At 62.0% G+C, this 92,053-nt stretch carries 77 protein-coding genes and 2 riboswitches (1 of these 79 only partly in view); of the genes, 26 read left to right on the top strand and 51 right to left on the bottom strand.

Annotation, left to right across the window (positions count from 1 at the left end):
* The 7 genes from IGS60_RS17160 to IGS60_RS17130 form a co-directional block, all read right to left on the bottom strand.
* Nucleotides 1-2,405, bottom strand: a 2,405-nt coding sequence (locus tag IGS60_RS17160) for a filamentous hemagglutinin N-terminal domain-containing protein (protein ID WP_230505607.1), incomplete at its 3' end; no start/stop codon positions are given.
* A 57-nt stretch (nucleotides 2,406-2,462) separates the two neighbouring features.
* Nucleotides 2,463-3,011: a toxin-activating lysine-acyltransferase gene (locus IGS60_RS17155; protein WP_070221506.1), complete on the bottom strand. Its 549-nt coding sequence runs from the start codon at nucleotides 3,009-3,011 to the stop codon at nucleotides 2,463-2,465.
* A gap of 16 nt (nucleotides 3,012-3,027) precedes the next feature.
* Complete coding sequence (locus IGS60_RS17150) at nucleotides 3,028-4,800, bottom strand: ShlB/FhaC/HecB family hemolysin secretion/activation protein (protein WP_230505606.1); 1,773 nt, start codon at nucleotides 4,798-4,800, stop codon at nucleotides 3,028-3,030.
* Nucleotides 4,801-5,058: 258 nt separating this feature from the next.
* Entirely contained in the window at nucleotides 5,059-6,669 is a 1,611-nt protein-coding gene (gene guaA / locus IGS60_RS17145) for a glutamine-hydrolyzing GMP synthase (RefSeq protein WP_070288027.1), read from the bottom strand.
* A gap of 70 nt (nucleotides 6,670-6,739) precedes the next feature.
* Nucleotides 6,740-8,200: an IMP dehydrogenase gene (gene guaB, locus IGS60_RS17140; protein ID WP_034752206.1), complete on the bottom strand. Its 1,461-nt coding sequence runs from the start codon at nucleotides 8,198-8,200 to the stop codon at nucleotides 6,740-6,742.
* A gap of 124 nt (nucleotides 8,201-8,324) precedes the next feature.
* The gene (locus IGS60_RS17135) at nucleotides 8,325-8,621 is read right to left on the bottom strand and encodes an RnfH family protein (protein ID WP_070221508.1); all 297 of its coding nucleotides are present in this window, start codon (nucleotides 8,619-8,621) and stop codon (nucleotides 8,325-8,327) included.
* On the bottom strand, nucleotides 8,614-9,045 hold the full coding sequence (locus tag IGS60_RS17130; protein ID WP_035818194.1) for a type II toxin-antitoxin system RatA family toxin: 432 nt from the start codon (nucleotides 9,043-9,045) through the stop codon (nucleotides 8,614-8,616). The genes IGS60_RS17135 and IGS60_RS17130 overlap by 8 nt, the downstream gene beginning before the upstream one ends.
* Before the next feature lie 93 nt (nucleotides 9,046-9,138).
* Between IGS60_RS17130 and smpB the strand changes: the two genes are divergently transcribed.
* Nucleotides 9,139-9,588: an SsrA-binding protein SmpB gene (gene smpB / locus IGS60_RS17125; RefSeq protein ID WP_034784131.1), complete on the top strand. Its 450-nt coding sequence runs from the start codon at nucleotides 9,139-9,141 to the stop codon at nucleotides 9,586-9,588.
* A 305-nt stretch (nucleotides 9,589-9,893) separates the two neighbouring features.
* Here smpB and IGS60_RS17120 read toward each other — a convergent pair whose 3' ends face one another.
* From IGS60_RS17120 to ppsA, 5 genes are all read right to left on the bottom strand, one after another.
* The gene (locus IGS60_RS17120) at nucleotides 9,894-10,202 is read right to left on the bottom strand and encodes an H-NS family nucleoid-associated regulatory protein (RefSeq protein WP_010397665.1); all 309 of its coding nucleotides are present in this window, start codon (nucleotides 10,200-10,202) and stop codon (nucleotides 9,894-9,896) included.
* A gap of 607 nt (nucleotides 10,203-10,809) precedes the next feature.
* Nucleotides 10,810-11,754 (bottom strand): SPFH domain-containing protein, encoded by a 945-nt coding sequence (locus IGS60_RS17115; RefSeq protein ID WP_070221509.1) that lies wholly within the window; start codon nucleotides 11,752-11,754, stop codon nucleotides 10,810-10,812.
* 15 nt (nucleotides 11,755-11,769) lie between these two features.
* Nucleotides 11,770-12,186 carry an NfeD family protein gene (locus IGS60_RS17110; RefSeq protein ID WP_070221510.1) on the bottom strand — a complete coding sequence of 139 codons (417 nt, stop codon included), beginning with the start codon at nucleotides 12,184-12,186 and terminating at the stop codon, nucleotides 11,770-11,772.
* 176 nt (nucleotides 12,187-12,362) lie between these two features.
* On the bottom strand, nucleotides 12,363-12,860 hold the full coding sequence (locus IGS60_RS17105; RefSeq protein ID WP_034752224.1) for a Dps family protein: 498 nt from the start codon (nucleotides 12,858-12,860) through the stop codon (nucleotides 12,363-12,365).
* A gap of 146 nt (nucleotides 12,861-13,006) precedes the next feature.
* Complete coding sequence (gene ppsA / locus IGS60_RS17100; RefSeq protein ID WP_070221573.1) at nucleotides 13,007-15,439, bottom strand: phosphoenolpyruvate synthase; 2,433 nt, start codon at nucleotides 15,437-15,439, stop codon at nucleotides 13,007-13,009.
* A 152-nt stretch (nucleotides 15,440-15,591) separates the two neighbouring features.
* Between ppsA and IGS60_RS17095 the strand changes: the two genes are divergently transcribed.
* The gene (locus tag IGS60_RS17095; protein ID WP_070221512.1) at nucleotides 15,592-16,440 is read left to right on the top strand and encodes a pyruvate, water dikinase regulatory protein; all 849 of its coding nucleotides are present in this window, start codon (nucleotides 15,592-15,594) and stop codon (nucleotides 16,438-16,440) included.
* Between the two features lie 112 nt (nucleotides 16,441-16,552).
* Here the strand turns inward: IGS60_RS17095 and IGS60_RS17090 are convergent, their stop codons facing one another.
* The 17 genes from IGS60_RS17090 to rpsB all read right to left on the bottom strand — a co-directional run bounded on the left by IGS60_RS17090 (nucleotide 16,553) and on the right by rpsB (nucleotide 33,415).
* Nucleotides 16,553-17,755: an aminotransferase class V-fold PLP-dependent enzyme gene (locus IGS60_RS17090; RefSeq protein ID WP_230505605.1), complete on the bottom strand. Its 1,203-nt coding sequence runs from the start codon at nucleotides 17,753-17,755 to the stop codon at nucleotides 16,553-16,555.
* Between the two features lie 11 nt (nucleotides 17,756-17,766).
* On the bottom strand, nucleotides 17,767-18,552 hold the full coding sequence (locus IGS60_RS17085) for an RNA methyltransferase (RefSeq protein ID WP_121669225.1): 786 nt from the start codon (nucleotides 18,550-18,552) through the stop codon (nucleotides 17,767-17,769).
* Nucleotides 18,549-19,187, bottom strand: coding sequence for a ribonuclease HII (gene rnhB, locus IGS60_RS17080; protein ID WP_230505604.1), 639 nt, complete (start codon nucleotides 19,185-19,187; stop codon nucleotides 18,549-18,551). Before rnhB ends, IGS60_RS17085 begins: the two co-directional genes overlap by 4 nt.
* A gap of 44 nt (nucleotides 19,188-19,231) precedes the next feature.
* A complete protein-coding gene (gene lpxB, locus IGS60_RS17075) occupies nucleotides 19,232-20,416 on the bottom strand; it encodes a lipid-A-disaccharide synthase (RefSeq protein ID WP_070288510.1) in 1,185 nt (394 codons plus the stop codon).
* Nucleotides 20,400-21,191 carry an acyl-ACP--UDP-N-acetylglucosamine O-acyltransferase gene (gene lpxA, locus IGS60_RS17070; protein WP_070221515.1) on the bottom strand — a complete coding sequence of 264 codons (792 nt, stop codon included), beginning with the start codon at nucleotides 21,189-21,191 and terminating at the stop codon, nucleotides 20,400-20,402. The genes lpxB and lpxA overlap by 17 nt, the downstream gene beginning before the upstream one ends.
* Before the next feature lies 1 nt (nucleotide 21,192).
* A complete protein-coding gene (gene fabZ, locus IGS60_RS17065) occupies nucleotides 21,193-21,687 on the bottom strand; it encodes a 3-hydroxyacyl-ACP dehydratase FabZ (protein WP_034752234.1) in 495 nt (164 codons plus the stop codon).
* Nucleotides 21,684-22,739 (bottom strand): UDP-3-O-(3-hydroxymyristoyl)glucosamine N-acyltransferase, encoded by a 1,056-nt coding sequence (lpxD, locus tag IGS60_RS17060; protein WP_121669224.1) that lies wholly within the window; start codon nucleotides 22,737-22,739, stop codon nucleotides 21,684-21,686. The genes fabZ and lpxD overlap by 4 nt, the downstream gene beginning before the upstream one ends.
* A 21-nt stretch (nucleotides 22,740-22,760) precedes the next feature.
* Entirely contained in the window at nucleotides 22,761-23,279 is a 519-nt protein-coding gene (locus IGS60_RS17055) for an OmpH family outer membrane protein (protein ID WP_046684967.1), read from the bottom strand.
* Nucleotides 23,280-23,330: 51 nt separating this feature from the next.
* Entirely contained in the window at nucleotides 23,331-25,667 is a 2,337-nt protein-coding gene (bamA, locus tag IGS60_RS17050) for an outer membrane protein assembly factor BamA (protein WP_070221517.1), read from the bottom strand.
* 83 nt (nucleotides 25,668-25,750) lie between these two features.
* Nucleotides 25,751-27,112 carry an RIP metalloprotease RseP gene (gene rseP / locus IGS60_RS17045; protein ID WP_070311814.1) on the bottom strand — a complete coding sequence of 454 codons (1,362 nt, stop codon included), beginning with the start codon at nucleotides 27,110-27,112 and terminating at the stop codon, nucleotides 25,751-25,753.
* On the bottom strand, nucleotides 27,109-28,293 hold the full coding sequence (gene ispC / locus IGS60_RS17040; protein WP_070288004.1) for a 1-deoxy-D-xylulose-5-phosphate reductoisomerase: 1,185 nt from the start codon (nucleotides 28,291-28,293) through the stop codon (nucleotides 27,109-27,111). Before ispC ends, rseP begins: the two co-directional genes overlap by 4 nt.
* Before the next feature lie 8 nt (nucleotides 28,294-28,301).
* Nucleotides 28,302-29,135 (bottom strand): phosphatidate cytidylyltransferase, encoded by an 834-nt coding sequence (locus tag IGS60_RS17035; RefSeq protein ID WP_070221520.1) that lies wholly within the window; start codon nucleotides 29,133-29,135, stop codon nucleotides 28,302-28,304.
* The gene (uppS, locus tag IGS60_RS17030) at nucleotides 29,135-29,902 is read right to left on the bottom strand and encodes a polyprenyl diphosphate synthase (protein ID WP_070221521.1); all 768 of its coding nucleotides are present in this window, start codon (nucleotides 29,900-29,902) and stop codon (nucleotides 29,135-29,137) included. The genes IGS60_RS17035 and uppS overlap by 1 nt, the downstream gene beginning before the upstream one ends.
* A 99-nt stretch (nucleotides 29,903-30,001) precedes the next feature.
* Nucleotides 30,002-30,562 (bottom strand): ribosome recycling factor, encoded by a 561-nt coding sequence (gene frr, locus IGS60_RS17025; protein ID WP_070221522.1) that lies wholly within the window; start codon nucleotides 30,560-30,562, stop codon nucleotides 30,002-30,004.
* Between the two features lie 166 nt (nucleotides 30,563-30,728).
* Nucleotides 30,729-31,445, bottom strand: coding sequence for a UMP kinase (pyrH, locus tag IGS60_RS17020; RefSeq protein ID WP_034752258.1), 717 nt, complete (start codon nucleotides 31,443-31,445; stop codon nucleotides 30,729-30,731).
* Nucleotides 31,446-31,592: 147 nt separating this feature from the next.
* Nucleotides 31,593-32,504 (bottom strand): translation elongation factor Ts, encoded by a 912-nt coding sequence (tsf, locus tag IGS60_RS17015; RefSeq protein WP_070221523.1) that lies wholly within the window; start codon nucleotides 32,502-32,504, stop codon nucleotides 31,593-31,595.
* 158 nt (nucleotides 32,505-32,662) lie between these two features.
* The gene (gene rpsB, locus IGS60_RS17010; protein ID WP_010397614.1) at nucleotides 32,663-33,415 is read right to left on the bottom strand and encodes a 30S ribosomal protein S2; all 753 of its coding nucleotides are present in this window, start codon (nucleotides 33,413-33,415) and stop codon (nucleotides 32,663-32,665) included.
* Nucleotides 33,416-33,815: 400 nt separating this feature from the next.
* Here rpsB and map point away from each other — a divergent pair, with 400 nt between their 5' ends.
* The 4 genes from map to IGS60_RS16990 all read left to right on the top strand — a co-directional run bounded on the left by map (nucleotide 33,816) and on the right by IGS60_RS16990 (nucleotide 38,952).
* Nucleotides 33,816-34,628, top strand: a complete 813-nt coding sequence (gene map, locus IGS60_RS17005; RefSeq protein ID WP_070221576.1) for a type I methionyl aminopeptidase — start codon at nucleotides 33,816-33,818, stop codon at nucleotides 34,626-34,628.
* A 55-nt stretch (nucleotides 34,629-34,683) separates the two neighbouring features.
* On the top strand, nucleotides 34,684-37,251 hold the full coding sequence (locus tag IGS60_RS17000) for a [protein-PII] uridylyltransferase (protein ID WP_230505603.1): 2,568 nt from the start codon (nucleotides 34,684-34,686) through the stop codon (nucleotides 37,249-37,251).
* 41 nt (nucleotides 37,252-37,292) lie between these two features.
* On the top strand, nucleotides 37,293-38,042 hold the full coding sequence (locus IGS60_RS16995; protein WP_034752263.1) for a pseudouridine synthase: 750 nt from the start codon (nucleotides 37,293-37,295) through the stop codon (nucleotides 38,040-38,042).
* A 145-nt stretch (nucleotides 38,043-38,187) separates the two neighbouring features.
* The gene (locus IGS60_RS16990; protein WP_083287073.1) at nucleotides 38,188-38,952 is read left to right on the top strand and encodes a flagellar brake protein; all 765 of its coding nucleotides are present in this window, start codon (nucleotides 38,188-38,190) and stop codon (nucleotides 38,950-38,952) included.
* A 95-nt stretch (nucleotides 38,953-39,047) separates the two neighbouring features.
* Here the strand turns inward: IGS60_RS16990 and def are convergent, their stop codons facing one another.
* From def to IGS60_RS16955, 7 genes are all read right to left on the bottom strand, one after another.
* Nucleotides 39,048-39,584 (bottom strand): peptide deformylase, encoded by a 537-nt coding sequence (def, locus tag IGS60_RS16985; RefSeq protein WP_070221525.1) that lies wholly within the window; start codon nucleotides 39,582-39,584, stop codon nucleotides 39,048-39,050.
* On the bottom strand, nucleotides 39,581-40,474 hold the full coding sequence (galU, locus tag IGS60_RS16980; RefSeq protein ID WP_070221526.1) for a UTP--glucose-1-phosphate uridylyltransferase GalU: 894 nt from the start codon (nucleotides 40,472-40,474) through the stop codon (nucleotides 39,581-39,583). The genes def and galU overlap by 4 nt, the downstream gene beginning before the upstream one ends.
* 20 nt (nucleotides 40,475-40,494) lie before the next feature.
* Nucleotides 40,495-42,846: an NAD-dependent DNA ligase LigA gene (gene ligA / locus IGS60_RS16975; RefSeq protein WP_230505602.1), complete on the bottom strand. Its 2,352-nt coding sequence runs from the start codon at nucleotides 42,844-42,846 to the stop codon at nucleotides 40,495-40,497.
* Nucleotides 42,847-42,860: 14 nt separating this feature from the next.
* Complete coding sequence (locus IGS60_RS16970; RefSeq protein WP_230505601.1) at nucleotides 42,861-44,027, bottom strand: cell division protein ZipA C-terminal FtsZ-binding domain-containing protein; 1,167 nt, start codon at nucleotides 44,025-44,027, stop codon at nucleotides 42,861-42,863.
* Nucleotides 44,024-47,551 carry a chromosome segregation protein SMC gene (gene smc / locus IGS60_RS16965; RefSeq protein WP_230505600.1) on the bottom strand — a complete coding sequence of 1,176 codons (3,528 nt, stop codon included), beginning with the start codon at nucleotides 47,549-47,551 and terminating at the stop codon, nucleotides 44,024-44,026. The genes IGS60_RS16970 and smc overlap by 4 nt, the downstream gene beginning before the upstream one ends.
* A gap of 184 nt (nucleotides 47,552-47,735) precedes the next feature.
* Nucleotides 47,736-48,371: a phosphatase PAP2 family protein gene (locus tag IGS60_RS16960; protein ID WP_230505599.1), complete on the bottom strand. Its 636-nt coding sequence runs from the start codon at nucleotides 48,369-48,371 to the stop codon at nucleotides 47,736-47,738.
* 161 nt (nucleotides 48,372-48,532) lie between these two features.
* Nucleotides 48,533-49,105, bottom strand: coding sequence for an ATP-dependent Clp protease proteolytic subunit (locus IGS60_RS16955; RefSeq protein WP_070221578.1), 573 nt, complete (start codon nucleotides 49,103-49,105; stop codon nucleotides 48,533-48,535).
* 169 nt (nucleotides 49,106-49,274) lie between these two features.
* Nucleotides 49,275-49,361, top strand: a riboswitch (glycine riboswitch).
* A gap of 28 nt (nucleotides 49,362-49,389) precedes the next feature.
* Nucleotides 49,390-49,495: riboswitch (glycine riboswitch) on the top strand.
* 75 nt (nucleotides 49,496-49,570) lie between these two features.
* Between IGS60_RS16955 and gcvT the strand changes: the two genes are divergently transcribed.
* The 3 genes from gcvT (at nucleotide 49,571) to gcvP (ending at nucleotide 54,165) form a co-directional block, all read left to right on the top strand.
* Nucleotides 49,571-50,692 carry a glycine cleavage system aminomethyltransferase GcvT gene (gcvT, locus tag IGS60_RS16950; RefSeq protein WP_230505598.1) on the top strand — a complete coding sequence of 374 codons (1,122 nt, stop codon included), beginning with the start codon at nucleotides 49,571-49,573 and terminating at the stop codon, nucleotides 50,690-50,692.
* A 73-nt stretch (nucleotides 50,693-50,765) separates the two neighbouring features.
* Nucleotides 50,766-51,146, top strand: coding sequence for a glycine cleavage system protein GcvH (gene gcvH / locus IGS60_RS16945; RefSeq protein ID WP_070287981.1), 381 nt, complete (start codon nucleotides 50,766-50,768; stop codon nucleotides 51,144-51,146).
* Between the two features lie 118 nt (nucleotides 51,147-51,264).
* Nucleotides 51,265-54,165, top strand: coding sequence for an aminomethyl-transferring glycine dehydrogenase (gene gcvP, locus IGS60_RS16940; protein ID WP_230505597.1), 2,901 nt, complete (start codon nucleotides 51,265-51,267; stop codon nucleotides 54,163-54,165).
* A 178-nt stretch (nucleotides 54,166-54,343) separates the two neighbouring features.
* On the opposite strand, the gene IGS60_RS16935 is transcribed toward gcvP, so the two are convergent.
* Entirely contained in the window at nucleotides 54,344-54,502 is a 159-nt protein-coding gene (locus IGS60_RS16935; RefSeq protein ID WP_171985004.1) for a hypothetical protein, read from the bottom strand.
* 143 nt (nucleotides 54,503-54,645) lie between these two features.
* Here IGS60_RS16935 and IGS60_RS16930 point away from each other — a divergent pair, with 143 nt between their 5' ends.
* From IGS60_RS16930 to IGS60_RS16910, 5 genes are all read left to right on the top strand, one after another.
* Nucleotides 54,646-55,863, top strand: a complete 1,218-nt coding sequence (locus IGS60_RS16930) for a Bcr/CflA family efflux MFS transporter (RefSeq protein ID WP_230505596.1) — start codon at nucleotides 54,646-54,648, stop codon at nucleotides 55,861-55,863.
* Between the two features lie 22 nt (nucleotides 55,864-55,885).
* Nucleotides 55,886-56,497: a TetR/AcrR family transcriptional regulator gene (locus IGS60_RS16925; protein WP_230505595.1), complete on the top strand. Its 612-nt coding sequence runs from the start codon at nucleotides 55,886-55,888 to the stop codon at nucleotides 56,495-56,497.
* Nucleotides 56,498-58,000: 1,503 nt separating this feature from the next.
* A complete protein-coding gene (gene mgtA / locus IGS60_RS16920; protein WP_230505594.1) occupies nucleotides 58,001-60,685 on the top strand; it encodes a magnesium-translocating P-type ATPase in 2,685 nt (894 codons plus the stop codon).
* A 36-nt stretch (nucleotides 60,686-60,721) separates the two neighbouring features.
* Nucleotides 60,722-61,063: a hypothetical protein gene (locus IGS60_RS16915; RefSeq protein ID WP_230505593.1), complete on the top strand. Its 342-nt coding sequence runs from the start codon at nucleotides 60,722-60,724 to the stop codon at nucleotides 61,061-61,063.
* The gene (locus tag IGS60_RS16910; protein WP_230505592.1) at nucleotides 61,060-61,572 is read left to right on the top strand and encodes a ribonuclease HI family protein; all 513 of its coding nucleotides are present in this window, start codon (nucleotides 61,060-61,062) and stop codon (nucleotides 61,570-61,572) included. Before IGS60_RS16915 ends, IGS60_RS16910 begins: the two co-directional genes overlap by 4 nt.
* A gap of 53 nt (nucleotides 61,573-61,625) precedes the next feature.
* Here the strand turns inward: IGS60_RS16910 and IGS60_RS16905 are convergent, their stop codons facing one another.
* The 4 genes from IGS60_RS16905 to IGS60_RS16890 form a co-directional block, all read right to left on the bottom strand.
* Complete coding sequence (locus tag IGS60_RS16905; protein WP_230505591.1) at nucleotides 61,626-63,263, bottom strand: methyl-accepting chemotaxis protein; 1,638 nt, start codon at nucleotides 63,261-63,263, stop codon at nucleotides 61,626-61,628.
* Between the two features lie 82 nt (nucleotides 63,264-63,345).
* Nucleotides 63,346-64,980, bottom strand: coding sequence for a methyl-accepting chemotaxis protein (locus IGS60_RS16900; protein ID WP_230505590.1), 1,635 nt, complete (start codon nucleotides 64,978-64,980; stop codon nucleotides 63,346-63,348).
* A 281-nt stretch (nucleotides 64,981-65,261) separates the two neighbouring features.
* Nucleotides 65,262-65,753, bottom strand: a complete 492-nt coding sequence (locus IGS60_RS16895; RefSeq protein WP_034752308.1) for a chemotaxis protein CheW — start codon at nucleotides 65,751-65,753, stop codon at nucleotides 65,262-65,264.
* A gap of 202 nt (nucleotides 65,754-65,955) precedes the next feature.
* On the bottom strand, nucleotides 65,956-66,492 hold the full coding sequence (locus IGS60_RS16890) for an energy transducer TonB (RefSeq protein WP_230505589.1): 537 nt from the start codon (nucleotides 66,490-66,492) through the stop codon (nucleotides 65,956-65,958).
* Between the two features lie 179 nt (nucleotides 66,493-66,671).
* Between IGS60_RS16890 and IGS60_RS16885 the strand changes: the two genes are divergently transcribed.
* The 4 genes from IGS60_RS16885 (at nucleotide 66,672) to IGS60_RS16870 (ending at nucleotide 70,512) form a co-directional block, all read left to right on the top strand.
* Complete coding sequence (locus tag IGS60_RS16885) at nucleotides 66,672-67,322, top strand: HD domain-containing protein (protein WP_230505588.1); 651 nt, start codon at nucleotides 66,672-66,674, stop codon at nucleotides 67,320-67,322.
* Between the two features lie 119 nt (nucleotides 67,323-67,441).
* Nucleotides 67,442-68,725 (top strand): TCR/Tet family MFS transporter, encoded by a 1,284-nt coding sequence (locus IGS60_RS16880; protein ID WP_230505587.1) that lies wholly within the window; start codon nucleotides 67,442-67,444, stop codon nucleotides 68,723-68,725.
* Between the two features lie 100 nt (nucleotides 68,726-68,825).
* Nucleotides 68,826-69,647 carry an ABC transporter substrate-binding protein gene (locus IGS60_RS16875; protein ID WP_121669211.1) on the top strand — a complete coding sequence of 274 codons (822 nt, stop codon included), beginning with the start codon at nucleotides 68,826-68,828 and terminating at the stop codon, nucleotides 69,645-69,647.
* Nucleotides 69,648-69,654: 7 nt separating this feature from the next.
* Complete coding sequence (locus tag IGS60_RS16870) at nucleotides 69,655-70,512, top strand: DMT family transporter (protein ID WP_230505586.1); 858 nt, start codon at nucleotides 69,655-69,657, stop codon at nucleotides 70,510-70,512.
* Here IGS60_RS16870 and IGS60_RS16865 read toward each other — a convergent pair.
* Nucleotides 70,509-72,452, bottom strand: a complete 1,944-nt coding sequence (locus IGS60_RS16865) for a CocE/NonD family hydrolase (RefSeq protein WP_230505585.1) — start codon at nucleotides 72,450-72,452, stop codon at nucleotides 70,509-70,511. The genes IGS60_RS16870 and IGS60_RS16865 overlap by 4 nt on opposite strands.
* Nucleotides 72,453-72,768: 316 nt before the next feature.
* Here IGS60_RS16865 and trpS point away from each other — a divergent pair, with 316 nt between their 5' ends.
* The 4 genes from trpS to IGS60_RS16845 all read left to right on the top strand — a co-directional run bounded on the left by trpS (nucleotide 72,769) and on the right by IGS60_RS16845 (nucleotide 77,572).
* A complete protein-coding gene (gene trpS / locus IGS60_RS16860; RefSeq protein WP_230505584.1) occupies nucleotides 72,769-73,845 on the top strand; it encodes a tryptophan--tRNA ligase in 1,077 nt (358 codons plus the stop codon).
* A gap of 132 nt (nucleotides 73,846-73,977) precedes the next feature.
* On the top strand, nucleotides 73,978-75,567 hold the full coding sequence (locus IGS60_RS16855; RefSeq protein WP_230505583.1) for a pyridoxal-dependent decarboxylase: 1,590 nt from the start codon (nucleotides 73,978-73,980) through the stop codon (nucleotides 75,565-75,567).
* Between the two features lie 35 nt (nucleotides 75,568-75,602).
* Nucleotides 75,603-76,844, top strand: a complete 1,242-nt coding sequence (locus IGS60_RS16850) for a voltage-gated chloride channel family protein (protein ID WP_230505582.1) — start codon at nucleotides 75,603-75,605, stop codon at nucleotides 76,842-76,844.
* Nucleotides 76,841-77,572: a bifunctional 2-polyprenyl-6-hydroxyphenol methylase/3-demethylubiquinol 3-O-methyltransferase UbiG gene (locus tag IGS60_RS16845; protein ID WP_230505581.1), complete on the top strand. Its 732-nt coding sequence runs from the start codon at nucleotides 76,841-76,843 to the stop codon at nucleotides 77,570-77,572. The genes IGS60_RS16850 and IGS60_RS16845 overlap by 4 nt, the downstream gene beginning before the upstream one ends.
* On the opposite strand, the gene IGS60_RS16840 is transcribed toward IGS60_RS16845, so the two are convergent.
* From IGS60_RS16840 to IGS60_RS16815, 6 genes are all read right to left on the bottom strand, one after another.
* Nucleotides 77,569-78,495, bottom strand: a complete 927-nt coding sequence (locus tag IGS60_RS16840; RefSeq protein ID WP_230505580.1) for an ADP-ribosylglycohydrolase family protein — start codon at nucleotides 78,493-78,495, stop codon at nucleotides 77,569-77,571. The genes IGS60_RS16845 and IGS60_RS16840 overlap by 4 nt on opposite strands.
* Nucleotides 78,496-78,595: 100 nt before the next feature.
* Entirely contained in the window at nucleotides 78,596-79,543 is a 948-nt protein-coding gene (locus IGS60_RS16835; RefSeq protein ID WP_070311831.1) for a cupin-like domain-containing protein, read from the bottom strand.
* 163 nt (nucleotides 79,544-79,706) lie between these two features.
* Nucleotides 79,707-80,450, bottom strand: coding sequence for a DNA-binding protein (locus tag IGS60_RS16830; RefSeq protein ID WP_070221549.1), 744 nt, complete (start codon nucleotides 80,448-80,450; stop codon nucleotides 79,707-79,709).
* 141 nt (nucleotides 80,451-80,591) lie between these two features.
* Entirely contained in the window at nucleotides 80,592-81,209 is a 618-nt protein-coding gene (locus tag IGS60_RS16825; protein WP_230505579.1) for an LON peptidase substrate-binding domain-containing protein, read from the bottom strand.
* A gap of 51 nt (nucleotides 81,210-81,260) precedes the next feature.
* Nucleotides 81,261-82,499, bottom strand: coding sequence for a DEAD/DEAH box helicase (locus tag IGS60_RS16820; protein ID WP_070221583.1), 1,239 nt, complete (start codon nucleotides 82,497-82,499; stop codon nucleotides 81,261-81,263).
* A gap of 119 nt (nucleotides 82,500-82,618) precedes the next feature.
* The gene (locus IGS60_RS16815; RefSeq protein ID WP_230505578.1) at nucleotides 82,619-84,691 is read right to left on the bottom strand and encodes a TonB-dependent siderophore receptor; all 2,073 of its coding nucleotides are present in this window, start codon (nucleotides 84,689-84,691) and stop codon (nucleotides 82,619-82,621) included.
* 381 nt (nucleotides 84,692-85,072) lie between these two features.
* On the opposite strand from IGS60_RS16815, the gene asd reads away from it, so the two are divergent.
* Nucleotides 85,073-85,921, top strand: coding sequence for an archaetidylserine decarboxylase (asd, locus tag IGS60_RS16810; RefSeq protein ID WP_070221551.1), 849 nt, complete (start codon nucleotides 85,073-85,075; stop codon nucleotides 85,919-85,921).
* 17 nt (nucleotides 85,922-85,938) lie between these two features.
* On the opposite strand, the gene IGS60_RS16805 is transcribed toward asd, so the two are convergent.
* On the bottom strand, nucleotides 85,939-86,844 hold the full coding sequence (locus IGS60_RS16805) for a LysR family transcriptional regulator (RefSeq protein ID WP_070311834.1): 906 nt from the start codon (nucleotides 86,842-86,844) through the stop codon (nucleotides 85,939-85,941).
* Between the two features lie 112 nt (nucleotides 86,845-86,956).
* On the opposite strand from IGS60_RS16805, the gene IGS60_RS16800 reads away from it, so the two are divergent.
* From IGS60_RS16800 to IGS60_RS16790, 3 genes are all read left to right on the top strand, one after another.
* Nucleotides 86,957-87,556 (top strand): FMN-dependent NADH-azoreductase, encoded by a 600-nt coding sequence (locus IGS60_RS16800; protein ID WP_230505577.1) that lies wholly within the window; start codon nucleotides 86,957-86,959, stop codon nucleotides 87,554-87,556.
* Nucleotides 87,557-87,613: 57 nt separating this feature from the next.
* A complete protein-coding gene (locus IGS60_RS16795) occupies nucleotides 87,614-88,486 on the top strand; it encodes a pirin family protein (protein WP_230505576.1) in 873 nt (290 codons plus the stop codon).
* A gap of 118 nt (nucleotides 88,487-88,604) precedes the next feature.
* Complete coding sequence (locus IGS60_RS16790; RefSeq protein WP_099411152.1) at nucleotides 88,605-89,555, top strand: cation diffusion facilitator family transporter; 951 nt, start codon at nucleotides 88,605-88,607, stop codon at nucleotides 89,553-89,555.
* A 74-nt stretch (nucleotides 89,556-89,629) separates the two neighbouring features.
* Here the strand turns inward: IGS60_RS16790 and IGS60_RS16785 are convergent, their stop codons facing one another.
* Nucleotides 89,630-91,882 carry a bifunctional (p)ppGpp synthetase/guanosine-3',5'-bis(diphosphate) 3'-pyrophosphohydrolase gene (locus IGS60_RS16785; RefSeq protein WP_070221556.1) on the bottom strand — a complete coding sequence of 751 codons (2,253 nt, stop codon included), beginning with the start codon at nucleotides 91,880-91,882 and terminating at the stop codon, nucleotides 89,630-89,632.
* 32 nt (nucleotides 91,883-91,914) lie between these two features.
* Nucleotides 91,915-92,053, bottom strand: partial view of a RidA family protein gene (locus IGS60_RS16780; protein WP_070221557.1) — the final stretch only. The gene runs 212 nt beyond the window's last position; 139 of the gene's 351 nt are visible here — the last part of the coding sequence; its start codon lies off the right edge, out of view; the stop codon is at nucleotides 91,915-91,917.

Genomic DNA, 92,053 nt, shown 5'->3' with positions numbered 1-92,053 from the left:
CCTGTCGCCAGCAAGCCGCCATCGGCCTTCACGCCCGCGCCCAGCAGGCTCGATGCCGAACTGTCCAGGCTGGCCGCCTGGAGCGTCGCATTGCCCTGCGCCGCGATCACGCCCGTGTTCACAATGGCGCCCGTCGCCTTGAGCGTTTGATGCGCGCCTGCGTACAGGCTGCCGCTGTTGTCGACCTTGCCGGCCGCAATCGCCAGGTCGCCCGCTGCAAACACGCTGCCGGCCGTATTCTGCAAATCGCCGATGGCCAGGCTGGCCGCACCGGATACCGCCTGGATCTGGCCGCGCGTATTGTTCACGTCGCCAGCATTCAAGGTCAGGGAAAGTCCAGCAGCCAACACACCGCCCGTGTTGTTCAGGCCCCCGGCCACGTTCATGTTGACGGCCTGCGCTGCGGCAATGCGGCCATGCTCGCTCAGCACACTGGCTGCCGACAGGCCAAGACTGCCGTTGGTTTCCAGCCTGCCGCCGCTATTCTCCAGCCCCCGCGCAACATCCACCGTTGTTTGCTCGGTTCCCGTTTGAATGAGGCTGCCACCGCGGTTATCCAGCGTACCAGCTTGCACAGTCAGATGCCTGGCCAGCGTTGTCGCCTCCCGGTGGTCCACTGCGTCAGCCGCGAGCGCAAGGTCGCCATTGCCGGTTATCTGTCCACGCTGATTTGCCAGCGAGGCGGCATGAATAGCAAGGGCACCCGTGCCCGCATGTTCGATCTTGCCGCCTGTATTGACCAGCTCCGCCACATCCACGGTCAGGTTGTGGCTATTGGTGGCAATCCGTCCAGCACTATTATCGAGTTGACCAGGCAGACGAAGCGCAAGGTCGCCTTCGCCAAGTTGCAAAATCTGGCCGCCCACATTCGATATGTCATGCGCAGCAATACTCACCTCTCCGCCCGTTGCCTGCGCACCATCGGTACGCAGTAAACGCGTGGTCTGCAGCGCCAGCGTGTCGCGCGCGGCCAGCCCGGCGTGCCGGGCATCCAGGTCTCCCTGGCTTGCCATGGCAGAAAGCTGTCTGGCGGACAGATTAGCCCCGGCGAGATCGACTGCGGTTGCCGCAATCCGCACCGTATTGCCCGCGGCGCCGATGCCATGGATACCTGCACCGGCATTTGCCTCGACGGTCAAATCGCCCGTTGGACGAAGCATATTGTCAGCATTCAGGCCAGCAGCCAGCACCGCACCGGCGGCTGAATCAACGCGGCCGCCTCCATGCAGCGCAGTATTGCCAGCAGCAGCGATCACGCCGCTGTTGCTGATATCACCACCGCTTGAAATACCAGTATCGCCTGCGGCATAAATCGTGCCCGCATTTTGCAAATCCCCCGCTGCGCTGGCCTGTACCTGGCCACCTTCAGCACCAGACTGAATATAGCCACTGTTGCTGATCCAGCCATCCGAATGCAGCACCACATTACCCACCGATGCGGCCACGGTTCCGGCGTTACGCGTACCGATACCAGCCTCGGTGCCTATCAGTGTAATTTTTCCGGCATACATGCCGCCCAACTGGGCGACGTCCAGTGCAAACGCAGGCTTCGCGCCATCGCCAGATGCGGCAGTCTCGACCGCATGATTTGCATCCATCCGGTTCGCGCCCGTGACGACCCGCAGATCGTTGGCCCATATGCCAGCATTCACTTGCACAGCCCGAGCCAGAATGGACGTGTAATCGCTTTGTGACGTATCCAGTCCCCTGCCGCTGACGGTGACCATGCCCCGCTGCACCACATAGCCGTCGAGATTGCCGCCATTGACAATGGGAGAACCTGTCGTCAACGTCACGCGGCTGGCGTTGATAAAGCCGCCGCCATCCACAGCTACCCCGGAAGGATTGGCGATGATGACCTCTGCGCGTTGTCCCGCCACTTCGACATAGCCGCGCAACTGGCTGGGATTGGCGGAATTGACTTCGTTCAGGATGACGCGCGCGCTGCCGCCGGCCAGCCACGGATTGCCTTGTACCCAGCCACCGGTCTGGGTTTGCGTATTGCCACGGCTGTTATTCAGGATGACGCCATTGCTCTGCACGTCAAACTGGCTATACGTATTGCGCGACACGCCTGCCCCGCTCGGCGTCTGGATATTCACTTGCGGTATGCCATTTGCTGTCTGCAACACGGTTGGACGCTGGCCTCCCGGGGCATTGCGATCCGCCACGACCTGACCATGCGCAGCACCGGTCACAAAAAGCAGCATGCCCAAGGCACTGAATACCGCGAGGCAGGCCGGCCGCAACGTTGCCAGCGTCAATTCCGCGCCACCTCCCCCTGCACCGTCGTTCATGACACTTTCGCCGCCAGGAGCTTTACCTTGCGACGTGGCATTCTCGCCCACCACCATCAATTGGCCACGGCGTTGATTGAATATGATGCGGTACAGGTGCTTATTCATGGATTCTTCTCGTTGAGAACACCTAACAAAACTTGCTGCGCTAGGTGTTATAAATATTTAAATGGATGTCGTTTTGGCGTAATTGGCATGCATGGGCCTGGCGCTCCACCAGCTGGCCGCCTGCTCCTTGGAAACCGCGCAACCGCGGGATGTTTTTACTTGCAAACCCGTCTCGTCTCCCTTGTGATACAAAAACCGGTAACAGGATTCGGAAAGGCGTGTAGAAACTTCGCGTACGAACGATGCCGTGTGGCCAAATGGAGCGACCCAGTCCGTAATCCACATGCGGTCGCCGCTATTCCAGTCTTCCGGGCGCATCAAGGTATGGTTACCGTCTGCCAGATAGCGGCTTTCGGCATCGGCATCGAAATTTGCCCAGGCCACGTAAGCCACCGGCTGCTGAACGCCATCGAGCGACGTCAACGCCAGCATGAACTGCTGCTGTTTGATCGGATTCAACAAAGTCTGGCTGAAAGACGCTAGCGGCAGATCGCGATGATTCTTAGAATGCATGCAAAGCCATGTCAGCGCGCCAAACAGTTCTGCCTCGCTGTGCCCAGGCAAGCCCAAGGCGGGGGCGATAATGTCCAAAGAAGAGGTACTCATGGTGTCGGATATATGATTAAAAGCTCGCGTTCAAATTGAAGCCGGCCGTATGGCTGGCCGTACGGAACAGCTCAGGTTTGCGCACGGGCCAGCCGACAAAGGCGTCGTACTGCACGCCCAGCCACTGGCCGCGCAAGCCCACAAAAGCGCCTGTCAGACGGCGCGCGATCAGCCATTCGGCGGACGGTCCCGCTACTTCGCCGTGGTCCAGGCCCGCATACGCTTCCTGGCCGCTGCTGCCCAGCGGCACGCCGACTTCGTTGCGCAGCAGCCAGCCGCGTTCGGCCGACAGGCTGCTTTCGCCGTCGTAGCCGCGCACCGTGTAGCGCCCGCCGATGGCAAAGCGGTCCTGCGGCACCAGCGGCGTGCGGTTGTGCTGCATGCGCCAGCTGCCGGAATAGCGCAGCGGCTGGCCGGCCAGCTTGAACGGCGCCGACAGGGCCGCGTCGGCCAGGATCAGTTTGAAACGCGACGTACCCTCGCCAAACGCTTCCTCGGGCGCCGCCATCGCATGCATCGCGCCCGTGCCGCGCCGGTATTGCAGGTTGAGGTCCAGGGTGGCCTGCCCCAGGAATTCGCGGTGGCCAAGGCCCAGTTCCCAGCCGGCCATGCGGCGGCGCTGCACTTCCACTTCCGTGTCATCGATGAAGTTTTGCGCTGCACGCTGCCAGCCGCGCAGGGACAGCGTCGTCTTGCGCGACGCGTCGCGGTACACCAGACGCGACAACTTGACTTCGCGATTCTGGCTGGCGCCGCTGTAGTTGTAATCCTGGCTGATGCCGGCCACGGACTGGTGGTAGCGGCTGTCGCTGGCCGTGAAGGCCAGCAGCCAGTAGGCGTAGGGAATCGAATAGTGGGCCACCATGCCGCCTGTGCCGCGCGGACCATTGCGGTTGCCGTCGACGTTCTGGTTCAGGCTCAGGTAAAACAGATCGTTCAGGGTCAGCCAGTGGTCATACGACAGGGTCACGCTGCCCTGCAGTTTGCCCGTCGAGCGCGAACCGCCGTCGTCGAGGCCCAGCGCCAGGCGAAACGGCAAACCCTGCTTCCACTGGATCTGCAGGTCGCTCTCGCCCGGCTTCGCATTGCCGCCTTCGGCCGGCATGATCTGGATATCGGCTTCGGCCGTCGGCACGCGCTTGAAGTTTTCCAGCGCCTGCTCCGTATCGCGCACATTGAGCAAGTCGCCGGGTCGCGCCGGCACGGCATTCCACCAGGTGGCGCGGGGGTTGGTGCCGGGCGCAAAACCAATCTGGCGGATGCGGCCCGGTATCAAGGTCAAGGTTAAGGTGCCCTTGCTTAAATCCTGCGGCTCGGCCAGCACGCGCGTAGTGACAAAGCCGCGCGCGATGATGGCGTTCTGCATGCGCCCCATCAGCACATTGATGGCCTGCGTGCCCAGGCAGCGGCCCAGCGGCGAGTCCGGTGCCCCCAGGTCGTCGTGCCCGGCTGCGGCCAGCGCCCACTGGAACCGGGCGGCGTCCTCGCCCCGCAATTGCAGATGATCGATGGTAAAGCACGGCGATTCGCCTGTGGGCACGCGGTTGGCGGAAGCGGCCGCGGGCGCCTCGAGCAGGCGCACGTCGGGATTGCGCTCCTGCTGCTGGCGCAGGAGGCGCTCACGTTCTTGCTGGCGGATCAATTCTTGGCTGGCATCGTCGCGCTGGCTGCTGCCAGGCGGGGTGGGAAGGGGCGGCGCGATTTCGGGACGGGTCTGCGCGGACACGGCGGCACACAAGGTGCCGCTGAACAAAAATACACCGCACCATGGCGTCAAGCGCAGGTGCATATGTTGCCTTAAGTAATTATTTACGTAAGGAAATTATAAATTAATTATTTCTATAGGGCAACTTTATTTATTTCTTGAGAACTTTAGCTGTTTGGTAACTGTCTTTCAACTATCCAATTACCACTAGTAAAGCCCCGCGCGGCCTGGCGGCGGCAGAGCAGGCAATGGCGTCCGGCATCGATGCATAAAAAAAGCCCTGTAAAAACAGGGCTTTGGCTTACTCACTTATTCGGAAATGCAAAGTTTCCTTATGGGAACTCACTCCCACTCAATGGTCGCCGGCGGCTTGCCCGAAATATCGTAGACGACGCGGTTGATGCCGCGCACTTCATTGATGATGCGGTTCGAGACCTTGCCCAGCAGACTGTGCGGCAGGTGCGCCCAGTGGGCCGTCATGAAGTCCTGCGTCTGCACGGCGCGCAGTGCCACCACGTATTCGTAGGTGCGGCCATCGCCCATCACGCCCACCGATTTGACGGGCAGGAAGACGGCAAAAGCCTGGCTCGTCGCTTCGTACCAGTTGGTCGGTACGCTATCCTGGTCGAAGCCAGGCACCACCACCGGCTCATACGGCGTGTTGCGCAGTTCTTCGATGAAGATGGCGTCGGCGCGGCGCAGCAGGTCGGCGTAGTCTTTCTTGACTTCGCCGAGGATGCGCACGCCCAGGCCCGGGCCCGGGAACGGGTGGCGGTAGACCATGTCATGCGGCAAGCCCAGGGCCACGCCCAGCTTGCGCACTTCGTCCTTGAACAGTTCGCGCAGGGGTTCCAGCAGCTTGAGCTTCATGGTGTCCGGCAAGCCGCCCACGTTGTGGTGGCTCTTGATGGTCTGGCCTTTTTTACCTTTACCGGCCGATTCGATCACGTCCGGGTAGATCGTGCCTTGCGCCAGCCATTTGGCGTTGACCAGCTTGCCCGATTCGACCTGGAACACTTCGACGAATTCGCGGCCGATGATCTTGCGCTTTTGCTCGGGGTCGGTGACGCCGGCCAGGTGGCCCATGAACTGGTCTTCCGCGTCGACGCGGATGACTTTCACGCCCAGGTTCTTGGCGAACATGTCCATCACCATCTTGCCTTCGTCGAGGCGCAACAGGCCATGGTCGACGAAGACGCAGGTCAGCTGATCGCCGATGGCGCGGTGGATCAGGGCAGCGGCCACGGACGAATCGACGCCGCCGGACAAGCCCAGGATGACGTCATCGGTGCCCACCTGCGCGCGGATCTTTTCCACCGCTTCGCTGATGTAGTCAGGCATGTTCCAGTCCGACTTGCAGCCGCAGATTTCATGCACGAAACGGCCGATCATGGCCTTGCCCTGCACCGTGTGCGTTACTTCCGGGTGGAACTGCACACCGTAGAACTGGCGCTCTTCATCGGCCATGGCGGCGATCGGGCAGCTTGGGGTGTTGCCCATCAGTTTGAAGCCTGGCGGCATTTCCAGCACCTTGTCGCCATGGCTCATCCACACTTTCAGCATGCCGTGGCCTTCGTCTGTGACGAAGTCGGCAATACCGTTGAGCAGCTTGGTATGGCTGCGGGCGCGCACTTCGGCGTAGCCGAATTCGCGTACCAGGCCGTTTTCCACCTTGCCGCCCAGCTGGGCCGCCATGGTTTGCATGCCGTAGCAGATGCCCAGCACGGGCACGCCCAGCTCGAACACGGCTTGCGGCGCGCGCGGCGAATCGCCGTCCAGCGTGGAGTTGTGGCTGCCCGACAGGATCACGCCGGCGGCGCCATAGTTGCGCACGAATTCGTCGCTGACGTCATACGGAAAGACTTCGGAAAACACGCCGGAATCGCGCACGCGGCGGGCGATCAGCTGGGTGACTTGGGAACCGAAATCGAGAATGAGGATTTTAGAATGCATGGTCGGAGCTTTATTCAGGGTCAATTGCAAAACCGGCGCACTGGGCGCCGGTCTGGACTTTCGTTACCGCTTACTCGGAGCGATAATTTGGCGCTTCTTTCGTGATCTGCACATCATGGACATGCGACTCGCGCATGCCGGCCGAGGTGATTTCCACGAATTCCGCCTTTTCGCGCAGCTCGTCGATGGTGGCGCAACCGCAGTAACCCATCGATTGACGCACGCCGCCCACCAGCTGGAAGATGATCGCCAGCACGCTGCCTTTGTAGGCCACGCGGCCTTCGATACCTTCCGGCACGAACTTGTCGGCCTTCATGGTGGCGTCCTGGAAATAACGGTCAGCCGAACCGTCGGACATCGCGCCCAGCGAACCCATGCCGCGGTACGATTTGTAGCTGCGGCCCTGATACAGGATCACTTCGCCTGGTGCTTCTTCCGTACCGGCAAACATGGAACCCATCATGACGGTCGAGGCGCCAGCGGCCAGCGCTTTCGAGATATCGCCCGAGAAGCGGATACCGCCGTCGGCGATACATGGCACGCCCGTGCCTTCCAGTGCTTCGGCAACATTCGAGATGGCCGTGATTTGCGGCACGCCCACACCGGCAACGATACGCGTGGTGCAGATCGAGCCAGGACCGATGCCGACCTTGACCGCATCGGCGCCGTATTCCACCAGCGCCTTGGCGGCGGCGGCGGTAGCGATGTTGCCACCAATCACTTCGACTTGCGGGTACTTGGTCTTGATCCAGCGTACGCGGTCGAGGATGCCTTGCGAGTGGCCGTGGGCCGTGTCGACCACCAGCACGTCGACACCGGCGGCGACCAGCAGGTCGATGCGCTCTTCATCCTTGGCGCCGACGCCGACGGCAGCGCCGACCAGCAGTTTGCCCTGGCTGTCTTTCGACGCGAACGGGTGCGAGGTCGACTTCTGGATATCCTTGACGGTGATCAGGCCGCGTAACTCAAATGCGTCGTTGACGACCAGCACGCGCTCGAGACGGTGCTTGTTCATCAGGCGCTTGGCTTCGGCCGTATCGGCGTCTTCCTTGACGACGACGAGTTTTTCGCGCGGGGTCATCTTGGCGGAAGCTTCCGCATCGAGTTCCTGCTCAAAGCGCAAATCGCGGTTGGTGATGATGCCGACGACTTCCTTGCCTTTGACGACAGGGAAACCGCTGATGCCGTATTGTTCCGTCAAGGCGATCACGTCGCGGATTTTCATTTCCGGCGGAATCGTGATCGGATCACGCAGCACGCCAGCTTCGAAACGCTTTACGCGGGCCACTTCACGAGCCTGATCCTTCGGATTCAAATTCTTGTGGATGATGCCGATGCCGCCTTCCTGGGCCATCGCGATCGCCAGACGGGCTTCCGTCACCGTATCCATGGCTGCGGACAGCAAGGGAATATTCAAGGTGATGTTGCGGGTCAGGCGAGTTTTGAGGGACGTATCGGCGGGCAGAACGTTGGAGTAGGCTGGGACGAGCAGCACGTCATCGAATGTGAGTGCTTTTTGAAGTAGACGCATAGCATTTCCTATTGGCGCAAAAGCAGATTATACAGAAAAAAGCGCCCTCCGTCCTTGCAGCATAGAAAAGATATTTGAAAATAGCAAAAAATGGCGCTCGCCAGGCAGCGGCCGCCCTGCCCGCTCAGCCCTTCGCAGGCTTGCCGCTGGCCCTGCGCCTGCGCGCCTCTTTCGGGTCCGCCTGCAAGGGGCGGTACACTTCCACGCGGTCATGCTCGTGCAATACGGTATCGAGCGGCTTCTTCTTACCATAGATGCCGACCATGTTCACGGCCAGGTCGATGCCGGGCATTTCCTGCAGCAAGCCGCTCAGCGCCACCGCCTGCCCGATGGTGGTGCCGGCAGGCACCGTCAAGGTGCGCAAAAAGCTGCTGTCCGGCAAGGCGTGGCACACTTGCACCTGCATGCTGGTCTCAGCCATACACGGTCTCCGCGCGCTTGCAAAAGGAATCGACCATGCTGTTGGCAATCATGCCGAAGACGGGGCCGATGATCTGTTCGAGCACGCGGCTGGAAAACTCGTAGTGCAGGTCCAGTTCGATCTTGCAGGCGTCTTCGCGCAGGGCCTTGAAGGTCCACACGCCGTCGAGGGTCTTGAAAGGACCGTCCACCAGCTTCATCTTGATGGAAGTCGGCGGCACGTTCTCGTTGGACGTGGTGAAGCTTTGGCGCACGCCGTGGTAATGTATGCCCACGCTGGCGACGACCGTGTTCTCGCCCCGCTCGCGAATCTCGACCGCACCGCACCAGGGCAGGAATTTGGGATAATCTTCCACCGCCGCCACCAGCGCGAACATTTGTTCGGCGCTATAGCCGAGAAAAACTGATTTATGTACTACTGCCATTGAAGAACCATTTGCTATGATGTTGGATACATTTGATTTTATCGCGCTTGCGCGAGACAGTAGTTTAACCGACCCGCGCACATTTACCATCTCATGACCATAGCAGACAACAGAAAAGCCTTCCACGACTACTTTATCGAGGATCGCTACGAAGCGGGCATCGTGCTGGAAGGCTGGGAAGTCAAAGCCATCCGCGACGCCCGCGTACAAATCAAGGAAGCCTACGTCGTCGTCCGCGGCGATGAACTCTTCCTGTTCGGCGCGCATATCAGCGCCCTGCCGACCGCCTCCACCCATATCCACCCGGAAGCCGTACGCACGCGCAAGCTGCTGCTGCACCGCGCTGAAATGGATAAACTGATCGGCAAGGTGGAACGCTCCGGCTATACCCTGGTGCCGCTCAACCTGCACTACAAGGGCGGCCGCGTGAAATGCGAAATCGGCCTGGCCAAGGGCAAGAAGCAGCACGACAAACGCGCTGCGGAACGCGACCGCGATGGCGCGCGCGAAGTGCAAGCGGCCATGAAATCGCACCGCCGCTGATCCGGCACCGCGCGCAGCGTGCTGCGCCAATACCAACAAGCCCGGCTATATGCCGGGTTTTATTTTGCCGATTGCCTGCGGCAAGCGGGAAAAACTCAGCGAGACGGAATAAGGCAGGGAAAAGAAAGAGGTAAGGCGGGAAATAAAGCGGTATTGGCGAAAAAGCCATGGAGATACGGCGAAGGACATCAACTCGGCCTGCCTGGCCAAAGACAAAAAACGAGGAAAGTTCCGGATGCTTGCATGCTGCCTTGTACACCTGTATTACCGCACAGGACAAGCATCCGAATGAATGGCGTATTACATTACACCTTCAGCAGATCACGCGACTTGCCCGAGTCGGTCCACTCTTTGACCCATTTCGGTTGACGGCCACGGCCAGTCCATTGCTGCGTCGCATCATCCGGATTGCGATAGCGTACTGCAACCGTGCCGGTTTTAGCGCGGATACCCGTACCAACCAGATCTTTTACGGAAACGCCGACGCTCTGTGCGATCGCCAGGATTTGTTCACGCGCTTTGGACAGATCGTCTTGTTCGCGTTTTTTCATTTGCTTCTTGATGTCGTCCTGCAAGGTGCGCAGTTCGGACAGGGATAAGCTGGACAGATCCATGATATTTCCTTGTGTGAGTTGAAAAATATAACTGAACAGTTAAATTCTATCCAATTGTAACGCGATTGAGGTGATTTTTTCTGAAGATTTGATTGTTTTTTACAATTCTTTTCCCAAAAACCCCACTTCCCGGCTTTCAGGCGATGCAAGTCTTCAATCAAGGGGACGGACACCGCAGTGTACCGTCTGCGCCAGTACCTGTATTTTGTGCGGCGGCGATTCAATACAGCGCCATCGGTCACATTTATTCTGCAGTATTTTTTGTTTCATTGCAATTTATAGTAATTAAAAATTGCAATTCAAAACATACACGGAGCCAATACTATCGGCCACCGTGCACCGGCCTCCAATCCCGCGTCGCCGTCCATCGCGGACATCGGTGCAGCAGATCCACTTCAATCAAAAAGATAAGCGTCGCACGACAACATATAACCCAGAAAGTGCGCACAGCATAGCATAAAGAAAATATTCTCAGCGCTACTGATTCCAACGCTGATACTCCAGCTCTGCTGCTGCCATATATTCCAGTGGCGCAAATGAAAACTGCCCGCGATATGGCGGGCAGTATTGACGAAAAACTTGCTACGAGTTTGCTATTCACCGGCAATCAAGGAATCGCCACGCCACCTTTCGGCTTCTGGGTTTTGACCACCTGCATTGCCGCGGCGATCAAACCACTCATATCGCCCAGATTGGCCGGCACGATAATCGAGTTATTTGTCTTCGCCAATTGCGCGAAGGCGCCCACATACTGTTCGGCTACTTTCAGGTTGACGGCATCTTCGCCGCCCGGCTCGCGGATGGCGGCACCGACCTGGCGCAACGCCTCGGCACTGGCCTGTGCCAGCGCAACGATGGCTGTGGCCTGACCTTCGGCGCGGTTGATCGATGCCTGCTTCTCGCCTTCGGAGCGGGCAATGTTCGCTTCGCGCTCGCCGCTGGCGATATTGATCTGCTCCTGCTTGCGTCCTTCCGAGGCGGCAATCAGCGCGCGCTTTTCGCGCTCGGCCGTGATCTGCGCCTGCATCGCATGCAGGATTTCCTTGGGCGGCGTCAAATCCTTGATTTCATAGCGCAATACTTTGACGCCCCAATTCGCCGCCGATTCATCGATGGCATTCACGATGGCAGTATTGATATGGTCGCGCTCTTCAAATGTCTTGTCGAGTTCCATTTTACCGATCACCGATCGCAAGGTCGTTTGCGCCAATTGCGTAATGGCGGCAATATAATTCGACGAACCATATGAAGCACGCATCGCATCGGTAATCTGGAAATACAGAATGCCATCGACCTGCAATTGCGTATTGTCACGCGTAATGCACACCTGCGGCGGCACGTCGAGTGGAATTTCCTTGAGTACATGCTTATAAGCGATGCGGTCAACAAAAGGCACGACAATATTCAGGCCAGGCCCCAATACCGCATGGAACTTGCCCAAGCGTTCCACCACCCAGGCATGCTGCTGCGGCACCACATTGACCGTCTTGAAGACAAATACCAACGCCAGCAATAACAAGATCAGCGACACGCTTCCGATGCTTACTTCCATAATCTATTCTCCAGGTTATCCAACAATCAAACGGCTGCCACGCACGGCACGTATGGTGTAATGACCGGCCTGCGTATCGCTGCCGGGAATCAATTCCACATCCCACAAGGCGCCGCGATACATGACGCGCGCCGCGCCATCGACCCAGTGCGCGACCGCCACGCTTTGGCCGATATCGAGATTCACATTCGGATCCTGCGCCGCATCGCGCCGCGCCGCCCTGCCAAAACGGCTGCGCCGCAATAACAGCGTAGCCGCCACGCCGACAATGGCGGCCGTCAGGGCCTGCCAGCTGCCATTTCCGCCCGCCAGCGCCACCAATCCTCCGGCGCTGACGCCGATGGCGATCATCAGCAGATAAAACGTGCCCGTAAACAGCTCCAGGATCAATACCGCGCCAGCCGCGACAAACCAGCCCACCCATTCAGCCATGATGCCTCCATCCTTGTGAATCCAAAATAAAAAACCCCGCAGCCTATATAAGCGACGGGGTTTAATGCGCTGCACTGCCTGATATTATTCTTGCCAAACACCTATATACAAGCAGTCTAACGCAATTCCGGATGGCGTCAATAGCCCGCGGCGAATTAGCGCCGCCGGCCCGGCGTTTATTCCTCGAGCAGGCTGCGCAACATCCACGCCGTCTTCTCATGCAAATCGAGGCGCTGCGTGATCAAATCGGCCGTCGGCTGGTCATTGGCTTTCTCGAGCAGCGGGAACAAACGGCGCGCCGTGCGCGCGGTCGCTTCCTGTGCCGACACCAGGTGGCTGACCATGTCCAGCGCCGGCGGCACGCCGTCGATTTCCTTGATCGAAGCGAGCTTGACGAATTCCTTGTAGGTGCCCGGCGCCGGATAGCCGAGGGCGCGGATACGCTCGGCGATCAAGTCCAGCGCGGCCCACTGCTCCGTGTATTGCGTCATGAACATCAGGTGCAGGGTGTTGAACATCGGCCCCTTGACGTTCCAGTGAAAATTATGGGTCATCAGGTACAAGGTGTAGCTGTCGGCCAGCAGGCCGGACAGGCCTTCCGCAATTTTCGCGCGGTCCGCTTCGGAAATGCCGATATCGATCTTTGCCACTTTGCTCGGTTTCTTGCTTGCCATGTGAACTCCCGTTTCAATGTATTGGTGGAATCATTTTAGCTGATCTGGCGCAAGCCCATCGGATACTGCCGTGCACAGCATGGCAGGCGTAAAAAAACCCGCTGCCAGGTCAGTGGCAGCGGGTTTTCAAGGGGCAATAAAGAAGCTTACGCTTTCAGCGCAGCGAGCTTTTGCCAGGTGTCGATCACCGAGTCGGGATTCAGGGACATCGATTCGATGCCCTGCTCCATCAGCCAGACGGCGAAGTCCGGATGGTCGGAAGGCCCCTGGCCGCAGATGCCGATGTACTTGCCGCGTGCCAGGCAAGCCTTGATGGCCAGGGCCAGCAGGGCTTTCACGGCGGGATCGCGCTCGTCGAAATCGGCGGCCAGCAATTCCATGCCGGAATCGCGGTCCAGGCCCAGGGTCAGCTGGGTCAGGTCGTTCGAACCGATCGAGAAGCCGTCGAAATGGTCGAGAAACTGGTCGGCCAGGATGGCGTTCGACGGCACTTCGCACATCATGATGACGCGCAGGTCGTTCTCGCCGCGCTTCAGGCCATTCTTTGCCAGCAGGTCGATGACTTTCTCGGCCTGGCCCAGGGTGCGCACGAATGGCACCATGATTTCCACGTTCGTCAGGCCCATGTCATTGCGCACGCGCTTCATCGCTTCGCATTCCATGTTGAACGCTTCGGAGAAGTCGGCCGACAGGTAGCGCGCCGCGCCGCGGAAGCCCAGCATCGGGTTTTCCTCGTCCGGCTCGTAGCGCGAACCGCCGATCAGCTTCTTGTACTCGTTCGACTTGAAGTCGGACAGGCGCACGATGACTTTTTTCGGCCAGAACGCGGCGGCGATGGTGGCGATACCTTCGGCCAGCTTGTCGATATAGAACGCTTTTGGCGAAGCGTGGCCGCGCGCCACCGATTCCACGGCCTTTTTCAGGTCGGCATCGATGTTCGGGTATTCCAGGATCGCGCGCGGATGCACACCAATATTGTTATTGATGATGAATTCCAGGCGCGCCAGGCCCACGCCCGCATTCGGCACGGACTGGAAATCGAACGCCAGCTGCGGATTGCCCACGTTGAGCATGATCTTGGTATCGAGCTTAGGCAATTCGCCGCGCGACACTTCCGACACTTCCGTTTCCAGCAAGCCGTCGTAGATCTTGCCTTCGTCGCCTTCGGAGCAGACCACGGTGACGAACGTGCCGTCTTTCAGCACGTCGGTCGCGTCGCCGCAGCCGACGACGGCCGGCACGCCCAATTCACGGGCGATAATTGCTGCGTGGCAAGTGCGGCCGCCACGGTTGGTGACGATGGCCGATGCGCGCTTCATGACCGGTTCCCAGTTCGGGTCCGTCATGTCGGCAACGAGCACGTCGCCTGGCTGCACGCGCTCCATGTCGGCCGGGTCGTGGATCACGCGCACGGGGCCGGCGCCGATCTTCTGGCCGATGGCGCGGCCGGACGTCAGCACGGTGCCCGTGCTTTTCAGCTTGAAGCGTTCCTGCACGTCGGTCGCCTTTTGCTGCGACTTGACGGTTTCAGGACGCGCCTGCAGGATATACAGCTTGCCGTCGCGGCCATCCTTGCCCCACTCGATGTCCATCGGACGGCCGTAGTGGTTTTCGATGATGACGGCGTACTTGGCCAGCTCCACCACTTCGCTGTCGTTCAGCGAGTAGCGGTTGCGCATTTCGACGGGCACGTCGACGGTTTTCACGGAACGGCCGGCTTTCGCTTCGTTCGTGAATTCCATCTTCAGCAGCTTCGAGCCGATATTGCGGCGGATCACAGGCGACTTGCCTTTTTCCAGCATCGGCTTGTGCACATAGAATTCATCGGGATTGACGGCGCCCTGCACCACGGTTTCGCCCAGGCCATAGCTGGAAGTGACGAAGACCACGTCCTTGAAGCCCGACTCGGTATCGATGGTGAACATCACGCCGGCCGCGCCCAGGTCGGAACGCACCATGCGCTGCACGCCGGCCGACAAGGCCACTTCAGCGTGCGTAAAGCCCTTGTGCACGCGATACGAGATGGCGCGGTCGTTGTACAGCGACGCGAACACCTGTTTCATGGCCTCGAGCACGTTGTCGATGCCGACCACGTTCAGGAAGGTTTCTTGCTGACCAGCAAAAGAGGCGTCCGGCAAGTCTTCCGCCGTGGCCGAGGAACGCACGGCAAACGACATTTCGGTGTCGGAATCGGCCACCAGCTTGGCGTAGAACTGATCGATTTCAGCGGCCAGGCGTGGCTGGAACGGCGTTTCGACGATCCATTGACGGATCTCGGCGCCGGCTTGCGCCAGCGCGCGCACGTCATCGATGTTCAGCCCTTCGAGGCGCTGGGCGATGCGTTCGGCCAGCGGCAAGCCGCCGTTGGCGCTATACGAAAGGAAATCGCGGAATGCCTGCGCCGTGGTGGCAAAGCCACCGGGCACGCGCACGCCGGCTTCCGCCAGCTGGCTGATCATTTCGCCCAGGGAGGCGTTCTTGCCGCCGACGGATTCGACATCCGTCATGCGCAAATGCTCGAACGAGGCAACATACACCGCATCCTTGTCTTCCTGCTGTTGCGATACTGCGTTGGTCATAATGACACCCTTACTGATGATAGAAATCTTTACGCGCGGCGCACAGACAGTCTTCTTGTTATTCTTGGCGTCGTGCAGCACAATCATACCGTTGCAGCCATTTTACCTTGTGCGGCGCAAATTGACGACGCACAATCTTGATCCGAAAACCCATGACACAAGAACCACGCCCTCCTCTGCCCTCCGCGGCCCGCACCGTCTTCTTCGTTTCCGACGGTACCGGCATCACCGCCGAGACGTTCGGCCACTCGGTGCTGACGCAGTTCGATCTGCGCTTCCGTCAGATCCGCCTGCCCTTCATCGACACCATGGACAAGGCATACGATGCGGCGCGCAAGATCAACGAAGCCTTCGCCACCGATGGCCAGCGCCCGATCATTTTCTCCACCCTGGTGAAGAACGACCTGTCGGCCGTGATCCGCAAGTCCAGCGGCATGCACATGGACCTGATCCAGACCTTTGTGGCCCCGCTGGAGCAGGAGCTGGGCGTGATGTCGACCCATACCATCGGGCGCTCGCACAACATCGTCGACAGCGAGGAATACAAGAACCGCATCGAGGCGATCAACTATTCGCTGGCGCATGACGATGGGCAGTCGCACAAGAACCTGTCCTCGGCCGATGTCATTCTGGTGGGTGTTTCGCGCTCTGGCAAGACCCCGACCAGCCTGTATCTGGCCATGCAATACGGTATCAAGGCGGCCAATTATCCGCTGATTCCCGACGATTTCGAGCGCGACAAGCTGCCATCGGCCCTGCTGGAATTTAAGAATAAAATTTTCGGATTGAGCATTACGCCCGAACGTTTGTCGGAAATACGCAACGAAAGACGCGCTGGAAGCAAGTATGCGGCGATTGAAAATTGCCGTTACGAGGTCAACGAGGCGGAAAAGATGATGAAACGCGAAGGCATCCGCTGGCTCTCCTCGACCACCAAGTCGATCGAGGAGATCTCCACGACGATCCTGCAAGAGATCAAGCCGAACCGCCGCGAGTACTAGCACGCCTGACCAAACCTGCTGCGCGTCGGTATAGGCGGCTTGCGATGCTCACCGTTCTAGAAGTACTGTTGCGCTTCTCGGCCACCTCTCCCTTCCGCTCGCGACGGTTTTGTCAGGCGTTCGCCTCGCGGGACAGCACCGTCAGCGCCGCCACCAACCGGTCCAGTTCAGCGGTGGTGGTGGTGACGGCCACTGTGGCGCGCACGATGTCGGCATCGCCGATATTGCGCTGCACGGTGAATATGCCAAAACGCTGCAGCAAGGCTTGCTGCAGATCGCGCGCGCTCATGCCGTCGACGGCGAAGGCGACCAGCGCCGTGCCGCGTTTGGCATCGAGCGGCGACAGGATGCGCACGCCGGGCAACTGCGCCGCCCGCTCGACCCAGTAATTGCGCAGCCAGGCCAGGCGTTCGTTCTTGGCCGGCGTGCCGCCCAGGCGCGCATGGAAGTCCAAGGCGGCAGGCGCGGCCAGGATGGCGCCGATCGGCGGCATGCCCATGTGCAGGCGGCTGCGGATATCGTCCAGCGGATAATCGTCGTCGCCACAATGCGGCTCGATCTTATGCAATTGCGAGGTGCGGATATACACGACGCCGAGTCCCGCCGGCCCCCCCAGCCATTTGTGCAGATTGAATCCGGCAAAATCGACACCCATCGCCTGCACGTCGACGTCGACCTGTCCCAGCGCATGAGCGCTGTCGAGCAGCACGTCGATACCGTGTTCGCGCGCCAGCGCCATGATGGCCTTCAGCGGCATTTGCTGGCCATTGGCCGGCGTCACCTGCGACAGCAGCAGCAACTTGGGCTTGACGGCCTGGCGCATGGCTTGCGCGTAGCGGGCGATGATCTCGTCATCGCCGATGGGCAAATTCAATGCGACTGGCGTGCTGGTGACGCCACGGCGCTGCGCCAGCCAGCGCATGGCCGTGCGCATGGCCGGATAGTCGAGATTACTCCACAGTACGGTATCGCCGGGCGCCAGGCCGTGGAATTGCGTGATCAGCACCTGCATGGACTCGGTGCCGCTGCGGGTCAGCAGGATTTCATGCGGTTCGGCATGGATCAGCGCGGCGACGCGCCGGCGCAGAATATCCACATGCGTGCGCGTGAATTCGCCGCGCACGAAGGGACTCAGTTGCTCGTTGGTGTAGCGCACGGCCTGCTCGAAGGCAGCTTGCACGGGGGCGGCCATGGCGCCGAAATAGCCGTGTTCCAGATTGACGATGGCGTCGGGCGGCGCGGGATAAAACCTGGCTACCTGGCGCCACCAGGCCTCGTCACGTGCGGCGCCGTCGGCCAGCGGAGGGATGGACATGGCTACCCTGTTCAGGCCTGGCCCTGGCGCAGCTGTTCGAAGAAGCACACGGCGGCGCAGGCGGCCACGTTCAGCGATTCGATCTGGCCCAGGTGGGGAATGACTACCTGGTGCGTGGCCATCGACAGCAGGTCGTCGGCCACGCCCTGCCCTTCATGGCCGAACAGCCAGGCGACGGGCTGGCGCAGGTCGACGTCGTACAGACGCTGCGTGGCGTAGCCGCTGGTGGCCAGCGTCGCCACCTTGGCGTTCGATACGAGTGCCGCCAGGTCTACGTTTTCAAAGATGTCGAGCACGAAGTGCGCGCCCATCGCCGCGCGCAGCACCTTGGGCGACCAGCAGAAGGCCGTGCCGGCGCTGCAGTACACCTGCGTGATGCCGGCGGCGGCAGCGCTGCGCAGGATGGAGCCCACGTTGCCCGGGTCTTGCAGGTTATCGAGCAGCACGGCCGACACGCTCAGGGGCTGCGTGACGGCCCGTTCCGGCGTTTCGACGAGGAACATCACGCCCACGCCGTGTTCGACCTGGCTCACCGCGTTATACAGCGCATCGGGCAAGCCCAGTACGTGCGCGCGCTGGCTTTCCAGCTGGCCGACGATCTCCGCCACTTCCGGATTTTGCAAGGCGCTTTCGCTGACGATGCACTGCTCCGGCATGCCGCGCAGCTGCAGGTAGGATTGGCACAGGTGCACGCCGTCGAGCAAAGTGCGGCCCGACTTGCGGCGCGCCTGCGAACTGCCCGCCAGCTTCAATAAATCCTTGTATTGCGCATTGTCGCGCGAGGTGATCGTCTTCATGCCGCCACCTCCTGTCCGCCGAACAGGGCGATCACGTTGCGCACGGGCGCGAACGAGCGGCGGTGCACGGGCGAGGCGCCGTGCAAGTGCAGGCGCTCCAGGTGCAGCTTGGTGCCATAGCCCTTGTGCTGGTCGAAGCAGTACTCGGGATAGGCCGCATGCAGGTGCACCAGCGCCGCATCGCGCGCCGTCTTGGCCAGGATCGAGGCGGCGGAAATCGAATCGACCTTGTCGTCGCCGCCGATGATGGCCATGCCGCGTATCGGCATCACGGGGCAGCGGTTGCCGTCGATCAGGGCCAGGGTCGGCACGGTCGCCAGGGCCTCGACGGCGCGGCGCATGGCCAGCATCGACGCCTGCAGGATGTTCAGGTTGTCGATCTCTTCTTCCGACGCTTCGGCGATGGCCCAGGCCAGGGCCTTGGCCTTGATTTGCGGCGCCAGCAGGTCGCGCCTGGCTTCGCTGAGTTTTTTCGAATCACGCAAGCCGTCGATGGGCTGGTTCGGATCGAGGATCACGGCGGCGGCGAATACGGGGCCGGCCAGCGGACCGCGGCCTGCCTCGTCGACGCCGCAGATGATTTCATCGAGCGAGAATGGCAAGTCGTCAAACAGGCCGGGATAGATATTTTTCACGTTGAATCTTTGGTTGGTGCTGCGGTTGAAGCGGTGATTCGAGCTTACTTGCGGTTGGCGGCGATGACCTGCATGACGGCGTTGGCGCTTTCGCGCGCGCTGTCGCGCAGCAGGCTGTGGTGCATGTCCGTGAAGCGCTGCACCAGGCGCAAACGGCCCGGCACGTCGCTCAGCTGCTGCCACATGGCGTCCGCCAGCGCTTGCGGGCTGGCCGCGTTTTGCAGCAGCTCGGGCACCAGGTAATCGCGCGCCAGGATGTTCGGCAAGCCTATCCACGGCTGGTAGCCCATGTGGCGCATGATTTCCCACGAAGCGCGCATCATCTTGTAGGCGATGACCATCGGTTTCTTGTACAGCGCCACTTCCAGCGACGCCGTTCCGGAAGCCACCAGCACCGCATCGGCGGCGCAGATGGCCGTGTGCGAGCCGCCATCGGTGAGCAATATCTCGACGTCCTGCAAGCCCGCCTCACGGATCAGTTGCAAAAAGTACTGGCGCTGCTTTTCGCCGGCCATGGGCGCGACGAAACGCAGGGAGCGGTCGCGCGCCAGCAGCAGCTTGCAGGCGCCGACAAACGCCGCGGTATTGTATTTGAGTTCGCCCATGCGGCTGCCCGGCATCAGGGTCACGACATTCGCGTCTTGCGGCAAGCCCAGGACACGGCGCGCGGCCGCCTCGTCGGGCTGCAAAGGGATCATCTCGGCCAGCGGATGGCCGACATAGGTGACGGGCACGCCCGCCTTGCGGTAGATCTCTTCCTCGAACGGGAAGATCACCAGCATGTGCGAAACGGCCTTGATGATTTTCTTGATGCGTCCACCGCGCCAGGCCCATATCTGCGGCCCGATGTAGTGCACGGTAGGGATGCCGCCTTCCTTCAGCTGCTGCTCGAGGCCCAGGTTAAAGCCCGGGTAGTCGGCGCCGATGAAGACGGCGGGACGCTCCGCCAGCAGCTGGTCGCGCAGCGCGTTCTGGATGCCCTTGATTTCGCGGTAGCGGGGAATGATCTCGAACAGGCCGCGCACGGTCAGTTTGTCGAGCGGCCAGTCGGACACGAAGCCCTGCCTGGCCATGTGCTCGCCGCCGATGCCGTGGAAGCGCGCGCCGGGCAGCTGCGGCACGAGGCCGGACAGCAGCCGGCTGGCCAGCAGGTCGCCCGACACCTCGCCGGCGACAATGGCGACATTGGCGACACCGAGGCCGCGGTCCTGGTCAGCGGACGATGCCACGCGACGCCACGCCAAGGAATTCGCGCATGGCGCGAATGTGTTGCGCCACCTCGGGCGAGGAAGCCTGCTCTTCTTCGAACAGGGCCGCCTTGGACTCTTCCAGCGTCAGTCCCGCGCGGTAGATGAGCTTATACGCGGCGCGGATGCCGTTGATCTGCTCGCGCGTAAAGCCGCGGCGTTTCAATCCTTCGATGTTGACGCCATGCGCCTGTGCCGGATTGCCGTTCAACAGGACGAACGGCGGCACGTCCTGCGTCAGGCTGGTGCTCATGCCGACAAAGGCGTGCGCGCCGATCTTGCAGAACTGGTGCACATTGGCGAAACCGCTCATGATGACCCAGTCGCCGATTTCCACGTGTCCCGCCAGCTGCGCGTTGTTCGAAAAGATAGTGTTGTTGCCCACCAGGCAGTCGTGCGCCAGGTGCACATACGCCGAGATCCAGTTGTCATTGCCCAGGCGCGTCACGCCGCCGCCCTGCACGGTGCCCGTGTTGAAGGTGCAGAACTCGCGGATGGTGTTGCGGTCGCCGATTTCCAGGCGCGTCGCCTCGCCCGCCCATTTTTTATCCTGCGGCTGCGCGCCGATGGAAGAAAACTGGAACAGGTGGTTGTCGCTGCCGATCGTCGTATGGCCATCGATCACCACGTGCGGGCCGACCCTGGTGCCGGCGCCGATGCGCACGTGCGGACCGATGATGGTGTACGGACCCACCTCGACCGAGCTGTCAAGCTCGGCCTTCGGATCGATGACTGCCGTGGAGTGGATGGCCGCCATGTTACTGCCCCGCTGGCTGGCTCGCAGACTGGCTGGCATCTTGCGCGCTGCGGATGGTGCACATCAATTCCGCTTCCACCGCCAGCTTGCCGTCGACCGTACCGACGGCCTTGTATTTCCAGATGCCGCGCGAGACGCGCAGGATTTCCACATCCATCTTCAATTGGTCGCCCGGTTCGACTGGACGCTTGAAGCGCGCATTGTCGATGCCGACGAAGTACACCACCGAATTTTCATCCGGTTTCACGCCCATCGACAGGAACGACAGCAAAGCCGCCGTCTGCGCCAGCGCTTCGATCATCAGCACGCCGGGCATGACCGGCTTGTGCGGGAAATGGCCCTGGAAGAACTCTTCGTTGACCGTCACGTTCTTGATGGCGGTGATGGTTTTATCGGCTTCCCAGTCCAGCACGCGGTCGACCAGCAGCAGGGGGTAGCGATGCGGCAGCAGCGATTTGATGGCGAGGATGTCGAGGGTCTTTTTTTCAGTAGTCATTTTTCGTCTTGCGTGGTCAGTGTTTTAATTGTTTTTTCAAGCGCGCGGATCTTCTCGCGCATGCTTGACAGGTTGCGCACGATGGCGGCGCTCTTTTCCCAGTCGGCGTTCTTGGCCAGCGGATAAAAGCCCGTGTACTGGCCCGCTTCCAGGATCGAACGCGAGACCATGCTGCCCGAGCCCACGTGGACGCGGTCGGCAATGGTCAGGTGGCCCAGCACCATGGCGGCGCCGCCAAAGGTGCAGTACTTGCCGATGATGGCGCTGCCGGCCACGCCGACACAGCCGGCCATGGCCGTGTGCGCGCCGATATGGCAGTTGTGGCCGATCTGGATCTGGTTATCGAGCTTGACGCCATCTTCGATGATGGTGTCGGCCAGTGCGCCGCGGTCGATGGTGGTGTTGGCGCCGATATCGACATCGTCACCGATCACCACCCTGCCCGTCTGCGGTATCTTGATGTAGACGCCGCCTTCGTTGGCGAAGCCGAATCCGTCGGTGCCGATCACGGCGCCCGAATGGATGATGCCGCGCTGGCCGATCACGCAGCGCGCGTGAAAGGTCACGTTGGCGAACAGCTGGGTACCGGCGCCGATGACGGCGTCGCGCCCCACCACGCAGCCGGGGCCGATGACGCAGCCGGCGCCGATCACGGCGCCCGCTTCGATCACCGCATGCACGCCGACGGAGGCGCTGGCGTCAACCTGCGCGCTGGCGTCGACAAAGGCGCCCGGATGGATGCCGATTGGTGCCGTGATCTCGTGCAGGGCGGCGAAATACTGCGCCGCGCGCGCGAAATACACATAGGGATTCGGGGTGACGATGCGCGCGCCGGCGTAGTCGCCGCCGATCAGCGCATCGTCGGCCGGCGTGAGGATCAGCGCGGCGGCGCCGCTCTGGGCCGCCTGTGCGCGGAATTTGCTATTGCTGAGAAAGCTGATGTGCGAAGCGCCGGCGTCGGCCAGCGGTGCGATACCTGACACTTCCAGGTTGGGATCGCCCGCCAACTGCCCGCCGAAGCGTTCGACCAATTCTCCTAGTCGAGTGCCCATCTAATTACCTCTATTCTAATATCACTTGTCCAGCGCCTTCAATACCTTGTCGGTAATGTCGATGCGCGGGCTGGCCCACAGGGCTTCCTGCAGCACGATGTCATATCCTTCGATATGCGCCATCTGCTGGATGATGGTGTTGGCCTTTTCCGCGATGGCGCTGCGCTCTTCATTCGTGCGCTGGCTCAGGTCTTCGCGGAACTCGCGCTGGCGGCGTTGCAGCTCCTTGTCCAGCTCGAAAAACTCGCGCTGGCGCTTGGCGCGCTCCGCCTCGCTCAGGGTCGGCATGTCCTTTTCCAGGGCTTCGTTGGCCACCTTGAAGCGGGCAGCCAGTTCCTGCACGGCTTTTTCGCGCGAGCGGAACTCTTCGGCCAGCTTGGCGCTGGCCAGCTTGGCCAGCCTCGATTCGTTATAAATACGTTCGCTGCTGATCCAGGCGATCTTCGACTCCTGAGCCTGCGCCTGCACCGGCAACAGCGAACTCCAGCACAATGCGATCACGGCAAGGGTCTTGGGCAGGGTAGCGGATGCGGTGTTCATGATACTCCATGGTCAAAAAGTAAAAGCTGTCGCCCCCGTTCAGATGGCCGGTCAGAAACCGGTGCCCATCTGGAACTGGAAGCGCTCCAGGCGGTCCGTCGGCTTGGCGTTCAGCGGCTTGGCGTAGCTCAGCTTGAGCGGGCCCACCGGTGAAATCCAGCTGATGCCCAAGCCAGCAGAATAGCGCAATTGCGAGATCCGCATTTTTTCGCCTTCCTGGTAGACCTGGCCGCCGTCAAGGAAACCGAACCAGCGCAAGCTGCGGTCATTGCCCGAACCGGGGAATGGCATCTGCAGTTCCGCGTTACCGATCAGGCGCGAAGCGCCGCCCAAGGCATCGTTGGTGCTCGGTTCGACCGCGCCCAGCGAGGAACTCAGGTAGCCGCGCACCGAACCGATGCCGCCGCCGTAGAAGTTCTTGAAGACCGGATACACGTGCTTGCCGATACCGTGGCCGTAATCGATCTCGCCCTTCAGCGCCAGGGTGACCTTGCTGAACAACGGACGGAAATACTGGTGCTCATAAATGGCGCGGAAGTATTTCTGGTCGCCGATCAGGTCGGCCTCGAGGTTGACGCGCTGGTAGCGGCCGATCGATGGCGTCAGGGCGCTGTCGCGGCTGTCGCGCTGCCATGCCGCCGTCAGCGGGATGGAATTCGTGGTGGCCGAACCGATACCGTCGGACGGGCCGCCATTGTCGATCACGTACTGCTTGAAGCGGATCGGGCTGGTGATGTCCGTTTCGATGCGCGAGCGCTCGGCGCCGATGCCGAAGAAGACGGTGTCGACTTCCGAGAACGGCACGCCGAAACTGACGCGGCCACCGGTCTGCTTGATCTTGTAGCTGCCGATGTTCAGCGCCGGCGGTTCCGTCGTGCGCAGATAGACTTCGAAGCTGCGCGAAATGCCGTCGTCCGTGAAGTACGGATTGGTTTGCGAAAACGCGATCGTGCGGCTGTAATGGCTGGTATTGAGTTCAATGCCGACCGTGTTGCCGCTACCGGCGAAGTTGGCTTGCGAAATCGAGGCCGACAGGGTGAATTTTTCCGATTGCGAGAAGGCGCCGCCGATCAGGAAGTTACCAGTCGGTTTTTCCACCACCGTCACGTTGACGTCGACCTGGTCGGTCGTGCCCTGCGCTTCCGGCGTGTCGATGGTCACGTCCTTGAAGTAGCCGAGGCGGTCGACACGGTCGCGCGACAGCTTGATCTTGTTGCTGTCGTACCAGGACGATTCGAACTGGCGGAATTCGCGGCGGATGACTTCATCGCGCGTGGTGGTGTTGCCGGCGATATTCATGTGGCGCACGTAGACGCGCTTGCCCGGATCGATGAAGAAGGTGAAACCGACTTCATGCTTCTCGCGGTTGATTTCGGGATTGGCGTTGACGTTGGCAAACGCATAGCCGAACGTGGCCAGGCGGTCCTGGATGCGCTTGTTCGTCGCCGTCAGGCGCGCGCCCGAGTAGATGTCGCCTTCGCGCATCAGGTTCAGCGCTTTGAGCTCTTCTTCGCGGCCGAACATCTCGCCTTCGAACTTGGTGCCGGCGATCTTGTACTTTTCACCTTCGGTGATGTTGATCGTCAGGTAAATGTCTTTTTTATCGGGCGTGATCGACACTTGCGTCGAATCGACCTGCATCTCGATGTAGCCGCGGTCCAGATAGTAGGACTTCAGCGCTTCGATGTCGCCCGTCAGCTTGGTCTTCGAATACTGGTCGGCCTTGGTGTACCAGCTGAACCAGCCGCCCGTGTTCAGGGCCAGCTGCTCGCGCAGTTCCTTGTCCGTGAAGGCCTTGTTGCCGACGATGTTGATCTGCTTGATGCGGGCCACGTCGCCCTCGTCGACGGCGAACACCACGTTGACGCGGTTGCGCTCGATCGGCGTGACGGTGGTGGTGATCTTCACGCCGTACAGGCCATGCGACAGGTACTGGCGCTTGAGTTCCTGTTCCGCGCGGTCGACGGAGGCCTTGTCGAAAATCTTGGCTTCACCGACGCCGATTTCCTTCAGCGCCTTGACCAGCACGTCCTTTTCAAATTCCTTGGTACCGGTAAATGCCACGCTGGCGATGGCCGGACGTTCCTCGACCAGCACCACCAGCACGTCGCCATCGGCTTCCAGGCGCACATCCTTGAACATGCCCGTCGCATACAGGGCCTTGATGGCGGCAACGCTCTTCTCGTCGGAGAACGTTTCGCCGACCCGCACCGGCAGGTAGGCAAAGACGGTGCCCGCTTCAGTACGCTGGATCCCTTCGACCCGGATGTCCTTGACTGTAAATGGCTGGACGGCCAGCGCGTGGCCGGAACAGATGGCCATGACGGCGGCGCCGATCAGGCTGCGGCGAAAGGAAGGCAAGGCAAAACGAGCAGAATGTAATTTCATTGGGGTTATTCAATGGGTAAATCAATGGACAACATACACAAAAGATTGCTTGTGCGACTCACGCAATGGCCTCAACCAGCGTCCTAATTCAGCAATCGCAACACGTCATTAAAGACGGCAAGCACCATCAAGGTCAGCAACAAACCTATCCCCAGGCGCTGGGCAATCTCGCCTACGCGCTCCGGCAAGGGGCGTCCGGTCAAAACTTCCAGCGAATAATACAGCAAATGCCCGCCATCCAGAACAGGAATGGGTAGCAAATTCATCACGCCCAGACTGATACTGATGAAGGCGATGAAGCTCAGGTAGCTTACCAAGCCGATGCGCGCCGTCTGGCCCGCGTAATCGGCGATGGTAATGGGTCCCGTCACATTCTTCAGAGAAACCTGGCCGGTGATCATTTTGCCCAGCATTTTCAGGCTCATGACACTGGTATCCCAGACCTTGGCGGACGCCTTGCCCACGGCAGAGAACGGTCCGGAGGCCACGGTGATCATATCCGGCACCTGTCCCAGCTTTGCTTGTATCTTACCAACTGTTACAGCTCCCTCTGCCCCGGCGCCCGGCACGGCGTCCGGCGTAATGGGCAAGGTCAGGTCCTGGCCCTGGCGCAAGAGCTGCAATTGCAAGGTGCGGCCCGGCGCCTGGCTCAGGGTGGCGATGACGGCCGCCACGTCGTGCACGGGTTGTTCGTCGATGGCCAGGATCTGGTCGTTTTTCTGCAGGCCGGCGCGCGCGGCGGCGCCATCGGGCATGATTTCCATCAGCGTGGGCGCGGAACGGGCCAGGGTCAAACCCAGCTTGCCCAGCACGTCGCCTTCCAGGTCCGTCTCCGTCAGGCTGGCCGTCGGCAAGGTCGCTTCCTGCTGGCCACGGTCGGGACGGCGCACTTCAATGCGCGCCGGCAGCTTGTCGAGGGTAGCCTGGATCAGTTCCCAGCGCAGCTCGGACCAGCTGGCCACGGGCTTGCCATTCACCGACTCGACCGTATCGCCGCTGCGCAAGCCGGCCGCATGGGCGGCAGTCTGTTCGGCCACGGGGCCGAGCTTGCTCGACGGCTCTTCGATGCCATGCATGAACAGGCCCGCGTACAGCACGATGGCGACGAGGAAGTTGGCCAGCGGGCCGGCGGCCACGATGGCGATGCGGCGCCACACGCTCTGGCGCGTGAATTCGCGGCGCAATTCGCTCTCCGGCAAGTCGCTGAGGTCTTGCGCGCGGCTGTCGAGCATGCTGACATAGCCGCCCAGCGGCAGCGCGGAGATCGCCCATTCCGTCTGGTCCTTGCCAAACTTGCGCGAATACACCACTTTTCCCATGCCGATCGAGAAACGCAGCACTTTCACGCCGCACCAGCGCGCCACCAGGTAGTGGCCCAGCTCGTGCAGGGTAATCAGCGAACCGAGCGCGACGATAAAGGCCAGCAACGTGGTGATGAGCGTCATGCAGCCAGCCTTTGCGCGATATACGCGTGCGCGGCCGCTCTGGCCAGGCGGTCCTGCTCCATCACGGCGTCGATGCTCGAAGCGGCGCCATGCGGCACCGTCTCGATCACGTGCGCGATGACCCTGTCGATCTGGCGGAAGCCGATCTGTTCGTCAAGAAACGCTTGCACGGCCACTTCATTGGCCGCATTGAGCAAAGCCGGCGCCGTGCCGCCCGCGCGCAAGGCATCGAAGGCCAGCGCCAGGCAGGGGAAACGGCGGAAATCGGGACGTTCGAACTGCAAGGTGGCCACTTGGGCCAGGTCCAGCTGCGCCACGCCGGAAGCGATGCGCTGCGGATACGCCAGCGCATGGGCGATCGGCGTGCGCATGTCCGGATTACCCAGCTGGGCCAGCACGGAACCGTCGATGTACGAAACCATCGAATGGATCACGCTTTGCGGGTGGATCAGCACCTCGATCTGGTCGGCCGGCGCGCCGAACAGCCAGTGCGCCTCGATCACTTCCAGGCCCTTGTTCATCATGGTGGCCGAATCGACGGAAATCTTGCGCCCCATGGCCCAGGTCGGATGCTTGCATGCCTGGTCCGGCGTGACCGTGTCGAGCGTCTCGACGTCGCGCGTCAGGAAAGGGCCGCCGGAAGCCGTCAACACGATTTTCGCCACGCCCGCGGCGCCCGGCGCGCGGCCATGGGCGTGCGGCATGCATTGGAAGATGGCGTTGTGTTCGCTGTCGATGGGCAGCAGCACGGCGCCGTTGTCATGCACGGCATCGATGAACAGCTGGCCGGACATGACCAGCGCTTCTTTATTGGCCAGCAACACTTTCTTGCCGGCACGCGCTGCCGCCAGAGTGGGCGCCAGGCCGGCCGCGCCGACGATGGCCGCCATCACGCCCGTCACCTGCGGCGCGCTGGCGATGTCGCACAGGGCGTCCACGCCGTACTCGACTTGCGTATCGACGCCCTGCCCGCGCAGCAAGCGCGTCAGTTCAAGGGCGGCGTCGGCCGTGCCGACGACGGCGCGCCGGGGGCGAAATTGCAAGCACTGGGCGGCCAGTTCGGCCACGCGGCTGTGGGCGCTCAGCGCATACACGCTGTATTGCTCCGGATGACGCGCGAGCACGTCCAGGGTGGACACGCCGATCGAGCCGGTCGCGCCAAGAATGGTGATGTATTGCATGAGTTTCCTTAAAGCCAGCTGGCCACGAGGGCGGCAAATGGCAAGACCGGGATCAGCGCATCGATACGGTCGAGTACGCCGCCATGGCCGGGCAGCAGCTTGCTGCTGTCCTTGATGCCGGCGCGGCGCTTCAGCTGGGATTCGAACAGGTCGCCGACGATGCTGGCCGCAACGATCAGCAGCAGCACCAGCAAGGCCACCAGCCAGCCGCGGCGCAATTGCAGCTGCACGGCGAAGGTGTCTTGCAATACCGGCAGCGATGGCGCGGCCACGATGGTGATGGCGGAGATGACCAGCACGGCGATGCCGCCGCCGATGGCGCCTTCCCAGGACTTACCTGGGGAAATACTTGGCGCCAGTTTGCGCTTGCCGAACGCCTTGCCCGAGAAATAGGCGCCGATATCGGCGATCCACACGAGGGCCATCACGGACAGCAGGTACAAAGGGCTATGCAGGAACAGGGCGATGATGGCGACGAAGCAGCCGACGATGGTCACCGGGTACACGAAGCTGAGCAAGGTATTGCCCAGGCCTTCGGTGGGCGGCAAGCCTGTTGCCAGCGAAGGCACGAAGCGGATCAGCCAGATGGCCACGCACAGGGCGAACCAGAAATTGAGCTGCGCCATGCCGTTGCCGACAAAAAAAGTATACGCGAAGGCGGCAGTCCAGACGGCGGCGATCAGCAGCGCGTGGCGATTTTTGAAGATGCGGAAGCTTTCCCAGACGGCGGCGCCGAAGAACGCCGTGGCGATCACGGCGAAGGCGGGGAAATAATTCAGATACAGAACCGGCAGCAAGACCGCCAGGAGGACCAGGGCGGTGATTATCCGTGTTTTCAGCATCAGTTTGTCTTTTCAGTTAATTGCGCGCTGGTACGGCCAAAGCGCCGTTCGCGCTGCTGGTAAGACGCGATTGCCGCGTCGAGGCACTCGCCATTGAAGTCGGGCCAGAAAGTTTCGGTGAAAAACAACTCAGTGTACGCCAGTTGCCACAGGAGGAAATTGGAAATGCGCTGCTCGCCGCCCGTGCGGATGAACAGGTCGGGCTCGGGTGCGTAAGCCATGGCCAGGTGCGGCGCCAGTTGCTCTTCCGTGTAAGCGTGTCCGGCAGACTGGCCATCGGCGAGCGCCTGGGCCGTCATTTTATTGACTGCCTGCATGATGTCCCAGCGGCCGCCGTAGTTGGCGCAGATGGACACCGTCAGGCGCGTGTTGTTCGCCGTCTTGCGCTCCGCATTGGCGATCAGGGTTTGCAGCTCGTCGTTGAAGCGCGACAAGTCACCCACCACCTTCAGGCGGATGTCGTTGGCATGCATCTTGACCACTTCGCGTTCCAGCATCGTGACGAACAGGCGCATCAGCATCGACACCTCTTCTTCCGGGCGGCGCCAGTTTTCCGAGCTGAAAGCAAACAGGGTCAGGTATTCGACGCCGCGCTCGATGCAAGCCTCGACGATGCCGCGCACGGCATCCGCGCCCTTGACGTGGCCAGCCACACGCGGCAGGAAGCGCTTGGTTGCCCAGCGACCATTGCCATCCATAATGATTGCCACATGGCGCGGCACCGTGCCCACTTCAGGTACTGCCGTTGTCGAACTCGAATAGATCATGAAAACACGAATACCAAAAAATAAAAGATAACTATTATGCTCCAAATAGCACTGCCCGGAAAAGCCGTGCTTTTCCGGGCAGCGCCAAAGGACTGAAAACTAGACGGTCAGCACTTCTTTTTCTTTGTCGACAACCATCTTGTCGATGTCGGCAATAAACTTGTCCGTCAGCTTCTGCACTTCTTCCGACGAGCGGCGCTCATCGTCCTCGGAGCAGGCTTTTTCCTTGACCAGTTTTTTCAGCGACTCATTCGCATCGCGGCGAATGTTACGCACGGCGATCTTCGCGTCTTCCGCTTCGCTCTTGACCAGCTTGACCATTTCCTTGCGGCGCTCTTCCGTCAGCGGCGGCGTCGGAACGCGGATCAGGTCGCCCTGTGCCGATGGGTTCAGACCCAGGTCGGCGTCGCGGATGGCTTTTTCGATGGTGTTGGCCATCTTCTTCTCGTACGGCTGCACGCCGATGGTGCGCGCATCGATCAGGGTCACGTTGGCCACCTGGGTCAACGCCGTCGGCGAACCGTAGTACTCGACCATCACGTGGTCCAGGATACCCGTATGGGCGCGGCCGGTACGCACTTTGGCCAGGTCGGCCCGCAGTGTTTCCAGCGACTTCGTCATGCGTTCCTGGGTATTTTTCTTAACGTCAGCTAAGGACATTGCTGTACTCCTTGTCTTGATAATAATGAATATTGCTACTTCGCTTGCGATGAAAACACCAGCGCAGTCGGGAGTGCCAAAAACCGTTCAGGGCAAGACGCGGCGCCGAATGTACGGCAAGGCACTGCAACGCAGCCATGGACGGCTTCTCGGCGCTCCGCTTCCCTTATACGTGAACCAAGGTGCCTTCGTCTTCGCCCATGATGACGCGCATCAGCGCGCCCGGCTTGGTGATCGAAAACACTTTAATCGGCAGTTTCTGGTCGCGGCACAGGGCGAATGCGGTGGCATCCATCACTTGCAGATGCTTGGCGATGGCGTCGTCGAACGTAATCGTGTGGAACAGGGTGGCGTTCGGATCCTTCTTCGGATCGGCCGTGTAGACGCCGTCGACCTTGGTGGCCTTCAGGACGATCTCGGCGCTGATCTCGGAACCGCGCAGGGCGGCTGCCGTATCGGTGGTGAAGAACGGATTGCCGGTACCGGCGGCAAAGACGACCACTTTGCCTTCTTCCAGGTATTGCAGGGCTTTCGGGCGGACGTACGGCTCGACCACTTGTTCGATGCCGATGGCCGACATGACGCGCGCGGTAATGCCGACATGGCGCATGGCATCGGCCAGGGCCAGTGCGTTCATCACGGTGGCAAGCATGCCCATGTAGTCGGCGGTGGCGCGGTCCATGCCTTGCGCACCAGGCGCGACGCCGCGGAAGATATTGCCGCCGCCAATCACGATTGCCAGTTCCACACCCAACTTCGCCACCTCGGCCACATCGGCCACCATGCGCTCGATCGTGGCGCGGTTGATGCCGTAGGGATCATCGCCCATCAGGGCTTCGCCGGACAACTTGAGGAGGACGCGCTTGTAGGCTGGTTTTGACATGAGCTGGGGCTCCATAAATGAGGTTATTCGAGTATGACATGGCGCAGCGCCTTGCAGCGCCGGATAGGCGGGAGGAAGCTGCCCATGCCGCCGCCCGGCACACAGGTGCGGGCGGGCCAAAAAAACGGGCCTCTCGGCCCGCTTTACTTACGCTCCCTGGGAGGCAGCCATCTGTGCTGCGACTTCTGCTGCGAAGTCGTCTTGCTTCTTCTCGATGCCCTCGCCCACTACGTACATGGCGAAACCTTTGACGCTGGTGTTAGCCGCCTTCAGCATTTGCTCAACCGACAGCTTGTCGTTTTTCACGAAAGCTTGGTTCAGCAGGGAAACTTCTTTCAAGAACTTCTGTACGGAACCTTCCAGGCGCTTGGCCAGGATTTCCGGCGATTGCGCTGGCTTGCCTTCGGCGGCCGCTTTGGCTGCGTCTTCTTCGGCTTTCAGTTGTGCAACCGAACGCTCTTTTTCGATCAGTTCCGCAGGAACTTCGTTCGACGACAGCGACACTGGCTTCATGGCAGCGATGTGCATGGCCACGTCTTTGCCCACTTGCTCATCGGGGCCGTCGAATTCGACGATCACGCCAATGCGCGAACCGTGCAGGTACGAAGCCAGCTTGGCGCTGGTTTCGAAACGCTGGAAGCGGCGGATGGTCATGTTTTCGCCGATTTTGCCGATCAGGGCAGCGCGCACGTCTTCCAGGGTCTTGCCATCGAGTGGCAGAGCCAGCAGGGCAGCGACGTCAGCCGGGTTGTGTTCCGCTACCAGACGGGCAGCGTTGTTGGCCAGTGCCAGGAAATCGTCGTTTTTCGCAACGAAGTCGGTTTCCGAGTTCACTTCGACCAGGGCGCCTACGCCATTGGCGATGTAGGTTGCCACGACGCCTTCAGCGGTGATGCGTGCCGATGCTTTCGATGCCTTGCCGCCCAGTTTGACGCGCAGGATCTCTTCCGCACGAGCCATGTCGCCTTCGGCTTCGGTCAGTGCTTTTTTGCATTCCATCATTGGTGCGTCGGTTTTGCCGCGCAATTCGCCTACCATCGCTGCTGTAATCGCTGCCATGTGTTTCTCCTGATTCGGTGAGTCGATAGTCGCGGCCGGGCATGCATGCCTCGCCAGCGGTCACTATCGTTTTTTTGTTAAAAAAAAGGGGGAGCTGCTGCCACCCCTTTTCCCTTACTGCTGTGCTTACAAACGGCTATCTTACGATAGCCTGGCCATTAAGCCTGTTCGTTAACTTCGACGAATTCGTCGCCAGCGGCTGCTTTAACCATTTCAACAACTTCGTTACCGGCAGCTGCACGGCCTTCGATGATTGCGTCAGCAACACCGCGAGCGTACAACATGATGGCTTTCGAGGAGTCATCGTTACCTGGGATCACGAAGTTCACGCCTTCTGGGGAGTGGTTGGTATCGACAACGCCGATGACCGGGATACCCAGTTTAGCTGCTTCGGTGATCGCACCTTTGTGGTAGCCGACGTCGACGACGAAGATTGCGTCAGGAATGCCGCCCATGTCCTTGATGCCGCCGATCGATTTTTGCAGCTTGATCATTTCGCGGGAGAACATCAGCGCTTCTTTTTTCGACAGCTTCTCGATCGAACCGTCTTCGATCATCACTTCCATGTCTTTCAGACGCTTGATCGAGGTTTTGATCGTTTTGAAGTTGGTCAGCATGCCGCCCAACCAACGTTGATCAACGAAAGGCACGCCAGCGCGTTGTGCTTCAGCAGCGATGATTTCGCGAGCTTGACGCTTGGTGCCAACCATCAGGATGGTGCCACGGTTTGCAGCCAGTTGACGCACGTGCTTCATTGCGTCCTGGTACATCGCCATGGTTTTTTCCAGGTTGATGATGTGGATCTTGTTGCGATGGCCGAAGATGAACGGTGCCATTTTTGGATTCCAAAAACGGGTTTGATGACCAAAGTGGACACCGGCTTCCAGCATTTCGCGCATTGTTACGGACATTATTAACTCCAGGGTTGGGTCTGGAATCCGATCAGTCACCATACAGGCACCCTTGTCGACCGGATTCGCGTGTTTATATAAATTAAAGACACTGTTTTACTGCATTGCTTAAAAGAGAATTCAAGCAACCCGGGATTCTACACTGAAATGCCTGCCGCATCAAGTCCGCACCGCAAATCGCGCGCCCTGCGGAAACAGCCGGCGCACCACGATGGTGCAAGGCGTGGCCGCACCGCCTTTTCATCCGCTTTCTCCCCACAAATCCCCTCCCGGCCATAGGAAGGAGGCGGCGGATTCAGGGCGCCTCGTTTATAATTTCGGCATATTTGCAGACTTTTCCCCATACAGCAGGAATCGTCTGTGCTCTTCACCTGAATTCTTGCAGATTGCGAATTACACCATGTCCACCATCCGTATCAATACCGCCGCCGACATCGAAGGCATGCGCATTGCCGGCAAGCTCGGCGCCGAAGTGCTCGACTACATCACCCCCTTCGTCAAGGTGGGCGTCACGACGGGCGAACTCGATCGCCTGTGCCACGAATACATGGTCAACGTGCAAGGCACCATCCCTGCCCCGCTCAACTACTGCCCGCCCGGCTACACGCCCTATCCGAAAGCCATCTGCACTTCCGTCAACGACGTCATCTGCCATGGCATTCCCGGCGACAAGGTCCTGAAAAGCGGCGACTCCGTCAACCTCGACATCACCGTCATCAAGGATGGCTACCACGGCGACAACAGCCGCATGTTCCTCGTCGGCACGCCGACCATCCTGGCCAAGCGCCTGTCGGAAATCACCTATGAGTGCATGTGGCTGGGCATCGATCAGATCAAGCCGGGCGCCCACCTGGGCGATATCGGCCACGCCATCCAGCAACACGCGGAAAAGGCCGGCTACAGCGTGGTACGCGAATTCTGCGGCCACGGCATCGGCAAGGTCTTCCATGAAGAGCCGCAAGTCTTGCACTACGGCAAGCCAGGCACCCTAGAACGCCTGGAAGCGGGCATGATTTTCACGGTGGAACCGATGATCAACTCGGGCCGCCGCGAAATCCGCGAAATGAACGATGGCTGGACCATCAAAACCAAGGACCGCAGCCTGTCGGCGCAATGGGAGCACACGGTGCTGGTCACGGAAACGGGCTATGAAGTGCTGACCGTCTCGCCGGGCATGCCGCCGCCGCCCGCCTTTATCGGCAATAAAGCCTGATAAGCGTCATTAATCAAGCCTGACCCCACCCGACCCACCGCCACCCAGGGCCCAGATGAAAAAGCAAGTTCGGGAACAGCTGAAACAGCAACTGAAAGCCGACCGCCAGGTCGTCATTGCGGCCTTCCAGGCCGACGGCAAGCCTGAAAAACTGCTGCGCAGCCTGCGCCACAGCGTCGATGGCGTGCTGGCGCGGGCCTGGCAGGAAGCGGGCTTGCCGCCAGGCACGGCCCTGGTGGGCGTGGGCGGCTATGGCCGGGGCGAGCTGTTTCCGTATTCCGACGTCGACCTGCTGATCCTGCTGCAACAATCGCCGGACGCCGCCACGCAGGAAAAGCTCGAGGAACTGGTGCAACTGCTGTGGGACCTGGGCCTGGAAATCGGCCACAGCATCCGCACGGTCGATGAATGCCTGGTCGAATCGAAGGCCGACATCACAGTGCAGACGAGCTTGCTCGAAGCGCGTCTCGTGTGCGGCAACGCGGACCTGTTCGCGCAATTGCAGCAGCGCTATGACGCGGCCATGGACCCGCAAGCCTTCTTCCAGGCAAAAACGGCGGAAATGCGCCAGCGCCATGCCAAGTACGAAGACACGGCTTTCAGCCTGGAACCGAATTGCAAGGAAAGCCCGGGCGGCCTGCGCGACCTGCAGGTGATCCTGTGGGTGGCCAAAGCGGCCGGCCTGGCGAACTCGTGGCGCACCTTGGCCACGGGCGGACTGATCACCCTGACGGAAGCGCGCCAGCTGATGGAAAAGGAGCGCGCCTTCAAGGATATCCGCGTGCGCCTGCACCTGCACGCGGGGCGGCGCGAAGACCGCCTCGTGTTCGACGTGCAGACGGCGATCGCCGAATCGCTGGGCCTGCAAGCGACGGGCAGCGGGCCGCACATGCGCCGTGCCAGCGAATTCCTCATGCAACGCTACTACTGGGCCGCCAAGACGGTGACCCAGCTCAACACGATTTTGCTGCAAAACATCGAAGCGCGGCTGTTCCCGCAGGACGACGTGGCCGTGCCCATCAACGAGCGCTTCAATGAAGTCAACAGCCTGATCGACATCAGCGCCGACGACACGTTCGAGCAATACCCATCGGCCATGCTGGAAGTCTTCGTGCTCATGACGGAGCGCCCGGCCCTGAAGGGCATGACCTCGCGCGCCACGCGGGCCCTGTGGCACGCGCGCTTCAAGATCGACGCCGCCTTCCGCCAGGATCCCGTCAACCGCGCCCTGTTCCTGCGCATCATGCAAGCCCCTGTCGGCATCATCCACGCGCTGCGGCGCATGAACGAGATGAGCATCCTGGGGCGCTACCTGCCGAATTTCCGCCGCATCGTGGGCCAGATGCAGCACGACCTGTTCCACGTGTACACGGTCGACCAGCACATTCTGATGGTGGTGCGCAACATGCGCCGCTTCACCATGAGCGAACACGCGCACGAATATCCGTTCTGCAGCCAGCTGATGGCCGATTTCTCGCAATCGTGGCTGCTGTACGTGGCGGCCCTGTTCCACGACATCGCCAAGGGCCGCGGCGGCGACCACTCGAAGCTGGGCGTGGCCGACGCCACCCAGTTCTGCCAGGACCACGGCCTGTCTGCCGAGGACACGGAACTGGTGGCTTTCTTGGTGGAAAATCACCTGACCATGTCGCAAGTGGCGCAAAAGCAGGACTTGTCCGATCCCGACGTCATCGCGGCCTTTGCGAAAGTGGTCAAGGACGAGCGCCACCTGACGGGCTTGTACCTGCTGACGGTGGCCGACATCCGCGGCACCAGCCCGAAAGTGTGGAATGCCTGGAAGGGCAAGCTGCTGGAAGACCTGTACAAGATCACCCTGCGCGTGCTGGGCGGCGAGCCGCACACGGCCGACCGCGAGCTCAAAAACCGCCAGCAGGAAGCGCTGGCCACCCTGCGCCTGTACGGCTTGCCGCCCGATGCGCACCTGAAACTGTGGCAACAGCTGGACGTGGCGTATTTCCTGCGCCACGACGCGTCCGACATCGCCTGGCAGACGCGCTCGCTGTATGACAAGCTCGACAGCAAGTTGCCGGTGGTAAAATGCCGGCTGGCGCCCATCGGCGAAGGCTTGCAGGTGGCCGTGTACATTCCCGACCAGCCCGACCTGTTCGCGCGCATCTGCAGCTATTTCGACCGCAAGAACTTCAGCATCCTCGACGCGAAGATCCATACGACGAAAAATGGCTATGCGCTCGACACCTTCCTCGTCACCGAGCAAAACTTCGCCAAGAGCTACCGCGACATCATCAGCCTGATCGAGCATGAGCTGGGCGAATTGCTGCAGTCGCAAACGCCGCTGCCGCCGCCGGGCAAGGGACGGCTGTCGCGCCTGTCGCGCACCTTCCCCTTCCAGCCGACGGTGGACCTGCGGCCCGATGAAAAAGGCCAGTACTATTTGCTGTCGGTGGCGGCCAACGACCGCACGGGCCTGCTGTATGCGATCGCCAACGTGCTGACCAAGTACCGCATTAACTTGCACACGGCCAAGATCATGACCCTGGGCGAGCGGGTCGAAGACGTCTTCCTCGTCGACGGCCCCGCGCTCAACAATGCCCGCAACCAGATATTGCTGGAAACCGATTTACTCGATGCGCTGAAAGTGTAAGCTTTCCGCGCAGCGCCTACCCTTACTGAAACTGAAACAACATGACCGAAGAATTATTACGCTTGTCCAAACGCATGTCCGAACTGGGCCTGTGCTCGCGCCGCGAAGCCGATGAATGGATCGCCCGCGGCTGGGTCCGCGTGGATGGCAAGGTGGTGTCCGAACTGGGCAGCAAGGTCTACCCGAGCCAGAGAGTCACCGTGGAACGCCAGGCGGCGGCCGAGCAATCGAAGCGCGTCACCGTGCTGATCAACAAACCCGTCGGCTACGTCAGCGGCCAGGCCGAAGACGGCTACACGCCCGCCGTGGCCCTGATCAAGGCGGAAAACCGCTGGGCGGAAGACCGCAGCCCGGAACAGTTCCATCCGACCCAGCTGCGCAGCCTGGTGGCAGCGGGACGGCTGGACATCGATTCCGTCGGCTTGTTGGTCCTGACGCAGGACGGCCGCGTGGCCAAGCAGCTGATCGGCCACGATACCGACATCGACAAGGAATACCTGGTGCGCGTGAGCTACACCAAGGGCGGCACCCTGCCCGACAGCGAGCTGAAAAAGCTCAACCACGGCCTGTGGCTCGACGGCAAGCCGCTGTTGCCGGCCAAGGTGCGCTGGCAAAACGAAGACCAGCTGAGCTTTACTTTGCGCGAAGGCAAGAAACGCCAGATCCGCCGCATGTGCGAAGCCGTGGGCCTGAAGGTGCTGGGTTTGAAACGCGTGCGCATCGGCAAGGTCAAACTGGGCGACTTGCCTACCGGCCAATGGCGTTATTTGAGCGCAGACGAACAGTTTTAAGCGGCGACGTCAAGGCGGCATGCCAGGCCAGCATACATAAGCAACAGGAATATAGTGATATAAAATCAATTATTGTGATTTACTTAGTAAATATTGCCTTAAACCTATACACTATTCCCCATTAGAACAAAAGAGATACGCTGTCGTGAACGATCCCATCCCCAATCCCCTGCGCAAGGGCGCGCCCAGTCTGGCTGACGTGGCCGAGCCGATGGCCCCCGGCACCAAGCCGCACCATATGAGCGATCCGTGGGATATCGGCGAAACCTTGTGCAGCCTGGCTGACAACGGCGACGCCATCTCCATCTACCCGGCTGGCGGCGAAGACCTCATCCTGGGGCGCGTCCTGTCCGTTGACGATGACTTGCCGCAATTCGTGCTGGAACTCAATGAAGGTGCGACCCTGCCGCCTGGCGGCGCCACGTTTGTGTCGTGGGTACAAAACGCCAAACTGCAGTTCACCATCAATGGCGAATGGCAAGCGTATCCCGAGCGGCCGAACGTCTACCTGACGAACTTTCCCAGCCATTGCCTGGTCCTGGAGCGGCGCGAATCGGCCCGCCTGGAAACACCGCTGGGCGTGTACTACCTGGCCGCCTTCGTGCTCGAGGGCCGTCCATATGAATTGCAGCTGTATGATTTCTCGGCCGGCGGCATCGGCATGCGCGCCCATCCGCGCGACACGGTAGGCCTGTACGTGGGCCGCAAGCTGTCGCGCGTGCGCCTGGAGCTGGGGCCGGACAAGGTCATGATCGCCGACCTGGAAATCCGCCTGTCGCGCACCTTCCGCTCCTTCCTGCTGGGCGAGCAGGTGCAGATCGGCTGCCGCTTCCTGAACCTGACGGATGCCATGCAGGATGAATTGAAAGCCTTGCTCGATAACCTGGGCAGCAGCCGCAAGGTGCGCTAGTTTAGTACTGGGGTCAGACCCTCAACACCGCCAACACATAGCTTCGCGCTAACGCATCCGGGGGTCTGACCCCGGACGTCCAGGTTAAGCGGCAATTAATCGTCGTCGTTCGGATCCAGGTCGGGGAACATGACCTCGGTATAGCCGAACTGCGTGAAGTCGACGATACGCATCGGATACAGGATGCCGTGCAGGTGGTCCACTTCATGCTGCACCACGCGCGCATGGAAGCCGTCGCAGTCGCGGCTGATGGGCTGGCCGAACTGGTCGACGCCTTCGTAGTGCAGCTCGCTCCAACGCGGCACGCTGCCGCGCAGGCCGGGCACGGACAGGCAGCCTTCAAAACCCTCTTCCTTGCGTTCCGACAGAGGCGTCAGCACGGGGTTGATCAGCACGGTTTCCGGCACTTGCGGCGCGTCGGGATAGCGCAGGTTCTGCTTGAAGCCGTAGATCACCACTTGCAGGTTGACGCCGATCTGCGGCGCCGCCAGGCCCGCGCCATTGGCCGCGTGCATGGTGTCGAACATGTCGGCGATCAAGGCATGCAGTTCGGGCGTATCGAATTCACGGACGGGCTCGGCCATCCGCAGCAGGCGCGGATCGCCCATCTTCAGGATTTCACGTACCGTCATTTTGCGTCCAGTGTCGATTGCAGTTCTTGCAGGTAAGTGCGAAAGGCCGCGCCCGTTTCCGGGTGTTTCATGCCCATCGCTGTCGTTGCCTTCAGATAACCCAGCTTGGAGCCGCAATCATAACGCTGCCCCTTGTAACGGTAAGCCAGCACGCGCTCTTCACGCATCAGGGCGGCGATGCCGTCCGTCAACTGGATTTCACCGCCGGCGCCCGTACCGATTTTCTCCAGGTGCTCGAAGATGCGGCTGGTCAGCACATAACGGCCGACCACGGCGAGGGTCGACGGCGCCTCTTCCGGCACGGGTTTTTCCACGATCCCCGACACCAGCTCCAGGTCAGGCTGATAATGCTGGGCGCTGACGATACCGTACTGCCTGGTTTCCGCGCGCGGCACGTCCTGCACCGCCAGCAGGGAACAGTTTTCATACTGGAACACATCGGCCATCTGCGCCAGCACGGGGCGCACGCCCTCTTCCACATCCATGAAATCGTCGGCCAGCAAGACGGCAAACGGCTCGTCGCCGATCACGGGACGCGCGCACAGCACGGCATGCCCGAGGCCCAGCGGCGCCGACTGGCGGATGTAAATGCAATTGATGTGCTTGGGAATGACGTTTTGCACCATTTCCAGCAACTGGCGCTTGCCGGCCGCTTCCAGTTCCGACTCGAGCTCATAGGCCGTATCGAAATGGTCTTCGATGGCGCGCTTGTTGCGGCCCGTGATGAAGATCATTTCCGTGATACCCGCGGCCACGGCTTCCTCGACCGCGTACTGTATCAATGGCTTGTCAACGATGGGCAACATTTCCTTCGGTTGCGCCTTGGTCGCAGGCAAGAAACGGCTGCCCAGGCCGGCGACGGGAAAGACTGCTTTTCTGATTTTTTTCATGGGTCTTCTGTAATGAATGATTAGTCTTGCGCCAACAGGGTCAGCAGACCAGCCTCGTCGAGTATGGCCACGCCCAGCTCCTGCGCCTTGGCCAGCTTGCTGCCGGCGTCCGAACCGGCCACGACGTAAGCGGTTTTCTTCGACACGGAACCGCTGACCTTGCCGCCGGCCGCCTCGATCAACTCCGCAGCCTCGTCGCGGCTCATGTTGGGCAAAGTGCCCGTCAAAACAAAGGTCTTGCCGTCCAGTTTGCCGCCAGCAGCTGGCATTTCAGGCAATTGTGACAGTAATTCATTTCGTAGCGCGTCCAGTTGACCAAGCAGCTTGACATTGCCCTCATCGGCCAGCCATTGCGCCAGCGCTTCGGCCACGGCGGCGGGCAAGCCCGCGTGGAAGCTGGCACCCTGCGCCGCCAGGCTGGCCAGGGTCACGCCCCGCTCCACCAGCTGTTTGCTGCGCGGCTCCGTCAGCTTCGGAATGCCGATGGCGGCCAGCAAGGTGGTTTGTTCGAGCTGCGTGCGCAGCTTGGCGCTGGGCGCGTGTTCGCCTTGCGGCGCGACACCCGCGTCCAGCAATGCCTGCAACGCCTGCTGGTTCTTTTCTTCGGCAAAGAAATCAGCAATCGACTCGGCCACGGTGCCGCCGATGTCGGGCAGCACGCGCAGCAAGGCGGCCGGCGCCCGGCGCACGTAGTCGAGACTGCCCAACCACTCGGCCAGGGTCTTGGCCGTCGATTCGCCCACGTGGCGGATGCCCAGCGCAAACAGGAAACGCTCGAGCGGCGGGCGCTTGCTGGCCTCGATGCCGGCCAGCAGATTTTCCGCCCACTTGGTGGGAATCTTGCCTTGTTGCACTGTTTCCGGCGTCGAACCGTCGCGCTCGTCGGCGCGCAGCTTCATTTCCAGCAATTTATCTAGGGTCAGGCTGTACAGGTCAGCCAGGCCATGCACGTATTCGAGTTCGACCAGGGTATCGATATAACGTTCCCCCAGACCTTCGATATCCATCATGCGGCGGCCCGCGAAATGACGGAACGCTTCCTTGCGCTGTGCCGAGCAGAACAGGCCGCCCGAGCAGCGGGCGATGGCCTCGCCCTCTTCGCGCACCACGTGCGAGCCGCACACGGGGCACGCTTCCAGCATCTTGAACGGCAGCGGCGCCGGTTCCGGACGTTTTTCCAGCACCACGCTCAGCACTTCCGGGATCACGTCGCCGGCGCGGCGCACGATGACGGTATCGCCCACGCGCACATCCTTGCGCAGCACCTCATCTTCATTGTGCAAGGTGGCGTTGGTCACCGTCACACCGCCCACGGACACGGGCGCCAGGCGCGCCACGGGCGTCATGGCGCCCGTGCGGCCCACCTGGATATCGATGCCCAGCACTTGCGTCAGCGCTTCTTCGGCGGGGAACTTGTGCGCCAGCGCAAAACGCGGCGCGCGCGACACAAAGCCCAGCTCCTGCTGGTCTTCCGTCGCGTTCACCTTGTAGACGACGCCGTCGATTTCATACGGCAAGGAGGGCCGGCGCGCGCCGATATCGGCGTAGTAGGCAAGCAAGCCCTGCGCGCCCTGCACCACCTTGCGCTCCTTGGACACGGGGATGCCCAGGGTTTCGTACCAGTCCAGCAAGGCCGAATGCGAGGCAGGCATAGCGGCGCCTTCCAGCGCACCGATGCCATAGGCATAGAAACGCAGCTTGCGCTGCGCCGTGATGCGCGAATCGAGCTGGCGCAGGCTGCCGGCCGCCGCATTGCGGGGGTTGGCGAATTCCTTCTGCCCCGCTTCGCGCTGGCGTTCGTTCAGGCGGGCAAAATCGCCCTTGAACATCATCACTTCGCCGCGCACGTCGAGCACGGCTGGAATCTTGTCGCCATGCAAGCGCAGCGGGATGCCGGAAATGGTGCGGATATTCGCCGTCACGTCCTCGCCCGTGGCGCCATCGCCGCGCGTGGCCGCCTGCACGAACAGGCCGCGCTCATAGCGCAGGTTGATGGCCAGGCCGTCGAATTTCACTTCGGCAGCATAGTCGACATCCGTACCATCAAGGTCCAGGCCTTCGCGCACGCGGCGGTCGAAGTTGATGATATCGTCATCGGTGAAACCATTATTCAACGACAGCATCGGCACCGTGTGCGTGACTTGCTCGAATTGCGGCAAAGGCGCCGCGCCCACGCGCAAGGTGGGCGAGTCGGGCGTACGCAAGTCGGGATGGGCCGCTTCCAGCGTTTGCAGTTCGACGAACAGCTTGTCGTACTCGGCGTCGGGGATGGTGGGATTGTCGAGCACGTGGTAGGCGTGCAGGTGCCGGTTGAGTTCGGCCGTGAGTGCCAGGACGCGCGCTGCGGCATCCTGGTTGATCGGATCAGTCATTGTTGCAGGATTCTTCAGCTAAATAAACGCAGGGCGCGGGTGGAACCGGCCGGAATGTCGGCCGCGTCCATTTCCTGGTAAAACTCTTGCACCTGGCCGGCGATCTCGGCCAGCGCCGCATCGGACAAGGCCTGGTTGTAATCGTCGACGATGGTGGCGTCGAGGCGGCCCACCAGCGCCTTGGCGCAGGCGACCATGGCGCCGAAACCGTCGCGCGCGGGCACCACGCATGGCACGTCCAGCAGGAGTGTCAAACGGGGCGTCGTTTCCTCGGCCAGGGTGACATTCGTCGACAGCGAGAACAGATGGCTGCCTTCGCCGTCGGGCATGACGAAACGGCCGTCCGGACGCACGTCAAAGCCCTGTTTTTCCAGCGCGAACAGCAAGGTGGAAATGGCCCATGGCGCGCCATTCGTGTGCAGGTTCACGCCCAGCTGGGCGTCGTGACCGGCGACGAAACGGTGCAGATTGCGCGCTTCGGCCATCACTTCCATCATGTCGGGCACTTCCGGCTCGGCGCCGATCTCGTCGGCAACGCCGCGCAGGCGCGTGACCAGTTCCGAGTATTCGAGTTCATTCAAGGCCGTGCTGCGGCTGGCCAGCTGTACGCCACCCTGCATCTTGGTGTAGACACCGCCATGCGTGATCGGTTCCCAGTCGCCATTCACATGCAAGCCGATGAAGTGGACGGGTTTATTGCCCACCAGGCGCAGGGTTTGCAGCACGGGCAGGATCTTGTCGCCGCGCACGGGCGCTTCCAGCGACAAAGGCAGCAGGCAATCGATGAGCGGGTCGACCAGGCTGGTCGCCTGTTCGCTGGCGGCGCTCACTTCCTGCTGCAGCGGCGCGGCCACGGCAGCAGGCGCTTCCACGCCGGCATCGCCGAGCGACGGTTCCGCATGCACGGGGGCTTCGGGCACGGCGCTAGCGGGCGGCGCGCCGAACGATGGTTCGGCCTTGGCGGCGGGCGCGGCGTCAAAGCGCGGTTCCTGACGCAAGACGGGTTCCTGGGCTTCCACCGCAGGGGCGTCGCCCTCGCGCATCAGCACGTCATCGTGGTCGGTGGAAAAAGCCCGCTCCACGCTTTTCTTGGCCTTGTATTCCTGCCATTTGTTGTACGAGAAAACGCCGACGATAAAAACGCCGCCGGCGCCGAACAAGGTAATTTGAAGGTCTGTCATGCTGCTTGTGCCTCGGTTGCAAAATTTGCGGCGGACTCCATGTCCACCGCCACGATGCGCGATACGCCCTGCTCCTGCATCGTCACACCGATCAATTGATGGGCCATTTCCATCGCAATCTTGTTATGCGAAATGAAAAGGAATTGGGTCTGGTCGGACATGCGCTTGACCATGCGGCAGAAGCGTTCCGTGTTCGAATCGTCAAGCGGTGCATCGACTTCGTCGAGCAGGCAGAACGGCGCCGGATTCAGGCGGAACATGGAAAACACCAATGCGGTCGCGGTCAGCGCCTTCTCTCCACCGGACAACAGGTGGATGGTGGCATTTTTCTTGCCGGGAGGCTGCGCCATGACTTGTACACCGGAATCGAGAATCTCGTCGCCCGTCATGGTCAGCCTGGCCTGTCCCCCGCCGAACAGGATGGGGAACAGCTCGGAAAAGTGGTGGTTGACCTTGTCGAACGTGTCTTGCAGCAAGTCGCGCGTTTCCTTGTCGATCTTGTGAATCGCGTCTTCCAGCGTGTTGATCGCTTCCGTCAGGTCGGCGTTCTGGGCGTCGAGGAAATTCTTGCGCTCCGACGCCTGCGCCAGTTCGTCCAGCGCGGCCAGGTTGACGGCCCCCAAGGACGTGATGGCATTGGTCAGGCGCGTGACTTCGCCCTGCAGATACGATGGACGCATATCCGGATGCAGTTTTTCCGTCAGGGCGGCCTCGTCGGCGCCCGACTCCAGCAGTTGCTGGGCGAATTGCTCCTGGTTCAGGCGCGCGGCCTGTTCCTTGAGCTGCATTTCCATGATCTTGTCGCGCTGCGGCTGCAGGCTGCGTTCAGATTGCGTGCGCGCATCTTCGGACAGGCGCAGCTGCTGCGTAATTTGATCGAGTTCGTGACGCGCGTCGGCCAGCGCCCGCTCCTGCGTCGTGCGGCGCTCGAGCAGATCCTGCAAGCCGTCGGCGGCCGCGCCGCTTTCCAGGCTGGCCAGTTCCTGCTGACCAGCTTCCAGGCTTTCCGTCACTTGCTGGGCCTGCGTACTGGCCGTGGCGATATTGCGGCGCAATTCCTCGATCTTCGCGCGGTGGGCTTTTTCCGCGTATTCCGTATCCTTGGCGGCCCGCTCCAGGTCGCGCAAGGCTTCGCGCGCCTCGGCCAGCCGCTGTTCCTTCTGCAGGAAATCCGTGTGGCCGTCTTCGTGCGCTTCCTGCAAGTTGCCCAGTTCCATGTCCAGCTGTTCGAATTTCTCTTCCGATTCAGCCTTGATCTGCTGCTGCTCCGCTTCCTGCGCGGCAATTTCCGCCAGGTCGGCGCCGATCTGCGTGCTGCGCTGGTTGAAGCGCGCTTCCACTTCCGACAGTTTCACCACGTCCAGTTGCAGGGTATGCACGGAGGAAGTGAGCTGCTGTATGCGCAGGCGCAAGTCGGACAGGTTGCGCGTGAGCGTCGCCACGGCGGCGTCGGCCCGCACGGAACGGGCGCGCGCCTCTTCGGCCAGCAGTTGCTGGGCCCGCAGCTGCTTGCCGATATTCTCGATTTCCTGCTGGCGGCCCAGCATGCCTTCCTGCTCCGAATCGGCCGCATAGAAGCGCACGCTGGTGGCCGTGACCACGTGGCCGGCGCGCGTGACGAAATAGCCGCCCGGCGGCAATTTCGCCCGTTCGGCCAGCGCCTCGGCCGCGTCTTCCACGGCGTAGGCGTTGTACAGCCAATCCTGCAGCAAGCCGCGCAAGCCGGGATCGTTGAGTTTCAACAAGTTCAAAAACGGTTTCAGGCCAGGCACGTCCGGCAGGGGCAGCGGCGCCACGGTCGATGGCGCATACAGGGCCAGCTTGGCCGGCGGCGCGTCCGCAAAGAAAGCCTTGGCCCAGTCGATATTCGACAGTTGCAGGGCCGACGTGCGCTCGCGCAGGATCGACTCCATGGCCGCTTCCCAGCCCGCTTCGATCTGCAGCTTTTGCCACAGACGGGGCAAGGTGTCGAGTTCGTGCTTTTTCAGCCACGGCTGGACCTTGCCCTGCGTCTGCACCCGTTCCTGCAATTGTTTTAAGGCGGAAAGACGCGCTTCCAGCTGGGCGTTGGCCGCCGTTTCGGCATTGACTTGCGCCTGCGCCTCGGCCCGCTCCTGCTCCAGCTTCGGTTGCTGCTCCAGCGCTTCTTCCAGGTAGAAACCCTGCTCTTCCAGGGTTTGCTGCTTTTCTTCCAACTGCAGTTTCAGGTTTTCCAGGTGGCTGCTGTCAGGCAAACTGAGGCTGTTCTTTTCCTGCTGCAGCCGCTCGCGGCGCGTCAGCAGGCTGGCCAGGATGTTGGAAGCGTTGCGCTGGTGCGCCGATTCCAGTTCCAGCTGCTGCTGGGCCTGCATGATGCGCGCGCGCGATTCCGTGCTCTTGTTTTGCGCGGCGCGCCAGGCAGCGTCCAGCTCGGGCAATTGCTCGCCCTTCTGCTCGGCCATCATTTGCGACTGTTCCACCTTGGCCGCCAGTTCCTCGAGGTGGAACTCCGCCTCTTCGATCTGTTCCTGGTATTCGCTACCCTGTTGCGTCCACTGGTCGCGCTGGGCCGCCAGGGTGGCCAGCTGTGCCTGCAGGCGGGCGCGCGATTCGATGACGAACTTGATCTGCGCTTCCAGGCTGCCGATTTCCGCATTCGTCTGGTACAGATGACCTTGCGCCGTATGCAAACGGTCGCCCACGGCAAAGTGCGCCTGGCGCATCTGCTCGAGGGTCAGTTCCACGTTGCGCAGCTTGGCCGTCTGCTCTTCCAGGTCCGTCTGCGCCTGCTCCACTTCGCGGAAATAGCGCGTCTGCTCGTTTTGCGCCTCGTTCTTGCGCAGCAGCCACAACAGTTTCTGCTTTTCTTCCTGGTCCGCCTGCAAGGCGTGGAAACGCGTGGCCACGGCCGCCTGCGCTTCCAGCTTTTCCAGGTTGGCATTGAGTTCGCGCAAGATGTCTTCCACGCGCAGCAAATTCTCGCGCGTGTCCTGCAAGCGGTTTTCCGTCTCGCGGCGGCGTTCCTTGTATTTCGATACGCCGGCCGCTTCTTCCAGGAACACGCGCAATTCTTCGGGGCGCGATTCGATGATGCGCGAAATCATGCCCTGGCCGATGATGGCGTAGGCGCGCGGGCCGAGGCCCGTGCCGAGGAAGATATCCTGGATGTCGCGCCGGCGCACGGGCTGGCCATTGATGTAATAGGTGGAGGTGCCGTCGCGCGTCAGGGTGCGCTTGACGGCGATCTCGGCGTACTGGCCCCACTGGCCGGAGGCCTTGCCATCGTTGTTATCGAACACCAGCTCGACCGAGGCGCGGCCAGCCGGCTTGCGGTGCGTGGAGCCGTTGAAAATGACGTCCTGCATCGATTCGCCGCGCAGTTCCGACGCTTTTGATTCGCCCAGCACCCAGCGCACGGCGTCGATGATGTTCGACTTGCCGCAGCCATTCGGCCCGACCACGCCCACGAGCTGGCCTGGCACCTGAAAATTGGTGGGATCGACGAAAGACTTAAATCCCGACAACTTGATGGAAGAGAGACGCACGTGTTTTAGAGTTCCTGGCCTATGCTGGCGGTTATATTATGGGTGAACCCGGTTCATGTTCAGTTCAGATGCCGCATCGCGACGGCAGCCTGGCCGCTCGCCGCAAAAAAAGTGGTTCATCATACCATTTCCTGATGCTTTTCTGGCCAAAAAACCGTCGCGCCAGGTGCATGCCGGCAGCGGATCAGGGGGCAGGACGGCCATCCTGCGCCAGTTTCCAGTCCGCGCGGGAAAAAACGCGCTCATGGCCGGACAGCACCAGGGCCAGTTTTTGCAGCCATTGCTCGGTCGGCATGGGTTCGGCCTTGAAGCTGAGCACCACCATCAGCGCCAGGCTGGCCAGGGCCAGCGCATGGCTGACGGCAAAATTGACGGCGCCACGGGCATTCCACATGAAGCCCAGCGCCAGCGCCAGGCCCAGCACGCAGCCGCTGACGGCTTCGGACACGCTGTGCGCATGCACGACCACGCGGGAAATGGCCACCAGCACGGCAAAGGCCACGCCGACCAGCACGCCGGCATGGCGCCAGCGCGGTTCGGCCCGCTGCAGCAGCACATACATCAGCACGGGAAACACGGCGCCGGCGCGCATGGCGTGGCCGCTGAAACCGGTAAAATCGAGCGTGCTGCTGCCCACGCCCCAACTCATGAAGGCCAGCTTCGACAGCACCACGAGGGCCAGGCCGCCGCCGTACCACAAGCTCCAGCTGAGTACCAGCCGCCACTGGCGCGACACGAGCAGCCACAGGGCAATCGCCACGCCAGCCGGCCCCATGACGGACATGTCGGCCGCAAAAGAAATCCCATTCCACCAAGTCATCGTGCCTACGCTTATTTCATGATCAGCGTGCACTATGCCACGACTGGCCCCGCTTGCGCCCGGGTTTTCATCAACTGGGGTCAAGAATTACATTCCATTACAATTTCCATCTCAGAAATTGCCATATGAAAATATCTCGCGGATGCCGCACCGGCGGCGCGTCAGATATTCGTCAGGCGCTTGCCCTTGGGCGGCGCAAAGTCGCGGATCGATTCGACCATGCCCACTTCCAGCGCCTGGTCGGCCGTCAGGTGCAGGTCCGAATATGCGTGCACCTGCCACTGCTCGTCCGTCAGCTTGACGTGGCCGCGCAGGATGCGCTCGGTGCGCATGTCGTCGGCGCGCAAGCCCTCGACGATGATGCTGAGCGCATCGGGGCGCGAACCGGGCGAGGCGGTCGCATGCGACTTGTGCACCATGAAACGGGCCGTGTCGCTGGCATGGCGGTGCCGCCCCGCCAGGAACAGGGTGACGGCGATGGACGCCACGGCGCCCGCGTTGTAGGTGATGATGTCGAGCGGCAACTTGCTGAGGAAGTTGTACAGACAGATGCCATCGCTGACATAGCCGCCGTTGGACTGGATCAGGATGTGCGCGGTGGTGAGCTTGTCTTCCGTGATGTCGGCGGCGGCATTGAAGACGCGCCGCACCATGTCGCTGTTGACGTCGCCGGAGAGGGTAAAGTAACCGTGCTGCTCGGTGTTGTTTTGCGTCTCGCTTTGTGTAGTGTTCATGGCAGGCACCCGCAAGAAAGCCAGGATTTCATCATAGCGCATTCCCGCGCGGCCGGGCGCCCTTTTGCACCGGGCCAGCGCCCCTCCCAGCCCCGCAAACCGGGGCTTTTGCTGCAATTTGGCAACGTCTTTTCAGATTGACAGAAACACCCTGCTGGCATATATTCCTCCCACTTGATCGGGAGAGGGCAACCCAGCGTTGCCGCCGAAGGGGCACTACCCAAAAACTCTCAGGCAAAAGGACCGATCAGGCGGACTGAAGCTGTTGCTTTGGCGACACGTTTTAGCTCAACTCTGGAGAGCGGCCGCGGCACATGCCGGCGGCCCACCGAAGGGGCGCACGGGGCAAGCCCCCGTAATCTCTCAGGTACAAAGGACAGGGGGGTCAGTGATCACGCTGGAAAGCCGTGTTTGGCTATTCTATGTTTTGTTAACTTCCCCCTTTACCTTCGTCCCGAGGAATCCATGACGCTCAAAGCGACCCCACTCAACAACGCCCACCGTGCCCTCGGCGCCCGCATGGTCGATTTCGGCGGCTGGGACATGCCTGTCAACTACGGCTCGCAAATCGAAGAACACAACGCCGTGCGCGGCGACGCCGGCATGTTCGACGTGTCCCATATGTGCGTGGTCGATATCGAAGGCCCGAATGTGCGCGCCTTCCTGCGCGGCTTGCTGGCCAACAACGTCGACAAGCTGCAAGTGTCGGGCAAGGCGCTGTACTCGTGCATGTTGAATGCCGAAGGTACCGTCATCGATGACCTGATCGTCTACTTCTTCAACGAAAACTGGTTCCGCCTCGTCGTCAACGCGGGCACGGCTGAAAAAGACGTAGCCTGGATGCAGCAGCAAAATACCGGCACCAACAGCGGCCTGACGATCACGCAGCGCCGCGATGGCAAAGACGCGATGGCCCTGGTGGCCGTGCAAGGCCCGAACGCGCGCGCCAAGGTGTGGCAAGTGCTGCCGGAAACGCAAGCCGCGTCCGAAGCCATCAAGCCCTTCAACGTCGTCATCGTCAAGGACACGGCCTTCGGCGAAGTCATGCTGGCGCGCACCGGCTACACGGGCGAAGACGGCTTTGAAATCGGCGTGGCCGCCACCCAGGTGGAAGCGCTGTGGAACGCCCTGGCTGCCGCCGGCGTCAAGCCGGCCGGCCTGGGTGCGCGCGACACCCTGCGCCTGGAAGCGGGCATGAATCTGTACGGCCAGGACATGGACGAAACCGTCAACCCGCTCGACGCGGGCCTGGCGTGGACCATCGATCTGGTCAGCGAACGTGATTTCATCGGCAAGGCCGCCCTGCTGGCCAAGGGCCAGAACGCGCAATTCGTGGGCCTGATCCTGCGCGAAAAAGGCGGCGTGCTGCGCGCCCATCAAAAAGTCATCATCGCCGGCAGCGACGCCACCGGCGAAATCACCAGCGGCACCTTCAGCCCGACGATGCAGGAAGCCATTGCTCTCGCGCGCGTGCCCAACGGCGTGAACGTGGGCGACACCGTGCACGTGGAAATCCGCGGCAAGCAGCTGGCCGCTTCCGTCGTCAAGCTGCCTTTCGTGCGTAACGGTAAAATCCTGGCTGCGTAAGCGTATTTATAGAGCCGCCCGCAAGACCGTACAACCATAATCAATAACGAACACTTACCATCTGGAGCCACACATGAACATTCCTGCAGACCTGAAGTACACCGCTTCCCACGAATGGGTACGCCTTGAAGCCGACGGCACCATCACCGTCGGCATCACCGAGTACGCGCAGGACGCGCTGGGCGATATCGTCTTCGTCGAACTGCCAACCGTGGGCAACAGCTATGGCGCCGGCGACGACGCCGCCGTGGTGGAATCGGTCAAGGCAGCGAGCGACATCTACGCGCCGATCGCCGGCGAAGTCGTGGCCGTCAACGACGACGTCGTCAACTCGCCAGAGTCGATCAACGCCGACGCCTACGCCAACTGGCTGTTCAAGATCAAGCCAGCCGACGTGTCGGCCCTGGACGGCTTGCTCGACGCTGCCGCCTATGGCGCCACCACCAGCGCGTAATCGCGTTTGATTCACGGGCCGCGTTTGCGGCCCGTTTGCATTTAATTTTGCAGCGATACCCCGCCGCCGCGCCCGCGCGCCGCCTCCCGGTTTTTCAGTCTTTTTTGGCCTCTATATCATGACCCGCACCAGCCTGACCCAACTCGAAGCACGCGATGCCTTCATCGCCCGCCACATCGGCCCTTCCGCCACCGAACAGCAAGCCATGCTGGCGACCCTCGGCTATCCATCGCGCGCCGCGCTGATCGATGCCCTGGTGCCAAGCAACATTCGCAACAAGGGCGCCCTGCCCCTGGGCGCGTACTCGCAGCCGATGCCGGAACAGGAAGCCCTGTCGCGCCTGAAAGCCATCGCCGGCAAGAACCAGGTACTCAAATCCCTGATCGGCCAGGGCTATTACAACACGTTCACGCCAGGCGTCGTGCTGCGCAACATCTTTGAAAACCCAGCCTGGTACACGGCGTACACGCCTTACCAGCCCGAGATTTCGCAAGGCCGCCTGGAGGCGATCCTGAACTTCCAGCAAGTGATCACGGACCTCACCGGCATGGGCATCTCGAACGCCTCGATGCTGGACGAAGGCACGGCCGCCGCCGAAGCGATGACATTGATCCAGCGCGTGGGCAAGTCGAAATCGAACGTGCTGTACGTCGCCAATGACGTGCTGCCGCAAACCTTGGAAGTGGTGCAGACGCGCGCCCAGCCGATCGGCATCGAAGTGCGCACCTTCGACCCGGCCGAAATCGAGTCGCTGGACGCCTGCTTCGGCGTGCTGCTGCAATACCCTGGCGTGAACGGTGTCGTGCGCGACTACCGCGCCGGCGTGGAAAAACTGCACGCGAATGGCGCCATGGTCATCGTCGCGGCCGACCTGCTGGCCCTGACCATGCTGACGCCGCCTGGCGAATGGGGCGCCGACGTCGTCGTCGGCAACAGCCAGCGCTTCGGCGTGCCGCTCGGTTTCGGCGGCCCGCACGCAGGCTATTTGTCCACGCGCGATGAATTCAAGCGCAATATGTCGGGCCGCCTGGTGGGCGTGACCGTCGATGCGCAAGGCAACAAGGCCTATCGCCTGGCCCTGCAAACGCGCGAACAGCATATCCGCCGCGAAAAAGCGACGTCCAACATCTGCACGGCGCAAGTGCTGCTGGCCGTGATGGCCTCGATGTACGCCGTCTACCATGGCCCTGCCGGCCTGCTGCAGATCGCCCAGCGCGTGCACCGCTTTACGGGCGTGCTGGCGGCGAACCTGAAGACCCTCGGCTACGGCGTCGTCAACGCGAGCTATTTCGACACATTGACCGTCAACGTGGCCGATGCGGCGCAGCTGCACGCGACGGCCATGCACCACGGCGTCAACCTGCGCAAGATCGACGCCACCCATGTGGGCGTGTCGCTCGACGAAACCACGACGCGCGACGATATCGCGCTGCTGTGGAAGGTGTTCGCGCACGGCCTGGCCAACGCGCCTGCCGCCCCGGACCTGGACGTCGTCGAAGCGGCGGTGACCAGCGCGCTGCCGGCCAACCTGGCGCGCGAGAGCGCCTACCTGACCCACCCCGTCTTCAACAGCTACCACTCGGAACACGAAATGCTGCGCTACCTGCGCAGCCTGGCCGACAAGGACCTGGCGCTGGACCGCACCATGATCCCGCTCGGCTCGTGCACCATGAAGCTGAACGCGACGAGCGAAATGATTCCCGTCACCTGGCCCGAGTTCTCGAACATCCACCCGTTCGCCCCCGACGCGCAAACGGTCGGCTACCGCGAAATGATCGCGCAACTGGAAGAGATGCTGTGCGCCTTGACGGGCTACGCGGCCGTCTCGCTGCAGCCGAACGCCGGCTCGCAGGGCGAATACGCGGGTCTGCTGGTGATCAAGGCCTACCACGAGTCGCGCGGCGAAGGCCACCGCAACATCTGTCTGATTCCATCGTCGGCGCACGGCACCAACCCCGCATCGGCCAACATGGTCGGCATGCAGGTCGTCGTCACCAGCTGCGACGCCAACGGCAACGTGGACCTGGCCGACCTGAAAGCCAAGGCGGAAAAGCACAGCGCCAACCTGGCTTGCGTGATGGTCACCTACCCATCCACCCACGGCGTGTTTGAAGAAGGCATCCAGGAACTGTGCGAGATCATCCACTCGCACGGCGGCCAGGTCTACATCGACGGCGCCAACATGAATGCGCTGGTCGGCGTGGCCGCTCCCGGCAGTTTTGGGGGCGACGTGTCGCACCTGAACCTGCACAAGACCTTCTGCATCCCGCACGGCGGCGGCGGACCAGGCGTCGGCCCGATCGGCGTGGGCGCCCACCTGGCGAAATTCCTGCCGAATCAGCGCTCGTCCGGCTACCAGCGCGATGCGGCAGGCATCGGCGCCGTCAGCGCCGCGCCATTCGGCTCGGCCAGCATCTTGCCGATTTCGTGGATGTACATCGCCATGATGGGCGCGGAAGGCTTGACGGCAGCGACCGAGACGGCGATTCTGGCGGCGAACTACATCGCGCGCCGCCTGGCGCCGCACTACCCGGTGCTGTACTCGGGCCACGACGGCCTGGTCGCGCACGAGTGCATCCTGGACCTGCGCCCGATCACGGACGCCACCGGCATCAGCAATGAAGACGTGGCCAAGCGCCTGATGGACTTCGGTTTCCATGCGCCGACCATGAGCTTCCCCGTGCCGGGCACGCTGATGATCGAGCCGACGGAAAGCGAATCGAAAGTGGAAATCGACCGCTTCATCGACGCCATGATCGTCATCCGCGGCGAAATCGCCAAGGTCGCCAGCGGCGAATTCGACCATGACGACAACCCGCTGAAAAACGCGCCGCACACGGCACAGGTATTGATGTCGGACAACTGGGAACGCAAGTACAGCCGTGAAATCGCGGCCTACCCGGTCGCTTCCCTGCGTCAGCGCAAATACTGGCCGCCGGTCGGCCGCGCCGACAACGTGTACGGCGACCGCAACCTGTTCTGCGGTTGCGCACCGATCAGCTCGTACGAGGAAGAGTAAGCAAGAGTAAGCGCCAAGCGCCCGCTTCCGCGGGCGTAGCGACTACAGGAAGGCAGGCCAGACGGCCTGCCTTTTTTTATGCCTACACATCCACGTAGGTCGGATTAGCGCGCAAGCGCGTAATCCGACACATGGTTGGAGCTTGTGGCGATGTCGGATTACGCTGCGCTAATCCGACCTACAACGCCAGCAAGGCCGCGCCCGGCAATCCCAGGGCGGTGCCCAGCATCGTCAGCAACACGACATCGCGCCGCTCGCAGCGGGCACGATGCGAACTCCAGGCGGCAAACAGCAGCGCCACGGCCACGCCGCTGAGCGAAATGCCCACTTCCGTCATGTCAGCTCTCCCGTCATTGTTGCTTCTTTCATCGTCCCCATCCTTTTCATTGATTGAAAAAGCTACCTACCGGTAGGCAGTAATTGTACAATAAAAAACACGGCGATGTCCATGCCGTGTTTTTGAACGATGAAGGAAGCACAATGCAGCAGCAAACAACTCTCCCCGCCGCCAGTCTCGCTCTGGCGGCTTCCCTGGCCTTGGTGGCCGTCCTCGGTCCGGCCGGCATCGATATGTACCTCGCGTCGATGCCCGCCATGGCGCGCGAACTGCACACTTCGTATGCGAACGTGCAGCTGAGCCTGACCGTCTTCCTGCTGGCCCTGGGCGGCGGGCAGCTGCTGTGCGGGCCGCTGACGGACATGCTGGGCCGGCGCCGTCCGCTGCTGGCCGGCATCGCCGTCTACATCGTGGCCGCCGTATGGGCCTCGCAGGCGGAGCAATTGCACACCCTGCTGCTGGCGCGGGCGGTGCAAGGCCTGGGCGCGGCGCTGACCCTGGTCGTGGTGATGAGCATGGTGCGCGACGTGGCCGACGGCGTGCAGGCGGCGCAGCTGTTTGCCCTGTTGATGACCATCGTGGGCCTGGCGCCCGTGCTGGCACCCGCCGTGGGCGGCTTGCTCGACGCGCACTACGGCTGGCGCGCCGTGATGCTGGCCCTGGCCGCGCTGGGCGCCTTGACCCTGCTTAATAGCGCGCTGTTCTTGCCGGAAACCTTGCCGCCAGCACGCCGCATTGCGCCGCAACGCATGCACCGCACGTATGCGGGCATCGCGCTCGACCGCGCCTTCCTGCTTCCCGCGCTGGCCCTGTCGGCCGCATTCTTTTTCCTGTTTGCGTATATTGGCGGCGCGTCGCTCGTGTACCAGCGCGATTTCGGCCTGTCCGCCGGCAGTTTCGGCCTCGTGTTTGGTGCAACGGGCGTGGCCGTGCTGCTGGGCGCGATGGCCAGCGGCCGCCTGGTGGAAAAGCATGGCGTGGTGCGCCTTTGCGTGGTGGGCAGAGCCGCCATGCTGGGCGGCGCCGTGCTGGCCCTGCTGGGTGCCTGGGCAGGCTTAGGCATCGCCGCCGTCGTGCCGGGCATGTTCGTGGCCCTGTTTGGCCTGGGCATGGCGGAAGCGGCGCTGATGGCCATGGCCATGGGCTCGCAGCAACGCGCGCTCGGCTCCACAGCCGCGCTGCTGGGCGCCATACAGATGAGCTTGTCATCGCTGGCCACGCCGCTGGCGGCCGGTCTGTCCGAACGGGGGCCGCTGCCCTGGCTGCTGTTCTTGACGCTGGCCGGCCTGCTGGTATCATGGCTGACCCTGGCCACTGCGCGCGTCCATCCGGCACACGCCGACAGCCTGGGAGCGCACTGACGCCTCACCCACTCTCACCCCAATGATGAAAAAACGCTCGGCCTCGGCCGATAACATCTGTGCCGTTGCCGTCGTGCACTTTTCCGAACACGGCTATGACGCCTCGTCCCTCAGCGATATCGCCGAGCAGGCGGGCATGCGCAAGGCCTCGCTGTATTCCCACTTCACCGGCAAGGATGCCCTGTTTCTCGACGTGTTTGCCGACGCGCTGGCCGAAGAGCAAGCCTTCATGGACGCCTGCTTCGCCGACGAGGCGGCGCTGGCGGCACCGGGCGGCCAGCTGGCCGGCGCCCTGTACTGCGACCGCATGGCGCAGCGCTATGCCGATTCGGCCCACTTGCGCTTTCTGCTGCGCACCGCGTATCTGCCGCCCGCGCCCCTGCGCGTGGAAGTGGGCACGGGCTACGAAGCCTTGCTGGCGCAATTGCAGCGCCATTACGTGGCCAGCCTGGGCCGATTGGCGCCCGCGCTGCCGCCGCAACGCGTCGACCTGTACGCGCAAGCCTACCTGGGCATCGTCGACAGCCTGCACGTGGAGCTGATCTATGCGGGCGGCGCCGCGCTGCAGCAGCGCCACGCGGCACTGTGGCAGATATTGTCCGATTCGCTGGCGATGGCGGCGCAACCGGCCTGATGCGGTATAGCTAACTGTCACACGCTGAACCGACAACCAGGTCTGACACAAGCCGCCATCGACTCTTCGGAAGCAGCGGTTTGCCACCTTCAAATGTGGTGCGGCTTGCTGCCGGATTTTTCGCATGCGAAGTTCCGCTTGCGCCGTTTTCCGTCGTTGGCAGGCTCCGCCCCGTTGCATGCATTGCTTACTGTTTGCAACTGTCGCCCAGCCAGAGCTGATGAGCAGTTCAGCAGTGTCTAGTGAAATCGTGGCAAGTTAAGCATCCAGGAGCATCATCACAGCCGACAATACCAGCAACTGAAAAAAAGCGAGAAACAAAGCTCGTGGTATCGGCGGCATGAACTGCCATTGCAAGCTCTTCGTCGGTGAAATCAACGCAGACTTATTGCTTCCTACACAATAAAACAATGCCGATACAGCCAAGGAAAAAAACCTTACATTAGTCGGTACAACTTCAGGAGCAAAGGCGCAGCCAAAGAAAATTAAGGAGAAAAAAAATAAGGAAATACGGGAAATTTTCTGTCCCAACTGAAGCTGTATTTGAGATTCCATAATTTTTAGCATTGATTTGAGTTATTCAAGTTGCGCTTCGAACGACTGCTCCTTGCCGTTGTTGGCAGGTCACGCCCTTTGATGTTGAAAAACTCAGGTACGTACACCATTAGATCAATATTCTGCGAGCCCAGCCCGGCCAGTACCGCCGCCGGTGAACGACCACCGGCGGCCTGGAGGTTGGAGACCTCCCAAAACTGTTGCCACTCAATTTCTTCAACACAATAAACCGAAAGACGTCGGCCGCTGCCAATAGTGCTGGCCGTATAACACTTATTCACGGGTTTCTACGCATGCGGAGCAGCAGCATCGTGGAAGCTGGCAGGGAACGCGCAGCCTTTAGCGAGGCGCGCCACGCCAAAAATGGATCAGGTTTAGGCGTGCACCAGTAGAAAGCAAGTCAGCGGAACGACGGCAAACAGCACAACAACGCCAAGGCATCCTGATCTCGAGCCGGATCTGAAACCTGCAGGAGTAGCGCGTCAGCGTACCCGAGCATAACGGATTGCCAAGCAGAAAGAATCACACATTGTCACAACAACGTGAATGGCCGTGGCATCGGACTTTCGTGTTCGTCCACACCCACATTACACTTTGGAAACCTAAGATTTCTTCAGTTGACACCCTCGCAGCCCATCCATAAGATGCCCCCATTATTCATTTACGGAGTCCCACGTGGGTACTTGTTCTAGTGACAGTAGCCGATCTTGTATCGGCGATTGCCTCGGCAGCTAAACAGCAAGCAACGCGGAATTCCGTTTCCTCCGTGCCTTGCTGAGCAAGGTGCGGTGTCTCGCGCGGCCAGTCCGCTGCGCGCCTCTCCCCCTCTTTCCGATCGCGACCGGCTACTGACCCGGATTGCCCGCCAGCACGATTGTGTCTTGGCGGCACGCAAGTCTTGCCTGCGGCTGCGCCGCCCGTCAACACCTCGTCGTGAAAGGAAGAGCCATGAATCTCTTCACCCGCTTATTCGAATCGTTCCTACGCCAGCGCCATACGGCCGGCAATTTCCGCCGCCGCGCCATGCCGCTGGAAAACAGCACGGCCCGGCCCGTGCCTGACCACCTGGCGCGCCAGCTGCTGGCCGCCGCCCATGAAGACCTGGACAGCGCCCTGAACCGCCTGCACACGCGCCTGGAAGGCTTGCGCGATGCCGAGGCGCAAGTCATCGGCGCGCAAACAGGACCGAACGAGGTCGAACATGAAAAGCCGCTGGCCTGGTACCAGCACCTGTGGCTGTGCTACAAGAATCCGTTCAACCTGCTGCTCACCGTGCTGGCCATCGTTTCCTACCTGACGGAAGACCCGAAAGCGACCATCGTCATCGGCACCATGGTGATTTTGTCGACCCTGCTGCGTTTCGTGCAGGAAGGCCGCTCGAACCGGGCCGCCGAACGCCTGAAAGCCATGGTCAGCAATACCGCCACCGTGCTGCGCAATGGCCAGCAGATCGAGCTGCCCATCCGCCAGCTGGTGCAGGGCGACATCATCGTGCTGTCGGCCGGCGACATGATCCCCGCGGACTGCCGTTTGCTGTCCGCGAAAGACCTGTTCGTCAGCCAGGCCGCCATGACGGGCGAATCCTTGCCGGTGGAAAAGATGGCCGAGCTGGCCGACGCCCATGGCAAAGACCCGATGGAACTGGCCAATCTGCTGTTCATGGGCACGAATGTGATCTCGGGTGCCGCCACGGCGCTGGTCTTGGCTACCGGAAACCGCACCTATTTCGGCACCATCGCCACCCGGGTGACGGCCACCGAGCGCACGCCGACGGCGTTCGAGGCGGGCGTGAACAGCGTCAGCTGGCTGCTGATCCGTTTCGCCCTCGTGATGGCGCCGCTCGTGTTCCTGATCAATGGCTGGACCAAGGGCGACTGGATGGAAGCATTCCTGTTCGCCCTGTCCGTCGCCGTGGGCCTGACGCCGGAAATGCTGCCCATGATCGTCACCAGCACCCTGGCCAAGGGCGCCGTGAAACTATCGAAAAAGAAAGTCGTCGTGAAGCGCCTCGATGCGATCCAGAACTTCGGCGCCATGGACGTGCTTTGCACGGACAAGACGGGCACCTTGACTCAGGACAAGATCGTGCTGGAACGCCATACGGACGTGTTCGGCCAGCCGTCCGACGAGGTGCTGCAATTTGCCTATTTGAACAGCCACTACCAGACGGGCCTGAAAAACCTGCTCGACCGCGCAGTGCTCGACCACGTGGAATTGCAGACGGAAATGCAACTGGCCCGCGATTACGTGAAAGTCGATGAAATCCCCTTCGATTTCGTGCGCCGCCGCATGTCCGTTGTCGTGTCTGAAAAGAATGACCACCATGAACTGATCTGCAAGGGCGCCGTCGAGGAAATCCTTGCCGCCTGCAGCCACCTGCGCCTGGGCGGCGTCAACATTCCGCTCGACGCCGCCCTGCTGGACAAGGTACTGGAAACCACGCATGGCCTCAACGCGGAAGGATTGCGCGTAGTGGCCGTGGCCGTCAAGGAAGTGCCGCCCCATAAGACCGTGTACGGCGTGGCCGATGAAACGGCGCTGACCCTGATCGGCTATGTGGCGTTTCTTGATCCGCCGAAGGAATCGACGGCGCCCGCCCTGCGCGCGCTGGCGGAACATGGCGTCACCGTGAAAGTATTGACGGGAGACAACCACCTGGTGACGGCGAAGATTTGCCGCGAAGTGGGCCTGGCCGTGCACGGCGTGCTGCAAGGCCCGCAACTGGACGACATGGACGACGCCACTTTGGCCCGCGCTGCGGAAGACAATACCGTGTTTGCCAAGCTCAGCCCGCTGCACAAGGAACGCCTTGTGCGCGCCCTGCGCGGCAACGGCCATATCGTCGGCTTCATGGGCGACGGCATCAACGACGCGCCCGCCCTGCGCGCGGCCGACATCGGTATTTCCGTCGACTCGGCCGTCGATATCGCCAAGGAAGCGGCCGACATCATCCTGCTGGAAAAAAGCCTGATGGTGCTCGAGGAAGGCGTGCTGGAAGGCCGGCGCACCTTCAGCAACATGCTCAAATACATCCGCATGACGGCCAGCTCGAACTTCGGCAATGTGTTTTCCGTGCTGGTGGCCAGCGCCTTTTTGCCGTTCTTGCCCATGCTGCCGCTGCACTTGCTGGTGCAAAACCTGCTGTACGACGTGTCGCAGATCGCCATCCCGTTCGACAATGTCGACGCCGAGCTGATCCAGCAGCCTTTGACCTGGAACCCGCGCGACATCGGCCGCTTCATGGTGTTCTTCGGGCCCATCAGCTCGATCTTCGACATCAGCACGTTTATCCTGATGTGGCATGTGTTCGGCGCGAATACGCCGGAACAACAGACCCTGTTCCAGTCCGGCTGGTTCGTCGTCGGCTTGCTGACGCAGACGCTGATCGTGCACCTGATCCGCACACCCAAGCTGCCCTTCATCGACAGCATCGCGTCCGTGCCCCTGCTGGTGGCCACCACCGTCATCATGGCCGTGGGCGTGTTCCTGCCGATGGGACCGCTGGCGACCTACTTCAAGCTGCAAGCCTTGCCGCTGGGCTATTTCCCATGGCTGCTGGGCATCCTCGTCTGCTACACCGTGCTGACGACGTTCATGAAACGCGTGTATCTGCGCAAATTCGGCTGGCAATAGTATGATGAGCCGCTCTTTCCCCTACAAAAGGCACGCATGAGCGGCTCCTCCCTTTCCAAACGTCATCTCGCCCTGCTGCTGTCGGCCCTCGTCTTTCCCGGCAGCGGGCATTTTGTCTTGCACCGCAAGGCCCGTGGCTGCCTCTTCCTCGTGCCGGCCCTCGTTGCGCTGGCGATCGTAGTGCGCCAGATCATGGCACGATTGGACCAGGTTATGGCACAGATCGACAGCGGCGCCCTGCCCTTGGACGTGCAGCTGATCATGGAAAAAGTGGAAGCGCTCTCCGCCAACGACGGCCCCGCCATGACGGTGGCCGTGTGTGTGCTGGTGGCGTGTTGGATAGGCAGCCTCATCGATACATGGTTCCTCAAACCATGACGGCGGAGGCAGAGGCGCGCAAACTGCGCAAGGAAGCCAGGATGCAGGCGCGCCGCGCCCAGCTGGCGCTCAAGCGCAAGGACCATGGCGGCCCGCTGGCCTGGCGCGGCTGGTTCGACGGGTCCGCCCATCCGAACCCCGGCAAGCTGGGCATAGGCGCCCTGCTGCTGGGACCGCATGGCGAACGTATCGAAGTGAGCGAAGCGGCCGGTTATGGCAGCAGCAGCGACGCGGAATACGCGGCCCTGACGGCCTTGCTGCAGGCGGCACTCGGCGTGCGCCCGCCGCCCGTGCAACTGCTGCTGTACGGCGACAGCCAGGTGGTGATCAATGATGTGCTGGGAACGACGCCGGTGGGCGCCAAGGGACTGGAAACGCAGAGGGCCACCGTAGTGGCCCTGCTGAAACAATTCACGGATGTGAGTTTGCGCTGGCTGCCGCGCCACAGAAATGGCGAGGCGGACCGGCTGTCGCAGTTGGCGATCGCAAGCTTCACCCCAGAGGCTTGAATACCGGGGTCGTACCCTTAGGGTACGACCCCGGCCGTTACTGGGTAAGCAACTTAGGCGGCGCGGCCGAGCTGCAATGCTTCTGCTGGCACCTTGGCTGCCGGACGCTTGGCCCCCTTCAAGCCGCTGACACTGGCCTGCTGCCCATTCAATTTGAACACGCTGACGACCTGCGCCAGGTTGTGCGCCTGGTGCTGCATCGATTCGGCGGCGGCCGCCGATTCTTCCACCAGCGCCGCATTCTGTTGCGTGACGGCATCCATCTGGCCGATGGCCCGGTTGATCTCGTCGATGCCCACGCTTTGCTCGCTGCTGGCCGCCGTGATTTCCGTGATGATGTCGCTCACGCGCTGCACGCTGTCGACGATGTCATTCATGGTCGAGCCGGCTTGCGCCACCAGCATGCTGCCCGCGTTGACTTGCTCCACGGATGCGCCGATCAGGGTCTTGATTTCTTTCGCGGCGCTGGCCGAACGCTGCGCCAGGTTGCGCACTTCCGACGCCACGACGGCAAAGCCGCGGCCCTGCTCGCCCGCGCGTGCCGCTTCCACAGCCGCATTCAGGGCCAGAATATTCGTCTGGAAGGCGATGCCGTCGATGACGGAAATGATGTCGACGATCTTGTTCGACGACGCGTTGATCGATTCCATCGTGCCCACCACCTGCGCCACGACTTCGCCGCCCTTGACGGCCACTTGCGCCGCCGAGGCCGCCAACTGGTTCGCCTGGCGCGCATTGTCCGCATTCTGCTTCACGGTGCTGGTCAATTCTTCCATCGAGGACGCCGTCTCTTCCAGGGAACCGGCTTGCTCTTCCGTGCGGGAAGACAGGTCCTGGTTGCCGGCGGCAATTTCCGTCGACGAGGTCGCGATGCTGTCCGTGCCCGTACGCACTTCGCTGACGATGTTGAGCAGGCTCGTGTTCATGTCCTTCAACGCTTGCAGCAATTGCCCCGTTTCATCCTTGGCGCTGGCATCGATCTGCGCCGTCAAGTCGCCATCGGCCACCTTGCGGGCGATATCCACGGCCGTGCGCAGAGGACGCACGATGCCCATCGTCAGCAACCAGGCGCAGACGACGCCAAAGCCCAGCGCCAGCACGGCCAGGGTCAGCAGCAAGTTGCGGCTCGTCTTGGCGACATCGTCGATCTCGCGCGCCGTCGTGTCGATGCTGGCGCGCTGGTGCTGCAGCATGTCGTTGACCACTTTCAGGTATTTCGTCGAACCGGGCACGAAGATACCCTGGAAAGCCTTCTCCGCTTCCGCTTCCTGTCCATCCGCCTTCAGCTTCGATACTTGCGCGCGTGAATCGAGGTAAACCTTGCGCTGTTCGCTCACCAGGCGGAACAGTTCCTTTTCTTCCGGGCTGGAAATCAAGGCTTCGATTTTCTTTTGCAGTTCGCCCGAGACGACGGAGGACTGTTTCGCCTCTTCCGCAAAATACGCGCCCAAGGTCGTGTCGCTGCTGCGCGCGATGGCCGTGGTGCGGCGCACGCCGCTGTCGATCTTCGCGTACCAGTCGGAAATATAGCGTTCCTTCGCCAGCGGCAGTTCCATCATGGTGCGCGTGGCCGTGGCCACGTCGTGCAAACGCCACACGCTGATGCCCGTGATCAGCATGGAAAACAGCAAAATCACGGCAAAACCCAGGCCGAGGCGCACACCAATACTGACGTTTCTTAACAAATTCATGTGAATATCCTAAAAAAGCGGAACCAGACTATATAAAAAGGGGGACAGCAGAAAGCGGCCGCACGGGGCGGCCGCAGCGGCATCAGCGCGTGCCGATGCGCAAGGCGGTTTGCGGCGCTGCCGGGCGTTTCAGCGCATGTGTGACACCGTTCGCACCGCTGGCCTGCTGGCCGTTGAGCTTGAACACGCTGACGACCTGCGCCAGGTTATGCGCCTGGTGCTGCATCGATTCGGCAGCGGCCGCCGACTCTTCCACCAGCGCCGCATTTTGCTGCGTGACGGCATCCATCTGGCCGATGGCCCGGTTGATTTCGTCGATGCCCACGCTTTGCTCGCTGCTCGCCGCCGTGATTTCCGTGATGATGTCGCTCACGCGCTGCACGCTGTCGACGATGTCATTCATGGTCGAACCGGCTTGCGCCACCAGCATGCTGCCCGCATTGACTTGCTCGACGGACGCGCCGATCAGGGTCTTGATCTCTTTCGCGGCGCTGGCCGAGCGCTGCGCCAGGTTGCGCACTTCCGACGCCACGACGGCAAAGCCGCGGCCCTGCTCGCCGGCCCTGGCCGCTTCCACGGCCGCGTTCAGCGCCAAGATATTCGTCTGGAAGGCGATGCCGTCGATGACGGAAATGATGTCGACGATCTTGTTCGACGACGCGTTGATCGATTCCATCGTGCCCACCACCTGCGCCACGACTTCGCCGCCCTTGACGGCCACTTGCGCCGCCGAGGCCGCCAACTGGTTCGCCTGGCGCGCATTGTCCGCATTCTGTTTCACGGTGGAAGTGAGCTCTTCCATCGACGACGCTGTTTCTTCCAGGGAACCGGCCTGCTCTTCCGTGCGGGAAGACAGGTCCTGGTTGCCGGCGGCAATCTGCGTCGAGGACGTGGCGATGCTGTCCGTGCCGCTGCGCACTTCGCCCACAATGTTGAGCAGGCTCGTGTTCATGTCCTTCAGGGCCAGCAGCAATTGCCCCGTTTCATCCTTGGCGCTGGCGTCGATCTGCGCCGTCAGGTCGCCATCGGCCACCTTGCGGGCAATGTCCACGGCCGTGCGCAGGGGGCGCACGATGCCGGTCGTCAAGACCCAGGCGCAGACAACGCCAAAAGCCAGCGCCAGCGCGGCCAGCACCAGCATCAGGTTGCGGCTGGTATTGGCGACGGCGTCGATCTCGCGCGCCGTCGTGTCGATGCTGGCGCGCTGGTGTTCCAGCAAGTCCTGCACCATCTTCTGGTACTTGGCGGCGGCAGGCACGAAGGTCTTTTCAAACACTTCATTGGCGGCATCGACCTGCGCTTCGCCCTTGAGCTTGTAGACCTGGTCGCGTGAACCGATATACACCTTGCGCTGTTCCAGCAAGCCCGCGAACATGGCTTTTTCCTCTGGCTTGTCGATCAGCGCCTCGATTTTCTTTTGCAGTTCGGCCGAGCTGGACGACGAGACTTTCGATTCTTCGGCGAAATAACCGCTGAGTGAGGTATCGCTGCTGCGGGCAATGGCGATGGTGCGGCGCACGGCGCTGTCGATGCGGCCATACCAGTCGGAAATATAGCGCTCCTTCGCCAGCGGCTGCTCCATCATGACGCGCGTGGCGCTGGCCACGTCGTGCAGGCGCCAGACGCTGATGCCCGTAATGAGCATGGAAAACAGCAAAATCACGGCAAAACCGAGTCCGAGGCGGACACCGATGCTGACGTTGCGTAATACATTCATGTGACTATCCTAAAAAGCCCTGATGCCAGCATGCCGCACGGCTGATGGCTTCCCTTTGGCGCGCTGGCTGGCGGCGGTGTCAAGGCGGGTGTAAAAGTGAAACTGAAGTGAAACTGGCGCACGGTTCGGCGGAACCGTGCGCCAGGAAATGCGCTAGCGTGCGCCTTGCAGAAAAACCAAGCAATGTCGAGAGTCAATTGTTTTTAAGAAACCCTCTCGGATTAGGATGTCGGGAAATGTTCAGGGGCAATGCAACGCCGTCCCAGACTTTTCCTGGCGGCCTAGGCTGCGAGTTTTTCGATCAGGCCCATGTCGGCGCTGGACATCAGCTGGTCGATATCGACCAGGATCAGCATGCGCTCGTCGATGGTACCCAGGCCGATCACGTATTCCGTGTTGATCGAACGGCCCATGTCCGGCGCCGGCTTGATCTGTTCCGGCATCAGGGTGGTGACGTCGGAAACGCGGTCGACGACCATGCCGACGACGCGGTTGCCGATATTGAGGATGATGACGACGGTAAACTGGTCATAGCTGGGCGTGCCCAGGTTGAACTTGATGCGCATGTCGACGATCGGCACAATGATGCCGCGCAGGTTGACCACGCCCTTGACGAACTCGGGGGCGTTGGCGATGCGGGTCGGCGTTTCATAGCTGCGGATTTCGCTGACTTTCTGGATGTCGATGCCGTATTCTTCCTGGCCCAGGGTAAAGGCCAGGTATTCGGCAGCCTTGGCAACGGTGGCGCCAGTATCGCTGGAATTGGTGTTCATGGTGATCCTTTAGACATATCGCAGGGCGCCCTGATCGCCAGCCTTGGGCGCCGCATGGAATTTATTAAATAATGCACTGAAATTGCAATAGGGCAATGTTACCGCATGTAAATTTTCAGTGCACTAAAAAAGAGCATCTTCTTTCCGCTGGACCGCGATTGTCTGACTTTGTCGCAAAAGCATCACGCCTGGGCGCGAGCCGCTATGGTGCCGCCCTCTCCCCGCCCTCCTCGTTCGACGGCAGGTTGAATGTCACGGTATACACAAAATCCATGGTGCAAGGCACGCCGCCGCACAGCCCCGGCTTGTAGCGCTGCTTGATGGCGGCAGCCGCGGCGAAGTTCGCCATCTTGTCGTCCGGAGACTCGAAGATGGCCACTTCCTTGCCTTCCCCCTTGCTATTTACCTGCACCGCCAGCACCAGTTGGCCCCGCACCTGCAAGATGCGCTGCGCCGCGTACACTTCACGCAAGAAAGGTGCTAAGCCCTTGAGCGGATAGGGAGGCTCGTCTGTGGCCGGCATGCCTTCGTACTGATCCCGTACGGCAAGCTTCTGCTCCTCACTGAGTTGCGCATAGCTGTAATTCAAGGGAATACCGGCCTTCACACCCTTGTGTTTAATGACTGTGCCTGTTTGCGCCATATCCTCTGTCAAGGTATAGCGGGGAGCTTCCTGGGCCCAGGTGGCCGCGTGACCGCAGGCAAGTAACAAACCGAATATCAGCCAATAACGGTGCATGAGCATCCTTTTCAATGTGGAATGATTGTTTTAAAAAAATATCTGATGGGCAATAAAACCCCAAGACGCGCATTCTGCTCAGAAGTAAATAAAAAAGCAAATACCATTAGAGCAATGGATAGTTGCGTGCGCACGTTTTATGCCACACTGGCGCCCCCCGCTTTTTATGATAGTGAACCATGCATTCTTTGCTTTCCCAATGGCAGCCACGCCTGCTGGCGCTGGCCTCGGCCGGCCTGGGCGATGACAGCGCCCACGACATCAACCACCTGCACCGCGTCTGGCGCAATGCCAGCGTTCTGCTGCAGGAATATGCGCAGGCCGACGCCCTCACCGTGATGGCTGCCTGCTATCTGCACGACCTGATCAACCTGCCGAAAAACCACCCCGAGCGCCATCTGGCCTCGCGCCAGGCGGCCGCGCTGGCTTGCCGCCAGCTGACGGAACTGGATTTTCCACCAGAAAAACTGGCCGGCGTGGGCCACGCCATCGAGACGCACAGTTTTTCCGCCAACTTGACGCCGCACACGATCGAAGCGCAGATCGTGCAGGATGCCGACCGTATCGACGCGCTGGGCGCCGTGGGACTGGCGCGCCTGTTCTACACGGCTGCGCGCATGGATAGCGCGCTGGCGCATGGCACGGATCCGCTGGCAGCGCATCGCCCGCTCGACGACAAGGCCTACGCACTCGACCATATCGTCACCAAGCTCGACAAGCTGCCCGGCAAGATGCAGACGGCGGCGGGCCGCGCGCTGGCCGAACAGCGCCTGGCCGTGCTGACGGATTTCCGCGCCGCCTTTGCCGACGAATGGGGAATGGGCGCATAAGCTTGGCGGCGATAGCCAGCAACGCGCATGCTGTCTATAATGCAAGCCTCAGCTATCGCGCCGCGCGTCAGCAGCATCCTGTAACGCGCCGGCGCGATGCCAACGCGCCGAAAGCATGCATGTCCGATAAAACCAGCCCCGACAGCCATTCCCCGTCCTCGCCCGCCGCGCCCGCGCGCGCCGGCAATCTCAATTTCATCCTCGTCTGCGTCTTCATCGACATGCTGGGCATCGGCCTGGTGGTGCCCGTGCTGCCCATCCTGATCGGCGACTTTGTCGACGGCAAGGATGCGCAGGCATTCTGGTACGGCATCATGGCGGCCGTCTTCGGCTTGCTGCAGTTCATCTTCATGCCCATGCTGGGCGCCATCAGCGACCGCGTGGGACGCCGTCCCGTGCTGCTGTACTCGATGGCCGGCATGGGCATCAACTTTCTCGCCACGGGCTGGGCGCCGAACCTGGCCAGCCTGTTCATCGGCCGCATCATCGGCGGCGTCTCGTCGGCCAGCATGTCGGTCGCGTCCGCCTACGCCTCCGATATTTCCACGCACGACAACCGTGCCAAGAGTTTCGGCAAGATCGGCGCCGCCTTCGGCCTGGGCTTCATCTGCGGGCCCATGCTGGGCGGCCTGCTGGGCGAGGTCAATCTGCGCCTGCCGTTTTACGTGGCGGCCGGCCTGTCGGCGGCCAATTTCCTCTACGGCTATTTCTGCGTGCCCGAATCGCTGCAGCCCGGTCCCCGCGCGCCCTTTACCTGGGCGCGCATCAACCCGTTTGCCGCCCTGCTGAAACTGGTGCGCCGCGTGGAGATCCGCGGTCTGGTACTGGCCTTCGGCCTGATGACGTTTGCGCAAATGATGCTCAACACCACGTGGGTGCTGTACACGCATTTCCGCTTCGACTGGACGCCGCGCCAGAACGGCATCGCCATGTTCTGCGTGGGCCTGTGCGCGGCCGTCGTGCAGGCGGGCTTGCTGGGCATCCTCATCAAGCGCTTCGGCGAAGTGCGTTTGTCCCTGCTGGGCATGGCCTCCGGCGCCCTCACCTACCTGCTGTACGGGCTGGCGACGCAGGGCTGGATGATGTATGCGCTGATCCTGTGCAACCTGCTGGCCTTTGCCGCCGGTCCGGCCCTGCAGGGCATCATCTCGAAATCATCGAACGCCGGCGAACAGGGTGAACTGATGGGCTCCCTGCAATCGATCAGCAGCCTGGGCATCATCATCATGCCTTTGCTCGGCAGCATGATCCTCGGCGAGGTGAGCCACTTGCCAGCACAGGACTGGCGCATCGGCAGCACCTTCTATCTGTGCGCCATCATGCAAACCCTGGGCATCGTGGTGGCCTGGCGCTACTTCCAGGCGCAGCGCCTGGCCAGACTTGCGGTTTCCACCACAAAGTAGTCGGCAGGATAATATTGCATTTGAGAAATAGATAGGCGAGAATGGGATAATCAAGCGGACGTTGCCGACGCCCGCGATTCGATGGTGAGCAAGGATGGGTATGACTGACTTTTATTCCAGCGCCTGGCGCCGGACCGTGGCCATGCTGGCGCTGGCGCTGCCGACCCTGGCGGGCGCGCAATGCTCGCGCGACATCCAGGTGCCCGTCTCGGCCATCGGCGCCAGCGTGGTGGTCAATGGCGCCGCCATCGGCGGCATCTACCCCGACTTGCTGCGTAGCATGGGCGCCAAGCTCGGCTGCAATTTCATCTTCACGGCCGTGCCCCGTGCGCGCCTGGAGGCGATGTTCGAGGCGGGCAAGGCCGATATGCTGATTCCCGCCAGCAGCACGCCGCGGCGCGACCAGCACGGCCTGTTCATCCCCTTGATGGGCAACCGGCCCCTGCTGATCTCGCTGCAAGGCGCGCGCGCGCCCATCAACACCATGCAGGAATTGCTTGAGCGGCGCGACTTGCGCGTGGCGCTCGTGCGCGGCTACGACTATGGCGCCTCTTACCAGGCGCTGGCCAAGGAACTGAGCAGCCAGGGCCGCCTGTTCTACGAGGTCGATGCGCTGTCCGTGGCGCGCCTGATGCAAAGCGGCTTCATCGACGCCACGATCATGAGCCCCACCATCCTGGCCGGCGTGGCGCAAAACGATGCGCGCGTGTACGGCCTGGCCGACCGCCTGCGCCTGGAAGCCTTGCCGGAATTGCCGTGGGGCATGAGCGGCGTCTACCTGTCGCGCAAATCGCTGACGGCGGATGACCAGGCGGCCCTGCGCGAACTGCTGGAAAAAGCCAGCCGCTCGGGCACCCTGATGGAAGGCTTCCAGCGCCATCACCGCCAGGAGCTGTTGTCGCAGAGCATACGCCCGCGCTAAGGCCTGCATGTCCGGTTTCGTCGTCGCCGTCGTCCTGTTTGCCGCCCTGCTGCATGCCAGCTGGAATGCCATCGTCAAGTCGGGCAAGGATACCTTCCTCACGACCGTGCTCGTCTCCGTAGGCGCGGCCCTGATCTCGCTGGCAATCCTGCCCTTCGTCGATGCTCCCGCGCCCGCCAGCTGGCCCTACCTGGCCGCCTCGGCCGTGGCGCAGCTCGCCTATTATTCTCTGCTGGCGGCCGCCTACAAGGCGGGCGACATGAGCCATGCCTATCCCTTGATGCGCGGCAGCGCCCCGCTGATCGTGGCGCTGGCCAGCTGGCCGCTGATCGGCGAGCGCCTGTCTTCCATGCAAATGGGCGCCATTGCCTGCATCTGCGCGGGCATCCTCGGCCTGTATATTGCCGCGCGCCGGCCCGCCACGGCCATCGCCGCGAAAAACACGGGAAGCGCCACCGCCTTTGCACTGGGCAACGCCTGCGTCATCGCCAGCTATACCCTGATCGACGGCATCGGCGTGCGCCTGTCCGGCGCGCCGGCCGCCTACACCATGTGGATTTTCGTCTTGAACGGCACGGGACTGCTGCTGTGGACGGTGCTGCGCCGCCGCGCCGGCCTGCTTGCTTATGCGCAAACGCAATGGCGTTTGGCCGCCTTCGGCGGTTTCGGCACCCTGGCCTCGTATGGCCTGGCCCTGTGGGCCATGACGCAGGCGCCCGTGGCCGCCATCGCGGCCCTGCGCGAAACGTCGATTTTGTTCGCCATCGCCATTGCGGCCCTGTTCCTGCGCGAAAAAATCAGCCCCCGCCGCTACCTGGCCATCGGCCTGATCGCGGCGGGAGCGGTCTTGATGCGCATCGCCTAGCGGGCGTCGAGCGGCGCGATAGGCAACTCGATGGCGCTGGCCGCCCCTGCCGCGTGGTACACGCGCTGCGTCGCCTTCTTGTAATCGCCTGGCTGGGCCAGGAAGATATTCGGCACGTAGTTTTGCGGGTTGCGGTCGTACAGCGGGAACCAGCTCGACTGTACTTGCACGGCAATGCGGTGGCCGGGCAGGAAGACGTGATTCGCGTTCGGCAAGGCGAAGCGGTAGCGCTCCACTTTGCCCGCCGGTATCGGCGTCGGGTGCTCGAAGCTGTCGCGGTAACGGCCGCGGAAGATATCCATGGCCACCCCCAGCTGGTAGCCGCCCATGGCCGGCTGCGACGGTACTTCGTCCGGATACACGTCGATCAGTTTCACCACCCAGTCGGCATCCGTGCCGCTGGTGGCCGCGAACAGGTTGACCATCGGTGCGCCGGCGATGCGCACGGCCGTTTTCAACGGTTCCGAAACATAGCTGAGCACGTCCGTGCGGTCCGCATAGCCGCGCTGGTCGCTGACCAGCCATGGCTTCCACACGTCGCCATCGGCGAGGCGCACGGGACGGGGCACGAAAGGCACGGGTTTGGCGGGATCGGCCACGTATTCGTCGAACGCGCCTTGCGCCGCATCCGCAGCGCCCGATGGCGCCGCAAAGCCCAGCCTGGAACCGTCCTGCAGGTAGATCGGCGTCAATTTCGTGTCGCAGGTCTCGCAAGCCAGCGGCCACTGCTGCAGGCGCTGCCATTGGTTCGTGCCGCTCTGATAGGACACGACGGGCGCCGTGTTCGCTTCCGGCGCGCCATCCTTCAGGTATTGATTGAGGAATGGCTGCATGACTTTTTCGCGGAACTGGCGCGCCGTATCGCCGTCAAACTTCAGGGCGCCCAGGCTGGAACCGTCATAGTTGACGCCGCTGTGACGCCACGGGCCGATGGCCAGGTAATTGAGGTTGTTGTGCTTGTCGCGCCCTTCCATCGCCGCGTAGGTGGCGTAGGGGCCATAGATGTCTTCCTGGTCCCACTGCCCCACCACGTGCATGGTGGGCACGATCAGCGGACGCTTGGCCAGGATTTTATCGAGCGCCTGTTCCTGCCAGTAACTGTCGTAGGCCGGGTGTTCGAACAGCTTTTTCGTATAGGTCAGCTTGTCGATGCCAAATTTCTTCGCAAAATCACCGGCCGAGCCGATGCGCAGATACGCGTCGTAGTCGTCGTAGACGCCCAGCACGGGCGCCTCACCGCTGCCGCGCACGCTCGTCTGCCACGCCAGGTAAGACAAGCTCGGCATGCGGAAGGCGCCGTTGTGGAACCAGTCGTCGCCGCGCCAGCCGTCGACCATGGCGCTCATGGGAATGGCCACCTTCAGCGCCGGATGCGGGTCGACCAGGGCCATCAGCACCGTATGTCCCTCATATGAGGAACCGAGCATGCCCACCTTGCCATTGCTTTCCGGAATATTTTTCGACAGCCACTCGATGGTGTCCCACGCATCGGTCACGTTATCGACCTTGGTATTGTTCAGCGGGCCGCGCACGGGGCGCGTCATCACGTAATCGCCTTCCGAGCCATGCTTGCCGCGCACGTCCTGGAAGACGCGGATGTAGCCATTTTCCACCAGGGTGTCGTCGCCCTGCGGCAAGGTGGCCAGCATGCTGGCGCTGGTGGCGCGCTGGGCGCGGCGGGCCGCGTTGTAAGGCGTGCGCGTGAGCATGATGGGCGCCCGCTTGGCGTCTTTCGGCACGACGATCACCGTGTACAGCTTGACGCCGTCGCGCATGGGGATCATCACCACGCGCTTGACGTAATCATTCATATCGGGCAGCACCAGCTTGGCGCCGATATCGGGCGTCATCGGCGGCGTTTGCGCCATCGCCGGTACTGCAAACAAGGAACTGATAACAAAAGCCAGGCCGGTGAGCCGGACGGGGGACGACACGCGCATACTGTTCTCCAATGATTCATGCCACGCAAAAGTGGCCGAATGGCAATAGTACCCGGAAAGCAAGTTCCACAATAGGCTAGCCTCTGACGCAGCGCAGCAGATATATGGGCACGCAACTTGACAGAACGCGCCCGAACTGCAACCATAACGCCATGAAATTTATCCCGTCACAACACGCCTGCTTGAATTGGTGGTCCCGCTCACTTTCGCGCGGCCACTCTATAGTGATGTGAATTTGATCCACGCCGCCTCGATCGGTGGCGTAACAGGCTCAGCCTGGATCATCCCCGATGCAGGCGGCTCAAAAGGAAACTTGATGAGCTTGCCTAACACCCCAGATACCCAAGACCAGAACGACGCCCCGGCAGCACCGCTGTCGCCCGCCGCCATCGCGTCGCAATCCGTGATCCTGACGGGCGACCGCCCGACCGGCCCCCTGCACCTGGGTCACTACGTGGGCAGCCTGCGCGACCGCGTCCGCTACCAGAACAACTACAAGCAATTCATCATGCTGGCCGACGCGCAAGCGCTGACGGACAATATGGAAGACATCGACAAGGTGCACCGCAATGTCGTCGAAGTGGCGCTCGACTACCTCGCCGTCGGCATCGACCCGAGCAAGACCACGGTCTTCATCCAGTCGCAGATTCCCGAACTGGCCGAGCTGACCTTTTACTACCTGAACATCGTCACTGTGGCGCGCCTCGAGCGCAATCCCACCGTCAAGGAAGAAATCCGCCTGCGCGGCTTCGAGCGCGACATTCCAGCCGGTTTCTTGACCTACCCGGCCAGCCAGGCGGCCGACATCACGGCCTTCAAGGCGGGCGTGGTGCCCGTGGGCGAAGACCAGATCCCCATGATCGAGCAGACGAATGAAATCGTGCGCCGCTTCAACCGCATGTACAACCGCGAAGTGCTGATGGAATGCAAGGCGCTGGTGCCGGACATCGGCCGCCTGCCCGGCATCGACGGCAAGGCGAAGATGAGCAAGTCGCTGGGCAACACCATCAACCTGGGCGCGACCCCGGCCGAAATCACGGCTGCCGTGAAAAAAGTCTATACGGACCCGCTGCACCTGCGCGTGGAAGACCCGGGCCACCTGGAAGGCAACATCGCGTTTACTTACCTGGACGCGTTCGATCCGGAAAAAGCGGCACTGGCCGAAATGAAAGCCCATTACGTGCGCGGCGGCCTGGGCGACAGCATCGTCAAGAAGCGCCTGGACGTGGTCTTGCAGGAAATGCTGGCGCCGATCCGCGCCCGCCGCGAAGAGTTCGCCAAGGACAAGGGACAAGTCATCCAGATGCTCAAGGAAGGCACCTTCAAGGCGCGCGAAGTGGCGGCCCGCACGGCCGACGAAGTCAAGTCGGCGCTGGGCCTCAACTACTTCTGATCGCCCGCAGCAATAGCAAACTGATATAGCAAACTGATGCGCTCAGGCGGAGTCGGGTAAAATCCCGCTTCCGCCTGGGCGCAATTCGTTTGTCTCCGTGGCACCAGCAATCCGTAGAGAAGACAACGCGCCATGACCGAGACCCCTATCGAACAGCTGCTGCGGCAGCATTTTTCCATCGATGCGCTACAGCAGGCACCCGCGCCCTTGCAGCAGGCCTTGCGCATGCTGGGCGGCTGGCTGGCGGCCGAACGCGCCGAACCGTATCCGCACACGCCGTACGCGGAACTGCTGACGCAGCTGTCCGACACTTGCCTGCCCGCGCACGGCATGCCCGTGGCGCAATTCCTGCAGGAGCTCGACACCACCGTGCTGGCCAATACGGCCCAGCTGAACCATCCGCAATACATCGGCCACATGACGCAGGCCTTGCCCTGGATCAGCGTACTGGCCGAAGCGTTTACGGCCACCCTGAACCAGAACCAGGTCAAGATCGAGACGGCGTACGTATCGACCCTGATCGAAAAGCAGATCCTGGGCTGGCTGCACCGCCAGGTGTACCAGCAGCCGGACGCCGTCTATGCGCAGGCCATGGCCGCCACCAGCGGCGCGCTGGGCAATGTCGTCAATGGCGGCACCATGGGCAACCTGACGGCGCTGGCCGTGGCGCTGGAAAAACAATTGCCCGGCACGCGCAAGCGCGGTTTGTTTGCCGCCATGCAAGAATCCGGCTACGCGGGACTGGCCGTGATCGGTTCGGCCCGCAGCCATTATTCCGTGAAAAAGGCGCTGGCGACTTTGGGCCTCGGCGAAAACGCCCTGCACCTGGTGGCCGTCGACCGCGACAACCGCATCGACATCCAGGCGCTGGAAGCGACGATTGCCGACTTGAAGTCGCGCAAGATCAAGGTCGTCGCCATGATCGGCATCGCCGGCACGACGGAAACGGGCGCCATCGATCCGCTGGCCGCCATGGCGGCGATTGCCGCGCGGGAAAACATCTGGTTCCACGTGGATGCGGCCTGGGGCGGCGCCCTGCTGATCGCGGAACAGTACCGCCCGCTGTATGACGGCATCGCCCTGGCCGACTCCGTCGTCATCGACGGGCATAAATTGCTGTGGGTGCCGATGGCGCAAAGCATGGTGCTGTTCAAGGATGGCGCCAGCCTGAACCTGCTGAAGCACAACGCCAACTACATCTTGCGCGACAATTCGGGCGACCTGGGCCAGACCTCGCTGGAAGGCTCGCGCCGCTTCGACGCCTTGAAACTGTGGACCTCGTTCAAGGTGCTGGGCGTGTCCGGCTACACGACCTTGCTGCAGCAGGCGGCCACCCTGTCCGGCCAGTTGCAGGACTTGTTGGCCGACCAGCAGGATTTCGAACTCGTCACGCGCTCCGACACCTTCATTCTGACCTACCGCTACGTGCCCGCGCCCTTGCGCCAGCGCATGGACAGCCTGCTGGCCGGCGGACAGGTCGAGGCGGCGACCGAGCTGAACAAGCAACTGAACACCTTGAACGCCAAGCTGCAAAACCGCCAAAAGGCGCAAGGCCACAGTTTTGTGTCGCGCACGGTCCTGGAATCGACGCGCTACCCTGGCCCGACGAATGTATTGCGCGTGGTCATGACGAATGTCAAGACGCGCCCCCACCACCTGCGCGCCATTTTGGCCGAACAGCGGGCCATCGGCCAGGCGCTGGTGGCGGAACTGGGCCTGTAAGAAACACCCACCCATCGCCCATGACTGGATGACCGATGCACCGCCTGAGCGCCCTCACCGATCTGCTGCAGCATCTGTTGAAATGGCTGCTGCTGGCCTTTGTCGTGGCCGTGCTGGCTGGCACCGCCTCGGCCGGTTTCCTGTTCGCCCTTGAATGGGCAACCGCGACGCGCCTGGCGCACGCCTGGCTGATCTGGCTGCTGCCCGTGGCGGGCTTTGCCGTCGGCTGGCTGTATCTGCGCTACGGCAGCAGTGTCGAGGGCGGCGCGAACCTGCTCATCGATGAAATCCACGATCCGAAAAAAATCATTCCGCTGCGCATGGCGCCGCTGGTGCTGGGCGCCACCGTCATCTCGCATCTGTTCGGCGCCTCCGTCGGGCGCGAAGGCACGGCCGTGCAGATGGGCGGCGCGCTGGCCGACCAGCTCACGCGCATGTTTCGCCTGAACAATGAAGACCGCCGCATCATCCTGATGGCCGGCATCAGCGCCGGCTTTGCCTCCGTCTTCGGCACGCCGCTGGCGGGCGCCATCTTCGGCCTGGAAGTGCTGGCCATCGGCCGCCTGCGCTATGAAGCCATGCTGCCCTGCCTGGCCGCCGCCGTCATCGCCGATCAGGTAGGCTTGCAGTGGGGCGTTCAGCATACGCATTACGCCGTGCCCTTGATCCCCGCCCTCTCCGCCTGGACTTTATCCGCCATGGTGATCGCGGGCGTGCTGTTCGGCGTGACCGGTAAACTGTTTGCGCAAGCCACGCACGGCTTGAGCGCACTGATGAAGCGCAAGATTGCCTACGCCCCGCTGCGTCCGCTGGCGGGCGGCCTCGCCGTCGCCATCGCCGTGTGGCTGCTGGGCACCGACAAATATATCGGCCTGGGCATTCCCACCATCGTCGACGCGCTGAAGGAACCGCTGCCTGCATACGATTTCCTCGGCAAGATGGCGTTCACCATCGTGTCATTGGGCACCGGCTTCAAGGGCGGCGAAGTGACGCCATTGTTCTTCATCGGCGCGACCCTGGGCAATGCGCTGGGGCCGCTGCTGCACCAGCCCTTCGCTCTGCTGGCCGCCATCGGCTTCGTCGCCGTGTTCGCGGGCGCCGCCAACACGCCGATCGCCTCGACCCTGATGGCGATGGAGCTGTTCGGCGCCGAGATCGGCGTGTACGCAGCCATCGCCTGCGTCGTGGCCTACCTGTTTTCCGGCCACGCTGGCATTTACAGGGCGCAGCGGGGCGGACATGCCAAGCGCAGCGCCCACCAGGATCTTGAACCATGACACAAAATATCTACGACAACGACGCCTTTTTCACGGCCTACAGCCAGCTGCCCCGCTCCATCGGCGGCCTCGACAGCGCGCCCGAATGGCCGGCCCTGCGCGCCATGCTGCCAGACGTACAAGGCATGCAAGTACTCGACCTGGGTTGCGGCTATGGCTGGTTCTGCCGCTGGGCGGCAGAACAGGGCGCGGCGCGGGTATTGGGCGTGGACGTGTCGGAAAAGATGCTGGCGCAGGCGGGCGGCATGGGAGAACATGCGGCTGTCAGCTATGCCCGGCTTGATCTGGAACAACTGGCCTTGCCGCCAGCCGGCTACGACCTGATCTACAGCTCGCTCGCCTTGCACTACGTCGAAGGTTTCGCCACCTTGCTGGCCGCCATCCGCCACGGCTTGAAGCCGGGCGGCAAGCTGGTGTTTTCCATTGAGCACCCGATCTTCATGGCGCCGCGCCAGCCTGGCTGGCTGACGGATGGACAGGGCCGCAAGCGCTGGCCCGTCGACAGCTACCAGCAGCAAGGTCCGCGCGTGTCGGACTGGCTGGCGCCCGGCGTGATCAAGCAGCACCGCACCCTGGGCACGACCATCAATGCGCTGCTGCGGGCAGGTTTCCAGCTGGAACACGTGGAAGAATGGGGGCCGACAGATGCGCAGGTGGCGCAGCAGCCGGCCCTGGCGGAAGAGCGCGAGCGGCCGATGCTGCTGCTGGTGGGCTGCAGCCTGCGCTAGTCCCTGGCCCGCTCGAACAATTTGCCCGCCAGTTCCTCGATATCGTCGCGCATGGCCAGCGCATCCAGCCATAGCGGGGGAATCGCCTGGGCGCCATAATAGGCGCCGGCAAGCTGGCCGACGATGGCGCCGGTCGTATCGGCATCTTCGCCCAGATTGACAGCGCGCAATACCGCCGCTTCCAGTGAGTCGGTATGGAAGAAGCACCAGAGCGCCGCTTCCAGCGATTCCACGCAATAACCGGTGCCGCGTATCTGCTGCTCCGTTTTGGCGAGAAAACTGCCGCTGGCCAGCTCCACCAGCTTCGGTTCCGCAGGCCGGAACGCAATGCTGTCCAGCAGCGCGTCTTTCGCCGTGCCCGCCAGCGCGCTGCACAGCAAGGCGGCGAGCAGCTGGCAGCTTTCGACGGCTTCCGGCGCCGCGTGAGTGGTGCGGGAACTGTCGGCAGCGCAGGCCATGGCCGCTTCGGCATCGGGATAGGCAAACAGCACGACGGGGACCAGGCGCATGAGCGACCCATTGCCCGCCGTGTCAGGCGCGGCGGAGCCGCTCCAGGGATTGCCCGTCTCTTGGAAACTGGCCAGCGCGCTCCTTACCGTGCCGCCGATATCGAAGCAGGTGCCGGTGGAACTCAGGTAGCCCCATTGCCACCAGTTCAAGTACCGCACCATCTGGTCCGCCGCATCGAACGCCCCCTTCTGGACCAGGCTTTCGGCCAGGCACAGCGCCATCGACGTATCGTCGGTCCATTGTCCCGGCTGCAAGCCGAACGGACCGCCGCCAGTCATGCCCGTCACCGGCACAAAGCTGCCGCGTGGAGAAAATTCCACGGTCGTGCCGACGGCATCGCCGCAGGCAAGTCCCAGCAAGGCGCCCAGATAGCGCTTGTGTAAGGTTGGTTTGTGCAAAGTTGACGTCATCATGATTCTCCGTGGATTCCTGGCTGGCCACATTCATCCGGTTTCCGCTGCCAGCACGAGGTGCCGCGCTGCGCCTGCCGGCACTGGCCATCGCGCCATAAGGTCAGGCCTCCGTACGCCGCAGCGCCGCTCCGCCATGCAGGGCCAGCGGCATGGCCCTGGCCCAGCGGTTAGACGACAGCGAAAACGTCAGCGCGCGCACCTGATGGTACCAGCCGGCGGGCACGTACAGCATGTCGCCCGGCTCGACGAGGCATTCGATCATGGTCGCCTGGCTTGCTAAGGGGAAGCGCTGGAAATCGGGCGCTTCCGGGTCGAAGGGCGAACCGAACAGGATGGCGTTCGCTTCGCTGGGGTACAGAAAAACGTCGTGGTGCGGCGGCGACAAAAAGATGCGCTTGCGGCCCCACACTTGCGCGAAGATATTGTCGTCGTAATCGCAATGCAGGGGCGTCACCGTGCCGGCCGGCCCCACCCAGAAACGCGGCGGGCCCATCTTGTCGAAATACGTGGGCCAGTGGCACAGGCGGTTCAGCTCGCGCAATTCCAGGTTGCCCAGGTACGGCGGCAACGCGTGCGCCCCTTCTTCCACCAGGTCAAGATATTGCCCCATCGACATGTCCTGCATGGCGCGGTCGGCCGCGAACGCCGTATTGATATAGTCGCCCACCCGCGCGCGCACGGGCACGTGGCTGAACCGTTCGCGCAAGACCTCTGGCCCCAATGCCGACAAAGGCCAGCGCCGCACCAGCCCGCGCATCAGGAAGGGCAAGCCCAGCGCGGCGCGCGCGCGGAAGGCGGCGGCGTCCAGCATGGCCAGGCGCGGCACTTCGGTAATGGCCGGCAAGTCACGCGCCGCCCGCTTGATGGCCTCGCGCATGGCGTCGATGGACGTAACGCCGCGCACCTGCGCATCCTTATCTTCGCGCGCCAGCTTGCGTGCCAATGCCGCTTCGGGCGAACTGAATTCGGCTGGCGGCCGGGGCGGCAGCGCGCGCGGCGCGATGGGGGCGGCCGCAAGCGGGAGCGGCACTTCTTTTTCTACAGACATAAACCTTCTTTGCGATCAAGGCGTCACATGGCATGGCATGGCGCGACAGTGCGCCATTTTAAGCCAGCAAGGCTCGCATGACATATTCCCCCGACGTATCGACACCTGACAAAACCGTCGCGAGCTACCTATACCGACGCGCAGCAGCTTAGGTCAGGTGTCCTCAGACAGGTGTTTTGAAGATCGGATCGACGATAAACTGCTGCGCCTTGATGCGCAAGGTGCGTTCCTCGTCCAGCTCCGCGCGCGTTTCGCCCAGCTCTTCGCGTTCCGCTTCCAGTTCCAGGCGCGCGGCCGCCAGTTCCGTTTCCACGCGCGTCAGGCTTTCCAGCTTCAGCTGTGCCTGGATCAGTTCCGCGCGCGCCGCTTCGGCGGCCTCTTCCAGGCGCGGGATGCCTTCGAGCTTGAACTGCGCCTTGGCCAGGTCCATGCGCGCCTGCTCGGCCGCCTCTTCCAGGCGCGGCAAGCCTTCCAGGCGCAGCTGCGCCTTGGCCAGGTCCGTTCTAGCCTGATTCGCCACCTGCCGCTCGCGCTCGAGTTCCTCGCGCAGGGTTTCCAGCTCGCCCGCCTGCAAGTCGAGCAACTCTTGCTGGCGCTCGTTCTCGCTGGCCAGGTCCATCAATTCCTGTTGATTGTCGTTCATCTCGGCTTCATGCGCGCTGTGGCTGGCGCTTAATTCCTGTCCTACATAATCGAGGATGGCTTGCTGCAGCACGGGCGACAGTTCGGCGGCGGCGGCGATCTGGCGCTGCGCACCCGCCTTGCGGCGCTGCAAGAGCTTGCTGATGGTACCCAGGCAGGCAGCGTTGCCCAGCCGTTCGCGCAAGGCGCGCACCGTGATGGCCTGGCCTTCACCCGCCATCGATTCCATTGCCGCATTGATCTGTTCCGCGCTTACTTTTGCCATGTCGTGTGCTCTTGAATGTTGCTCAGGACAATCTTGCCCAGGGGCATTATCTTATGCCAGCGGCGGCAAAGCGTAAAGTATTTCTCAATAGAAATTGCAATTGCACAACGGAAGCGCGAGAAAACATGCGGCCTGGCGTGTCTACTCTTCCAGCAAGCCGTTTTCCGTGAGCATATCCTGCACCAGTTCCAGGCGCAGCACGGGATTGTCCTGGCTCAGCAGCAATTGCTTTTGCATGGCGCTCAGCGACAGCAGCTCGCACCACCGGTTCGCCACCCAGCCGCACTCGTCGAGGCGGTACGGCGGCTGCAGGGGCATTTGATCGGGCGGAATCTTTTGCTCCTGCAAGGTGCGGATCAGGGCACCCAGTGCGTCGGCCACGTTCTGCTGCTCCTGAGGGATGGGAATGGTTTTATCGGGCGGCAAGGTTTCGACCTGCGCCATCCACAAGCCGTTTTTCAGCTGTTCGCTGGAGACGATGTGAAAGCGCTGCATGCCCATGCATTTGATTTGCAGCAAGCCCGACAAGGGCGCGGCCCAGTCGATGACGCGCGCCAGGGTGCCCTCGGGCGCCAGGGTTTCCAGCTGGCCCGGCTTGCGCACTTCCGCGCCGTCCAGCAGCTGCACCACGCCGAACGGCTGCTCGCCCATGATGCACTGACGTATCATGTCCAGGTAGCGTACCTCGAAGATCTGCAGGGGCAGATAGCCGTCGGGATACAGCACCGTATTGAGCGGGAACAAAGGTATCGAGGTCATGGCGTATGATGGCACGAATGCGATATCCGTGCTGCGCGCCTTGTGCGTCCTTTACTTATAAAAACGGCGCTTTTTCGCCCGCTCCGCCGCCTTCGGCGCCAGCACTTTCACGATCTTTTTCTGAATCGTGCCTCCGGCGGACGTGCCCGGCACGCGGTGTTCCGCCTCAAAACCAGGCTCCTCGTTGCGTTTGAGGGTTTGCCGCGTCAGCGCTTCCACGGCCGACAGCAATTCCACTTCATCGGCGCAGACGAGGGAAATGGCCTCTCCCGAAGCGCCCGCGCGGCCCGTGCGGCCGATGCGGTGGATATAGTCTTCCGCAACGGTGGGCAAGTCGAAATTGACGACGACGGGCAATTGGTCGATGTCGAGGCCACGGGCGGCCACGTCGGTGGCCACCAGCACCTGCACCTCGGCAGATTTGAAACGGGCCAGCGCGCGCAAGCGGTTCGGCTGCGTCTTGTCGCCGTGGATGGAATCGGCGCGCACGCCCTGCTCCAGCAAGGTATTCACCAGCAGCTCGACGCCCTTGCGCGTCTTGACGAAGACGAGGACCTGGCCCCAGCGCTTTTTCTTCAGCAAGTGCAAAAACAGTTCCGGCTTGCGTTTCTTGTCGCACACGATCACCGACTGCTTGACGGCTTTCACCGTGCTGTTGCGCGCGCTCACTTCCACCGACACGGGGTCCTTCAGCATGGTTTTCGCCATGGCGCGGATGGCGTCCGAGAAGGTGGCCGAGAACAGCAGGGTCTGGCGCTGCTTGGGCATCGTCATCAGCAAGATATCGAGTTCGCGCTCGAAGCCGAGGTCCAGCATGCGGTCCGCCTCGTCCAGCACCAGCGTCTGCACTTGCTCGAACTTGACGGCGCCCTGCGTCTGCAAGTCCAGCAAACGGCCCGGCGTGGCCACCAGCACGTCGAGGCCCTTGCGCAGCTTGCTGATCTGCGGCTCGATGGGCACGCCGCCATAGGCGACAAAGCTGCGCAGCGGCAAGTTGCCGCCATAGCTGCGGAAGCTTGCATAGACTTGCTCGGCCAGCTCGCGCGTGGGCACCAGCACCAGCACGCGCACGCATTGCGGCGCCACCACGCCTTCCAGGGTCAGGCGCTGCAGCAGCGGCACGGCAAAGCCGGCCGTCTTGCCCGTACCCGTCTGGGCGGCGGCCATCAGGTCGCGCCCGGCCAGCACGGCCGGGATTGCCTGTGCCTGCACGGGCGTGGGCTTGGCATAGCCGAGCTCATCGAGTTTGCGGGCCAGGGGATCGATCAGGCCGAGGGAGGAAAACGTCATGGGGAAAGCAATCTTGGCAAATGAAAAGGCGGCGCGCACGGGCTGGCCGCGCGCGCAATTGCCGAGATTATAGGCCAGCGGGGATGCCGGCCGGGGTTTTCAGCGCGAGAACATCGCCATCAGAACTTCATTTCCAGGGTGGCGCGCGCCTGCGGCGAGCTCGGCGAGATGCTGTTGCGCACGATCGTGCCGCTGGCATTCGTATAGATGGTGTCGCTTTCGAAGTCTTGCGCCAGCAGGTTCGACACAGCCAGGCGCAGCTGGTTCTTCGCATCGAATTTCCACAACGCATAAATGTCGAGGTCGCGCCGCGGCGACGTATAGGCGCTCTGGCGTTCGGTGATGCGCACGGGGCCGCCATTGCGGAAGTTGAAGCTGCCGCCCGTGGTCAAGACGCCGTCCGGCGTCTTGTAGTCGAGACCGACATTGCCGCTGACGGGCGTTTGCTGGTCGAGCCGGTTGTTTGGCCCCGGCACCTGCTCCACCTGTGACCAGTTGCGGCTGACGCTGGCGCGCAGGTCGATGGCCGGCACGGGCGCGGCCATCACGGCGCGCAGCGGGAACTTCGCTTCCAGTTCCAGTGTCTGCGTATTGGCGCGGCCATCGTTGACGGGCGTGGAGACCCAACGATCATTGATGAACAACAAACCCTGGCGCGTATAACCATCGATGCGGCGGGCCGAGGCGCGCGCGCTGAGCAAGGCACCTTCGGCCCAGTAGTGCTCGTAGGAAGCGTCGATGCCCAGCGCCAGTTCCGGTTTCAGGTAGGGATTGCCTTCGCGGTCAGGGTCCGTCTGGCTGTTGTTCGTCGAGGTATTGCGGCGCGGAATCAGGCTCGCCGTGGGCTGCGCCTTGTAGGTGCGCGTCAGGGCCAGGCGCACCTGGTCGCCCTTGGTATCGGGCAACTTCCACAGGGTTTGCAGCAGCGGGCTCCACACGCTGGTGCGCTGGTTCACTTCGTCGTAGGTATCGCCCGCGCTGCGCGTATCGATGCCTTCCCAGCGCACGCCCGCATACATGGACCAGCGCGGCGTGATTTCCCATTCATCCTGCACGTACAGGGCCAGGCGCTTGATGGTGGCGTCGAAACCCTCGTCGCTGTTGACGGGCGGACGCACGCCCAGGGCCGCTTCGCGCTGGCGGCGCGTTTCCTCGCGCTCCGTGTAGGCGCCATCCCAGCCCATCGACAGGGCATGGCCGGGCAGCAAGGGCGAGGAATACTTGCCGGTGGAACTGACGCCGTTTTCCGTCGCCTTCACGCCCACCTTGCGCTCGAGCGCCAGGCCGCTGCCGTCGATAAAGCCTTGCTGCAGGCTGTCGGACGTGTTGCGGGCGGCCGAGGCGCCGATCTTCAGCTCCAGTTTGGCGCCGCCGGCCAGCTTGTGCATCCACGTCAGGTCGCTGCGGCCGAAGGCGTTGTGGTTGCTGGAGCTGCCCGTATTCGTGTCGTAATCGGGGCGCACGCCCTGCTCCGTTTCCGCGCGGCTGAAATTGCGGTGATTCGAGCGTCCGCCGTTGAAAAAGAATTGCGCCGTCACGTTGTCGCCGTTGGCCAGCACCCAGTTCAGGCGCGGCGACAGATTGATGCCTTCCGGGCGGCCATCGCCCGTGCCGTTCGTGCGACGCAGCAGGTTTTGCCGGCCGTCGGGCGCGTAGCCCAGTTCCAGGCCGGGATTGTCGTAATGGTAGTCGTAGCGGTACAGCGAACCGGCCAGCGAGTATGAAAAATTGCCGTCGCGGTCGGACAGTTGCAGATTCACGCTGGGCGAAAAGCTCACGTCGCTGCCTTGCACACCCAGCTTGAGTTCGCGCTGCGCCGTCTTCACGGCTCTCTTGAGCACCACATTGATGGTGCCGGCGATCGACTGCGTGCTGTACTCGGCGCTGGCCGCGTGCAGGATCTCGATGCGCTCGATCACGTCGGGCGACAGGGTGTCGAGCGAAAAACCGGCCGGCGCCCGTTCGCCGTTGAGCAATATCTGCGTGTAGCCGCTGCCCAGGCCGCGCATGCGGATTTCGCCGCCCGAGCGCCCGGCCGCGCCGGACACGGTAATGCCGGGCAAGCGTTTGAGCACGTCGGTGACGTTCGTGTCGCCATACTTGAGGATTTCCTCGCTGCCCACGATCATCTTGCTGGCCGTATCGTCGCGGCGCGGATCGTAGCCGCTGCCCTTGACTTCGACGGTTTGCATGGGATTTTCAGCCTTTTCGGCCTTCAACGGCACGGCGGCGGTATCAACGGCCGGCGTTTCGGATTGCTGGGCATGGGCATTCCATGCAAGTAAAACGGCGGAACAAAGGACGGTGAGGCGGAGGCAACGGCGTGGCATCATGACCTGACTGAAAAAAGTTGGCTGAATAAAAATGGCTGAAAGCTAAAAAACAGGCCGCCGTATTGTGCTGTAATTTTTTCTGACTGGCACAGTTTCCTGAAAATATTTCCTATAGCAAATTAAATTCGGCGGCAGGCTGCGATACGCCCCCTTGCATACGGCGCATATCATTGCGCGCCACATCGCCGCTATAATGCGTTTTCACCATTGTTCCCATCACCCCGTCAAAGGCTTCCCATCGTGTCTGACCGTCTTGCCGTCCTGCCTCAATATCTGCTTCCAAAAGGAGCGTTGACCAACTTTGCCGGCCGGATCGCCGGCGCCAAAGGCGGCGCCATGACCACCCGTTTGATCCGCTGGTTCGTCGGCCGTTACAACGTCAACATGGATGAGGCGCTGGACCCGGACATCACGCACTACACGAGCTTCAACGACTTTTTCACGCGCGCGCTGCGCCCCGATGCCCGTCCGCTGGCCAAGGCCGACTACATCTGCCCCGTCGATGGCCGCATCAGCCAGTTCGGCAAGATCGACAAGGACCAGATCTTCCAGGCCAAGGGCCACAACTTCAGCACCACGGCCCTGGTGGGCGGCGACGCGGCCCTGGCGGCCCAGTTCGAACATGGCAGCTTCGCCAACCTGTACCTGAGCCCGCGCGACTACCACCGCATCCACATGCCGTGCGACGGCCGCTTGACGCGCATGATTTATGTGCCCGGTGAATTGTTCTCCGTCAACCCGACGACGGCGCGCGGCATTCCCGGCCTGTTCGCCCGCAACGAGCGCGTCGTCTGCGTGTTCGACACGGCCAACGGCCCCTTCGTCATGACCTTGGTGGGCGCCACCATCGTCGGCAGCATGGCCACCGTCTGGCACGGCGTCGTCAACCCGCCCCGCACGGGCGAGATCCGCGACTGGAGCTATGCGAACGACAATGTCGTGCTGAAACAGGGCGAAGAGCTGGGCCGCTTCCTGCTCGGTTCCACCGTCGTCATGCTGTTCCCGAAAGACACCGTGCAATTCAACGCCAACTGGCAACCGGCCGGCCCCGTGCAACTGGGCGAAGTCATGGGCAACGTGCCCAGCTAAGCCAACAGGATGCGCGCCTACACGGGCGCGTCCGTTTGATACATCTCTTCCATCAGATCGAGAAATGCCCGCGTCTTGGCCGGCATCAAACGCCGGCCGGGAAACACGGCCCAACCCGTGACGAGCGGAAAACTCCACTCCGGCAACACGCGCACCAATTCCCCCGTCGCCACATAGGCCTTGGCAAAGCGGTCCGTGCTGGCCGCGATGCCCACGCCCGTGCAGGCCATGCGCACCAGCAGTTCCGGCGAATTGGCCAGCAAGCGCACGGGCAGATCGCGCTCCCACGTCGTCTTGCCGCGGATCAAAGTCCAATGCACGAGGCCATGCACGGCGCGCGGCAAGCTCAGTAAATCGTGGCCATACAGGTCGTCGGGATGCTCGGGCAAGCCGTGCACGCTCGTGTATTGCGGCGAGGCATACAAGGCCAGCGTACTGAAGGCCACGCGGCGCGCGGACAGGCTGGCGTCGTCGGGCAAGTTGCCCATGCGGATGGCGAGGTCGAAATTTTCTTCCAGCAAATCCACGCGGCGCGCCGACAAGTCCAGTTCCAGCGAAATGGCCGGATAGCGGCGCACGAATTCGGCCAGCACCTGGCGCATCAGCGCGTCGCCGAAGTCGGCCGGCATGGAGATGCGCAGCAAGCCGCTGGGCCCCGCCTGGCGGTGCTGGGCCAGCGCGCCGGCCGCTTCCGTTTCCTCGACCACCTTGCGCGCATGTTCGAGCAGGCTGGCGCCGAACTCCGTCAGCGCCAGCTTGCGCGTGGTGCGCAGCAGCAGCCGTTCGCCCAGTTTCGCTTCCAGCTGCGAGATGCGGCGCGACAGGGTCGACTTGGGCAAGTCCACGCGCACGGCGGCGCGCGAAAAACTGCCGCATTCGACGACGCGGGCGAACAGCAGCAAATCTCCGGGATCGATATCCATAGCTTTGATTGTTCCATTGGTGGATTAATGTTATCCATTTTAACGGCTTCCGGATGGTTTTTGGAATTGCTATAGTTCATCCATCGCAAGGCACCTCACACGGAGAAACAAGATGAACATCCTGCAAATCAATTCCAGCGCCCGCAGCACCGGCTCCGCCTCGACCCGCCTGGCTGACGCCATCGTTGCCCGCGTACAAGCCGCCAATCCTGGCGCCGCCCTGGTCCGCCGCGACCTGGCTGCCCAACCGCACCCTGTGCTCGACGAGCCGACCCTGCAAGCGCTGTTCACGCCGGCCGACAAGCGCACGCCGGAACAGGCGGCCCGCATCGCCCTGGACGACGCGCTGATTGCGCAAGTGCAGGCAGCTGACGTCATCGTCATCGGCGCGCCGATGTACAACTTCGGCATCACCGTGCAACTGAAAAGCTGGTTCGACGCGATTGCCCGCGCCAACGTCACCTTCAAGTACACGGAAAACGGCCCGGTTGGCCTCTTGACCGGCAAGAAAGTCTACGTGGGCCTGTCCCGCGGCGGCTTGCACCGCGACAGCGCCAACGATAGCCAAGTGCCTTACCTGAACACCATGTTTGGCTTTCTGGGCATGACCGACGTGCAATACGTGTATTCGGAAGGCATGGGCATGGGTCCGGAAGCCGTGGCCAAGGCACAGGCGCAAGCCGATGCCGAGATCAACGCGATCCTGGTGTAATTCCCAGCAGTGAAAGGGACGGCGCACTGGCGCCGTCCAGGCCTAGAGGAGAGAACAATGAGCGACACCACCACCGTCAACAAGCCACGCGCCGTCGAGCGCGTGATCGCCGGCCAGGCCGTCATGGATGGCGCCGGCGTGAAGATCAACCGCGTGCTGACGCAGCAGCTGCAGCGCCGTCTCGACCCGTTCTTGATGCTCGACAACTTTGCCAGCGACAAGCCGAACGACTACATCGCCGGCTTCCCCGAGCATCCGCACCGGGGTTTCGAAACGGTCTCGTACATGATCACGGGGCGCATGCGCCACAAGGACAGCGCGGGCCACGAAGGCTTGCTGACGTCGGGCGGCGTGCAATGGATGACGGCCGGCAGCGGCGTGATCCATTCGGAAATGCCGGAACAGGAAGAAGGCGTGATGGAAGGTTTTCAGCTGTGGCTGAACCTGCCCGCGCGCGACAAGATGCGCACGCCGTGGTACCGCGATTTTACAAGCGCCGAGATCCCCCGCTACACGACGGATGACGGCGTGGCAGTGCAAGTGATCGCCGGCGAGAGCCATGGCGTGACGGGCGCCGTGCAGCGCGAATTGACGGAACCGCTGTACCTCGATATCGACTTGCCAGCTGGCAGCAGCTTCGAGCAGCCCTTGCCGCCAGGCCATAACGCCTTCCTGTACACGTTCCGCGGCGAAGTGCGAGTCGATGGCAAGGCCGTGCCCGCCCTGCGCATGGCCATCTTCGCCAACACGCCGGGCAGCGACGGCGTGCGCATCGAAGCACCGGAAGGCGGCCGCGTGATCCTCGTCGCCGGCCAGCCCTTGAACGAGCCGATCGCGCAGTATGGCCCGTTTGTCATGAATACCCAGGCGGAAGTATTCCAGGCCGTACAGGATTTCCGCGAAGGCAAGTTTGGCGAGACGGCAGCATAGTAACTGACGTGTACCAGCAAAAACCTGCAGCGCCTCCGGGCCTGCGGGTTTTTTACGTGCCGCCTATGTTGTTGCTTTTCAATTACACTGGCGGCAACCTCATTCAACAAAGCATTCCATGCAGCCGACGCACACCGAACACGACGCCACCCATTTGCATGCCCACCTGAAGGGCGACGCCAAGCACACCCACTCGTTCGAGGGCCGCAGCCAGAGCATCCTCGCGTGGGCGCTGGGCCTGACCCTGTCGTTTGCCGGCATCGAGGTGGCGGCCGGTTTCCTGTCCAATTCGCTGGCGCTGATTTCCGACGCGGGCCACATGGTCACGGACGCGGCCGCGCTGGGCCTGGCCCTGCTGGCGCAACTGATCGCGCGCCGCCCCCCGTCGCCGCGCCACTCGTTCGGCTTCGGCCGCGCCGAGGCGCTGGCCGCCTTCGTCAACGGCCTGGCCATGCTGTGCGTGGTGGGCTGGATCTGCTATGAAGCCGTGCTGCGCTTTTCCGCCCCGCAACCCGTCAAGGGCGGCATGGTCTTCATCGTCGCCTTCATCGGCCTGGCGATCAACGTAGTGGTGGCGTGGGTATTGTCGAAAGACAAGCAAAGCGTGAACACGCGCGCGGCCCTCGTGCACGTGATGGGCGATTTGCTCGGCTCGGTCGCCGCCATCGTTGCGGGGGCCGTGATTTACTTTACGGGCTGGATGCAGATCGACCCGCTGCTGTCCGTGCTGGTATCGCTGCTGATCCTGAAATCGACTTTCGGGGTATTGAAGGAGTCCTACCACTTCCTGATGGAAGGCGTGCCCCTGCACATCGACTACATCGAAGTGGGCACGGACGTGGAACAAGTCGATGGCGTGATTGCCGTGCACGATCTGCATGTGTGGGACATGTCGCCGGGCCAACCGGCCCTGATCGGCCATGTGGAAATCGAGCACCTCGACCATTGGCCGAAGGTATTGCGCGCGATCAAGAAGATGTTGCTGGCCAAGCATGGCATCGACCATATTACTTTGCAGCCGGAGACGGCGGCAATGGCGGGGCTGCATCAGGGTGACAAGACGCATTAATTGAACCCAACGGCAAAGACCGGGGTCAGACCCGCCGGGTCTGACCCCAGCCTCTGCTCTCGGGGTAACTCCAACTAACTGCGCCGCGCTTCCAGGACCCCGCTGACATCCTTGATCACATTCAGCGCCTTCAACAACTGCGCCGTCGAACTGATCTCGGCCGTAAACGTCATGCGGGCCTGGCCCTTGGCGCTTTGGGTGTTGACGCCGATCACGTTGATCTTTTCGCGCGAAAAGATTTCGGAAATGTCGCGCAGCAAGCCCTGGCGGTCGCCTGCCAGAATAAAGATGTCGACCGGATACACGGTGTCGTGGCCGCCCGTGCTGCCCCATTCGGTAAAAATCACGCGCTCGGGCGATTTGGCGCGCATTTCCTCGAAGTTTTTACAGGTGGCGCGGTGGATGGAAACGCCCTTGCCGCGCGTCACAAAACCGACGATGCTGTCCGGCGGCGCCGGCTTGCAGCACTTGGCCAGCACCGTCATCAAGCCTTCCGTGCCGACCACCAGCACGCCGGACTTGGCGCCCTGCTCCACGCTGGAAGCGCGGCTTTTACCCACCAGCACGGCGTCTTCCGGCACCACCACTTCGCCATTGTCGTGCAGCGCCTGCTCCACGTGGCGCAGGCTGAATTCATCCTTGCCCACCGACAGGAACAGCTCGTCGACCTTGGCAAAGCCCAGCTTTTGCGCCAGCGCCTCGAGGTTGACGGCCGTCTTGCCTTCGCGCTGCAAGGACTTTTCCACCAGCGCGCGGCCGTGGGCCAGGGTTTCCTGCATGTCGATGGCATGGAACCAGGCGCGGATCTTCGAGCGCGTGCGCGTGCTGACGGCGTAGCCGGCGCTGAGCCAGTCGCGCGACGGCCCGGCCGTGCCCGGCGCGCCCTTGGCCGTGATGATTTCGCAGGTCTGGCCATTCTTCAACTGCGTATTCAGGGGCACCATGATGCCGTCGACCTTGGCGCCGCGGCAGCGGTGGCCCACGTCCGTGTGCAGGTGATACGCAAAGTCGACGGGCGTGGCGCCCACGGGCAACTCCAGCACGCGAGCCTGCGGCGTCATGACGAAGATGCGGTCGTCCAGGGTGGCGGACTTGAGCTTTTCCACCCATTCGCGCTGGATTTCCTCCTGGCCCACGACGGCGTCGGCCACCTCCGTTTTCCAGGCCAGCAACTGGCGCAGCCAGGCGATCTTTTCGTCGTACTTCTGGCCGGCAAAGTTCGAGCCGCCCTCTTCCTTGTAGCGCCAGTGCGCAGCCACGCCGTATTCGGCAAAGCTGTGCATTTCATTCGTGCGGATTTGCACTTCCAGCGGGCGGCCATCCTCGGCCGTCACCACCGTGTGCAGCGACTGGTAACCATTCGGTTTCGGGCGCGAAATGTAATCGTCGAATTCCTTCGGGATGGGGGTCCAGATATTGTGGACCACGCCCAGCACCGTGTAGCAAGTTTTCACGTCGGCAACGATGACGCGGAAGGCGCGCACGTCATACAGGGCCGTAAAGTCCAGTTCCTTGCCGCGCATCTTGTTCCAGATGCTGTAAATATGTTTCGGGCGGCCAAATACTTCCGCCTGGATACCGGCCGAAGCCAGTTCCGTCTGCAGGCGCAGAATCGCCGAGGACACGAAGCCCTCGCGCATCATGCGCTTTTCTTCCAGCATCTTGGCGATGCGTTTATACGCTTCCGGTTCGATGAAGCGGAACGACAAATCTTCCAGTTCCCACTTCAGTTGCCAGATGCCGAGGCGGTTGGCCAGCGGCGCGTACAAATCCAGCGTTTCCTTGCCGTACTCGCGCGTCATTTCATTGAACAGTTTTAAGTCGGCAAAGTAACGCAAGGTCGTCACGCAGGCGGCCAGACGCACCAGCACGACACGCATGTCGGACGCCATCGCCAGCAACATCTTGCGCAAGGTTTCCACCTGGGCCACGGCTTGCTGCGCAGCATTCTTGCCGCGCCCGGCAGCGCCGCCGTGCTGCGCCTGGGTCAGCGCACGCAAACGGATCAGCTGGCGCACGCCTGTCGCCAGGTCGCACACCTGCTTGCCGAAGCGCGGCTCGATGTCGGCCGCCGTATCGGGTTCCAGCAAGGTCAGCTCGAACATCAGGCCGGCGATGCGTGTTTCCGCATCGCTGCGCAGGAACGCCAGCGTCGTGGCCACGCCGATGGCGAAGTCCAGCGCGGAGCGGCCGGCAAAGGTCTGCTTGTCGCCATACGCTGCGGTGGCATACGCGAGCGCGTCCAGCACGCGCGCGCAGTCCGGCGCACTCAAGCCCTCTACCAGTTGTTCCGAGGTGGCGCTATTCGGGGCCGAGATGGAAACCATGTGATACCTTATAAACTTAACAACTCAATAACTTAGCGCTCTGCAGCGATGATGACGATTTCTACCAAGCAAGCCGGATTGGCCAGTTTCGCTTCCACGGTGGCGCGCGGCGGCGTGTGGCCGGAAGCGACCCAGTCGTCCCACACTTCATTCATGCCGTCGAAATCCTTC

It is taken from the genome of Janthinobacterium sp. FW305-128, assembly GCF_020858135.1.
Lineage (GTDB): Bacteria > Pseudomonadota > Gammaproteobacteria > Burkholderiales > Burkholderiaceae_D > Janthinobacterium.
This window is presented reverse-complemented; position numbering and strand designations above follow the sequence as displayed.

Excerpts from the sequence above, each read along its gene's own strand:
- guaA (WP_070288027.1), bottom strand. The coding sequence starts at position 6,669 with ATGCATTCTAAAATCCTCATTCTCGATTTCGGTTCCCAAGTCACCCAG.
- IGS60_RS16905 (WP_230505591.1), bottom strand. The coding sequence starts at position 63,263 with ATGAATTTGTTAAGAAACGTCAGTATTGGTGTGCGCCTCGGCCTGGGT.
- IGS60_RS16865 (WP_230505585.1), bottom strand. The coding sequence starts at position 72,452 with ATGCGCGTGTCGTCCCCCGTCCGGCTCACCGGCCTGGCTTTTGTTATC.
- IGS60_RS17150 (WP_230505606.1), bottom strand. The coding sequence starts at position 4,800 with ATGCACCTGCGCTTGACGCCATGGTGCGGTGTATTTTTGTTCAGCGGC.
- IGS60_RS17105 (WP_034752224.1), bottom strand. The coding sequence starts at position 12,860 with ATGGCAAGCAAGAAACCGAGCAAAGTGGCAAAGATCGATATCGGCATT.
- IGS60_RS16815 (WP_230505578.1), bottom strand. The coding sequence starts at position 84,691 with ATGCAAACCGTCGAAGTCAAGGGCAGCGGCTACGATCCGCGCCGCGAC.
- gcvP (WP_230505597.1), top strand. The coding sequence starts at position 51,265 with ATGACCCGCACCAGCCTGACCCAACTCGAAGCACGCGATGCCTTCATC.
- IGS60_RS17055 (WP_046684967.1), bottom strand. The coding sequence starts at position 23,279 with ATGAACACCGCATCCGCTACCCTGCCCAAGACCCTTGCCGTGATCGCA.
- mgtA (WP_230505594.1), top strand. The coding sequence starts at position 58,001 with ATGAATCTCTTCACCCGCTTATTCGAATCGTTCCTACGCCAGCGCCAT.
- IGS60_RS16875 (WP_121669211.1), top strand. The coding sequence starts at position 68,826 with ATGACTGACTTTTATTCCAGCGCCTGGCGCCGGACCGTGGCCATGCTG.
- lpxD (WP_121669224.1), bottom strand. The coding sequence starts at position 22,739 with ATGGGCACTCGACTAGGAGAATTGGTCGAACGCTTCGGCGGGCAGTTG.
- IGS60_RS16915 (WP_230505593.1), top strand. The coding sequence starts at position 60,722 with ATGAGCGGCTCCTCCCTTTCCAAACGTCATCTCGCCCTGCTGCTGTCG.
- IGS60_RS17035 (WP_070221520.1), bottom strand. The coding sequence starts at position 29,135 with ATGCTGAAAACACGGATAATCACCGCCCTGGTCCTCCTGGCGGTCTTG.
- IGS60_RS16800 (WP_230505577.1), top strand. The coding sequence starts at position 86,957 with ATGAACATCCTGCAAATCAATTCCAGCGCCCGCAGCACCGGCTCCGCC.
- gcvT (WP_230505598.1), top strand. The coding sequence starts at position 49,571 with ATGACGCTCAAAGCGACCCCACTCAACAACGCCCACCGTGCCCTCGGC.
- IGS60_RS17085 (WP_121669225.1), bottom strand. The coding sequence starts at position 18,552 with ATGAAGACGATCACCTCGCGCGACAATGCGCAATACAAGGATTTATTG.
- galU (WP_070221526.1), bottom strand. The coding sequence starts at position 40,474 with ATGAAAAAAATCAGAAAAGCAGTCTTTCCCGTCGCCGGCCTGGGCAGC.
- IGS60_RS16885 (WP_230505588.1), top strand. The coding sequence starts at position 66,672 with ATGCATTCTTTGCTTTCCCAATGGCAGCCACGCCTGCTGGCGCTGGCC.
- IGS60_RS16935 (WP_171985004.1), bottom strand. The coding sequence starts at position 54,502 with ATGACGGAAGTGGGCATTTCGCTCAGCGGCGTGGCCGTGGCGCTGCTG.
- IGS60_RS16880 (WP_230505587.1), top strand. The coding sequence starts at position 67,442 with ATGTCCGATAAAACCAGCCCCGACAGCCATTCCCCGTCCTCGCCCGCC.
- IGS60_RS16890 (WP_230505589.1), bottom strand. The coding sequence starts at position 66,492 with ATGCACCGTTATTGGCTGATATTCGGTTTGTTACTTGCCTGCGGTCAC.
- IGS60_RS16895 (WP_034752308.1), bottom strand. The coding sequence starts at position 65,753 with ATGAACACCAATTCCAGCGATACTGGCGCCACCGTTGCCAAGGCTGCC.
- lpxA (WP_070221515.1), bottom strand. The coding sequence starts at position 21,191 with ATGGCGGCCATCCACTCCACGGCAGTCATCGATCCGAAGGCCGAGCTT.
- IGS60_RS16925 (WP_230505595.1), top strand. The coding sequence starts at position 55,886 with ATGATGAAAAAACGCTCGGCCTCGGCCGATAACATCTGTGCCGTTGCC.
- IGS60_RS16850 (WP_230505582.1), top strand. The coding sequence starts at position 75,603 with ATGCACCGCCTGAGCGCCCTCACCGATCTGCTGCAGCATCTGTTGAAA.
- ligA (WP_230505602.1), bottom strand. The coding sequence starts at position 42,846 with ATGACTGATCCGATCAACCAGGATGCCGCAGCGCGCGTCCTGGCACTC.
- IGS60_RS17000 (WP_230505603.1), top strand. The coding sequence starts at position 34,684 with ATGAAAAAGCAAGTTCGGGAACAGCTGAAACAGCAACTGAAAGCCGAC.
- ispC (WP_070288004.1), bottom strand. The coding sequence starts at position 28,293 with ATGCAATACATCACCATTCTTGGCGCGACCGGCTCGATCGGCGTGTCC.
- IGS60_RS16900 (WP_230505590.1), bottom strand. The coding sequence starts at position 64,980 with ATGAATGTATTACGCAACGTCAGCATCGGTGTCCGCCTCGGACTCGGT.
- gcvH (WP_070287981.1), top strand. The coding sequence starts at position 50,766 with ATGAACATTCCTGCAGACCTGAAGTACACCGCTTCCCACGAATGGGTA.
- IGS60_RS16805 (WP_070311834.1), bottom strand. The coding sequence starts at position 86,844 with ATGGATATCGATCCCGGAGATTTGCTGCTGTTCGCCCGCGTCGTCGAA.
- IGS60_RS16785 (WP_070221556.1), bottom strand. The coding sequence starts at position 91,882 with ATGGTTTCCATCTCGGCCCCGAATAGCGCCACCTCGGAACAACTGGTA.
- rpsB (WP_010397614.1), bottom strand. The coding sequence starts at position 33,415 with ATGTCCGTAACAATGCGCGAAATGCTGGAAGCCGGTGTCCACTTTGGT.
- IGS60_RS16995 (WP_034752263.1), top strand. The coding sequence starts at position 37,293 with ATGACCGAAGAATTATTACGCTTGTCCAAACGCATGTCCGAACTGGGC.
- bamA (WP_070221517.1), bottom strand. The coding sequence starts at position 25,667 with ATGAAATTACATTCTGCTCGTTTTGCCTTGCCTTCCTTTCGCCGCAGC.
- IGS60_RS17155 (WP_070221506.1), bottom strand. The coding sequence starts at position 3,011 with ATGAGTACCTCTTCTTTGGACATTATCGCCCCCGCCTTGGGCTTGCCT.
- IGS60_RS16820 (WP_070221583.1), bottom strand. The coding sequence starts at position 82,499 with ATGACGTTTTCCTCCCTCGGCCTGATCGATCCCCTGGCCCGCAAACTC.
- IGS60_RS16960 (WP_230505599.1), bottom strand. The coding sequence starts at position 48,371 with ATGACTTGGTGGAATGGGATTTCTTTTGCGGCCGACATGTCCGTCATG.
- fabZ (WP_034752234.1), bottom strand. The coding sequence starts at position 21,687 with ATGACTACTGAAAAAAAGACCCTCGACATCCTCGCCATCAAATCGCTG.
- IGS60_RS16845 (WP_230505581.1), top strand. The coding sequence starts at position 76,841 with ATGACACAAAATATCTACGACAACGACGCCTTTTTCACGGCCTACAGC.
- uppS (WP_070221521.1), bottom strand. The coding sequence starts at position 29,902 with ATGATCTATTCGAGTTCGACAACGGCAGTACCTGAAGTGGGCACGGTG.
- IGS60_RS16855 (WP_230505583.1), top strand. The coding sequence starts at position 73,978 with ATGACCGAGACCCCTATCGAACAGCTGCTGCGGCAGCATTTTTCCATC.
- map (WP_070221576.1), top strand. The coding sequence starts at position 33,816 with ATGTCCACCATCCGTATCAATACCGCCGCCGACATCGAAGGCATGCGC.
- IGS60_RS16795 (WP_230505576.1), top strand. The coding sequence starts at position 87,614 with ATGAGCGACACCACCACCGTCAACAAGCCACGCGCCGTCGAGCGCGTG.
- IGS60_RS17090 (WP_230505605.1), bottom strand. The coding sequence starts at position 17,755 with ATGTCCATCCCTCCGCTGGCCGACGGCGCCGCACGTGACGAGGCCTGG.
- frr (WP_070221522.1), bottom strand. The coding sequence starts at position 30,562 with ATGTCCTTAGCTGACGTTAAGAAAAATACCCAGGAACGCATGACGAAG.
- pyrH (WP_034752258.1), bottom strand. The coding sequence starts at position 31,445 with ATGTCAAAACCAGCCTACAAGCGCGTCCTCCTCAAGTTGTCCGGCGAA.
- IGS60_RS17115 (WP_070221509.1), bottom strand. The coding sequence starts at position 11,754 with ATGGAAGTAAGCATCGGAAGCGTGTCGCTGATCTTGTTATTGCTGGCG.
- IGS60_RS16790 (WP_099411152.1), top strand. The coding sequence starts at position 88,605 with ATGCAGCCGACGCACACCGAACACGACGCCACCCATTTGCATGCCCAC.
- IGS60_RS16835 (WP_070311831.1), bottom strand. The coding sequence starts at position 79,543 with ATGTCTGTAGAAAAAGAAGTGCCGCTCCCGCTTGCGGCCGCCCCCATC.
- trpS (WP_230505584.1), top strand. The coding sequence starts at position 72,769 with ATGAGCTTGCCTAACACCCCAGATACCCAAGACCAGAACGACGCCCCG.
- IGS60_RS17130 (WP_035818194.1), bottom strand. The coding sequence starts at position 9,045 with ATGGCAGTAGTACATAAATCAGTTTTTCTCGGCTATAGCGCCGAACAA.
- IGS60_RS16910 (WP_230505592.1), top strand. The coding sequence starts at position 61,060 with ATGACGGCGGAGGCAGAGGCGCGCAAACTGCGCAAGGAAGCCAGGATG.
- IGS60_RS16840 (WP_230505580.1), bottom strand. The coding sequence starts at position 78,495 with ATGATGACGTCAACTTTGCACAAACCAACCTTACACAAGCGCTATCTG.
- IGS60_RS16825 (WP_230505579.1), bottom strand. The coding sequence starts at position 81,209 with ATGACCTCGATACCTTTGTTCCCGCTCAATACGGTGCTGTATCCCGAC.
- IGS60_RS16930 (WP_230505596.1), top strand. The coding sequence starts at position 54,646 with ATGCAGCAGCAAACAACTCTCCCCGCCGCCAGTCTCGCTCTGGCGGCT.
- IGS60_RS16970 (WP_230505601.1), bottom strand. The coding sequence starts at position 44,027 with ATGACAGACCTTCAAATTACCTTGTTCGGCGCCGGCGGCGTTTTTATC.
- IGS60_RS17110 (WP_070221510.1), bottom strand. The coding sequence starts at position 12,186 with ATGGCTGAATGGGTGGGCTGGTTTGTCGCGGCTGGCGCGGTATTGATC.
- ppsA (WP_070221573.1), bottom strand. The coding sequence starts at position 15,439 with ATGACCAACGCAGTATCGCAACAGCAGGAAGACAAGGATGCGGTGTAT.
- tsf (WP_070221523.1), bottom strand. The coding sequence starts at position 32,504 with ATGGCAGCGATTACAGCAGCGATGGTAGGCGAATTGCGCGGCAAAACC.
- def (WP_070221525.1), bottom strand. The coding sequence starts at position 39,584 with ATGACGGTACGTGAAATCCTGAAGATGGGCGATCCGCGCCTGCTGCGG.
- IGS60_RS16870 (WP_230505586.1), top strand. The coding sequence starts at position 69,655 with ATGTCCGGTTTCGTCGTCGCCGTCGTCCTGTTTGCCGCCCTGCTGCAT.
- smpB (WP_034784131.1), top strand. The coding sequence starts at position 9,139 with ATGACCATAGCAGACAACAGAAAAGCCTTCCACGACTACTTTATCGAG.
- guaB (WP_034752206.1), bottom strand. The coding sequence starts at position 8,200 with ATGCGTCTACTTCAAAAAGCACTCACATTCGATGACGTGCTGCTCGTC.
- IGS60_RS17135 (WP_070221508.1), bottom strand. The coding sequence starts at position 8,621 with ATGGCTGAGACCAGCATGCAGGTGCAAGTGTGCCACGCCTTGCCGGAC.
- IGS60_RS16955 (WP_070221578.1), bottom strand. The coding sequence starts at position 49,105 with ATGAACACTACACAAAGCGAGACGCAAAACAACACCGAGCAGCACGGT.
- IGS60_RS17095 (WP_070221512.1), top strand. The coding sequence starts at position 15,592 with ATGACACAAGAACCACGCCCTCCTCTGCCCTCCGCGGCCCGCACCGTC.
- IGS60_RS17120 (WP_010397665.1), bottom strand. The coding sequence starts at position 10,202 with ATGGATCTGTCCAGCTTATCCCTGTCCGAACTGCGCACCTTGCAGGAC.
- IGS60_RS16830 (WP_070221549.1), bottom strand. The coding sequence starts at position 80,450 with ATGGCAAAAGTAAGCGCGGAACAGATCAATGCGGCAATGGAATCGATG.
- rseP (WP_070311814.1), bottom strand. The coding sequence starts at position 27,112 with ATGACGCTCATCACCACGTTGCTGGCCTTTATCGTCGCGCTCGGTTCG.